This is a genomic window from Brevibacterium aurantiacum (assembly GCF_007558825.1).
Lineage (GTDB): Bacteria > Actinomycetota > Actinomycetes > Actinomycetales > Brevibacteriaceae > Brevibacterium > Brevibacterium aurantiacum_A.
This window is the reverse complement of sequence record NZ_VLTK01000003.1, coordinates 171,560-286,902: the sequence shown is the minus strand read 5'-3', so window position 1 is coordinate 286,902 and position 115,343 is coordinate 171,560. Positions and strand designations below refer to the sequence as shown.

Sequence of the window (115,343 nt, the reverse complement as noted above, 5' to 3'; positions counted from 1 at the left end):
GCGCCAGCGACTCGGACTAGCTGTCGCACTGCTCGGTGACGCCGAGATTGTGATTTTGGATGAACCCACCAACGGACTCGACCCAGCGGGAATCCGCTGGTTGCGGGAGCTGCTGCACCAGCTCGCCGAACATGGCAGGACCGTGCTGTTGTCCAGTCATCTTCTTTCGGAGGTTCAGCAGTTGGCTGACCATATCGTCGTGATCAGCAGAGGAACGATCGTCGCCGACGGCACCCTCACTGATTTGGCCGGTGAAGATGATCTTGAATCAGTCTTCTTCGATCTGACAGGGGATGAACGATGATCGGCGGGCTGAGTCGTCTCACACACGCCGAGCTCATCAAGGTGAGGTTGAGCCCAAGCCTGTGGATTCTGCTTCTCGTGACCATGCTCATATCGGTGGGTCTCACAGGGCTGATCGCCGGGTTCGGCGGAGCGGAGTCCTTGGGAGAAGTGCAGTCGGGAGAGACAGGCAGTCGTTACGAGATCCTCTTCTTCGGCGCCACACTCGGAGTTTGGGCATTTGCCTTCTTCGGCGCTTCGTTCAGTGCCGGCGAATTCGTCAGTGGTGCAATCGGGTACACGTTCACGGCGACTCCACGACGGACGAGAGTCCTGGTCGCGAAACTGGTCATCGTTCTTGGGATAGGCTCGATCGCAGGTCTTCTGGTCTCGCTGATTAACTTTGCCATCACCCAGGGCGTTCTCTCGCTGAACGAGTACCCCACGCTATCGCTGAACGAACCTGAATTGCTGCGAGCGGTCCTCGTGTTCATTCCCGCTCAGATGGCAGTGTGGGGTGCTCTGTCACTGTTGCTGGGATTCCTGATCCGGCGCACCGCACCGACTGTGATCGTGCTCCTCCTGGGTTCATTCCTGCCGGTGGTCACGGCTCAGTTCCTGCCGACGGCCTGGGGCGAAACCGTACCAAGATGGATGCCGGGGGCGGCAATCGAATCCTTGGCCGGCCTCTCGAGTCCGGGAAGCCCAGGGTTCCTGCCCGCCAGTGCCGCGATGGTCGCCGTGATCGGATGGCTGCTTCTGTTCGGGATCATCAGCGGGTTGTCAGTTAAGTATCGAGATGTCTGACTCTTCACCACCAAACAGTGGAAATCGCGCGGAGATCGCACGATTCGTCCTGAATCTCAGCGAACCGGCAGGTCTGAACGACCGACGCGCATCGTCTTCTTTCCGCGAGTGCCGTCACCATCTTCGGGAATTGAACAGCCGCTCTTCAAAGCACAGGCAACGGTTCAGTCGTCCTTTCGAATGTAGTAGATCACCAATCCGACGATTGCGACGAGGACGACGACCGCGAAGGGTCCGACATCGAATGACCAGGGGCCGATTCCGATACTGTTGTTTGCCAGGTTCATGCGAGTTCCCTTCTGGATGAGATGTCGACGTTTTCGGCGACGGTTGTGGCTTTGAAGATGGAGGCGTACACAGGGCCTGTGATGAGCCAGGCAACGGTGATCAAGGTCAGTCGAGCCACCCATGACCACAGCTCGTCGGTGAAGAGGTGCTCGAGAGAGTTGGGCAGCGACCATCCCGAGAAGAGCTTCATGAGCAGCAAGGCAGGGACTGCGACTGACCAGGCCGTGAGCACTCGAAGCCAGTCACGCCATTCATGATTCACCTTCTCTGGTCCGGCTCTGGGGACCCCCGGCGGGGGCGCTGCGTCGGCGAAGCGGAAGGCGAACCAAGCATCAGCACGAGTGATGATGTAACGACCGAAACCGACGCTGAAGCCGAGATAGACAGCCGCCAATCCGTGAATCGAGGACGGGGAAGCTCCACGGGCAAGGTCACAGGCGACCAGAATGATGAGAATCATGTCGACGATCGGCACACTGACGAGCACGACCATGCTGGTGCGACGTAATTTGAGAAGATACCGCGCACAGAGTCCGAACGCCAGAAGCACCCAGAACGCCATTTCGGCGGCGATGATAGCGAACACGAGCCAGGTGTCTGTGGATTCCATGACTCAAGGTTCTCAAGCACAGCCGGGAACGTCATCGGCCAGATGCGTGAGCTTCCCAGCCGCGGCATACGCCGTTCGAACTACGCCATCGTGAGGTTGCCGCAAGCGCGGGCAGGGACTGAAATTGAAGAAGGATTGTGGTGGCGACTCCAGTGAACAGGGCGGTGGTGGATGTGCGAGAAGGGTCATGGCCTCTCATGCGGGAGGCGTGGATCAGCGCGGGCTATGTGATGGTTGCAGTCGCCTTCGCGTTCGTCCCCGATATAGGCATCGAGTGGCGATCGGCGCCGGAGTCGCCAATGGTCTCTGGGAGCATCGTCGCGGCTGTTCTGCTTGGTCTCGCTCATCTGTTCCGGAAACGGATACCTGTCGCGGTCATTGTCATCGGGGCAGCGATTCTGTTGGCCGAAGCGGTATGGACGGGAACCACTTCAATCGGGGTGATCCTGATCGAATGCGATGCGATCTACAACCTGGTGACCGTCCGGTCGACGCCGCGCACCTGGCGCCTTTTGCCGGTGATCGCAGCCGCGTGCCTGTCACTAGCCGTCGTCGGTCTGCTGTTGGCGAATGTGCTGGCTGCTTCCGTGCTGCAGGCAACGATTCTGCTGCTTGCCGTTGGGGTGACATTGTGGTGGGGCATGACCGTGCGCATTCCGATGAATGAGGCGATTCACGAACGCGAACGGGCATTCCTTCTCGCCGAAGCTGCGGAAGCAAGTCAACGCGAAGTCCTCACCGCAGCGCGTTTCCAGATCAGCCGCGAGCTGCATGATGCGATTTCAGGGCATCTGTCGGCGATTGCCATGCAGTCGGCCGCCGTGACTGCGGCACCCGAGCCGCCGGACGCGACAGAACTCACTGCCCACATTAGACAGATGCGCATTTTGAGCCTGGAGGCCATGGCCGACATGCGCGCGCTGATTGACGTACTCCGAACGGAAGAATCCGGTCCGATCGCATCACCACGAACGTGGTCGTCGGTCGGCGAACTCCTCGACCACGTGATTTCTGCCGGCACGCCTGTCACGGTAACGGGCGACGCACCCCAGTCAGCCGTTTTTGATCCCCCTGTCGCCGTTGCGGCATACAACGTCGTCCATGAAGGACTCGTGAACGCCGCAAAACATGCTCCCGGAGCAGACGTGGTCATCGATATGACAAACAGTGGAGATGAATTTGAGATCATGGTGACGAACCGATGCGTGACTCGGGGCCCAGGCGATTCTCCGAATTCCGGTTACGGGCTGATCGGACTCGCAGAGCGAGTTCGGCTGTGCGGCGGCAGAATCGACAGCGAGCAATCACACAGGTCATGGACGTTGCGGGCCCTGCTTCCGCAATCGGCCGGACGGGAAGTGAACCATGCCTAGAGTCCTTGTTGTCGACGACCATTCGTCCGTGCGGGCGGGAACGAGAGCAATACTCGCAACCGATTCGCGCATCGTGGTCGTGGGTGAAGCCGCCACAGCTCGTGAAGCCGTGGAAGCTGTCAAACAGCACGCGCCCGACATTGTCATGCTCGATCTGCAACTGCCCGACCGTGATGGTATCGACGTCTGTCTCGAGGTCACAGAACATACTCATGCGCGTGTGCTGATCCTGACCGCATTCGAGATTGCAGACAATGTCACAGCCGCGCTTGAAGCAGGTGCCGCTGGATTCCTTGCGAAGACCGCAGAACCACGGCACATGATTGATGCAGTCCACGCCGTCGCTGCCGGCGATTCCTACCTCACACCTTCGGTGACTCGGCATGTGATTGCGCACGCAACCGGACGCACAGCCGGAGCCGAGAAGCCTGGCCCAGTTGGGACCTCTGCATCATCTGAATTGACCAGTCGCGAGCGAGAAATCTGGATTCTCATCGGTGAGGGCTTGACCAATAGGCAGATTGCTCAGAGGCTCACCATTTCTTCCGCAACTGCGAAAACTCACGTCTCACGCATCTTGCAGAAGCTCGGCGTATCCACCCGCACACAAGCTGCGATACTTGCACTCTCCGACGCGCCAGCACCTTGAACTTTGCCTGCCTCATCTCATGATGCGATGCAACAGGACGGCGGTGCGTGCTGGCGACGTGGGAACGGGGACGGAGAGCCCGCGCAGGTCAGATAACTCGCGCGGAACATTCCTGGAGCGGCGACTCGCCGTGTCAGAGATTCAAATGCCGACCACGACGGCCTACCGACGAGACCGCGGCGATCTCGACGGCTGTGAGGAACTTTATCAGCGCCTGGCTGACAATCGACAGCGCCTGAATGCAGGAGGGCCGTGCGGCTGAATCGACGCACGGCCCTTCACTGACTTTCGAGATCTCTACCTTCCGGCCTTGGCCTTGCGGCCGTCCTTCTCAGCTGCCTTCCGCGCAGCCTTCTCCGCCTTGCGCAGCTGCTTCTCCGGCACAGCATAGTCCTCCTGCGCACGGGAGTGACGGTAGTAGTCGGCGGCCTCGTCCTGTCGCTCAGCCTCGACTCCGGTCGAGATCGTGGCACGGCGGTGATCGTCGCCGTAACCGAATGCGTCCACCAGGTCCAAGGCATTGGCAGACAGCTTCTCGCACAGGCGGTTCAGCGTCTCGTTGAGCTGACGAGCACGCAGCATCGGCAGACGACCGTACATGAGGTGCCAGCCAACATGCTTCTCGATGAGACTGAGACCGTAGGTGTCGCGCAGACGTCGGAACAGCTTGTTCTGGTCAGGATCCTGCTGCTCCCTCATCGCCTCATCGAGGGCCTTCCACTTCTCCAACTCGACGTAGGCACGAGCCATCTCTATGAACTCATGCTGATTGGAGTTGAACAGGTCCGCGGCGTCGGCGGCTGACATCTTCATCGCTGGACGCAGCGCCTGGGCCAGTCCGGAGACCATGACTTCGAGCCTGGTCTCGAGAAGCGAGCGCTGCAGACGTCCGGAGCGGATCCGCTTATCGCCGAGGTTGGGGGTGAATACGTCGGAGATGGCGAGTCCCGCATTGGCCAGTCCGGTGCGGTAGAGCGTGTGCTCGGCCGCCTGGGTGCCGATGTAGCGGGCGGCCCCGCCGACGTCGATGTTCGCGAATTCCTTTGCATAGTCGCCGAGGAGGCGCTTGGCTGCCAGCTGCAGGAGCACCGTGTTGTCGCCCTCGAACGTGGCGTAGATGTCGAGGTCGGCGCGCAGTCCCACGAGGCGGTTCTCGGCCATGTAGCCGGCGCCGCCGCAGGCTTCCCTGGCCTCTTGGATGACATCGAGGGCCATCCATGTCGTGTCGGCTTTGAACGCTGCGGCTCGGGTTTCGAGCAGAGCCCGATTCTCCTCACTCTCGTCGGCCCCGGAGAAGACTTCCTCGAACGAGGTGAGCAGCTTCTCGTGGGCGAAGGTCGAGGCGTAGACCGAGGCGATGGCCGGCATGAGGCGGCGCTGGTGCTGCTGATAGTCCAGCAGGGTGGTCTCGTTGATGTCGTCGACGGAGGTGAACTGCTTGCGTTCGAGTCCGTACCGCACGGCGATGTCGAGCGCCAGCTTCGAGGCCACGATGGCCGCACCGTCGAGGGAGACACGGCCCTGGACGAGGGTTCCGAGCATCGTGAAGAAGCGACGTCCGGGGGAGTCGATGGGGGAGGTGTAGTCGCCTGCGGGATTCACAGCGCCGTAGCGATCGAGAAGATTGAATCGAGGAATGCGAACCTGCTCGAAGACGATCCGGCCGTTGTCGACGCCCTTGAGCCCGCCCTTGTAGCCGTCATCTTCGATGCTGATGCCCGACAGGATGGTGCCGCTCTCATCTCGGATCGGCACGAAGAACGCATGGACACCATGGTTGACCCCATTGGTGATGAGCTGGGCGAAGACGACCGCGGCACGTGCATCACGGGCGGCATTTCCGATGTATTCCTTGGTCGCGGCACGGAAGGGCGTGTTGATGACGAACTCTTCCTTCTCGGCCTCATAGGTCGCCGTGGTGCCGACCGCGGCCACATCGGAGCCGTGTCCGATCTCCGTCATTGCGAAGGATCCCAGAAGTTCGCCCTTCTGTGCTGCGACCAACCACGCATCGTGCTGCTCGGGGTTGCCCAGGTGCAGGATCGCTCCGCCGAAGAGTCCGAACTGGACTCCTGCCTTGACCTGGAGACTGGGGGAGGCGGTGACGGTCTCCTCGAAGCTGGCGATATTGGTCGCATGCTTATTGCGTCCGCCGAGTGACGGTGGCAGGGCCACCATCGGCAGTCCGGTGTCAGCCATGAGCCTCACCCCGGCGAGCGTCTTCGCTCGTGTGGTCTCAAGGTCATCGGCCGGGTCTTCATGGGTGATCTCTTCGAGTGCCAGGGTGCGCCCCTGACGTCGAGCCTCGGCCCACTGTCCGTCGAGTGCGGTGTTGATCGCCTGTGGATCAAGGGAAAGCTTCATTCGTCTACTCCTAGTTTTGCGGGCAGCGAGGCCCAGAGCCATTGACTGATTGCGGTGGCGAATTCATCGGGGCGGCTGGGGTCGGTCAGCCAGTTTTCGGTTGCAGCGCGCACGAAGCCAATTGCACCCGCTGCCCACAGCTGCCCCTGTGATCCTCCGAGACCGAGCCGCTCGGCCAGAAGGCCGGCGATGGAATTGAAGAAGCCACCAGTCTCTGTGGGGGCGAAGCGATTGACCGCGGTATCGCAGAATCGGTAGATGTTCGGTGACTCTGCAGCGAGCGCGACGAAGGCGTGAATCATCTCCGTCAGTGCATCCTGCGCCGAGGCTGCTGTTGCGTCATCGAGTGATTTGGAGATGACATCCATCGCCCATTCGCCCATTGCCGCCTGCAGTCCGGCACGATCCGTGAAATACCGGTAGAGCACCGACTTCGTCGTTCCCGAGTATTCCGAAATCTGCTCCATCGACAGTTCGTCTCCGTGCTCGTCGACGACATGCCGGACCGCGCGCAGCAGTTCACGGCGTCTGAGGTCGCGATGCTGCTGCCACCGGGTGGAACGACCATCTGTGAGCGATTTCATATGACAGACAGTATCAGGTACTGTCGGTAGCAGTTAAATCCATATACCGGAGGTGCAAATGTCCACTCCCACCCAGCGCGCCGTCATCCTTGGCGGCAACCGCATTCCGTTCGCTCGCTCGAACAAGCAGTATTCGAAGGCCAGCAATCTCGATATGCTCACCAGCACCATCGATGGTCTCGTCGCTCGCTTCGGGCTCGCCGGAGAACGCATCGGCGAAGTCGCCGGAGGCGCAGTCCTCAAACACTCGAAGGACTTCAACCTGACTCGCGAGGCCGTTCTCGGTTCTGCCCTATCGCCGACTACCCCGGCCTTCGATGTCGGGCAGGCCTGCGCGACCGGTCTTGAGACCGTCGTCAGCCTCAACAACAAGATCAACGCGGGTCAGCTCGAGTCGGGTATCGCCTCGGGCGTCGACTCGACCTCGGATGCCCCCATCGTCGTCAATGATTCGATGCGTGAGATTCTGCTCGAACTTTCGCGGGCGAAGACGCTGGCCCAGAGGGCCAAGATCGCCGCTCAGATTCGTCCGGCATACCTTGCCCCGCAAGCTCCCTCAACGGGTGAACCTCGCACAGGTATGAGTATGGGCGAGCATCAGGCAATCACCACAGCCGAGTGGCAGATCACTCGCGAGGCTCAGGACGAACTCGCGGCGGCCTCGCACCGCAACCTGGCCCAGGCCTGGGACGAGGGCTTCTTCGATGATCTCTCGACTCCCTACCTCGGCGTGAGTCGCGATACGAACCTGCGCCCGGACTCGAGCGTCGAATCGCTGGCGAAGCTGGCGCCGGTCTTCGGTCGCAACCTGAAGACCCCGGCAACGATGACTGCGGGCAACTCGACTCCACTCACTGACGGCGCCTCCTCGGTGCTGTTGGGCAGTGAAGATTGGGCGAACGAACACGGATACACCCCGCTGGCTCGACTCGTCGATGCCGAAGTGGCCGCCGTCGACTTCGTTGACGGTTCCGAAGGGCTGCTCATGGCTCCCGCTTACGCGGTTCCTCGTCTGCTGGCCCGTAACGGTCTGACATTCGAAGACTTCGACGTCTTCGAAATCCACGAAGCCTTCGCCTCGACAGTGCTTGCTCATCTGGCAGCGTGGGAGTCTGAGGAGTTCTGCCGAAACAAGGCCGGTCTCGACGGGGCCCTGGGCAGCATCGACCGGGCCAAGCTCAATCCGCTCGGCTCAAGCCTCGCCGCCGGACACCCGTTCGCGGCGACCGGTGGGCGCATCATCGCCTCCACCGCGAAGTACCTCAAGCTCACCGGCAAGAAGAGGTCGCTGGTTTCGATCTGCGCTGCAGGCGGCCAGGGACTCACTGCGATTGTGGAGGCAGCATGAAAGACACCTACCTGGACTTGGTCAACGGCCCACTGAAACAGGTCGCGAAGACACTGGGCCTGCCGCAGCCGGTCGAACTGCACCGCTTCGACTCAACTCCGGCGGACTACCGTCGGAAGCCGGTGCTCGTACTCGGCGCCGGACCCGAGGCGCAGAAGCTGGCTGACCTGCTGTTGGACAACGGCCTCGAGGTTCGACGCCACGCAAACTCGGGGGAGTCCCTGCGAGCCATCATCGCAGTCTTCGACGAAGCCACCGCGCCCGCCGACCTGTCGGCGACCGTGCTCGAGGTCGGAACTGCGCTGCGTTCACTGGCCCGCTGCGGACGCGTCATCACGATCTCTGCTGCCCCGAACCCGCAGCAGCAGAGCCCGGAACTCGCAGCCGCGACTCAGGGGATCACCGGCCTGACACGGTCCCTAGCTCACGAGATGCGCAGAGGAGCCACCGCCAACGGGATCCTCCTCGACGGCGTCGACGTGCAGGCACCCTCGGTGTCCACCGCACTCTGGTTCCTCCTCTCTGGCAAATCAGCCTATGTCTCGGGCCAGTTCATCACCGTCTCGACGCAGGCCGGCACCCCGATGGGGATGAAGGAATTCCTCTCCACCGGTGAAGCGGGCCCGCTGGCAGGACGCACCGCAGTCGTGACCGGTGCCGCTCGTGGTATCGGTGCTGCGATTGCGCGCAACCTTGCCCGTGACGGTGCACAGCTCATCGGCGTCGACATGCCGCAGGCCGGGCAGGCTCTGGCTGAGGTGATGAACGAAGTCGGCGGCAGATCGCTCCAGCTCGACATCACCGCGGAGACCGCGGCGGAGAAGATCGCCGAGGCAGTCGGTGGCCCCGTCGACATCCTCGTCCACAATGCCGGAATCACCCGGGACAAGATGCTGGCGAATATGGATGCCTCCCGCTGGGATTCCGTCATCGCCGTCAACATCGCCTCCCAGGCCCGCATCAACGCCCACCTGCAGGCTGAGGGCCTCTTCGCCGAGGGCGCCCAGGTCGTGTCGCTGGCCTCGACCTCGGGGATCGCAGGCAACCGCGGGCAGACGAACTACGCAACTTCGAAAGCCGGAGTCATCGGACTCACCGCCGCCTCGGCGCCGGACTTCGCGCAGCGCGGAGGAACGATCAATGCTGTGGCTCCCGGCTTCATCGAAACCGATATGACGGCCAAGATGCCAGCCCTGACCAGGCAGGTTGCCCGCAGGCTCTCCAGTCTTCAGCAGGGCGGACAGCCCGTCGACGTGGCCGAGACCATCGGATTCCTCGCCTCGGCGGGGGCTCGTGGGATCAATGGTCTGACGCTGCGGGTGTGCGGCCAGAACATGGTGGGTGCATGATGGCGAAGGATTCGATGCTTCCGCTCTATGCCAAGGCCGTGCTCAAGGCTCTGCCGCTGGGCACACGCACGAGCCCGGACCTGCCCAGCCGCGCCCTGGATCGCAGCATGCCGATCGAGGCCGATGCCTACGCCGGTTTCACCACCGTCATCGGTGCCGGGCTGGGCAACACCGTCCACCCGGGCTACCTTCACGTCCTCGCGTTCCCGCTGAGCATGCAACTGCTCGGCGACCCCGAGGTGCCGCTGCCGATGATGGGCATGGTCCACATCCACAACAGGATCGACAGCCTCGGCGCCGTGCATATCGGTGACAGCGTCGACTTCCATGTGGAGTTGGCCGGTCCCTACCAGCATGCGGCCGGAACCACGATCGAGGTCATCGTCGAGGCGAAGGTTGAGGGTGCGCTGCGCATGCGGGAGACCACGACCTATCTGGCTAAGGGCAAGAAGCTGCCCAATGCAGAAGCGAAGCCACAGCCGCCGCGGGAGGAGTTCGCTGCTCCCACCCCGAGCGCACTGTGGCGACTCGACCCGATCATCGGCCAGCGCTATGCTCACGCCTCGGGTGACTACAACCCGATCCACCTCAACGGATTGGCGGCGAAGGGCTTCGGCTTCCCGCGCCTCATCGCCCACGGAATGTACGGTGCCTCGCGCGCCCTGTCCGCAGTCGATACGAGGCTCGGGTCCTACCGATGGGATGTGTCGTTCGCCAAGCCCGTGCTGCTGCCGTCGACCGTTGGCTTCGCCATCACCGAGGGCCAGAGGCACGAGGCCGCGAAGTTCGCCGTCTTCGATCTCAAATCCGGCAAACCGCACATCCTCTCAGAGGTCTCAGAACTCGGTGAATGAGCCTGTGCAAGCGCCGGTGAGGACCTCAGCAGAATCAGTTGAGTGCCGTGCGTCACAATCGGCCGATCTGATTTTGCGCGGCCGAAAGTCGCGTGTAAAGTAATCTCTGTTGCCAGCGCGAGTGGCGGAATTGGTAGACGCGCTAGCTTGAGGTGCTAGTGCCCAACTTATCGGGCGTGGGGGTTCAAGTCCCCCTTCGCGCACAACAGAGGAAATGGCTTCCGGATCTGATCCGGAGGCCATTTCTCATTCACTCCTGCTGCTGGCCCGGAAATCACGATCCGCGGACACCATGGGTCGGACTGCGACAGGTGCTATAACGTGGATCACGTCAGCATCTTTGCACCAATCCGACGGGAGACACCGTGTACGATTTCAGCGCCGCCGAGGCCGAGGTCACCTCTCTGTGCCAGCAGCTCATTCGCATCGACACACAGAATTGGGGAGGCAACAAGGTCAACCCCGAACGGCCGGCCGCGGATCTCATCGCAGGCTGGTTCGACGAGGTGGGACTGACGTCGACGATCATCGAATCCGAACCGGGCAGGGCCTCCTTGGTCGCCCGGATCAAGGGAACCGATCCCCAGGCGGACGCGCTCGTCGTCCACGGCCACACCGATGTGGTTCCGGCGGCGGCAGAGGACTGGAGCGTCGACCCCTTCGCCGGTGTCATCAAGGACGAGCTGCTCTGGGGTCGCGGAGCTGTCGACATGAAGGACATGGACGCGATGATCATCGCCGCCGTCCGCGATATGCTCCGCCAGGGTCTGCGTCCGCGCCGAGACCTCATCATCGCCTTCTTCGCCGACGAGGAGGCCGGTGGGAACTACGGCGCCCGCTATATGGTCCGCAACCACCCGGAGCTCTTCGCCGGAGCCACCGAGGCCATCTCCGAGGTCGGCGGCTATTCCGTCGATGTCCGCGGCCAGCGCGTGTACCTCGTCCAGACCGCAGAGAAGGGCCTCGCCTGGCTCAACCTCATCGCCCACGGCACGGCGGGTCACGGCTCCCAGCGCAACGATGACAACCCGGTCACCCGGCTTGCCGCAGCCATCGCCCGCATCGGCGAATATCCATGGCCGCAGGAGATCCCGGTCGCAACAAGGCAACTCCTCGAAGGAGTCGCGGAGATCACCGGCATCGAATTCCGGGCCGATACGATCGGTGAGCTCCTGGCCGAACTCGGCTCTGTCGAGAAGTTCGTCGCCCCGACCCTGCAGAACACCTCGAATCCGTCATTCCTCAATGCCGGGTACAAGCACAACGTCATCCCCGGCACGGCCACGGCCTACGTCGACTGCCGGACCCTGCCAGGTCAGCACGAGGATGTGATGCTCAAGATCAAGGAGCTCGCGGGGGAGGGCATCGACATCGAGGCCAATGACGAGGGAGATGCTTTGGAAGCGCCCTTCGACACGCCGCTGGTCGCACAGATGCGCAAGAGCCTGCTCGATGACGACCCCTCAGCGAAGGTTCTGCCGTATACGCTGTCGGGCGGAACGGACAATAAGTCCATGGCAGAACTGGGCATCACCGGCTACGGGTTTGCGCCGCTGCAGCTGACCGGTGACCTCGACTTCCCGGCGATGTTCCACGGCGTCGATGAGCGAGTGCCGATCTCCGCACTCAAGTTCGGGGCGAGGGTTCTGGGCGATTTCCTGATGAAGGCATAATCGTAATCGCGATCCCGAGGAGCACCAGGGCGGCACTGATGACCGTTGTGGTGCTCACCAGGGATCCGGGCAAGGGCAGCAGGAGATCGAGCAGGAGCGCGCCGAGGAGATTTCCGAACAGCGAGAACAGGCTGAGCAGCAGCACGCCGAGCTTCGCCACGGTCAGCGCTGTCAACCCGATGAAGATGACGCCGAAGGCCCCACCGAGCAGCATCCACCACTGAGTGGGCTCCGTCGGAAAACCTGCCCAGGTCACCCCGGAGAGCATGATGACCCCAGCCGCCGCGAGCAGAGCGAGGAAGCCGACGGCGAAGTTCACAGTGGTGGCGACGATGACCGAGCCTGTGGCGGCTTTGATCCGCCCGTTGAACGCCTGCTGGACGGAGGTCAGGGCACCAGAGACGAAGGGCAGCAGCAGGGCCCAGAGAGGCACTCCCAGGTTGAGTCGCTCCGACGCGCCGTAGACCAGGGCGGCGATGACGACGAGGACCCCGAAGACCCGGAGAAACGTCAGGCGCTGCCTCCCGCCCGGTGGCAGGCGTGTGGAATCGACGGCGAGACCACCGGTCACCTGGCCGGAGACGAAGGCCATGGTGAACATCGCGACACCCATGATCGGCACGGTGGATGCCTGAGCGATGACGACGAGGCCGCCGCTGAGACCGCCGAGCAGCATCCACCAGGGCATCGCGTGAGTGCGGAGAAGTCGGATCAGAATTCTGGCGCTGGCCCGAGACCGGGAGGAGCACAGCAGAGTCGTGCCCACGAGGATGAGCCCGATGATGAACGAGACGAGTGCGGCGAAGACAGAGTGACCCAGGATCGGACCGAGCAGGCCGTTGGCACGACCTTGGAGGGACATGGCACCGCCGGCCACGATGGTGACGAGGCCGGCGAAGAGGACAGGGAGGAGCGCAGCGGGTGACTTCACAGTGCCGGTGTCAGCTGCTCAACGTCAGAGGCATGATCTTACGACGCAGCCAGACGGTCTTGGTGCCTCCCACGGAGATCCGGGTCCGTGCGAGCTCCCATTTGCCGTACTCCGCCTCGTCATTGAGTTCCTGGAGACTGACAGATCGCGGTGTTTCTCTGGAGAACGAGACCTTGCGAAACTCATAGGCCATGCTGGGACGCTGACGCTTCATAGGCCCACTGTAAACGATCTGGGCTAGTGTTGGTCACATGCCCGTCATCGTTCTCCTCCGGCACGGCGTCTCCAGTGCGAATACGGCAGGGATCCTCGCCGGACGCGCTCCCGGCGTGTCGCTGACCGATCAGGGTGTCAGCGCCCTTCGCGACACCCTGCGGATGCTTCCCCAGCGACACTTCTCCCGCCTGCTGCATTCGCCCCTCATGCGATGTGAGCAGACGGCTCAGATCGCGGCGTCTGCGGTCACCGCCGATTCTGTTGCCGCCGTCGATGACCTCATCGAACTCGACTACGGCGAATGGACCGGTCGGAGCCTGAAGGAACTCGGCAGCGAAGAGCTGTGGAAGACCGTCGTCGAACGGGCATCGCAGGCGCGTTTCCCCGGTGGGGAATCCATCGCCGAGGCGGCCGACCGTGCCGTGTCACAAGTGAGAACCGTCGTCGACGAGCTCCGCACAGAAGAACGCAGCGACGAGGAAGAGCGCAGCCGCAGCACAGAGGATCGTGGGGGCAGAGCCGATCGTTGGGCGATGCTCGTCTCCCACGGCGACATCATCAAGGCGATCATTGCCGATGCGTTGGCGATGCCCCTCGATGATTTCCAGCGCATCAGCGTTGCCCCGGGCTCCTTCACCGTCATCGACTTCTCGGGGCCACGGCCGGTGCTGACGGCGATGTCGGTCACCGCCGCTGGGCTCTCCGAGGGGAGCGCACCCGGCGGCGGCGGACTGCGCTGACGCTCAACCGAGCCAGCCAGCGCCGATCACGTGGCGGTGAGGACTCCCGTGCCCAGCAGGATGTAGAGCACGATGCCCAGTGCCACGCGGTACCAGACGAAGATCGCGAAGGACTTGGTCTTCACGTAGCCGAGGAACCAGTGGATGACGAGGAGTCCCAGTCCGAAGGCGATGATGGTGGCCAGGATCGTCGGTCCCCAGCCGATGACCGTGTCTGTGCTGCCGAGCGTCTGGAAGACACTGTAGAAGCCGGACCCCAAGACCGCTGGAATGGCGAGCAGGAACGAGTAGCGGGCAGCGGCAGGACGGTCGAAGCCCATGAAGCGCCCGGCCATGATCGTACCGCCGGAGCGTGAGACACCCGGGATGAGCGCCAGCGCCTGGGCGAATCCGTAGGCGATGCCCTGGCCCCAGCTCATGTCCTCAAGGGTGCGTTCCCTCTTGCCCACCCAGTCGGCGAGGCCGATGACGAGTCCGAAGACGATGAGCATGGTTGCGGTGATCCACAAGCTGCGCAGTGCACCCTCGATGGCGTCCTGGAACAGCAGACCGAGGATGACGATCGGAATCGAACCGACGATGATCAGCCAGCCGAGCCGGACTTCAGGGTCCTTGCGGTCGTGCTTGCCGACCAGCGCCTTGCACCATTTGGAGATGATGGAGACGATGTCGCGCCAGAAGTACACGACGACAGCTGCCTCGGTGCCGATCTGGATGATCGCGGTGAAGAACGCGCCCGGATCCTGGCCCGGCAACATGAACTCACCGACGATGCGCACATGCGCTGAGGACGAGATCGGCAGAAATTCTGTCAGTGCCTGAACGATTCCAAGCACAGCTGCGACCAGCCAGTCGTACATGCGTCTCCTTGAGAAAGTGGGATGGGAACGAAACCACGGTAGTCGCCGAATCAGGTAACCTCAACAATCATGAAGCATCAACGCCTCGGCAGAACCGGTCTTGAAGTCAGCGATGTGGGTCTCGGCACATTCGAGTGGGGACACCGAGTCGACGCCGCAGTCGCACAGCGACTCGTCGATGAGTACGTCGGCGCTGGTGGGAACCTCATCGAGCTTCCCAGTTCGGGAGTCCACGCGGCTCAGGTGGTGTCTCAGCTGAGTCTTCCTGAGCAGATCGTGTTGCTTGCCCGAGTGGGCGTGTCCATGAGTGAGTCATCCCACATCGAGGTGGGTCTGGGCAGGGCTCGGATCCTCAATCAGGTCGATGCCCTGCTCAGTGCCACCGGACGTTCCCACATTGACATGCTCATCCTCGATGTCTTCGATGCTGAGGTGGACAGGGCAGAGACCGCCTCGGCGATCGATACCCTGCTGACGTTGGGCAAGATCCGCTACGTCGGCGTGTCCCACCATGCCGGCTGGGAGTTGGCGGAGATGCGCGGAGCAGGTCTGCCGATCTCCTGCGCGATCGCGGAATACTCCCTGCTCAACCGGGAGGCAGAGCACGATCTTCTGCCGGCTGCGAACTACGCAGGCGTGGGACTCATCGCCGGTGCCGGCCTGGGCAGGGGAGTGCTGAGCGACAAGTATCGGCGCGGCACCCCACAGGACTCACGCTTCGCGGTGGGTGAACTCACCGACTATGTCGGGGCCTATCTCGATGAACGAGCGACGCGGGTGCTGGCAGGAGTCCGCAAGGCGGCTGCGGCATTGGGAGTGACGACGACAGACATCGCGCTGGCGTTCAACAGGTACCAGGGAGTCGCCTCATCATTGGTCTCGGCCCGCACCCCTGAGCAGATGGCTCAGCTGCTCAGCAGTGAAATCGAACTCGAACCCGAGATCGCAGAGGTCCTCGACCAGATCTCCTGAGGTCGCGGCCGGTTCGTACCTGATTCAGTCGTCTTCGTCGTCCTCGTCGATGGCGAAGTCACCGTCGAGTTCGTTGTCCTCGTCATCCTCCTTGGCGTCTTCGACATCGTCGAAGAGCTCAAACGGAGTGACCTCGTCGTACGCGGTGTAGATCGCGTCCTCATAGATTTCGAAGGCGTCGGCCAAGGCCATGTAGGCGGCTTCGACACGGGGGTCTTGGTCTCCATTGCGGTGTGCGGATGCAGCGAAGTGTTCACCCACTGCTTCGAGGAATGCGTCCAGGGCCTCACGAGGATCAGTGCTCATGACTCAAATGTATCCCAGGGAAGTCGGACATGTAAGTCTTTGAACTAGGCTGAAGGCATGGCAGCTTTGTACGACCACCCCACCCCAGATCGATTCGTCGTCGGCACGATCGGTCTGCCCGGCGAGCGAACGTTCCTCTTACAGGCGAAATCCGGAACTTCGCTGACCACAGTGGTGGTCGAGAAGGAGCAGGTCGAAATCCTCGCCGATCGCGTCACCGAACTTCTCGATATGGTCATGGTCAAGGATCCCGCGGCGCGAGTGCCGCAGTCTGCGATCGACGAACGCATCGACAACGCCGGACTCAACGTCCCGATCGAACCTGAATTCCGGGTCGGCACCATGAGCCTGGGTTGGGACACGGTCGCCCATGAGCTTGTGGTCGAATGCTTCGAACTCACCGAGGAGGATGCTCAGACGGGCACCTCAGCAGAACCGGATGACGATGAGGTCGAGCGAGAGGTGCTGCGCATCGTTCTCGACGCCGCCGGCTCCCGCGAGTTCGCCCGCCGGGCCGACCAGGTCGTCTCCGCTGGTCGCGGCGACTGCCCCTTCTGCTCGCTGCCGCTGGAGCCCGAAGGGCACCTGTGCCCCCGTGCCAACGGCATCGCCCGCGTTTAAGAGACTCATGCACGAAGCCTTCGCCCGGCAGGCCCTGGAACAGGGCACCTGCACCGTTATGGGAGCGATCCCGCGGGCCAGCAACGACACCCGCCTCGTGGTCGTCGACCACGCAGGCACCCACTTCAAAGCCGTCTACAAGCCGGCATCGGGAGAGCGACCGCTGGCGGACTTCCCACCGCACACCCTCTCGCTGCGCGAAGTGGCGTCCTACCGGCTGAGCGCTCACCTCGACTTGAACGTGGTTCCGCCGACCGTCCTGCGGGGAGACCTGGGAGCGGGGCCAGGGTCGCTCCAGGCCTATGTCGAGGACTCCGGGGACGATGACGCCGTCGCCCTCACCGAAGTCGACGGCATCCCTGCCGAGCACACTCCGATGTTCGCCCTGCGAACCGAGGACGGCACCGATCTGGTGCTGTCCCATGACGCACGGGAGGGGCTGCGGGCGATCGCCTTCTTCGACCTCCTCGCGAACAACGCCGACCGGAAGGCCGGCCACATCATCACCGGCAGCTACCTGCCGGGCAGCGGTGCGGCCAGCATCGGCACCTATGGCATCGACAACGGTCTGACGTTCCACGCCGAGGAGAAGGTGCGCACCGTGCTGTGGGGTTTCTCTCATCAGTCATTCCGGGTCGAAGAGATCGACGCCCTCGACGAGGTGGTCCGAATGCCCACGGAGCTGCGGACCGTGTTGGATGAATCCTTGGAAGAGACAGAGATCGAGAGCCTGCGCGCCCGGGCGGAGCGTCTGGGAGAGGCCGGAACGTTCCCCGATCCGCCGCAGGATCGGACAGTCATTCCCTGGCCGCCGATCTAGAGACGGCACGGCCTGAGACCGGAGGTGCCGTTCTGCTATGACTCGGTTAGGCTGGTCTCCGTGAAGTCATGGTCCGAACCTCAGCTACCCCGCCTCACCAGCTCCGGAAAGGTGCCGACAGTCTTCGACACCGGCACTCGGAGCCCACGCAGACTCAAAGGGCGTGACCAGGCGGCCGGTCTCTATGTATGTGGAATCACCCCGTACGACGCCACCCATCTTGGTCACGCGGCGACCTATGTCGCCTTCGACCTCTTGAACAGGGTGTGGCGCGATGCGGGGCTCGACGTCGTCTATGTGCAGAACACCACCGATGTCGATGACCCTCTGCTCGAACGGGCCAACGCCACCGGAGTCGATTGGCGTGAACTCGCAGAGTCACAGATCGAGCTGTTCCGCGAAGACATGACGGCGTTGCGCGTGCTTCCGCCGCAGAATTACATCGGCGTCGTGGAGTCGGTTGACCAGATCGTCGCAGCGGTCGAGGACCTCGTCGAGTCGCGGGCTGCATACACCCTCGACAACGGCGACGTGTACTACCGCGTCTCAACTCCGATCAATCCGCCCTTCGGCAGCGTCAGCCACGATGACCGGGCCACGATGGCCAAGCTCTCTGCCGAGCGCGGCGGCGACCCGGACACACCGGGCAAAGACAATCAGATCGATCCTCTGCTGTGGAAGGCCGCACGCGAGGGCGAACCGTCCTGGGACGGCGGGAAACTCGGGCCGGGACGACCGGGCTGGCACATCGAATGCACCGTCATCGCCAACAACTACGCGGGACTGCCCGTCGACGTTCAGGGCGGCGGCAGCGACCTGGTGTTTCCACACCACGAGATGAGCGCGGCTCACGCAGCGGCGTGGAAGCAGACACCGCTGGCTCGGACCTATATGCACACAGGCATGGTCGGCTACCAGGGCGAGAAGATGAGCAAGTCCAAGGGCAACCTGGTCCTCGTCTCGAAGCTGCGCGAACAGGGCGTCGACCCGATGGTCATTCGCACAGTGCTGCTGTCCAACCACTACCGCAGCGACTGGATCTTCACCGACGAGCTGCTCGAGTCCGCCTCGGCGCGACTGCGGGCGTGGAAGCATGCGGCAATGTGCGAAGCCGAATGCCGGGAGGGACTGCGCGGACACATCATCGGTCTGCTGCGTGAGTCTCTGGCCGATGATCTCGACAGCCCCCGTGCGTTGGGAATCCTCGACGAGTGGGCCGAGCACTATGCGGACTCACCCGCTGCCGAGACCGCACCGGTGTGCGGTGACCGGGTCGCGGACGCCGTCGATGCCCTGCTCGGCCTCGATCTGCACAGCTGAGCCGAAGCCCTCTACTTCTCGCGACCCCGTTTGCGCAGGTAGCGTTCGAACTCGGCGGCGATCGCATCGCCGCTGGCTTCGGGCAGCTCCGTGGAATCGTTGAGCTGTTCGAGTCCCTTGAGCAGCTCGACGAGGTGCGGGTTGTTGGCGACCAACTCATCGGCGCCGAGCTCCCATGCGCGGCTCTCCTCCTCGAGGATGGGAATATCGATCTCGAGTCCCGTGTACTTCTCCACCGCTGACGCCAGGGCCAATTCAGCCTTGGGCGAAGGGGAGTCGGTGAGATAGTCGGGCACACCGACCCATAGGTTGATCGCGTGGCGTCCACGCCTGTCGCATTCGACGCCGAGGAGGCCGAGGATGCCGATCGGTCCCGCATAGCCGTTGACGTCGATGTTCAGATCTGCGGCGAGCACTGCATCCTCTGTGTTCGCGACGACAGGCAGAGGACGCGTATGGGGGACCTCCGCGTGCAGACCTCCGAGCAGGACCACGCAATCCTCGGCGGTGACCTCGGACAGGATGAGCGAGAGGAATTCGCGCCACTTCAGTCCCGGCTCATGTCCCTGGATGACGGTGACCGGCGTGCCCAGATGCTGCCCCCGGTGGACTTCTATTCCCGGCCACGCGATCGTGGCGCGGCCCGTTTCGTCCCGAACGATCTCAGGCTCTGAGAATCTGAACTCGTAGAATCCGTCGGTGTCCAAGATCTCACTCTCGTCCAGTCGCCATGACTCGATGAGATCCTTGACCAGTGAACTGGCGGCCTCGGAGGCATCCGCGTCCTGTCCTTCGAAGGCGATGAACACGAGTGCCCCGGACCCTGATGGAAGAAAACTCATGCTTCAAGATTACGCTGGAATCATGACGAATCCTGCCGCAGTCCTCTGGGACATGGACGGAACTCTGGTTGATACGGAACCGTATTGGATCAGAGCCGAGACCGAACTGATGAACGCGCACGGCATCAGCTGGAGCGAAGAGCAGGGTCTGGAGTTCGTGGGCAACGACCTTCTCACCTCCGCCGCCATGATGCAGGATGCTGGACTCGACCTTCCGGCCGCCGTCATCGTCGACACCCTTCTCGACCAGGTCGTAGCGAAGATCGAGGAAGCAGTGCCGTTTCGTCCTGGAGCTCTCGAATTCCTCGCTGCGATCGTCACCGCTGGCATTCCCTGTGTGATGGTCACGATGTCCTACCGGCGACTCGCCGAGGCGGTCATCTCGGCATGCCCGGACGGCAGCTTCGTCGGCCTCATCTCCGGGGACGAGGTCACCGCCGGAAAACCCGATCCAGAGCCCTATCTCAAGGGAGCGGCGCTGCTTGAGCTCGACCCGGGAGCCTGTGTGGCGCTCGAGGATTCGAAACCCGGACTCGCCAGCGCAGAAGCAGCAGGCACAATCGCCATCGGCATTCCCCATCTGGTGGCGCTCGAGGAGCGTCCTGGCCGGATCCTGTGGTCGAGCCTCGAAGGGCGCGGAATTGCTGACCTGAGAGAACTCACGTCCCGACAATCCGTGTGATCTCCGGGGTCGGCGGGGGAGTGTTGCCCCACGCGGGGCACAGCGGTTTGAACGTGCACCAGTTACACAGTGGTGACTTCTTCGGGCGCCAGCGGTCGGCCTCGGCGGAGGCGATGATGTCCTTCCAGATCGACTCGATCTCGAACTGGGTGCGTTCGATGTCACTCATCGTGGGGTGAGACTTGAGGATGCTCTGCGACCCCAGGTACATGAGCTGGAGCGTGTGCACGAGCTCACCCGTGAGGCGATACTCGACGAGGGCGTAGAAGCCCATCTGGAAATGGGCCTCCCTGCCGTACTGGGGCTTGGGCTGCTTTCCGGTCTTGTAGTCGACCAGACGCTTCTCACCTCCCGGTGCGACATCGACGCGGTCGATGAAGCCCCGCAGCTCGAGGCCGTTGTCGAGCCGCGTGCGCACGTACTTCTCCGTCTCATCGGGCTCGAGGTGCTCCGGGAACTCGAGCCTGAAGTAAGACTGCAGCAGCTTGCCCGCAGTTGTGAAGAATGTCTCCTTCTCGCCTTCATCGCCGAAGATCTCGAGCACAGTTGGGTCCTTCTCGACGAGCTCGTCCCAGCTGGGACGAAGCAGGGCCTCGGCGACATCCTGCGTCCGCTGTGCCGCGGGAAGTTCGAAGAGCTTCTCAAGGACGGAATGGACGACGGTCCCTCTGAAAGCGGCCTGCGAAGGCGGTTCCGGAAGCTTGTCGATGCTGCGGAAACGAAATTTCAAGGGACATTGTACGAAGTCGTTGGCCCGTGAGGGCGAAAGACTGATCAGCTCGGCCATGTCACCACTGTAACGACTTGGTCTGACACGACGCGTGAGACCGCGGTGGCGAGCCTGTCGCTGATAGGCTGAGTGAACCCGACCCCAAGCTAGAGGAACTCCATCGATGGCCGCGAAAAAACACCAGACTGGTGCCTCTTCGGGCTTGCGCCTGGGCACTGTTCTCGGCGCCCCGGTGATCCTGGCCTGGTCATGGTTCCTCGCCGCTTTCGTGATCACGATTCTGTTCGCCCCGTGGGTGAATACCGTCCGGCCCGACCTCGGTGTCTGGGCCTGGTTCGTCGCGTTCGCGTATGCGGTTCTGCTGTTCGGTTCGGTCTTCCTCCACGAACTGGCGCACGGTGTCGCCGGACAGTTCTATGGACTCAAGGTCGCCGCGATCGAGCTCAATATCTGGGGCGGGTTCACCAGGTTCGAACCTCAGGCGGAGAATCCGCGTGACAAGGCCGCGCTGACCAGCTTCGTCATATCCATCGTCGGTCCGATCGTCAACATAGTCTTGGCCCTGTTGGGCTGGTGGTGTCTGAGCGCGGTCTCGCCGACTTCGGTTCCATGGCTCCTGCTCATCGCAGTGACATTCGCGAACGTCGCACTCGGTGCCATCAACCTCCTGCCCGGAATTCCGCTGGACGGCGGGTGGGCGCTGCAAGCCCTGATGTGGCGCCTGACAGGCTCGCAGTACCTGGGAACGATCGTCGCCAGCTGGGTCGGTCGAGTCATCGCAGTCGGCTTCATCGGCTGGTCCGTCATCACACCGCTGCTGGCAGGTGAGCGCCCCGACCCGCTGACCGTGGCGTGGATGTCGCTCATCGCCATCATGCTGTGGTTCTCCGCAGGGGACGCCGCGACTCATGCGAAGCGAGCACGGAAGATGGAGACCTACGACCTCTCGCAGGTCATCCAGCCTGCCATCGCAGCAACCTGGGACGCGGATCTGGCCGACACACTCGACTATGCGAACACGCTGGGCAATGCAAAGGAACGCACCCTCATCGTCGTCCTCGACCAGAAGGGCCTGCCCTACGGGCTCGTCGACAGGCATGCGGCAGCCGGTCGTCTGGCCGAGTCGCTGGACCAGGTCCCAGCAGGCGAAGTGGCCAGGCCGCTGGCCGGGTGGATCGGAGTCCCTAAGGACATCACGGCACCGCACCTGCTTGAGTCCCTGACTCATCGCCCGAAGGCGCAGTTCAGCCTGGTCATGGATGAGAACACTCTCGTCGGCGTCATCGATCTGCAGGAATTCTTCGACGAGCTGCTCGCAGCCTGAACCGGGTGTGCTGAGATACTTGTCATCAGCGTAGAGTGGACGCATCATGACTGAGGCAAGCCATACCGAACCCGACCGGGCCCTGAAGACCGGTGAGAAGATTCAGCTCACCGACCCCAAGGGCCGAATGCACACGATCGTGCTGGCTCCCGGAGAGCTGTTCCACACCCACAAGGGACTCATCGAACACGATGCCATCATCGGTCGCACCGAGGGAATCATCGTGGCGAACACCGGGGGCATCGACTTCCAGGTCTTCCGTCCGCGCTACGAGGACTTCGTCCTGTCCATGCCCCGCGGGGCAGCGGTGGTCTATCCCAAGGACTCGGGACTCATCGTCACCCTCGGCGATATCTTCCCCGGTGCAGTGGTCGTAGAAGCCGGCGTCGGTTCCGGGGCACTGTCGATGGCTCTGCTGCGGGCAGTCGGCCCCACAGGCAGGCTCCACTCGTTCGAACTCCGCGAGGAATTCGCCACCATCGCAGCCGGAAACATCGCAGACTTCTTCGATGGTCGACCCGAGAACTGGTCGGTCACGGTGGGAGATCTCTCCGATGAGCTGCCGCACTCCTACGAGGCGGGCACCGTCGACCGGGTCGTCCTCGACATGCTCACGCCATGGAACACACTGGATGCAGTCGCCACCGCGCTGGCACCCGGGGGAGTCGTCATCGCCTACGTTGCGACCGTCCCTCAGCTCTCCCGTTTCGTCGAAGCCCTGCGTGCCACAGACTGCTTCAGCGAACCGCAGTCCATGGAGGCCATGGTCCGAGGGTGGCATGTGGATGGGCTTGCAGTACGGCCCGACCACCGGATGATCGCGCATACCGGTTTCCTGGTCATCGCCCGCCGCATGGCACCCGGAGTGGCCCCGCTGGAGAAGAAGAAGCGACCACAGGGCACCCCGGCATCGACCGAAGACGTCGATGCCTGGACGAAGCCGGAAGTCACCGATGAAGCAGTCGGAGCCAGAGTCGCGCAGGGAAAGAAGCTGCGCCGCGTCATGCGTGAGGCGGGAAAACGGTTGAACCAAGAACCGACGACCCCCGAAGTCAACGACCGAGAGCCAGCCAGCCAAGCCTCGAACACCCCCGGGTCGAAGGAGGACCAATGACCGAAACCACGACCGAAGTCAAACGACTGCGCGAGGACACTGCGTCATTGCGCCAACAGCTCTTCAGCGCCGGGAAACGCAATGAAGCCCTGTCGAAGACCCTGCGTACAGCACGCGATGAGCTGAACCGGATCAAGGAGGAGGCCCGTCGACTGACGGAGCCGCCCAACAACTGGGGCACACTCATCGCTCTCGGTGAATCGGGGCTGAGCGCCGACGTCATCGTCGGCGGCCGCAGAATGCGCGTCGCCGTCGGACCCGAGGTGGAGCCGGCACACCTGCGCGCCGGTGCCGATGTTCTGCTCTCGGAAGGTCTTGTCATCATCGGGACCGGGTCCTTCGCCTCGGTCGGCTCCGTCGTCAATGTACGCGAATTCGTCGACGACACCCGGATCCTCGTCGGTGCTCCCGGCGACGACGAACAGGTCTTCATCCTCGGTGAGGACCTCGTCGATGCCGGCCTGCGCGTCGGCGATGCCGTGGTCGTCGATTCCCGCACACACTATGCCCTTGAGGTCGTTGAGAAGCCGGAGGTCTCTTCGCTTCTGCTCGAAGAGGTCCCGGACATCACCTACTCCGACATCGGTGGATTGGCCGATCAGATCGGCCAGATCAAGGACGCGGTGGAACTGCCCTTCGAGCACCCGCAGCTCTACACCGAGCATGGTCTCAAACCGCCGAAGGGCATCCTGCTCTACGGCCCTCCCGGCTGTGGCAAGACCCTGATCGCGAAGGCCGTGGCCAATTCTCTGGCCGACCGGACCGGTGCAGGTCAGTCCCGCAAGACCTACTTCCTCAATATCAAGGGCCCGGAGCTGCTCGACAAGTACGTCGGCGAGACCGAACGTCAGCTTCGTCTCATCTTCGCCCGGGCCAGGGAGAAAGCGTCGGCAGGATTCCCCGTGGTCGTCTTCTTCGACGAAATGGAGTCGCTGTTCCGCACCCGCGGTACCGGCAAGTCCTCGGACGTCGAGACGACAATCGTGCCGCAGCTGCTGACCGAAATCGACGGTGTCGAACAGCTCGACAACGTCATCGTGATCGGCGCATCGAACCGCGAAGACCTCATCGACCCCGCAATCCTGCGTCCGGGACGCCTGGATGTGAAGATCCGCATCGAACGTCCCGATGCCGATGCGGCTCGCGACATCTTCGAGAAGTACCTCACCGCAGAACTGCCCCTGCATGCAAGCGTGCAGACCGGTCATGAGACCCCCGCCGAGGGGGTGTCGGCCCTGATCTCGTTCTGCGTCGACCGCATGTATGCACTGTCACCGGAGAACGAATTCGTCGAGGTCACCTATGCCGACGCTACGAAAGAAGTTCTCCACTTCGCGGACTTCGCCTCTGGAGCCATGATCCACAACATCGTGGATCGGGCCAAGAAGAGTGCGATCAAATCGCTTCTGGAGACCGGTGAGCGCGGTCTTCAGCCGAAGCACTTCGAAGAGGCCATCGCTGAGGAATTCAGCGAGCACGAGGATCTGCCCAATACGACGAACCCCGACGAGTGGGCGCGGATCTCCGGTCGCAAGGGCGAGCGGGTGACACATCTGCGGATGATGCATCTGGATACGACGCGTGGAGCGCCTGTGGTTCCGCTGGAGAGGGATATCGCCGAGGTGTACCCGAACTCAGACCTGGTCTGAGCTGGTTCTCCGGTCCTTTCCGGTACTGATCAGCGGCGGTTTGCGGATCAGCGGCGGCGTCGGCGTGGGCTGGTGCTGCCGCCGGTCACGGCCGTGGCGATGAGCCGCCATCCGACCAGGGTGATGAGGTTGAGGGTGGCAGCGACGACGATGAATGCTCCTTGTGTTCCCGCGCCCGTGAGTGCACGGAGGACCATGCCTGCCAGCACAGTGATCGCCCACACTGCAGTTCCAGTCGCCAGTGGCGCAATCGGACGGTCCCAGACAGCCGACAGCAGCCAGGCGATGCCCAGTCCGGCCAGGAACGGCCACGCTGTGGTCAGGAGCCCCTGGGGATCGAAATTATGAGAATGTGTGTAATGACCGATGATGGTGAATAGGACAACCAGGATGAGGTCGACGATCAACGCGATCGGGAGATGAGATTTCTTCGCAGCCACGTCCCCGAGTCTAAACGTTAGAGGGAGTTCAGATGCTCAGTGTCCACCGTGTGATGGGTTCCGAAACCGAGTTCGGACTGAGCCAACCGGGCAATCCGGGAGCGAATCCGATGCGTGACTCGGCGCGTGTCGTCGACGCCTATGCGGGGCCGCGCGGACTGAAGTCCTCACAGAACTTCTGGGACTTCGCCACCGAATCGCCACTCGCGGACGCACGCGGCTTCTTCATGAACGTCGCCGACGCCGACATCTCCCAGCTCACCCACATGCCTCAGGAATCCGTGGAAGCACAATACCTCGCCAATGTCGTGACCGAGAACGGCGCCCGCTACTACGTGGACCATGCCCACCCCGAATACTCTTCACCGGAGGTGCTGACTCCGCGTGATCTCGTCACCTTCGATCGTGCGGGAGACATGGTGGCGTTGGCCTCGGTGCGCAGCCTGGAGGCCACGGACGAACCCGTCAACCTCTACAAGAACAACACCGATTCGAAGGGGTCCTCCTACGGCACCCACGAGAACTACCTCGTTGATCGGGCAGTGGATTTCGACGACCTCGTCTCCGGATTGATCCCGTTCTTCGTCAGCAGGCAGATTCTCTGCGGGTCCGGACGCGTGGGCATCGGACGCGAAGGTGAGACTGCGGGCTTCCAGATCTCCTCGCGCGCTGACTTCTTCGAAGCGCAGGTGGGACTCGAGACCACCCTGCGCAGGCCCATCGTCAACACCCGCGACGAACCCCACGCCGATCCGGCCAAATATCGTCGGCTGCACGTCATCATCGGCGATGCCACAATGGCCGAGCCGGCCACGCTGGTCAGGTTCGGGTCGACCTCCCTCGTGCTCGGCCTCATCGAGGCAGGACTCGTCCCCAAGCTCGAACTCGCCGATCCGATGCAGGCCCTGTGGGACGTCAGCCATGATCTGAGTCTGAGCACGAAGCTGCCCATGTCCGACGGCACCTCGATGACGGCTCTCGAGATCCAGGACACCTACTACTCGGCCTGCTTCGAACACGCCGGCGATGACGCGGACACCACTGAGGTTCTCAGCGAATGGAAGCGATTCCTCGACGGTTTGGCCACCGACCCACGCAGCCTGTCCGACTCCATCGACTGGATTGCCAAATGGGTGCTGCTCGAAGGCTACCGGAAGAAGGAGAACCTTGACTGGGACCATCCGAAGCTCGCGCTCATCGACGTCCAGTACCACGACGTTCGGCCCGAGAAGGGTCTGTTCTACAAGCTTGAGAAAGCCGGACGGATCCGCCGGCTGACGACCGATGGTGAAGTCGAGAAGGCCGTGGTCTCCGCGCCCGACGGAACCCGGGCCTACCTGAGATCACTGGCCGTGACCCGATTCTCGGACTCACTGGTGGCAGCGAGCTGGGACTCGCTCGTCCTCGACGCCGGAGAGTACGGAATCGTGCGTCTGCCGATGAGCGAACCGCTCAAAGGAAACCGTGAACTCCTCGAGGTCAGACTGGCTGAAGTGCACGACTCACAGGCACTGCTGCAGGCACTGGGAGTGGATAGACTGAAAACGACGAACGATGAAAGAGGTGCGAAATGAGTTCGCAGGAACAGGTTCAGAGAGACCATTCGGCCGGCGGGGGAGAACCACCCGCCGAACCGCCGGAGGCCGTGCAGGGTCAGATCAACACACAGAACGTGGATTCGATCCTCGATGAGATCGACGGAGTCCTCGAATCGAACGCAGAGGAGTTCGTGCGCAACTTCGTCCAGAAGGGCGGCCAATGAGATGTCAGGATTCTCTCCTGCATTTCTGAGTTCGACGAGCAATTCGTTCATCGAACTCGCCCGAGCCGTGGCGCCCGAAGCGCTGCCGACCACGGCCGGGCATGATCTGGGGCATCTGGCTCCGGAGGGCACGACGATCATCTGCTTCCGCACCGCCACGGGCATCCTCATGGCAGGAGATCGGCGCGCGACGATCGGGAACATGATCGCCTCCCACTCCATGGAGAAGGTGCGACCAGCCGACGATTTCTCGGTCATCGGCATCGCCGGAACCGCGGGACTCGCGCTCGATCTCATCCGTCTCTACCAGCTCGAACTCGAACACTACGAGAAGATCGAAGGTGCACGCCTGTCGTTGGGAGGCAAGGCCAACCGTCTGGCGTCGATGCTGCGCGGAAACCTGAGCTTGGCCATGCAGGGGTTGTCTGTTGTTCCGCTCTTCGCTGGCGTCGACGAAGCGACTCCCGCTGGGCAGATCTTCAGCTTCGACGTCACCGGCGGCAAATACGAAGAGCATCGATTCCATTCGATCGGCTCCGGATCCGGCTACGCACGTGGGGCGCTGAAGAAGCTGTGGCGGCCCGACCTTCATACCGATGCTGCGATCTCGGTGGCTGTTGAAGCCCTCTTCGATGCCTCTGATGATGACTCGGCCACCGGTGGCCCTGATTTCGTCAGGCAGATCGCTCCGACGATCTTCACCGTCGACCTTGAGCACGGGGTCGTCGAGATCCCTTCGGCCGACGTGATGTCGATTGCCATTGAGGTCAGCGATCGTCGGACCAGAAAGGCACAGTCATGAATGAGGCACGCCCATGAGCCAGGCACCGTTCTACGTCTCACCCGAACAGCTGATGAAGGACCGGGCCGACTTCGCCCGCAAGGGCATTGCCCGGGGTCGGTCGGTCGTGGTGCTGCGCTACGACGAAGGCATCCTCCTTTTGGCAGAGAATCCTTCTCCGACGCTGCACAAGATCGCCGAGATCTACGACCGCATCGGCTTCGCCGCAGTCGGCAAATACAACGAGTTCGAGACGATGCGCCAAGCCGGTGTGAGGTACGCGGACCTGCGAGGATATTCCTACCACCGCAGCGATGTCACCGCGCGGGGGCTGACGAACGCATACGCGCAGACGCTGGCCGGGGTCTTCACGACGGAGTCGAAGCCCTTCGAAGTCGAACTCGTCGTCGCTGAACTCGGACTCACCGCCGAGACCGATCAGCTCTACCGGCTCAGCTACGACGGCTCCGTGATCGATGAGACCGAACATGTGGCGATCGGGGGACAGGCCGATGACATCACAGCAACGCTGAAGGACCTGTCCACCTCGGTGCTGCCGCTGCGAGAGGTCTTCGACCATGGTGTGCGCGCTCTTGCCACCGCAGCATCCGGCACAGTGCCGACCCAGGACCTAGAGGCAGCCGTGCTCGACCGGAATGCGAGTGGACACCGTACATTCAAGCGACTCAGTGACGCCATGATGGCGCAGCTGCGGGAGGACTGATGGCCAGAATCTACGGACTCGAGACCGAATACGGGCTTGCCCATTCGGCAGGAGAGGGTGACCGACGCATCGGTCCGGAGGAGATCGCACGCTATCTGTTTCGACCCATCGTCGAATGGGGACGTTCCTCGAACGTGTTCCTGCCCAACGGTTCCCGGCTCTACCTCGACGTCGGCTCCCACCCCGAATATGCCACCGCCGAATGCGATAATCTCAGCGATCTGCTCACACAGGACCGCGCGGGTGAGTCCTTGATGATCGACCTGCTGAATCATGCACAGACGAGCATCGAGGCCGATGGACTCGGCGGCCGCATCCACATGGTCAAGAACAACACAGATGCGGCGGGGAACTCCTACGGCTCCCATGAGAACTTCCTCATCCGCCGCAATCTCGATTTCAACCGTCTGACCACGGTGCTGCTTCCCTTCCTCGTCTCCAGACAGCTGCTGGTGGGCGCCGGTGCCATCATCCCCGCGCAGTCGTCCTTCCAGCCCGACGTCGAGGCGAACCGAGCAGACATGATGTTCGGACTCTCGGCACGTTCTGATGTGATGTGGGAGGGACTGTCCTCAGCCACGACCCGTTCACGCCCGATCATCAACGCTCGAGACGAACCGCACGCAGATGCGGAGAAATATCGTCGTCTCCATGTCATCGTCGGTGATTCCTCGATGTCGACAGCCACCTCGGCGCTCAAGATCGGCTCGGCCGTGCTCATGCTCGACCTCATCGAACAGGGTGCACGCATCCCGGAACACGGTCTGCGCCACGCCGTGCGCGACATCCGCCTCGTTGCCAGGGACCTCACCGGGTCGGTGCAGCTCGAGCGCACGGACGGGACGACGATCACACCGCTGAACCTGCTCACCGACTACCGCGACCGTGCTCAGGTCCTCGTGCAGAAGGGAGACCACAGCCTCGGCGACGATGGGATGGCCGAATACGTCATCGACCTGTGGACCCGGATGCTCGAGGCGATTGCAGCCCAGGACTTCTCCGCAGTCGACCACGAGATCGATTGGGTGATGAAGAAGACGCTCATCGACCGGGCGATGGCCCGCGGCATCGACGATCTCACGGATCCGCGGATCTCTCGCCTCGACATCGCCTATCACGACATCACACCCGACACCGGTCTGTTTCCCAAGCTGGAACGCACAGGTTTGGCGAAGAACCTGGTCACGCCCGAAGCACGCGAAAAGGCGAAAGACGTCCCTCCGGCGTCCACCCGGGCAGCCATCCGCGGAGAATTCGTCCGTGCCGCCCATGCCGCACGCCGTGACTACACCGTCGACTGGGTGCATCTGCGACTCAACGACGAATCCGGCCGTGCCGTGGCGCTGAAGAACCCCTTCGAGTCCACGCACCCACAGGCTGAAGCTCTCATCGCGGGCCTGTAAGATCTCAGTGATCTGGTCTTGAACGAAAGGAACCACGTGCGCACCAAAGTGCTCGCCGTCATCGCGGCCGCCACACTTCTGCTGTCCGCCTGCGGACAGGGCGAGGAGGCGGAGGACACGACAAGCGCCCCGCCCTCAGTCTCGGCCGAGGACGCGAAGTCGACCAGCCTCGACGACATCACGGTCGAAGGCAAAGTAGGTGAGAAGCCGAAGGTCAGCTTCGACGCACCCCTGGTCGTCGACAAGACCGGAGACACCGTCATCAGCGAGGGCAAGGGCGACAAGGTCGCAGACGGTGAGCAGGTCACCGCACAGATGACCCTGGTCTCGGGCACGACCGGCAAGCAGATCGAGTCGAGCTACGATTCGAAGTCACCGGCCGGGTTCCCGATGGACAAGAGCCAGATCTCGGAGCAGCTCTACAGTGCACTCTTGGACACGAAGGTCGGATCGCGCGTGCTCATGTCGCTCAACGGCAGTGCGCAGGAGGGCCAGCCGGCGCAGACCCTTGTCTACGTCATCGACATCGAGAAGACGACGAAGCCCCTGACCCGCGCCGAAGGCAAGAAGGTCGATCAGTCGAAGAACCCCGTGACGGTGAAATGGGCCGACAACGGTGAACCCTCGATCTCGAAGCCGAAGGGCAAGGCTCCGAAGGAACTCGAATCGTATACCACGATCGAAGGTGAAGGACCGAAGGTCAAGGAGGGCCAGAGCGTGGCCGTGCACTACTCCGGTTGGCTCTGGGACGACAATTCGAAGTACTTCGACTCAAGCTGGCAGGATGGACGCGGACCCTTCGCCGTCGACCCCGTCGGCCAGGCTCAGGTCATCGATGGTTGGAACGAAGGCCTTGTCGGTGCAAAGGTCGGCAGCCAGATCGTCCTCGTCATCCCACCCGACAAGGGATACGGAGAACAGGGCAGCCCGCCGAACATTCCGGGCAATGCCTCCCTCGTATTCGTCATCGACGTCCTCTCGGCCCAAGGCTGAGGACCTCTCGGCCCACGGCTGAGAACACAGACACCACAGAACTACGACTTAAGGAGACACCATGAGCAAGCAGAAACCAGTCGTCGATTTCCCCGGGACTGAGGCTCCGACCGAGCTGTTCATCGTCGATGACATCATCGGTGACGGCGCCGAGGCTGGTCCCGGCAACACCGTGAGCGTGAACTACGTCGGCATCGCCCATTCGACCGGTGAAGAGTTCGACGCCTCCTACAACCGCGGCACCCCGCTCGAGTTCCGCCTCGGCTCCGGCATGGTCATCTCCGGTTGGGACCAGGGCATCCAGGGCATGAAGGTCGGAGGCAGGCGCACCCTGCAGATTCCTCCGCACCTGGCCTACGGCGACCAGGGCGCCGGCGGCGTCATCAAGCCCGGCGAATCCCTGATCTTCGTCTGCGATCTGGAGAACGTGCGCTGAGACGCCAGCAGTGAATCGGCTGCCGAGGCTCAGCTCTCGGCAGCCAATCTGCCCGCCGCGGCAGCAGCGAGAAATGCTGCTGCATCGGCGGGCAGTTTTCGTCCCATCGTCGACAGGCCCACCGGCGAGGACTTGAGGCCTGCCCACAGGCCCTCCAGGCTGACACTGACCTGATCATGCATGTGCAGCATCGGCAACTGTGCGGCTGCGACCTCGGCCACGACGGAAGGGTCGGTGTCCATCTCACGACGGTCAGCCTCGGCGAGGGTGGAGAAGTCCGGGACCGGAATCGTCATCCCGGGGCGGGCGATCTCGGCCAGCGAGGTCAGAGAATGATGGGAGACTCCGAAATGCCTGCCGCGGGCATCGGCATTGGACATGCGCAGGACACCGACAGGGGTCCCATTCAGCAGAGCGGCCGCATTGAGGTGCTCACCGGTGACGAGGCCGGAATATCCGTATTTGGTTCCGGTTCCCAGATTTCCCGGTCCCTGCGCGACGATGGCGATATCTGCACCGAGGACATGCCTGGCGGCGAGCAGACCCGTGTGAATCGTCACAGCCTCAAGATCGGCGCCCCAGGATTGGCCGGTGCTGATGGTTCCGTGCAGCCAGCCTGCGTCCTTCAGCCCGGCCGCGGCCTGGGAGAAGCTGGCGGGCAGAGCCGCACCGTCGCTGAGGACATAGGCGATGCGAAGTTCGGGATTGACCGTGCGGATGCCGGCGATGATGGCGGGAAGTGCCGAATGCAGATCCGCGACGAGCACAGGCATCCCACCCAGAGACTCTTCCCTGGCCAGGGTCTCATGGTGTTCAGATTCCTGATCGTCGACGCCGAGGACCATCGTCTGCAGGGGGGAGTAGCGGTCCTTGACCAGATGCCCTGGCCTCTCGGGCGGGTCGGTCGGCAGTGCATCGGGCAGAGCCACAACGAGACCGAAACCTCCGGTGCCCAAGCGTTTGGCCAGAGCCGAGACATTGAGCAGGACTGTGTCCCCGACCTGCGGATGTCCGACGGCCTCGGTATAGGCGACCGCCTTGATGCTGGTGATCGTCGTGCCCGGCAGCACCTGGTCAATATCGGCTTCGACCTCTGTGTATCCTGGCCGGGTGGAGCGAATCGTGGTCACGGTTCCTCTGCGCCAATGAATCATGGTCTTAAGACTATCGCCCGCATTAGGTTACGGTGGAATTGTGAATACACCCCGCCCCAGCAGACAGAGGCAGCAGACGGAACGTCTGATGAACCTGCTGATCGCTCTGAGAGCCGCCCGCGGATGGGTCTCGCGGAAGACCCTGATGAGTGCCATCGACGGCTACGCGGGACTTGATGACATCGCCTTCGACCGCAAGTTCTCCCGCGACAAGGAGCTTCTGCGGCATATGGGGATCACGATCGCCACTCGCGCCGAACATGACGCCTATTCAGATGTGGGAGAGACGGGCTACCGGATCTCCGCCGATGACTACGCGATGGATGACGTAGAGCTCACTCCCTCCGAAGCGGCTGCTGTGGCGGTTGCCGCACAGTTCTGGTCCGACACCGAACTCGGTGAGTCCAGTGCGCAGGCGCTGACGAAGCTGCGCGCCCTGGGCATCGACCTCACCGAGGCAGGACCTGGGCATGTCGAAGCCAATCAGGGGCCTGCGGCACGAAAGCTGGGCAGTGCGAACTTCGCCACAGCCCTCCACCACATCAACGCCCGTGAGGCGATCAGCTTCAAGTACCACAAGCCCGGGCAGAGCCCTCGTAAGGTCAAGCTCGAACCCTACGCGCTGCTCAGCCGCGGTGACCGGGTCTACCTGCTGGGCCACGACATCGACCGGCAGGCCCAGCGCACGTTCCGACTCTCCCGGGTCGAGGGCAAACTGGCGAAGCTCGGCGGACGGGACCCTGGCGACTATGACATCCCCGCTGACTTCGCCCCACATGTGGCACTGAGCTCGAGCACGGAGATGGCGGTCGTCGCCGAGGCGAAGCTGCGCATCCGCGCCCACCGTGCGGACCCGCTGCGCCGACGACAGGTGCGCACGGAGGATGATGCCGTGATCATCGAGTTCACCGATGCCGCATCCCTGGCCGCAGAGATCGTGAGTTTCGGCACCGCCGTCGAGGTGCTCTCCCCGGTCGAACTGGCCCAGGCTGTCGAGGACCGACGGCACGCAGTCAGAGAGTCCCTCGAACGACTCGGAGGTCGTAATGTCCTCAGCGCGTGAACGACTCACCCGGCTGCTCAGCCTGGTCCCGTATCTCGATGCCCATCCGGGGGCCGACCTTGAGGAGACGGCGGACTATTTCAACATCGATTCGGACACTCTCATCGATGACCTGCAGCTCCTGTTCGTGACAGGTCGCCCCGGCCACATGCCCGATGACCTCATCGACGCCAGCTGGGAGGGCGGGAAGATCTACATCTCCAATGCTGAAGAGGTCTCCGTCCCTGTCCGACTCAGCGCCGAAGAGGCGGGAGTCCTCGTCCTGGCCCTCGAACTCATCGACACCCTGCCCGGGCTCGACACCGAGGCGGTGCGCACGGCAGCGTCGAAGCTGCGCCTGGCTGCGGGGGAGAACCTCCACACACCTGTCGAGGTCAGCCCGATCCCCGCGGACGAAGAGCTCATGGCGTTCCTCAAACAGGCGATCGCTACGGAAGCGGCGGTCGAGATCGACTACTACGTCGGTTCCCGAGATGAACTGACCCGGCGGATCATCGCCCCCAGCAGGCTGGTGCCCGGGGCGGACTGGTACCTGGATGCCTGGTGCTATGCCGCTCAGGCTCCTCGCCGTTTTGCCCTGAGCAGCATTCGCTCCTGGATTCCGGCTGCACATCCGCCGCTGACCGTCAGCACCGCGCAGTCGAGTCCACGGGAAGTCACCATGACGCTGTCGGCAGCGGGCGCATGGCTCGCGGATGAACTCGAGTTGAGCGAGCGTGAATACTTCGCCAATGGTGAGCCTAGTGTGCGAATCAGATTCCTGGTCCACTCCGTGGACTGGTTGAGTCGATTCCTGCTGTGCCATGCCGACGTCATCACCGATATCGACGACAGTGAAGCAGTGGACGCCGCACTGACGCGGCTGGGCTGAGGCCGGTCGCGACACATCGCCCCAGCCGTGCGGCGAGGATGAAAGGCACAGCCACACGGCGTAGAATCTTTCAGAGCAGACAATAGTCAAGGAGTCCCCATGAAACCGAGTTTCGTGCAGATCGCGATCGTGATCCTCATCATCGTGATCATTTTCGGCGCACCCAAGCTGCCGGCGCTGGCCAGAAGCCTGGGTCAGTCGATGAAGATCTTCAAGTCAGAGGTCAAGGACCTCCGTGATGATGACGAGCCCAAGAAGACCGAACCTGGCGAGCTCAACCGCGAGGCAGGGGAGAACGACACCTCGTCGACCGCGGAGGCTGCCCGAAAGCCTGAGCACCCTGCACAGGAAAAGCAGGATCCGCAGTCTCGCGAGACGTGAAAGAGCAGCACGACCGGCGATCGTCTTCGGCACGTAAGAAGAACCCTGAGCGGAAGATGCCCGTTGTCGGGCACCTCATCGAGCTCCGGAATCGTCTCCTTGTCGCGGCGATCGCGATCGCCCTCGGTGCCGTCGCCGGATGGTTCCTCTACGATCCGGTCCTCGACATTCTGCAGGAGCCGATTCGTGGCATCCGTGCCTCGGGCGACCGGACGGCTGAGATCAACTTCGCAGGAGTCGCCTCCCCGTTCGATCTGAAGATCAAACTGTCGTTCTTCATCGGCATCTTCCTGTCCTGCCCGATCTGGCTCTACGAAGTCTGGGCATTCATCGTTCCGGGGCTGACGAAGAAGGAGAAGCTCTACTCGCTCGGCTTCCTCGGTGCTGCGATTCCACTGTTCCTCGCGGGATCGACCATGGCCTTCTTCGCCCTTCCCAATGCAGTCAAGGCGCTGACATCGTTCACCCCGGCTGGTGGTACGAACATCATCCCGGCGCAGGACTACCTGAGCTTCGTGATGGTCATCATCGTGGTCTTCGGTCTGGCGTTCGTTCTTCCGGTGCTCATGGTCGGACTCAACATGATGGGCATCCTCTCGGCCGGACGGATCCAGAAATCCTGGCGGGTGATCGTGATGATCGTGTTCCTGTTCGCGGCCATCGCCACCCCCACTCCCGACGCAATGTCGATGTTCTTCCTCGTGATTCCGATGATGACGCTGTTCTGTGCGGCATGGGTGATCTGCGTGTTCAGCGACCGGAGACGTAAGAAGAGGCTCATCGCGCAGGGCCTGTGGGTCGACCCCGACGAACCGATTGACTGAGAGAAGCATGACTGAATCCGTGAGCCCGCTCGACCCCTCGGCAGATACTGAGCCATTGAGTCCTGCGGCGGCCTATGCCGACTATCGAGATAGGACGAAGAAGGCGCAGACCCCCTTGGGGCGGTTCGCGGCCAGGACCGACTTCGAACTCGACGACTTCCAGCTCGAGGCGTGCACGCAACTGCAGGAAGGCAAGGACGTCCTCGTCACTGCGCCCACCGGTGCCGGCAAGACTCTGATTGCGGAATTCGCTGTCGAGCTGGCTAGGGACGAAGGCAAACGGGTCTTCTACACCACCCCGATCAAGGCGCTGAGCAACCAGAAGTTCAACGACCTCATGGAAGTCCATGGTGTCGACAACGTCGGGCTGCTCACTGGTGACACCTCGATCCGGCGTGATGCGCCGATCATCGTCATGACCACAGAAGTCCTGCGCAATATGCTCTACAACGACCTGTCGGGACTCTCCGACCTCGGATTCGTCGTCCTCGACGAGGTTCACTACCTCGCCGATCGTTTCCGCGGACCCGTGTGGGAAGAGGTGATCATCCACCTGCCGGACCGGGTGCAGATGGTATCGCTGTCGGCGACCGTGTCCAACGTCGAGGAGTTCGGTGCATGGCTGCGTGAGGTGCGTGGGCCCACAACCGTCATCTCCACCTCTCACCGTCCGGTGCCGCTGGTCAATCATGTCCTCGTCGGCCACCGTATGTATGATCTGTTCACTCACCACGACTCCGACCGGATCGATCCCGCCCTCAACCATGCCACCCGGACCCATGGTGGGCCCCGCTCGAGGCGCGAACGAGCCACCCGTGCCCGGTTCCGCAGGCCCAGCCGAACCCAGGTCGTGTCCTCTCTGGCAGAGACCGGGATGCTGCCGGCGATCATGTTCATCTTCTCCCGAAATGCCTGCGACGAGGCGGTGGAGCAGTACCTGGCCTCGGGATTCGACCTGAACTCCCGTGAAGAGAAGGTCATCGTCAATGCCGCACTGGAAAAGCTGCGCGATGAGCTGGCCAGCGAGGACCTTGGCATCCTCGGATTCCACTCATTCAGGGAAGGTCTTCTGCTGGGAGTCGCCGCCCACCACGCGGGGATGATCCCACAGTTCAAACAGCTCGTCGAGGAACTCTTCTCCCAGGGCATCATCAAGGTCGTCTTCGCCACCGAAACCCTGGCACTGGGCATCAACATGCCTGCACGCACGGTCGTCCTCGAGAAGCTCGTGAAATTCAACGGTGAGGCCCACGTCTCGATCACACCGGGGGAGTACACCCAGCTGACCGGACGTGCCGGGCGCCGCGGCATCGACAAGATCGGCCACTCCGTCGTCATCTGGCACCCCAGCTTCGAAGTCAATGAGATCGCAGGACTCGCCTCCAACCGCTCCTACGCGCTCAATTCTGCGTTCGGACCCACCTACAACATGACGGCGAACCTGCTGTCGCGGATGAGCTCGGCGGAGGCAGCGAAGGTCCTTGAGACCTCGTTCGCACAGTTCCAGGCCGACAAGGCCGTCGTGGGCCTGGCGAAGAAGGTGCGGAAGAACGAAGCGACGATCGGAGCCTATGAGAAGTCGATGCAGTGCGAGCTCGGGGACTTCGCCGAGTATGCGCGTCTGCGGCAGGCCATCAGCGATACCGAGAAGCAGGAGACTCGCACCAAGTCGAAGAACCGGCAACGTGAGATCGTCGAGTCGCTGAGTACACTCAAGGTCGGCGACGTCGTCACCCTGCCCGCGAAGCGAGTTGAGGGCACTGCCGTCATCATCGCGCCCATGAGCTCCCGCGACGGAGGTTCGCGGCTGCCGACGGTCCTGACCGAACAGGGCAAAGTCTGGCACCTGCGCCCCCACGAGGTGACCGAACCGCTGGCGGCGCAGGGCCGGGTCCGTGTGCCGAAGAAGTTCAATCACCGGCAGGCGGGGGATCGGAGGCAGCTGTTGGGCATCCTCAACGATGCCAAACACGATGGCAAGGTCGATCCAGGGGCCCGATGGGAATCCTCACCCGGTGCTTCTGGTGTCAGCTCGAGTGTGTCGGAGATGACCGCGCAGCTGCGAGCCCATCCCTGCCACGAGTGCCCGGACCGCGAGATGCACGCCCGGTGGGCCAACCGAGCAGCCAAACTGGTCAAGGAGAACGATTCGCTCATCGCCCGGATCGAAGGCCGAACGACGTCGATCGCTCTCGTGTTCGAACGAGTTCAGGATGTCCTGCGCACGCTGGGCTTTGATCCCGAACAGTCCGATATGCTGCGTCGGATCTACGGGGAGCGCGACCTGCTGGTGGCGCTGACCATTCGCTCGGGACTGTGGGACAACCTCGTCGAACCTGAACTTGCAGCATTCGCCTCGTGCTTCGTCTTCCAATCCCGGCGCGGTGACACCCTCCATCCGGAGCGTGCCCCGAGCCGCGACCTCAAGGTCAACGGAGATGAAGCAGTGACGATCTGGCGCAAGCTGTTCCAACTTGAGGAGCAGCACGCCCTGTCCACGACGCAGGAACCCGACAGAGGACTATTCAAGCCGATGTACCGCTGGACTGAAGGCAAGAACCTTGCCGACTCCCTGCGCGGCACGGACATCGCAGCCGGAGACTTCGTCCGATGGGCCAAGCAGAGCCTTGACCTGCTCGGTCAGGTCGCGGAGGTGGCCGAACCGGAGACTGCGGTGCGCATTCGTCGGACAATCGAAGCGATCCGCCGTGGAGTCGTCGCCGACTCCTGATCGGCAGATCGGTCCGGACTCAGCAGCGAGATCTGGTTGAGCAACAGAATCTGGTTCAGCGCTTGACCTTCTTGACGATGTTCTCGATGTCGGAGCCGAACGCGCTCTCCGTGGTCAGGTAGGTCCACGTCGACGACGGACGCTTGAGCCCGTGCGATTCCAGATCGATTCCGGTCTCCGTGAACTCTGCCTCTTCGACCGTCGACGCTGAATCCTCGATGACGTCGGACCAGAACGAGGAGAAGACGCGGATGGACTCCGTGTTGAACGCCTCATGCGGCTTTTCACGTGCAAAGGTGCGCAGATGGATGCCCTCACGCAGATCGTTGAGGAAGGCGAGGTGGTCGACCCAGCGTGCGTCGAGATGGAACAGCATCACTTCGCGCAGCGTCGCGTCGACGAGCTCCTGCGAATGCTCGACCGCCAGATCCTCCGCCACATCGCCGAGGCGCCCCTTGAGTTCGTTGATGGCCTCATCATCGACGCGCAGCTCTTGGCGTCGAGCGAGGACGAGGTCACGCTGCTTGGCCATGAGCTCATTGAACTTCCAGGTGTCGCGATGCAGTGCCGTGTTCTGACCTTCAGCGACGCGCTGGGCGTGTTCGACGAGACTCAGCGCCCGCTTCGACTCGATCCACCCGGTCTCATCTCCTTCGGAGACGAAACGTTGGATCTCCGGGACACGGGTCAGCAGCTCATCTTCAAGGCTGGTGAAGAACACGGATGTTCCCGGATCGCCTTGACGTCCGGCGCGACCGCGCAGCTGATCATCAAGACGTGAGGACAGGTATCGTCCGGCACCGATGACCAAGAGCCCGCCGGCATCGGCAACGCTGTCATCGGCCAGGCGGATATCGGTGCCGCGTCCGGCCATCTGGGTCGACACCGTCACCGCACCGGGGGCACCGGCAGCCGCGATGACCTCAGCCTCGAGCGAATCGTCCTTGGCATTGAGAACCGCAACATCGATCCCGCGTTCGGTCAGCCGAGCCGCCAGCGATTCGCTTTCCGCCACCGAGGAGGTGCCGATGAGCACGGGACGATCCTTGGCATGGTTGTCGGCGACCTCGTCGACGATCGCGCGTTCCTTCGACTCCTGATACGTGTAGAGCCTGTCAGGTTCGTCGTTGCGGATGACGGGCAGGTGCGTGTCGACGGGGACGATCTCAAGGTTGTAGAACTCGCGCAGGTCATCGCCGACAGCCAACGCGGTTCCCGTCATACCGCAGACGGTCTCGTAGCCGTGGATGAGCTCTTCGACGGTCATCTGATCGAGGATCTCACCGCTTTCAGTGGTGCCGACGCCTTCCTTGGCCTCGACCGCTGCCTGCAGTCCGTCTGGCCAACGCTGCAGTTCGGCCACACGCCCACGGGAAGCCGAGATAAGTTTGACCCGTCCGTCGACGACGAGATAGTCGACATCACGCTTGACCAGGGACTTCGCATACAACGCCAGGTTGACCGCGGCGAGATCGGACGCGTCTTCACCGAAGAGCTCGACATCGAGTTCAGCTTCGACGCGATTGATTCCCTCGTCTGTGAGCGAGACCGCCTGATGATCCGGGCTGATCTCGTAATCGACGCCGGGCTCGAGGGTCTCGACGAGTGCCGCGATCGCAGCGTTGGCGTCTTCGACACTGGCCGATCCGGCGAGGACGAGGGGGACACGTGCTTCGTCGATGAGCACAGAGTCAGCTTCGTCGACGATGACGACATCACGATCCGGGACGCGAATCTGGTCGTCATCGGTGACGAAACGATCGCGCAGCACGTCGAAGCCGACCTCCGTCACGGAAGCATAGAGAACCTCAGCACCATAGCTCTCGCGTCGCTCGGACTCACTCTGAGTACCGGAGATCGATGCTGACTGAACACCGAGGAGGTCGAAGAGGGGCTTCATCCAGGTCCGGTCGCGAACAGCGAGGTAGTCGTTGACGCTGACTACGTGTACTCGACGACCCTGCAGAGCATAACCGGCCGCAGCGAGAGCGCCGACGAGGGTCTTGCCCTCACCGGTGGCCATCTGCACGATATTCGCCTGCAGCAGTCCCACCAGGCCCTTGATCTGCGTGTCATAGGCGCGCTCGTCGAGAGACCGTTCGGCAGCCTCACGAGCCAACGCACAATAGCGAATGAGGTTGTCCTGCGTGGAGCCTGAGGTGAAGATGTCGGCAGCGGCCTCTGTCAGCTCGCTATCATCCATCTTCGCGTACTCACGACTCGCGGCCGCCATATCGTCAGCGGCCTTATCGAACCATCCCGTGGCTTTGTCGGCCTGTGCGCCGGGTCGGTTGAGCAGTCGTGAAAAGAAACCCATTATCGTCCTTCGTCGAGTGATGGTCGCAATTGATTCTATCGTTCAGGCCATGGGCCAGGAGCCATCGACGACGGCCTCGGCGTTGCCCTTTCTGCGCAACCAAGACTGCAGGTCAGCGGCCTGAGCGCGTTTCCAGTCGCCCTGGGCGGCCATGATATCGGCCCGAGTGAGATTCGCGATTTCCTCCGAGCTCTCGGCCAATGCTCGGGAAATGTCCAGGGCGGCAAGGGCATCCGCTGCGGCATCGTGGGCGTCGAGCAGGGTTACCTTCCAACGTTTGGCCGTCTCCGTGAGAGTCCGTTTGCCACGACGGAACTGCTCGATGCGCTTGTCCAGGACAAATGTATCGACGATCGTCGGCAGCAGTGCCGCGAAGTCGATATGGGGCTGATGGCGTTTGACTTCGGCCGCCATGACGCTGAGGTCATAGACGATATTGTGGCCGACGACGACGGCGCCTTCAGATCTGAGATCCGACAAGACCGTGCAGAGCTCGGCGATCACCTCTGACACCGGAGCGCCGTTGGCTTGGGCGAATTCGGTGGTGATTCCATGAACAGCTCGCGCCGGTTCGGGAATTTCGACGCCGGGGTCGGCGAGCCAGGTGCGTGAATTGTCGACGGATTCGACGAATGCAGCAGTCACGATCCTGGCAGTCGACGGGTCGACACCGGTCGTCTCGAGATCGAAACCGACCAGCCGCGACTGCGACCAGGAATCAGCGGCGGATAAGCTCGGAACCGGCGCGGCCGCAGGCTGAGCAGCAGGCGCCTGGATCGGAGTGATCGTGCTTGTGCCGGTGGCCATGGGGAAGGATTGTCCCGATGCCTTCGGGCCGGATTCTGTGTCGGCGCTGCCGAGGGCGGCGATGAGATTGTCGACCGAACGGCGGATATTCTGACCACGGGCTGCTGTCTCCACCGCAGGGCGATCGAGCTCGCCGGGTATGGAGTCGAGATCGAGCCCATGCGCGACGTCGGTCAGGCACCGCATGACCTCAACGGTCTTGTAGAGCGTGTCCTCCTCTTCGATCAGCGTGGCCGCTCGTTTGGGGCTGAGACCACCGGTCTTCACACCGGCCTTTGCGGCCTTGATGACCGATGCGAGGGAACCGAAGTTCGCGAGCAGCGTCGCGGCGGTCTTCTCTCCGATCCCCGGTGCGCCAGGCAGACCGTCCGAGGGATCGCCGCGCAACGCGGCGAGCTCACGGTATCGGGTTCCATCGGGCACACCATAGGCCTCGGGCAGATCTGCCTGGGTGATGGCCTCCCACTCTCCGCCCTTACGCGGTCGAAGCACACTGACGTCTGCGGCCTCATCGATGAGTGCGAGCAGATCACGATCGGGGGAGACGATGACCACAGGGGTGCGCGACTGGGCGGCCATAGTCGCGATCACGTCATCGGCTTCGGTCCCGTCCACCTCGGCGATGGGGATTCCTGCGGACTGAAGAACGCGAGTCATGATCGGCAGCTGCACGGCCAGCTCGGGTGGGATCTCAGTGCCTGCTTCGGCATCTTTGACCCGGGCCGCTTTGTATTCGGGCATGATCGCGGTTCGGAAGGCGGGTCGCCAATCCGCGTCCATGGTCGCCACAACTCGCGGGGAGTCGAATCGGCGAATCATCTGGGCTATCGCGTCGAGGACGCCGCGCACGGCGTTGACCGGCTGGCCGTCGTCATTGACGATCGAATCAGGGACCGAGTAGAAGGCACGGTAGTACAGGGCGGGCGTATCGATCAGGACCAAGGGCTTCACACTCGCTGACGATACCCGACACTCCTGACTCGAGTGCAAAGACGCGGACACAGAGGTGTAGCCTATCGGCTGTGACTATGTACTTTGGTGGAGATGTATACAGCAGTGTCGACCCGTTTGCGACCGCCTTGGGCACGAAGGACGGGAAGGTCTCGTTCATCGGCTCCGATGAGGCAGCGCTTGCATCGGAGCCCGACGCAATCAATCTCGACGGGGACTTCCTCACCCCCGGTTTCGTTCACGCGGGGCTGACTCTGCGCGAGGGCGCTCCCGACGGTGACCGGCTCGTCGAGTCCGGTTTCACCCATGTGCACGTCCTCGGGACCGCTGAGGCCGTGCGGGACTTCAGTGAACGCGCGCCCAGGACTCTGAGGATCGTCGCGTATCCCGAGATCAGCGCCGAGACCGCTCCAGCGGCGGACCCGACCGCGGACAGAGCGAGCATCGCTGCGCTCGACTTCCTCCGCCTTGATACGTTGCCGGAGACGGCACTGTACATCCAGGTCGAATCGAACCAGCGCCTCGGCGAGGTCCTTGACCGTGTGCGCGACCATGCCGCACTGGCACAGCGCAACGGATACCGTCTGCTGCTGAACTTCAGCGTCACTGAGGACTTCATCACGCCGCTGGGCTACTCAGGCATCGCGATCACTCTCGATCCCGCGCAGCCGCAGCCTTTGGCGCAGCTGCTGTCGGCAGGTGCCCAGGTGTCGTGGACGGACTCACAGGGCTCACCGTGGGCTGCTGTGCGCTCGGCCGTTGTCGGCGAGAACGGAATCGGAGCACGCGCAGCGTTCAACGCAGCCACCCGGTTCGCTCACCGTGCCGCTGGCAACCCAGACGGTGGAGTCCTCGCCCCCGGAGCCGACGCTGACTTCGTGCGCTGGCAGGTCGAACGACTCGTCGTTCAGGTCGCAGATGCACGCGTTGCCGCGTGGAGCACCGATCCGCGTTCGGGCACACCCGGACTGCCGGAACTCTCACCCGACGTCGTGCTGCCGACTCGCATCGCACTCCGCGAGGATGCATAGAACCCGTCGACGCGGTGACGGTCGACCCTGATCGCCAGATTCAAGACGACACGCCGAGAAGCCAAGTATTTTTATCATTCTGCCTTGCGTCTGACCTGGAGATTTGAACGTAACCCCAGGTCAGAGAGATTTTGCAAAGATCACGACAGCCACTAGATTCGTTGTTGACATTCCACAGCAGCTGGGATGGAGTCGGCACTCTCGTCATTAGATAACTCGTTTCCCAACGTGGTCCGAAGGCGAGAGTGTCGACTCATATATTCCGCCACGCTCGGCGTATCGTTGTGGCCGTGGTTTCTAAGACTCTGGTCGTCATTCCGACCTACAACGAACGACTCGCTCTTCCCGTGACACTGGCCGGTCTGTTCGAGAATCAGCCCGACGTCGACGTTCTCGTCGTCGATGACGGCTCACCCGACGGCACCGGTGACTGGGTCGATGACCAGGCACGCGCCGATCCACGGCTGCACGTCCTGCATCGCAGTGAGAAGTCCGGTCTGGGGATGGCCTACATCGCCGGATTCGAATGGGCGCTGGAGCGCGATTACGACATCATCTGCGAGTTCGACGCCGACGGATCTCACCGCCCTCTGGACCTCGGGCAACTTCTGGCTGTGGCCCAGGCGGGACATGCCGACCTCGTCATCGGCTCGAGGTGGGTTCGGGGTGGGGCGATCGTCGACTGGCCTCGCTCCCGCTTCTTCCTCTCCCGCGGAGCCAACATCTACGTCAATGCGGTCATGGGTCTCGGGGTCAAGGACGCGACAGCAGGGTTCCGTGCATATTCGCGAGAGGTGCTGCAGAGTCTTGATCTCTCCGGAGTGCAGTCCCAGGGGTACTGCTTCCAGATCGACATGACCTACCGCACGATCGAGGCCGGATTCCGCGTGGCCGAGGTTCCCATCGTCTTCGTCGAACGCGAACTGGGCGAATCGAAGATGAGCGGATCGATCATCTCCGAGGCATTCACCAAGGTAGCCGGTTGGGGGCTGACGCGCCGCAGACGTCAGGCTCGAGACTTCATCGAGCGAATCGCTGCTCGCAGGACGACTTCCTGGGGGCGCTGAGGCGGCTCCTGGCAGTCAAGAAGGGGCGGGGTGCAGGTCCGATGACCTGCACCCCGCCCCTTCTTGCTCAGGTGTGCTCGTGCGATTCAGTGCAGAGGCCCTCAGGCCTGCGCAGGCACCTCACCGCGGCGCACAGCAAGTCGCTCATCGAGCAGAACCTGAAGTTCGTCGAAGGAGCGGCGCTCGAGCAGCATGTCCCAGTGGGAGCGCACGTGCTTGCCCGGCTCGCCATCGGGCTCGTTCACGCCGACACGGGTGCCGACGCCGTGGATGCCCGAATCCCAGGTGGAGGGAACTTCGGCTTCGATCGAGAAGGGAACCTTGAACCTGGTTCCATCTTCGCACTCGAATTCGACCATCTGGCGAGGCGCTGGTTCGACGCCCTCTTCCGTTTCCAGGCTGCGTGAGCCCAACTGTGTACCGCGGAGACTGCGTTCGCTCATATCTCTCTCACCTTCCGACTCGACTGCAGACGTCTCATACGAAAGAACAGTCTACCGTCTGCGCCTATTCCCAGCACTCAGGTCCGAGCCGCGAGCTCGCGCAGCCCGGCCTCAACGTCGTCGGTGACGATTCCATCGACATCGAGGTCGAGGAGGACACGCATCGAAGCAGGGTCATTGATGGTCCATACATGGACCTGCAGACCCGAGTGGTGAGCCCGAGACACGAAATCCTCGGTGATGACGGGCACGCCCTTGAATGACATCGGCACCTGCAGCGAGTCGAGGCCGGCCGGCAGGGGACAGGGGCCGGACTCGGCCACTCCGGGCAGTCCTCCCGCTGCGAACATCGCGGACTCCACGACTCCTGCTGAGGATCGGACCCCAGGCAGGGCCTCTCGCAGAACGCGCAGGGTCGACGACGAGAACGAAGCAAGCCGGATCCTCCCTTCGGCGTTGAGTCTGCGGACGAATCGAACCATCGGGGCGATGCTGACGGCAGCCTTGACATCGATGTTCCACGCCGCCTCCGGAATCGACTCGAGGAGAGAAGACAGCCGGGGAAGACGACCTCCGGCCAGGAGTTCGACGGAGTCGAGTTCGGTGGCGGTGAGGTCGCGGATGCGGTGCGGGCGATCGGCAATGCGGTCCAGGTCGGCATCATGGGCTGCGAACAGGACGCCGTCGGCCGAGGCGTGGACGTCGGTCTCCATCCACCGCACACCTGCCCGATGGGCGGCGGTGAATGCCTCAAGAGTGTTCTCACTCATGCCGGGCCACTGCCCGCCTCTGTGGGCGATGATCTCTGCCTGAGAATTCATGGTCCAATCCTATGTTGCTGTTGACCTTGGAGTCGGGGTCGACAACTATGGAGACATGAGCCGAACACAAGATCCGATCGAACCTGATTACGTCATCGATTCCACCAAGCGGACACCGACCGAGAAGGCGCGTTCGGCCGCCACCAGAGCCTACGGTGCGGCCACCAGCAGCGTGAGGAATGCTCGCGAGGCGACGTCGGGTTCCCGCCTCATCGAAACGACCGAGGCGAACGTGAAGAAGGCGCTGGGCAATGTCTCCCAGGCGATCGACGACGCCGTGCGCAGCGGGAAGGTCGAACGCGCATTCGACAAAGCACAGGAAACAGTGACTACCGGCGCCGATGGCATGCGCAGACTGGTGACGCGCAAGTCGAAGTGACCTGATACCTATCAATGCGGCACGCTCGTGGAGCGTGCCGCATTGCTTTTGTAACAGTTTCTTAATTACACTGTCTTCAGGTAACGATCCGATAACTTGGAGCCAGTGTTGAGGTGCACTCGATCATTGAGTCTCCCGGTTGCCGAAACACCGGCCAATGACTACGAGGACTCACTGTGGGAAAACACTCTTCGCCCCGTTCGACAACGACGGGCTCGCTCTTCTCTGCGCTGAAAGCACCTAAGAGGAAGTCCGGAAGGCATTCGCCGCAACAAGCCGATAGCGCTGGAAACACCGCAGGGGGAGTACTGGCATCAGTGCGTTCTCGCCCGGTCCTCTCCGCATTCATCGTTCCCACCGTGGCGACCGCAGCAGTCATCGCCTCCAGCTTGGCGATGGTCCCCGACAGCACGAGCGGCGGCCAGCAGGTCGTTGCTGAGGCCCCAGTCGTCGCAGCGGCCGAAGCGACACAAACCCCCGACGAGTCCCTGGCCAAAGCGAAGAAGCAGGCCGAAGAGAAGCCGGGCAAGATCTCTCTCGAGTCCAAGATCGAGACACCGAGCCCGACCCCGACCGAGTCCGCAACCAAGGACTCGACAAGCAAGGATTCGACGAGCGAGGATGCCGCCACGGGCGGCTCAGACTCGAAGGAGCCGACGCCCGATGCCAACGACGATCCGTCCAAGTCCGGCGACTCCGCAGGTCAGTCCGGTACCTGTCCAATGTCGTACTACGGTGGAGGCGACGGATTCGATGGTCGGCCGACAGCCAGCGGCGAGCCCTTCGATACCAACAAGCTGACCGCAGCGCATAAGTCACTGCCGTTCGGCTCGCAGGTGAAGATCACCAACACAGCCAACGGAAAGTCCGTGACGGTGCGCATCAACGACCGTGGCCCCTATCACGGCAGTCGCTGCATCGACCTGTCCAAAGCGGCCATGGAAGCAGTCGGCGGAGTCGGAGCCGGGCAGATCAACGGCAAGTACGAGGTTCAGTAAACGTCGTTCTGATTCCTCAGAGGCCGTTGCATTCAGCTGTGTGACGTGCCTGCTCGCGCAGCGCCGTACGGAGTTCCAGAGGTGATATCACCTCGACCCCGCGAATGGTGATCAGCTGCGAAACAGCGACATCCAATGGCTCCATCGGCAGGTCGACGACAATTGGTTCCTCTGCTGGCGACGCTCCATCTGCCGTCGAGGCGGACTCGATCGCCTCATCCGTGATTCGACCGGGAACCGCACGTCGCAGATCGCCGAGGCTGTCGCTGGGTACCCGCAGCTTCACCGTCGCAGATCGGATCGCACGGTCGAATTCGATCTGAGACCTCGCCCAGTAGTCGCCGAGGTGGAAGCCCGGCGGGCGTGAGGCGGAGACGAAGTGCAGTCTGATCTCAGTGATGCGCGAGACTCGGTAGGTCCGTGGCCTGCCACCAGGTGGCTGCGCGGCCAGATACCATCGCCCTGCCTTGACGACGAGTCCCAATGGTATGACGGTGCGAATCAGGCAATCACTGCCGCTTGCGTAGTCGAATCGCAGACCCCGGTGCGAACGCAGCGCCGCCGCAATGACCGAAAGCTCATCCGGGCGCTCGTGTGTCCTGAACCAATCTGGCCCGTCGATGAGCACATCCGATGAGAAGACTGAATCCGTCTCGGCGAGGATCTTCTCCCGTGCGGTCGCCAGCTCCCCGGAGTACCCGAGATCAGCCGCAGCGAAACCACCGATGAGCACGGAATCCAGCTCATCACGAGTCATCCCCGACAGGGGAGAGGTCCAGGACCCGAGCAGACTGATACCACCGCCCGGCCCGGACTCCGTCACGACGGGGACCCCCATACGAGACAGGTCACCGAGATCACGATAGACAGTGCGCTGTGTGACCTCGAGGCGAGCCGCCAGACCCGCAGCAGTGATGGGCACCGTCCGCGCGCTGAGGATGACGATCTCCGACACCAGCCGTGCTGCCTTCATACCCACCAAGAATAATCATGGTCACTGACATAGCGTGTCAGCGATTGCACGAGAATGTGTCACCATGACTTCTCACCACGAATCGACAGCATCCCAGTTCGCTCCTCCCAACCAGCGGTCACTCACCGACCGAGTCGCTCTGGTCGCCGGCGCCACACGCGGTGCCGGACGCGCAATTGCCCGGGAACTCGCCCGAGCCGGTGCCTTCGTGTACTGCACTGGTCGGTCAACCTCGATGCGGCCCTCCGACTACGGCCGGAGCGAGACCATCGAGGGCACTGCCGAACTGATACGTGCAGAGGGCGGCCGCGCCGAGGCGATCGTCTGCGATCATCTGCAACCGCCACTGATCGACGAGGTGATCCGGAGGATCGATGGGCAGCACGGACGACTCGACATTCTGCTCAACGACATCGGGGGAGAGGCCTATGTCTCCTGGGGCGAAAAATTCTGGAACACCGACTTCGAATCCGGGATGAGGCTGGTGAATGCAGGACTGATCACGCATCTGAACACAGCGCACGCCGCCCTGCCACTGCTCACTCGCAGACCCGGAGGTCTGCACATCGAGATCACCGATGGAACGTATGAGTTCAATGCTTCGCACTACCGGGAGAGCATCTATCTCGATCTGACGAAGACCGGAGTCAGCCGACTGGCATTCGGGCTCGGTCACGAACTGGAGGAATCTGGGTGCACGGCCGCAGCGATCACCCCCGGCTGGTTGAGATCGGAGATGATGCTCGATCTCTTCGACACGACCGAGCAGAGCTGGCTCGAGGATTCCCTCGACCCGACTCGTGAGCTGCCGCCTGCAGATTTCGCGATCTCGGAGACTCCGCAATTTCTGGGACGAACGCTCGTGGCACTCGCATCCGATCCCGACCGACACCGCTTCAATACGAGAACCCTCAACAGCTGCGAATTGGGCGATCTCTATGACATCGACGATATCGATGGTTCCCGGCCGGATTCTTGGGCGTTCATGGCAGCTAAGGAGGCCGACTCGGGCGCGGACGCACGTGACTACCGCTGAAACCGATTTCGCACCGCAGCAGTCGATCCTGAACCCGCCTTGGCAGGGTGATGTTCCCTGGTTACTGTGAGCACATAAGCGGAACTGTCGAAGGAGTGCGGATTGTCGGATCGAACATGCGATGTGGTCATCGTCGGAGCCGGTCCGACCGGCCTGAACGCGGCCAGGACGCTGCAGGCTGCAGGCAAAGACGTTGTCGTCCTCGAAGCAAGAGACAGGGTGGGCGGTCGAACTTGGACCGATCACATCGACGGGCAGATGTACGAAATCGGTGGTCAGTGGATCTCACCGGACCAGACGGCGCTGCTTCAACTCGTCGCTGAGCTGGGCAAGGATACCTACCAGCGCTACCGGGAGGGCGACAGCGTCTACATCGCACCCGATGGCACACGTACCGTCTACAGCGGTGATATGTTCCCGGTGGGGGAGTCCACCCAAGCGGAGATGGAACGTCTGATCGCGAAGTTGGACGAGCTCGCCGCCCGCATCGGGCCCGCCGCCCCGTGGGAAGCCGAAGACGCGGCCGAACTCGATTCGGTGTCCTTCCACCATTGGCTCCGGAACCAATCCGACGATGAGACCGCGTGCGCGAACATCGGCATGTTCATCGCCGGGGGAATGCTGACCAAGCCCGCCACAGCATTCTCCGCACTGCAGGCGATCCTCATGGCCGCCTCGGCGGGGTCGTTCACTCATCTCGTTGATGACCACTTCATTCTCGACCGCCGTGTCGTGGGAGGAATGCAGTCGGTCTCCGAGCAGATGGCGGCCGAACTCGGCGAGGGTGTCGTCCACCTGGACAGCCCCGTTCGGACGGTCGAATGGACCGACGAGTCCGTGAGAGTCGGCACCGATGCGATGAACGTCTCGGCCGCTCGTGCCATTGTGGCCGTCCCGCCGAACCTGTACTCGCGCATCAGCTACACCCCGCATCTGCCCCGGCTCCAGCAGGTCTTTCACCAGCACCAGTCGATGGGGCTGGTGATCAAGGTCCACGCCACTTATCAGACACCGTTCTGGCGTGAAGACGGCCTGTGCGGAACCGGATTCGGTGCCGGGCAGCTGGTGCAGGAGGTCTATGACAACACCAATCACGGTGAAGAGCAGGGAACGCTCGTCGGATTCATCTCCGACATCAATGCCGATGCGATGTTCGCCCTCGACGAGGACACCCGCAAGCAGCGCATCCTCGAATCACTGGCTGCCTTCCTGGGCCCGCAGGCTCTGGAGCCCGAGGTGTTCTACCTGTCTGACTTCGGAGCCGAGGAGTGGACTCGAGGCGCCTATGCCACGAGCTACGATCTCGGGGGACTGCACCGGTGGGGACGGTTCCAGAACGATCCAGTCGGCCCTATCCATTTCGCGAGTTCGGACATCGCCGCACACGGATACCAGCACGTCGACGGTGCGGTCAGAATCGGGCAGGCCACTGCCGAAAAGATCCTGAGCACCTGACATCATCCCTGAAAGGTTGAGCTGATGACCTCGGCACCTCCAAATCCCAGCCCGCCCGGTAGCCCGCCCGTCGGCTCCGACTCGGGCCTGAGCTCCAAGGGGCTGTCCGCAGGCAAGGTCGGCGCCATCGGCGGTGCCATCATCGGCATCTCCTGCATTGCCCCTGCCTACACACTGACCTCGGGTCTTGGGCCAACGATTTCTCAGGTCGGAGTCCACACTCCGGCGATTCTGCTGATCGGCTTCGTTCCGATGCTGCTCGTCGTCTTCGGCTACCGCGAGCTCAACACCGCCATGCCCGATTCCGGCACCACCTTCACCTGGGCGACACGTGCCTTCGGACCTTGGCTGGGCTGGATGGGAGGGTGGGGGCTGATCTCGGCCACAGTCCTCGTGCTCTCGAACTTGGCTGCAGTAGCCGTGGATTTCCTATTCCTGCTGCTGGCTCAGATCTTCTCCGACCCCGGGATCGCCGATCTCACCCGGGTGCTGTGGATCAACATTCCCGTCACCATCCTCCTGACTGCGGGTGCCGCATGGATCTCCTACCGGGGCGTCGAAGCAACCCAGAAGATCCAGGTCTGGCTGGTGGCTTTTCAGGTCCTTGCCCTCGGCTGGTTCGTCATTGCGGCGTTCGTCCACGTGTCCAACGGCACCGCCTTCGACGCGACACCGGTCGAACTCGGCTGGTTCAACCCCGCCGAGGCCGGCGACTTCTCGACCGTCGCGGCGGCAGTGTCCCTGTCGATCTTCCTCTTCTGGGGCTGGGACACCGTCATCACCATGAACGAAGAGGCGAAGGACCCACAGAAGACTCCCGGCCGCGCAGCAATGCTCACGATTGTGGCCATCGTCATCATCTACCTCGCCTGCACCGTCGCCGTCATCTCCTTCGCCGGAGTCGGCACAGACGGATTGGGCGCAGGGAATCCGGAGAATCAGGAATCCATCTTCGCGGCCGTCGCCGGACCAGTGATGGGACCCTTCGCGGTCCTCATCTCGATCGCCGTCCTCTCCAGCTCCTTGGCCTCGCTGCAGTCGACGATGGTCTCACCCTCACGCACGATCCTGGCCATGGGCCATTACGGTGCTCTGCCGCAGAAGTACGGCAACATCTCACCCAGGTACAAGTCACCATCGGTGGCCACTGTCACCTCGGCGGGCGCCGCGATCATCTTCTACGTCGTCATGCGGCTGCTGTCGGAAAACGCTTTGTGGGACACGATCACTGCACTGGGCCTCATGGTCTGCTTCTACTACGGTGTGACCGGTCTGGCCTGCATCTGGTACTTCCGCCGGTCGTTGTTTGCCGGGGCCAAGAACTTCTTCTTCAGGTTCCTCTTCCCACTGGTCGGGGGAGTGACTCTGCTGGTGATCTTCGTGACCACCGCGATCGACTCCCTCGACCCCGGCTACGGCTCAGGGTCATCGGTCTTCGGCATCGGACTGGTCTTCGTGCTGGGCATCGGAGTCCTGCTCTTGGGCGTAGTCATCATGATCATCCAATCCCGCAGGCATCCCGGCTATTTCCGTGGTGAGACCCTGAGCCAGGGAGTCCACGAGTAGTGAACGCGTTCAGCAATGACCGCGTGCCTGTGCATCAGCTGGTCCTGCTGCGACGCGTGCGTGACCGGATCGACAGAGAGTTCGACCGTCCCCTCAATGTTGAGGAGCTCGCATCCGGGGTGCACATGTCAGCCGGTCACCTCAGCCGCCAGTTCAGAGCCGCGTATGGTGAATCGCCCTATTCGTATCTCATGACGCGTCGGATCGAACGGTCCATGGCGCTGATCCGGCGCGGTGACCTGTCTATCACGGATATCTGCTTTGCCGTCGGATTCTCGTCGTTGGGCACCTTCAGCACTCGGTTCAGCGAACTCGTAGGGCTCTCACCGTCTCGATATCGTGCCGGCCTCGCCCAAGGTGATCACGACTTGCCCACGTTCATCGTCAAGAATGTTCTTCGACCCGTCAGGAATCGAGAAGTGCCGCCCGGCGACCCGAGCTAGGATGTCGATCATGAATATCTCGATCAACGCCAGTTTCCTGCCCCACACCGATGCCGAGGCATCATTGATCTTCTACCGCGACGTTTTGGGTTTCGAGGTCCGCCTCGATGTCGGATCCGGACAGATGCGGTGGCTGACAGTGGGCCCCGAAGGCCAGCCTGACACCTCGATCGTGCTCACCCCCGCGATCACAGACCCGACCATCAGCGATGCCGAGCGCGAGGTCATTGAGTCCCTCATGGCCAAGGGCAGCTATGCGGCCATCGTGTTGGCCAGCACGAACGTCGATGAAGCCTTCGCCGAGGTGGAGGCCAGGGGAGCAGACATCGTGCAGGAGCCGATGGACCAGCCATACGGTCTGCGGGATTTCGCACTGCGTGACCCGGCCGGCAACATGATCCGCGTCCAGCAGCGCGGCTGACCGGCATGCAGCATCAAGCCGACAACCATGAGCTGATTCGAGTCCAGGGTGCCCGTGAGAACAATCTCAAGGACATCTCCGTCGACATTCCCAAACGACGACTCACCGTATTCACCGGTGTCTCCGGGTCGGGCAAGTCGTCTCTGGTCTTCTCGACGATCGCCGCCGAATCCCAACGCCTGATCAATGAGACCTACAGTGCCTTCGTCCAGGGGTTCATGCCCGCGATGGCTCGACCCGAAGTGGATGTGCTGGACGGCCTGACCACCGCCATCATCGTCGATCAGGAACGCATCGGAGCCAATCCGCGCTCGACCGTGGGCACGGTCAGCGACATCAATGCGAAGCTGAGAACACTGTTCTCCAGGTTGGCTCAACCGAATCTCGGGTCGACTAATGCCTACTCGTTCAACGTGGCCTCGATCAGCGGCAAGGGCGCCGTGACCATCGACAAAGGCACCGACAAACAGGTCGAGCGACGGACATTCACCGTCAACGGCGGCATGTGCCCGCACTGCGAGGGAATGGGCACAGCCACAGACATCGACATCGCCGAGGTGGTCGACGAGTCGAAATCTCTCAACGAGGGGGCGATCACGATACCGGGATACAAACCCGGTGGGTGGTCTGTGCGGTTCTACTCCGAGTCGGGCTATTTCGACCCAGACAAGGCGATCGCCGACTTTTCAGAGGACGAACGGCACTATCTTCTCTATGCCGAGGGCGAGAAGATCGTCGTCAACGGCACCAACATGACCTTCGACGGTCTCATTCCGCGGATCAGGCGTTCGTTTCTGTCCAAGGACCGCGACGCTATGCAGAAGCATGTGCGGGAGTTCGTCGACCGGGCAGTCGTGTACACGCAGTGTCCCGAGTGCGCCGGCACAAGGCTGAACGCTGCGGCTCGGGGATCTTCGCTGGCAGGACTCTCCATCGCCGAAGTGTGTGCTCTGCAGATCTCTGACCTCCTCGACTGGCTGGCTCGGATCGATGATGGGGGAGTGGGTCCTCTTGTGAGGTCGCTGACGGCAGATGTGCAGGCCTTCGTCGACATCGGACTCGGGTACCTCTCCCTTGATCGTTCGGCTGGTTCACTGTCCGGGGGAGAGGCTCAGCGGATCAAGCTTGTGCGTCACCTCGGATCCTCGCTGACGGATGTCACCTATATCTTCGACGAACCAACGATCGGGCTGCACCCTCACGACATCGCCGCGATGAACGGGCTGCTCATCGCATTGCGCGACAAGGGCAACACCGTCCTCGTCGTCGAACACAAGCCCGAGACCATCAGAATCGCCGATCACATCGTCGATCTCGGGCCAGGGGCAGGAACGGCCGGAGGAGAGATCTGCTTCATCGGAAGCCTCGATCAGCTCACAGCCAGCGACACGCTCACCGGCAGGCACCTGAACGACCGCTCCCAGGTGAAGAAGACAACTCGCGAACCCACCGGGCATCTCGAGATCAGGGGAGCGACGACCCATAACCTGCGCGACGTCGATGTCGATGTGCCGATGGGCGTGATCACCGCCATCACGGGGGTGGCCGGTTCCGGCAAGAGCACCCTCATTGCAGGATCCCTGCGTCGCCGGGACGGCGTGATCATGATCGATCAGGCGGCGATCAAGGGCTCGCGTCGCAGCAACCCGGCCACCTACACTGGCATGCTCGAGCCGATCCGCAAGGCCTTCGCCAAGGTCAACGGCGTCAAGCCTGCACTGTTCAGTGCCAACTCGGAAGGGGCCTGTCCGGTCTGCAACGGTGCCGGAATCATCTACTCAGACCTCGGAATGATGGCGGGAATGTCGGCTCCCTGTGATGTGTGTGAGGGCAAGGGATTCCAGGCAGAAGTCCTCGACTACACCCTGGCCGGCAAGAACATTCGTGAGGTGCTCGATCTGCCGGTGACTGCGGCGATCGATTACTTTGTCGCAGGGGAGGCACGAATACCTGCTGTCAGCAAGATCATCGGGCACCTCGACGAGGTGGGCCTCGGGTATGTCAGTCTGGGACAGCCGCTGACGACCCTTTCAGGTGGCGAGCGGCAGCGCCTCAAACTGGCTGCGCATCTAGCGGCCAAAGCTGCGGACTCTGCACCTGTCATCATCCTCGACGAACCGACGACGGGCCTGCACCTTGCCGATGTGGAGAACCTGCTGGACATGCTGGATCGTCTCGCGGATGCAGGGAAGACGGTCATCGTCATCGAACACCATCAGGCCGTCATGGCCCACTCCGATTGGGTCATCGATCTGGGTCCCGGTGCTGGTCACGATGGTGGTCGGGTTGTATTCGAAGGCACTCCGGAACAGCTCGTCGCCTCTGTTTCACGGCCGAACGCAACATTGACCGCGCAGCACCTTGCGGCCTATGTCTCAGGTGTATGAGTGTCTCAGGTGTATGAGCCTGACAACAGGTGAGTCGAACGCAGTCAGGGGAGTCCGAACCCAGTCAGGGGAGTCGACCATAGGCGCTGCGCGTTCAGTTCGCGTTGTGGCTTCTGTGCGTCGATTCTGAGGGCGGAGGAGTGGATTCCAGTTCAATCCTTGCGTCATATCCGTTACGGTGTATAACGACTCGGTAACGACCGGGTTACAAAACCGAAATGCAGTCGTATTACGGAGATGACACAGTGAACCTCTACAGCACAAGCCTCCGCAAGGTCGCCCTCGTTGCAGGAGCCGGCGCGGTTGCCGCCGCCGGACTGACGGGAATGAGCGGTCCAGCCCAGGCCTCCACGGGGGCTCAGTCTTCGGGCGGCGTCTGGGACAAGGTCGCCGAGTGCGAGTCCGGCGGCGACTGGCACATCAACAGCGGTAATGGCTATTACGGTGGTCTGCAGTTCTCGGAGCAGACCTGGAACGCGTTCGGCGGTGAGGGCATGCCTCATAAGGCCAGCAAGGCTGAGCAGATCGACGTTGCTCAGAAGACTCTCAAGGAGCAGGGTCCGGGTGCATGGCCGGTCTGCGGTGAAGAGGCCGGCTTGACGAAGGCCAACGGCGCTGCAGATGACGGCGGCGGATCTGAGGACGATGGTGGGTCCAAGGATGACGGAAAGGTCGGACTCGGCGGCAGCTGAGTCACCCGCTGATACAGGCGCAGTTCGCTGACGCACGATCAGCACTGACGCACAATCAGCACAACGACGGCCACGGATGGCATTTAAGCCATCCGTGGCCGTCGCTGTTGGTGCTCCATGAGTGATTGTCGGATATGGGCTCAGGTATTCGTGTGCGCACGCCGTGTGACGACTCGGCTTGGACGTGTGGGTAACGCCGATAATATACATTATGTTAAGTAAACGTACTCGGGACCACTCCTCTTGGGTTCTGTCATGTGCATTGGGTTCTGCCGTGTGTGCTTTTCGTCAACCACTGGTGACCGCGCCTTCCACTGGTGACCCCTTCTTCGGAGACGGAGCGGTGAGCCTCCGAATCTTCCGATGCGAGGCAAGCGACAGACGCGAAGACGTGAAGTCGCGCCGGTCGACTGAGAATTGTCGTGGTAGGCAAATTCGAGGAGGTGTCGCTGCGGGTAAATAGGATGCGACCATGACATCGACGTGCGTATTGTGTGACGTGGCCGATGGCACAGAGCCCGCTGAGATCCTCTGCGATGACGGCGAACGCGTCGCCATTACTCCCCTGCGCGTACTCTCCAGCGCGCAACGGCACCAATTCACACCCTGTTTTTCCCCCGAGTCCACTACGGCGGTCGTCCTGGTTGTCTCGACTCTGAGCGAACTGGGCTGGTCATCCTGACCGGCTCGTCATTCAGACACTCAAAGACGAACCTGGCATCAGCGCCGGTCGGAGTCGTCGATGAGCGGAGACTCCCCCAATCCGTTACTGTGGAGTAACCGAGCTCATGGCTAGGGAGCGATCCGAGGTGGCCCCGATGTCACAGAATCCGCCAGGGCGCACGACCGAAAGGACGATTCCATGACCGTCGACACCGCATCTCCCGGAAAGATCTTCACGATCTGGAAGACGTTGGAGAAGCTGCCATTCGGCAACTGGCTCTTCACTCGAGCAGTGTGCTTCAAGGTCCCCTATTTCCGCACCGTTCATCCACTCATCCGCGAGCTGGCGCCCGGACTATGCCGTGTGAGCGCCCCCAATCGTCGCGGAGTGCGCAATCACCTCGGCACATACCACGCGATCGCATCATGCAACATGGCGGAGATCGCCGGTGGCATCATGACCGACGCGACGGTACCGTCCACGCATCGCTGGATTCCCGCCGGAATGGCCGTCGAATACAAGGACAGAGCCACCACGGGCGTCACTTCGATCGCACGGCTCGACCCGATCCCAGAGTTCGGCGAGGAGCCGATGGATCTGGTCGTGCCGGTCGACGTCCTGGACGCTGACGGGAATGTGTTCTTCTCTGCAGAGATCACCATGTACGTCTCCAGGAAGAAGGCGCGGTAGTCACGAGTCGAAGGGTGCGCCGGTCAGCGACCTGAGATGTTCAGAACTCGCTGCGCGTGTGAGGCTCCGGCGTCCGGCTCCGGCCTGGGCGCAGCGTATCCCCCTGCAGAACCCAAATCAGCAATGAGTTCGCCGAGATGTGTGGAGATGTACTCGGCAAGATCGTCATCGATCGGCCACACATCACCGGTTCCGATTGACAGATCGGCTGCATGGAGCGCCAGCTCGAGTATGCGCATATTCACGAGCTGGTGGCCGGAGATCAGTCCGATGCGATGGTGCACCTCTCTATCGAGGTCGCTCTCCCCCGCGATCCTTCGGAACGCCCGTTCATGCGTCCAGAACGACGCAACCAGATTCTCGCCGAGGTGGTCCTGTCCCCGAGTGGCCTCCACCTCCGCAGGCGGGGCCTGAGCGAGCAGCTTCTGATAGCGCAGCCCACCCCCGATGAGATGGTTGATCAACTGTTCATTGGTCCACTCACGACACCCGCTCGGCGAGTGAAGGTTCGCCTTCGAGACTCTCCTCAGCGCTGTGACCCAGCAAACCTCCGCCTGGTCGAGGTAGTTGTCGATGAGAGGATCGTCCATTGTTCGAGTCTTCCTGATCGCGGATTGGTATGGTCCTGACGGTACACATTGAATTCATTGATGGTCGGCATTGAGAAGTCAGTTCTCGCCAATCGGGAAGTCTCATCAAAGATGATCTATCCGGGTCCGTCTCGGTATACATTACTGACACTAGTGATGCGGACCACAACGACGTGGTTCGGTCACTGTGAGCAACTCCGACAAGGAAGTGAGGAGCCCCGCTATGGTTATGGCAAGTGGATCGGCCGACTATCTCGGTCTCGCGAACGCCCCTGTTCTCTGGATTCTGGCAATGGCAGTCATGGGTGTCGTCGTCGTCCAGTCACTCATCTATATGAATGCGGTGAAGAAGAACGCAGAATCGGCGGGAATGAGCCAACAGGAGGTCAAGTCGGCTTTCCGTGCCGGTGGTGTTGCGGCGATCGGGCCCTCGTTGTCTGTGGTCCTCGTCGCCATTGCACTCCTCCCCCTCTTCGGTACTCCCCCGGTCATCGTCCGCGTTGGTCTCATCGGCTCCGCAGCCACGGAGGTCGCGTCCGCATCGATTGCGGCAGGCACGATGGGTTCAAGCCTCGGTGATGAGACATTCACTCGCGGCGTCTTCATCGTCGCACTCATGGCCATGAGCCTCTCGGGCGCCGGCTGGATGATCTCCACCCTGCTCCTGACTCCGGTGTTCAAACGCAGCTCCCACAAGCTCGAGAAGGTCAACCCCGCGCTGATGTCCATCATTCCCGGTGCGGCGCTGCTCGCGGCCTTTGCGGCCCTGACGTTTCGGGAGCTCCCGAAGTCCCCGACGCACGTCGTCGCGATCCTCGTCTCAGCCGTGGTGATGTCGATCTGCCTCTTCCTCGCCAAGACCTTGAAACAGCCGTGGCTCAAGGAATGGGGACTTGGAATCTCCCTGCTTGTGGGCCTGATTGCGTCCTATTTCGCCCACTATGCCGGTCTCGGCGCACCCGAAGCCTGAGGAGAACATCATGTCGAACATCATCACGTCACCCTCACACGCGGCCTTCGAGCGGACGACGACGAAGTGGGGCTCTCTCACGCTGTTCATCGGCTTCCTCATCGCCACCTCGGTGCCGTTCTACCTCCTGTTCGTTGCGGATGCGAACGTCAACCTCGGTGAGATCCTCAAGGGGTTTCTGGCCGTATTCGCCGTCTACGGTGTCTTCTACATCGTCGAACCGCTGACCTACTTCCCGATCCTGGGACCGGCCGGCATGTACCAGGCATTTCTGATCGGCAACATCTCAAACAAGCTGCTGCCGTCGGCGATCGTCGCCCAGGACACCATCGGAGTGAAACCGGGCACACGCAAGGGCGAATATGCCGCGACCATGGCCATCTGCGGCGCAGCGTTGATCCACGTGGCGTCCATGGTGCTCTTCGTCGGAATCCTCGGCACGTGGCTGGTCTCGATCATCCCCGAGCCGGCGACACTCGTGGCCAAGCTCTACATCCTCCCTGCGATCCTCGGCGGAGTCACGGTCCAGCTCATCGCCTCTCTCAGACAGGTCAAATCCACACTCATCGCATTGGGCGCGGCTGCTCTCGTCATCCTCGTCCTCATTCCGCTCGTCCCGGTACTGGCCTCAGGCGATGTTGCCATCGTCGTCATCGTGACGATCGCCATCACCTGGTTCACACGCAACAAGGCCATGACCGACAAGACGGGGCCGAGCGACGGCGACAACGTCGGGATCAACTGACGATCACCTCGGCGCTCAGCCCCGAATACCTGAGATCATCGAAGACACCCACAGTGAAAGGACATCATGTCGCTCAATACCTCCCTCAGGGACGCCATTTCGGCCAACCTCGCTCAGACAGTCGCTGACTACAAGGACTTCCATCGGACGCCTGAGCTGTCCATGCAGGAGACTCAGACAGCCGCCACCATTCGTTCCACGCTCGAAGCACTGGGACTTGAGACGCACACCTTCGGCGGCACCGGCATCGTCAGCGTCATCGAGAACGGCGAAGGACCTGTCGTGGCCTATCGGGCCGACACCGACGGACTGCCGATCGCCGAAGACACCGGATACGACTACGCATCGACCGCGGAGGGAACACTTCCCGACGGGTCGACAACAAAGGTCATGCACGGCTGCGGCCACGACACGCATATCACCGTTGGACTGTATGTGGCCCGCTACCTCGTCGAGCACAAGGACCTGTGGTCAGGAAGTGTGGTCATGATCTTCCAGCCGGGCGAGGAGACCGGCGAGGGTGCGCGGGCAATGCTCGACGATGGTCTCTGGAACTCGATCGTCAGACCGGAGGTCATCTACGGACAGCACGTGTGGCCCGGCAAGGCCGGACACATCTACGTGGCGAAGGAGACCGCCATGGCGATGTCCGACTGTCTCAAAGTCACAGTCAGGGGCAAGCAGGCTCATGGCTCACAGCCCGAGAGCTCAATCGACCCGATCGTCCTCGGCGCCTACATGATCACTCGGCTGCAGTCCATCGTGTCGCGAGAGATCTCAGGTCGGGACATGGCTGTAGTCACAGTGGGCACCTTCCACGGCGGTCTGAAGGAGAACATCATTCCCGACTCCGCCGAATTCAAACTCAACATCCGCACCTTCAACGAGGAGGTGCGTGAGGTCGTCCTCAACCGCGTCGAACGGGTCATCCGCGCAGAAGCTCAGGCCTCCGGAGCTCCCGAGCCGATCATCGAAGAGATGTACCGCTTCCCGCGCTGCTACAACGACCCCGCGGCCACGGACCAGTTCCTCGACGTCGTCGGAGCCGAACTCGGCGAGGAACAGGTGCACCTGGACCGGGCCGTGACAGGCAGCGAGGACTTCGGAGCCTTCGGTGACGACATCGACGTGCCATACGTGTACTGGTTCTTCGGAGGGTACTCCCCCGCCAAGTTCGATGGTGACGAACCACCAGCAGGAAATCACTCCCCGTTCTTCGCCCCCGATGATGTCGAAACCACTCTGAAGACCGGTATTCGTGCGGGTCTGAGTGCCGTTCTCAGCACAGTTGGGAAGTGAGCCGGTGAGCGAGGAACTGCGCTGGTTGTCCACCCGTGAGCTGGCAGCCAAGATCGCGACGAAGGAGATCTCCGCCCGGGAGGCTCTCGACGATCATCTGGCCCGTATCGATGCGCTCAACCCGGCCATCAATGCGGTTGTCACCCGTGATGACGAAGCTGCGCTGGCACGTGCCGGCGCGGCTGACGAGGCGGTGGCAAAAGGCGAGCCGATCGGACCGCTGCACGGAGTGCCGATGACGCACAAGGACACACACGATACCGCGGGGCTGCGCACCACCTGGGGCTCGCCCATCATGGCTGATCGCATTCCGGACTCGGACTCGCTGATCATCTCTCGTCTCAAGGCTGCCGGTGTCAACACGACGGGCAAGACCAATGTTCCGGAATTCGCAGCGGGTTCCCACACCTTCAACCCGGTCTTCGGCACCACGGTCAACCCCTATGACACGTCCAAATCCGCGTCGGGTTCATCCGGAGGAGTCGGCGCAGTCTTAGCCGCGGGCATCCAGGCCTCTGGAGATGGCTCGGACATGGGAGGTTCGCTGCGCTCCCCTGCCTCGTTCAACAATGTCGTGGGCTTCCGCCCCTCGAATGGGCGAATCCCGCACACACTTCCCGGCAACCCGTTCGCATGGCTGGCACAGAGCGGTTTCATGGCGCGCACGGTCTCCGATGTGGCGCTTGCGATGAGTGCGGCGTCCGGACCAGAGCCTGGCGGACCTCGTTCGGTCGGCGAGCCGGGCAGCGTCTTCGATCTGCCCGAATTCGGCCTCGGAGCCGACATCGAACCCGACCTCAGCGGTGTGAAGATCGGATTCAGCCCGGACCTGAATGGGCTGCTTCCCGTTGAGAGCGAGGTGCACGAGATCGTGGCAGGCACGGCTGACGTGCTCTCCTCACTCGGGGCAGTCGTCGTCGACACGATCCCCAACCTCGGCGATGCCGATGAGGTCTTCAACGTTCGTCGTGCGCTGGACTTCGTCCATTCCTGGGGTCCTCTGCTCGAGAAGCATCCGGATCAGATCAAGGACTCCGTGGTCTGGAACATTGAGATGGGACTCAAGCTCACCGGTGCCGACGTGGTCTCCGCCGACCGTGCTCGTGCGCGTCTGCATGGAGAGATCGAGCGGTTCTTCGGAGAGCACGATCTCCTGGTGCTCACCACCTGCCAAGTACTTCCGTTCGACGCGACGATCGAATATCCCACGGAGATCAACGGGGTCGGGCTCGAGAACTATCTCGATTGGATGCGGGCCCTGTGTCTCATCTCGGCCACCGGGTGCCCGGCGATCTCCGTGCCTGCCGGCTTTTCGGCCTCAGGGCTGCCGGTAGGCGTCCAGCTCGTCGCGAAGCCGGGTGCTGACGTGGATCTGCTGCGCATGGCGCATGCCTTCGAAGCAGCGACGCAGATCTATCGCCGCCATCCTCAGCTCTCGGCGCCGATGCCCTGAGCCTGTGCGATCTGGGAGATCTCAGCAGCCAGATCGATGTCCTTGTCGGTGATCGACCCGGCATCATGGGTGGTCAGGGAGATGTCCACGTGCGGGAACCGCAGGTCCACATCCGGGTGGTGGCCTGCGGCTTCCGCCACGTCGGCGATCGCGTTGATGAACGTGACTCCGCTGATGAAGGATCCTGTCAGGAATCGTGCATGGAGTGCGTCGTCGGCTGATTGCCATTGCGTGAGTTCGTCAATTCGGTTCTGCATGGAACCAGCTTGGCACCGGCCAGAGTTGCAAGTCCATAGTCACGGCATCGACAAACTCGCCGAATCTGCTGGGTCAGGTATGCCATGCCTCATCATTGTTTGCCGAGCCTTCCCACACTGGAACCATTCTAGAAAAGGTGTCAGGCTATGGAACATGAGGACGGAACGAATCCGTCTCGTATCGCGAAGGAGAAACATATGCAGTTGAGCCCCGCTATGCAGAAGGTCCTCGGCGAGCAGGTCACTCTCGAGCTCGAAGCGTCGATGGTCTACCTGCAGCTGTCCATCCAACTCGACGATCTCGATCTTCCCGGCATGACACGCTGGATGCGTGCGCAGGCCGAAGAGGAGCAGGTTCACGCCGCGAAGTTCATCCAGCACTGCCAAGATCGCGACTTCGCTCCCCAGATCGGTGACATCGCTGCACCGAAGGTCTCGGGCTCACAGCCCATCGACTACTTCAAGGCAGCCTTGGCACATGAGGAGAAGGTCTCCGAGTCGATCCGCAATCTGTACCGTACCGCGCAGTCGGAGGGCGACCTCGACGTCCTGCCTCTTCTGCACTGGTTCATCGACGAGCAGGTCGAAGAGGAATCGACCATCTCGGAGATCATCGGTCGCCTGGATCGCGTGGCCGACAGCGGTTCCGGACTGCTCCGGATCGATTCCGAGCTCGGATCACGTCACCCTGAAATCAAGGCTGACAACGAGTGATCGACCGATGCTGATCATGGACGAGTGACCGCTGGTCACAGTCGGACCGACTGAGAGCGGCCGGACCTCATTGTGAGGTTCGGCCGCACTCAGTTCTCGTCGCTCTCAGCTCTGCAGGTACGAAGTCGGTGTCCTCAGGTTTCGAGCACAGCTTGGGAGACGAGCAGGACACAGGGAAGAGTCAGAAGCATGAGAACGGTCTGCATCGCGATGAGGGCGGCCATCAGCTCCGAATTTCCACCCAACTGACGGGCCATGACATAACCGGAACTTGCCGTCGCGATCGACTGGAAGATCATGGCGACCAGGGCAGGCGTGGTGGGAACGTCGAGCAGAACCAAGACGAGCAAGGTCAGCGCAGGTAAGATGATGAGCTTGGTCACGGTGGAATTAGCCATGGCGGCCACCTGCGCCCGCAACGGGAACCGCTGCAGACCCGCGCCGACGCACAGGAGTCCGATCGGCAGAGCCGAAGCCGCCAGCGGGGACAGGGCCGAGTCGACGACATCCGGAACTTGTACGCCGGTGAGATTGAACAGTCCGCCGGCCACACACCCGATGACCAGCGGATTCGTCACGACGACGCGGAGGATTCCGACAATGGAGCTGGGGCCGGTACGCAGAAACTCGAATCCGAGACTGGATACGATATTCACCGTGGGCACGAGAATGGCCGCGACGATGGCAGCCAGGGCGCTGCCTTCGGCCCCGAACAGACTTGCCGATATCGACAGTCCTATATACGTGTTGAATCGAATCCCACCCTGCAGCACCGAGGTGAAGGACGGCAGGTCACGAGCCACGAACCGGCGCAGCACAATGATGAGGATTGACACGAGCACTGTCGGGGCGATGAGGCCTGCTGCCAGCCGCCCGAGCGGAACATGTGCGACGCTGACCTCGGCGACAGAGGAGAACAGCAGCACGGGCAGCAGAACATAGTAGGAGAGTTTCTCCGCTCCCGACCAGAATTCGGAATTCGTGAAACCTGGGAGTCGTTTGAGTCCGCTGCCGCCGATGATCAAGACTGCGACGGGAACAAGGGCGAGAAGAACCGGAACGAGACTCACATGACTGAGAGTTTCATGAGATGGGAATCATTTCAAAGTTGAGTGTGTTTGACTCAATGTAACGACCTAACGAAACGAAAGGAAGCTCATGGCTACACGTTTTGACCCCATCCGTGACCTCGATCGATTCTTCTCGGAAGTGACTCGCACCCCGAACTCCACTTCGCTTCCCATGGATCTCTACCGTGACGGAGAGGTCTTCGTCGCACGTATCGACATGCCGGGCGTGGACCCGTCGAGCATCGATGTCGACGTCGAGGATCGTACGCTGACGGTTCGCGCTCAGCGACAGTCCGAGGTCGCGGACAAGGATGTGAAATGGCTGACCCGGGAACGTACGACCGGCACCTATGCCCGTCAGCTCACCCTCGGCAACAGGGTCGCACTCGACCGAATCCAGGCTGACTACCAGGACGGCGTGCTCTCGCTGACGATCCCCGTGGCAGAGGAAGCCCGACCACGTAAGATCAACGTCTCACACTCCAACCCCACCAGAGTCACCGAGGTCGTCGAAACCTCCCCAGCACAGGATGAGAATCCGGCCGGCGCCTGATCGACAGACACAACCGTTGAAAGCGGGTCGCACCAATCGGTGCGGCCCGCTTTCAACGGTTGTGTCTGTGCCTTGAAGGGGTCCCCTTGGCCTCCAGCGCACAATCAAGGATTAAGTCTGGTCCGGCTGACCGCGGAGCCAGTACGTTTCTCGGGTCTGTGACATCGAGGTGAAGGTGGCAGGTCGGTGGCGACGAATTCTCGCAAGAGGAGCCGGACCAGCTTCGAGAGTTCCCGGAGGTCGGGCTGGCGGAGTTGCTCCCGTATTTCACGTGCGAGGAGTGGTCGCATACCTGCGGTGGCGGACCTTCAACACGGCCGAGTGGGAGAGTCTGTACGGATTCCAGTTCGCTCGTGCGATGGAGCACGAGGCCCCGAAGCTGGTGTTCCGGGCAGCCTGTGAATACCTGTCGACGTCGCGGCTTGTGCGCCCCGGCGTAGTCAACGTCCTCGAACACGTGGCGACGGCTCGTGTCCGAGCTCGCGAGGAGACCTCGCTGAACCTGGCGCTGTTGCTCACCGGCCGGGTTCGTGCCGACGAAATAGGCTGGCTATCTGACCAGCGTTGAGCAGGCCGGCGATGTCACCGCGTACCGGCATTACTGGGCGCAAGTGACGGAGGGGTAGCCCACGTCGGTGTGAGCTGGGTTACACTAGCGCTTTAGGTTCCAGGGTCATGCGGGACAAGATAGGGACACGTCAAGGAGAGACGATGAGCGAGTTGACCACCACGCAGCCGGCTGGCACGCCGACGTGGATCGACCTGGGCATCCCGGATCTCGACCGCGCGATGACCTTCTACGGCGCGTTGTTCGGTTGGGAGTTCGATGTGGGACCGGCGGAGTTCGGCCACTACACCCAGTGCTTGCTACGGGGCAGGCCCGTCGCGGCCATCAGGCCGAACCCCGATCCCGACGCCACGGAATTCTGGTGGAACGTCTTCTTCGCGACGGATGACTGTGACGCCGCGGCCGCCCGAGCACGGGACGCGGGCGGCTCGATTATCACCGGTCCGATGGACGTGCTGGACCAGGGCCGGACAGCGATCATCAAGGACACCACCGGTGCGCAGTGCGGACTGTGGCAGGCTGGTGCCCACATCGGCTGCGAGATCGTCAACGAGCCGAACACCCTGCTCCGCAACGACCTCGTCACCGCAGAATCCGGACCCGCGCGCGACTTCTACGCCGCGGTCTTCGGCTACACGTTGGATGCCAACCCGGACATGCCCGAGCTCGACTTCACGTTCCTCCGCAGACCGGATGGCCACGAGATCGGCGGCATCGCCGGTGACCCAAAGGCCACGAAGTCCCGTTGGGGGACCTTGTTCCAGGTGGACGACGCCGATGCGGCGGCGCGGCGAGCGGTCGACGCGGGTGGGACCTCGGCCGAGCCCTACGACATGATCTACGGGCGGGTCGCGAACATCACGGACCCGTTCGGCACAGAATTCGATGTCGGTGCGCCGATGACGAGCTGAACCGCCGGTCAGCTGGCGAAGTGGTCCAGCTCGGCAAGACGCGCGTGGATGTCGTCGGTGTGGACCTCCTCGACAAAGTGAGACCGAGGTCGGCTAAGTACCATAATCAAGGTGGACGTGCCTGCGCCGCCGATCGGCATCGCCTGCTTCAATCAAACGGGTGATCACCGCCGTGGTCCCGGATCGTCGCCGTACCCGACACGACGCTGTGATCATCGTCACCACGAGAATCATGTTGCTGTCCCTTGCGACGGTCTTGTTGCGGCCAGGTAATGCCCGATGGTCTCGATGTGGATGACGGCGCCGACGTAGGGGCGTTTGATCATCTGTGTGCTGGAGTGGTCGGCACAGGACCAGGTCGCGTCGTGGACGCTGTTGGCAACAAGACCGGTGCGACGCGGCCTGGCTTCGCGGTCTTGTTGAAGTTCTTCGAGATCGCGGCGCAGTTCCCGAGCGTGACGAGTGAGGCCGCCGGCCGCGGTGGGGTACTTGGCCAAACAGCTGCACGTCATCGCGGACGCATTTCGCGTCGACCGCTTCTTCGGCGTCCTCTCGGACGGCGCCCCGCGGCCGTCGCCACGCGGCCGTCGCCACGCGGCCGTCGCCGCGCTCACCGAGCAAGAACAGGCGTGCTTCCCGTCGAATTGGCGGGAGATTCGGCACCATGTGGGACTAAACCGCAGCTCGATCAACTACCTGGTGATCCGTAGTCAGTTTCTCGGTGGCCTTCCCGACACACAGGTTCCTCGACCTGCGTCTCGCGGAGACTCATGCAGACCACCTGACCGAGACATCCGGCTGCCAGTGAGGTTCGGAGAACGAACCTGGTAACAACAACATCAACTGCGTCCGCTGAGGAACCCCCTACGTACATCAGACGCCTACACCGCAGACCGCGGGCGCCGCGACCTGCGTTGTTGCAGTAGCCCCGGACGATGAAAATCTCGATTGTCGGGGGCTGAACTTAGACTCCTGGCCATGCCGGAGACCTTGATCGACTGTGCCCACTGCTCCACCGACGACCAAGACCTCACAGCCCATGGTGACCGGCATCGCGAGCTCGGCGTCGCGGAGCAACCTATCTGCCAAGACCACGGCCTCACCGGCACCAACCGCAGCCGCCCCGGCCTCGACCAGGCCCCGCCGCCGACTCACCGGCTCCTAAGCGTTGGTTATGCGCTGGATACTACCGTGGGCCCTGAAATTCGCTGTGGCTCAGTCGTGAGACCTGAGAACGTAGGCCAGGCACATGTAGGGCAGGTCAAGCTCACCGTCGAATGGATGTTCGAGGGAGAAGTACTCACGGAGATTCGACTCGACCCGTGACCTCGTCGTCTGGTTCGAACGCAGCCAATAGGAACGGGTCCTCGCCAGATCGACGATGCCCTCGAACGGGAGCGGCGTGGTGAACTCGACCAACTCATGGTCGATGAGGTCGAAGCCTGCAGGGCTCGGACGGTAGGCGGGACGGTACACGTCGCCGGCGTGCATGATCCGACTCAGACGCAGCACCCAATCGATACGCACATCGAGCTGATTGATGAGGATGATCAGCTGCCCATGGGGCCGTAGGATTCGATTGATCTCGGTCGTAGCCGCGGCTTCGTCGAACCAGTGCCATGCCTGTGCCACGGTGACGATATCGACGCAGGCGTCCGGCAGACCCGTATCCTCTGCACTGCCCACGAGACTTCGTGCGGGATTGTTGGCCAACGCCACCTCGTCGGGATCGATGGCGATCACATTCGCACCACGGTCGAGCAGCGCACTGCTGAGAATGCCTGTCCCGGCGCCCAGGTCACAGATCTCAAGAGTGCTCCAGTCACTGCTCACCAGGTTGATGGCGGCATCGGGATACCGGGGACGCACTTCGTCGTAGACGCCCGCCAGCTGGCCGAAGCTGCGTCCATGAGCTGCTTGCGCGCGTGGTCTCACAGTTCGCCCACCCTGACTCGTGAAGTTGATCGATCGTGGTCAACTCTAACTCGTCGTCAAAACCCGTTCCGCCCGCGGTGCTGGCCCGCACCCGGACCGGGAAGTGACTAGGATGGTTGTACCGGTCAAACAAACAGTGACAAGGAGCATCGATGTCCCCCACGTCCGAGCTGCAGGCAGAGCTGGAGAGCGCTTCTGGCGCCTATGAGGAATTCGCTTCCCGCGGGTTGAAACTTGATATCACCCGAGGCAAGCCGGCAAGCGCGCAACTCGACCTGGCGGCAGAGCTTCTGACAGCGGTGACACCCGATGACGTCTTGACGCCCAGCGGAGTCGATACCCGCAACTATGGCGGTCTGGACGGAATCGTCGAGCTGCGTGAACTCTTCTCCCCATTGCTCAAGATCCCTGCGAGCCAATTGCTGGCTGGCGGCAACGCCTCACTGACTCTCATGGCCCAGACACTGACCTTTGCTCTCCTGCACGGCACCGTCGGTGATTCACGACCCTGGGGCCAGGGACCTCACAAACTCATCTGCCCGGTCCCCGGCTACGACAGACACTTCACGCTGGCCGAGTCACTGGGCTTCGAACTCCTCAGCATTCCCATGGACTCCGAAGGTCCAGTCGTCGCAGAGGCTCAACGTCTGGCAGAGGACGAGACGGTCAAAGGCATGTGGTTGGTGCCCATGTACTCGAACCCGACAGGCATCACCATCACTGAAGAACGAGCGAAAGAGCTCGCGGCGATGCCGGCAGCGGCACCCGACTTCACGCTGCTGTGGGACAACGCATACGGACTCCACCACCTCCGGGACGAGCATCCCGAGGTTCTCGACATCCTCGACATCTGTGCCAAGGCTGGACACCCGGAACGCCCGTGGATCTTCGCTTCGACGTCGAAGATCACCCACGCGGGAGCCGGTGTCTCCTTCTTCGGTGCGGGTCCGGAGACGATTGACTGGATCCGGGCGAATCTGTCGAAGATCTCGATCGGTCCCGATAAGGTCAACCAGCTGCGTCATCTGCGCTTCTTCTCCGATCCTGCGGGCGTGGAGGAGCACATGCGCCGGCACGCGAAGATCATCGCACCGAAATTCGACGCTGTACTGGACACCTTGGAACGGGAACTGGGCGGCAAGGACCTGGCGCAGTGGACTGAGCCGGACGGTGGTTACTTCATCACCCTGACGACGCTGGAAGGCACCGCGGACCGGATCGTCAAATTGGCCGCCGAGGCTGGGGTCAAGCTGACCCCGGCCGGTGCTACCCATCCCTATGGTCTGGATCCACACAACAACGTCATCCGCATCGCTCCGACCATGCCGACCGTCGAAGACGTGGAACTGGCGGCGCAGGGGCTCGTGGCCTGTGTGAAGCTTGCCAGCTATGAGAAGCTCCTCGCCGGCTGAAGCCTCCGGCTCGCGGTCAGCAGCCTGAATACACGAACTCCTGGTCGGTGCAATCACCGACCAGGAGTTCTTTGTCTGTGCTGGTGCCTCTGGCCTCAGTACTCGTAGAAGCCGCGTCCGGATTTGACTCCGAGCAGGCCGGCATCGACCATGCGTGAGAGCAGCACCGGAGGTTTGGCTGCAGGATCGCCGGTCTCCGAATAGATGCTCTCGGCCGCGTACAGGCATGTGTCAAGACCCACCATGTCGGCAAGTTTGATCGGGCCCATCGGGTGCGCGCAGCCGCCCACCATTCCGGCATCGATGTCTTCCTTGGTGGCGAACCCGGACTCGAGCATGCGAATTGCGCTGCAGAGGTAAGGGATGAGCAGCGCGTTGACGATGAACCCGGGACGGTCCTGGGCCTGGACCGGATTCTTGCCGAGCACCTCGGCGACGAACTCCGTGACCGAGTCACGCACCGAATCGGCGGTGAGCACGGAGGAGACGATCTCGACGAGTGGCTGGACCGGGGCCGGATTGAAGAAATGAACCCCGAGAACACGCTCCGGACGTGAGGTCGACTGCGCGAACCGGACGATCGGCATCGACGACGTATTCGAAGCGAGGATCGCCTCAGGATCAGTCACGACCTTGTCGAGTTCGGCGAAGATCGATTTCTTGATGTCCTCGTTCTCACTCGCGGCCTCAATAACCAGCTGACGATCGGCGAGTTCGCCGATGTCGGTGGTGAATCTCAGCCTGCCGAGGGCCGCGTCACGAGCCTCGGAATCGAGTTTCCCCTTTTCGACTGCACGGGCCAGTGACTTCTCGATGCGAGCACGGCCGGCTGCGGAGGCTTCATCGTTGATCTCGCGGACGATGACGTCGAGACCCGACTTCGCGAGCACCTCGGCGATGCCGGCTCCCATGAGTCCGCTTCCGATGACTGCGGTGCGTTGAATGCTCATCTGCTGCTCCTTGTGTTGAAGTGTCTGTTCGTCATGTGTGTCACGGCTGCCTGGCGAGGAACCAATCGGAACCGCGAATGGCCTTCATCGCCTCTCGCCGACGTTCCTTAGGCAGGGTCTGAACATAGACCTGACCGTCGAGGTGCGCGACCTCGTGTTGGAGCATCTGCGCGAACACCTCCGTGCCGGAGAGCTCCACCGGTGAGTTCTCCGCGTCCACACCGCGCACACGAGCGAACTCGTAGCGCGGTGTGGGGAAGAACAGACCCGGAACCGAGAGACAGCCTTCCTCGATGTCGCGCAGCTCTCCTGCGACCTCGACGACCTCGGGGTTGATGACATACCCCGTGCGACCGTCGAGGTCATACCCGAATGCCCGCACGCCCACACCGATCTGCGGCGCCGCCACGGCGGCCCGCCCCTCCGGCAGAGACGTGTCCACGAGGTCTTGGGCCAAAGCCTTGAGCCCCTCGTCGAAGACGGTGACCGGTGCGCACGGACTGCGCAGCACCGGATCACCCCACAGGCGGATATCGCGCTCAGCCATCGATGACCACGACGAGGTCGCCGCCTTCAAGCTGCTGGACGTTGCCGATGGCGATGCGGGAGACAGTCCCGGCCGTCTGTGTGGTGATGGAGGCCTCCATCTTCATGGCCTCGATCGTCGCGACTGTTGCGCCGGCTTCGACCTGGTCCCCCTGTGCGACCTGGAGTGTGACTACGCCGGCGAACGGGCTGGCCACGTGGCCGGAGTTTGACGGATCGGCCTTCTCCGCGGTCTTGACGTCGCTTTCGACCGCCCGGTCGCGAACCTGCAGCGGGCGCAGCTGACCGTTGAGGGTGAACATCACCGATCGCATGCCGCGCTCGTCTGTTCCGCTGATTGCCTGCACCCCGATGAGGAGGTCCTTGCCTTTCGACAGCTCAACCGCGTGCTCCTCGCCTGCAGTCAGACCGTAGAGGTATTCCGAGGTCTCAACGACGGACAGGTCGCCGTAGTTGGCTCGCATCTGCTCGAACTCCCTGGTCGGTCCGGGGAACAGGAGCGAATTGAGCTTGGCCTGACGTGCAGCGCCCGGCGTCTCCAGAGCAGCAGCATCCTCTGCCGCGAGATCCTCGGACACAGCCTTGTGTTTGCGCCCTGCCAGGGCCTTCGTGCGGAACGGCTCGGGCCATCCGCCTGGAGGATCACCGAGGTCGCCGCTGAGGAAACCGATCACCGAGTCCGGAATGTCGAACTTGTCCGGATTCTCTGCGAACTCCTTAGGATCGACGCCGGCGCCCACGAGGTGAAGCGCGAGGTCGCCGACGACCTTGGACGAGGGCGTGACCTTGACGAGGTGGCCGAGGATCGCGTCCGCTGCCGCATACATGCGTTCGATGTCCTCGAACCGCTCCCCCAGACCCAGCGCTACGGCCTGCTGGCGCAGGTTGGACAGCTGTCCGCCCGGGATCTCGTGGCGGTAGACACGGCCGGTCGGTCCGGCCAGTCCGGATTCGAACGGGGCATAGACCTTGCGGACGGACTCCCAGTATGGTTCGAGGTCGCTGACCGCGTTCAGGCTGATCTTGGTGTCGCGTTCGGTGTTCTCAAATGCTGCCACCAGAGCCGACAGGCTCGGCTGACTGGTGGTTCCGGCCATCGAGGCAGATGCCGCATCGACCGCGTCGGCTCCGGCTGCGGCCGCAGCGCAGAGCGTGGCCAACTGGCCACCGGCGGTGTCGTGGGTGTGGACGTGGACAGGCAGGTCGAAGTTCTCCCGCAGCGCCGTGACGAGCTTCGTCGCAGCGGCAGGGCGAAGGAGTCCGGCCATGTCCTTGATAGCGAGCACATGGGCACCGGCCGCGACGATCTCTTCTGCGAGCTTCAGGTAGTAGTCGAGCGTGTAGAGCTCTTCTCGCGGATCGAGGATGTCGGAGGTATAGCACAGGGCAACCTCGGCGACGGTGGTGTTCGTGGCCCGAACTGCCTCGATGGCAGGACGCATCTGTTCGACGTCGTTGAGGGCGTCGAAGATGCGGAAGATGTCGATGCCGGTGCGCGCGGCCTCATCGACGAAGGCATCGGTGACCTGGGTCGGGTACGGAGTGTAGCCGACGGTGTTGCGACCGCGCAGCAGCATCTGGAGATTGATGTTGGGAACAGCCGAGCGCAGTGCGGCCAAGCGCTCCCAGGGATCCTCGCCGAGGAAGCGCAGCGCCACATCATAGGTCGCACCTCCCCAGGCTTCGATGCTGAGCAGCTCCGGCGTCATCCGGGACACATGCCCGGCGACGGCCAACAGATCGCGGGTGCGCACTCGGGTCGCCAGCAGCGACTGGTGAGCGTCGCGGAATGTGGTGTCCGTGACCGCCAATGGAGTCTGGCTTCGCAGTGCCTGAGCGAAACCGGTCGGGCCGACCTCGAGGAGTCGATCGCGGCTTCCAGGTGTCGGATCCGTGTCGAGATCGATATCGGGAAGCTTCTCCCCCGGGCGGATGCGCACGCGGGGCTCACCGTTGGGACGGTTGACGGTGACATCGGCCAGGTAGTCGAGGATCTTCGAACCGCGATCCGCACTGACACGAGCGTCGAGCAGATGTGGGCGCTCTTCGATGAATGAGGTTGCGAGATCTCCGGCGATGAATGACTCATCTTCCAGCACGGCCCGCAGAAATCCGATGTTCGACGATACACCGCGGATTCGGAACTCGGCCAGGGCACGTCGTGCACGAGAGATTGCCTGCTCGAAATCGCGACCACGGCAAGTGAGTTTGACCAGCATCGAGTCGAAGTGCGCGCTGACTACTGCTCCTGCGTGGACTGTTCCACCGTCGAGCCGGACACCGGCGCCGCCGGCAGATCGGTAGGCAGTGATGGTTCCAGTGTCGGGACGGAAGGCGTTTGCCGGGTCCTCGGTGGTGATGCGGCACTGGAGGGCGGAGCCCTTGATTCGCATGTCGTCCTGAGCCAGGCCGATCTCTGCCAGGGTCTCCCCCGATGCGACGCGCATCTGTGACGCGACCAGATCGACGTCAGTGATCTCTTCGGTCACCGTGTGTTCGACCTGAATGCGCGGGTTCATCTCGATGAAGACGTGCTTACCCTTGCGCGGGCCGTCGGTTTCGAGGAGGAACTCGACGGTTCCGGCGTTCTGGTAGCCCAGCGCCGCAGCGAATTTCAGAGCATCTGCGTGCAGTGCGTCGGCGATGGCCGGATCCAGGTTCGGCGCCGGTGCGATCTCGACGACCTTCTGATGACGACGTTGGACAGAGCAGTCGCGTTCGAAGAGGTGAATAGCATTCGAGTCGTTGTCGGCAAGGACCTGGACCTCGATGTGACGCGGTCGCTGCACGGCCTGTTCGATGAAGACCGTGGGATCTCCGAAAGCGCCTTCGGCTTCGCGCATCGCCGCCTTGAGCGCGTCCTCCAGCTGTGAGGACTCGGCAACTCGGCGCATTCCGCGTCCGCCGCCACCTGCCACAGCCTTGACGAAGAGCGGGTATTCCATGGAGTCCGCATCGGCCAGCAGCTGAGCTATATCGGCGGAGGGACGAGTCGAATCGAGTACTGGAATACCGGCATTGCGTGCCGCCGTCAGAGCCTGCACCTTGTTGCCGGCAAGTTCGAGAACGTCGGCTTTGGGGCCGATGAACGTGATTCCTGCCTCCTGACAGGCTCGCGCCAAGTCGGGGTTCTCCGACAGGAAACCGTAGCCGGGGTATATCGCGTCGGCCCCCGATTCCTTGGCGACGCGCAGCATCTCTTCGACGCTGAGATACGCGCGAACGGGGTGACCTTCTTGGCCGATCATGTAGGCCTCATCGGCCTTCATTCGGTGTTCGGAGTTCCGATCCTCATAGGGAAAAACAGCGACAGTGGAGGCGCCGAGTTCGTACGCTGCACGGAATGCGCGAACGGCGATCTCTCCACGATTTGCCACAAGAACTTTAGAGAACATCTGTGTCTCTCACTTCTGTATCGATCGCCTAGAGGCGATAGTCGACGGGCTGTCAAGGAACAACTCTACTAAGTGACCCAGAGCACTCGAATACAGGGGGTCTGATTTCGACTCTGCTGCCACGCCCGGCGTGGTCGTGACTGCTCGGCCCGGTTGGATACGTTAACGTAGGAGGGTGCTTGTCCTAAGTATCAGCAGCCTCAAAGGCGGAGTCGGTAAGACGTCCGTGACACTCGGTCTTGCCTCGGCCGCTTACAACCGAGGAATTCCGACCTTGGTCGTCGACATGGATCCGCAAGCGGACTCATCGACCGGCCTTGATGTCCCGACGTCGACACGTGTCGATATCGCCGATGTGCTCGCTGCTCCCAAGTCCCAGAAAATCCTGTCCGAGGCGATCATCCCCTCCGGGTGGGTGGGTGACAAGCTCGGCCAGCTTGACGTGATCTCCGGCTCCCCCAGAGCTGCGGAGTTCGATCGACCCTCATTGTCGGAGAAGTACCTCCGGCGCCTTGAAGACGCACTGAGTCGCGTCGCCAAAGGGTACCGACTGGTTCTCATCGACTGTCCGCCGAGTCTCAACGGGCTCACACGCACCGCGTGGACGGCCAGCAACCGGGTTGCAGTGGTGACCGAGCCCAGCCTGTTCTCAGTAGCAGCCGCGGATCGCGCGCTGCGGGCGGCAGACGAACTGCGCCAACGTGGAACCTCGGACATTCAGCCGCTGGGTCTCGTAGTGAACCGGGTTCGCGCCGGTTCGAACGAACATGACTATCGCATCACTGAGATGCGGGAGATGTTCGGACCGTTGGTGCTCAATCCGCCATTGGCCGAACGTGCCGTGATGCAGCAGGCACAGGGTTCTGCCCGCCCAATTCACACGTGGCCCGGGAAGCCAGCCGAGGAAGTTGCGACTTCATTCGACACCTTGCTGGAACGCGCTCTGCGCTCGGAGAACATCCGTTCGCGCAACACCCCGAAGCAGTAGGACCGAAGCAGCAGTAGGCATCGAACGCCACGTCCTGTGGCAGCTGGCTTGTCCGTGAGGCTTCCTGCTCGTTCCCTTCAGGCTCGAACTCTTGAGCCAGTGGACTCTGGGGTTGTTCAGATTGCGGGCATTGCTGAAGTGAGGGTGCCGTACCTGTTGTCATGCCGAGATGCCTCGCCGCGAGGCTTGATTCTTCTTGATGAAGATGAGTGTGGCCCGTCCTCACGGACGGGCCACACTCATCAATCCCCCATAGTGTCCCGGTCAGGGACTGCCCGGTATCCGGGCGACAAGCTGCTCAGCCGAGCTTCTGTGCTCTTCGCTGTGCGAGCTCATCCATTTCGACGACTGCGGAATCATCTTCGGGAAGACGCTCGCTCGGCAGTTCGGAGAGGCTGCCTTCAACTTCATTCCAGACACGCCCGACGGCAATGCCGAAGACGCCCTGTCCGCCCTGCAGAAGATCAACGACCTCGTCGGGTGAGGTGCATTCGAAGACGCTGGCACCATCGGACATCAGAGTGATCTGGGAGAGGTCCCGAACACCGCGCGAACGCAGGTGGTCGACCGCAGTACGGATCGACTGCAGTCCGACGCCGGTGTCGAGAAGCCGCTTGACGATCTTGAGGACGAGGATGTCACGGAAGCTGTAGAGCCGCTGGCTGCCCGATCCCGTGGCGTTGCGGATCGACGGGGTCACCAGGTCGGTGCGCGCCCAATAGTCGAGCCGGCGGTAGCTGATGCCGACGACTTTGCACACAGTCGGACCGCGGTAGCCGGCCTCTTCATCGAGGACTGGCAGATCGTCGTCGAACAACAGTCCTTGGGCGGCTGGTGGTATTGGCGTCGGCTCGACGCTTTCATGACTTGAGCGGTTCACACCGACTCCTCCTTATAGTCCCTGGGGGAAGCGAGGTCGCTTTGAAGAGCAGAGAACATAACTATTCTAGCTCTCTTCTCAGCGAACCTACAGTGGGATTCAACATCTCCAAGCTATTCTCCCGGGCCTTCCAGGACAAACACCTCAAGGTAACAATTTCTGCGTGTCGCCGTTATCGCAGTATTCGAACACGTGATTCACACACAGATGGACTGTTCTGTGCCGCTCTGGGAGCCCGCTCACTCGGTCTCGGGCTGCGCTTGGTCGTCCTTGGCGCCAGTGGATCCCTGCGGCCTGTCACCCTCGGACTTTTGATCCTCGGCCTTCTTGGGTTTGGCGCTGGTCAGGAGCTTCGTTTTGACGGTCGACGCGTACTTGTCAACGTACTCCTGGCCGGAGAGCCGCATGATCTCGTACATGATCTCGTCGGTGACGGATCGCAACAGGAACCTGTCGTGGGGAAGGCCCTCATACTTCGAGAAATCCATGGAGGAACCGAAGACTATTCCGACGCGTCGGAACTTCGGGATCAGGCGTCCAGGAGGCTGAATCTTGTCGGTGCCGATGATAGCGACGGGAATCACCGGGGCGCCTGATTCGAGGACCAGGCGGGCGACGCCCGTGCGGCCGCGGTAGAGCTTGCCGTCCGGTGAACGGGTGCCCTCCGGATAGATGCCCAGAGAGTTCCCCTCTCTCAGAACCTTGAGCCCGGATTCCAGTGAGGCCTGAGAACCAGAGCCCCCGGCTCGATCCATCGGCAGCTGGTTGTTGAGTTTGAAGAACCACCGGGTGACCGCGCCCTTGAGGCCGCGACCGGTGAAATAGTCCTTCTTCGCCAGATAGACGACAGGCCGGGGTGCTAGGAGAGGGACGAAGATCGAATCCATGAAGTGATTGTGGTTTCCTGCGATGATCGCAGGTCCATCAGACGGGAGATTGTCCAACCCGCGCACCCAGGGACGGAAGAGGATCCGCAGAATGGGTCCGGCCACGACTCGCTTGAGAAACCAGTAGAACACGAGCACCCTTCCCTGTCACGACTCTTTGTCGTCCTCGGACATCATATATCGACACCATCAACGCACATTCATGCCATGCTGAACCTATGGAGATCGACTACACACCTCAATCGGTGCCGACTGCACCTTACCGGCAGATTGTCCCGGACTCTGAGTCTGCGGTGCTGTTTCTCCATGGGATCACCGGTTCTCCGGCCGCGTGGTTCCCCATCGCCCGGAGCTTGGGCCATCATGGAATCAGCGTCAGCGTGCCGTTGCTTCCGGGCCACGGCACTCGGTGGCAGGACCTCAATTCCACGCCCTGGTCCGAATGGCTCGACGCAGCGAAGGCGGAGCTTCAGGCACTGTCTCGAACTCACTCCCGGGTGGTGGTGGCCGGTCTGTCAATGGGCGGTGCCCTGGCATTGGCACTGGGCGCCGGGGATTCCCCTCCTGACGAGCTCGTTCTGATCAATCCTGCCCTTCACATCGATTCCCCGCTGACGCCGTTTCTGCCCGTCCTCAAGCACGTGGTCACCTCTGTGCCGGCGATCGCCGGCGACATCGCACATCCGGATCGCTGCGAATATGCTTACGATCGCACCCCCGTCGCGGCTATCGCCTCGTTCGCTTCGGCACAGAGAGCTCTTCGCGAGGACCTCTGGCGGATCGAATGCCCAGTCACCCTCTTCGTCTCCGGCCGCGACGGAGTGGTCGGGCCGCGGACCCTGCGAACCTTGCGATCGCGTCTGCCCCAGCGACCGACGATCCTATCTCTGCGTCGATCCCAGCACGTAGCCACCTTGGACAATGATGCGGACATCATCGCCGAGGCGATTCTGGACAAGGCGACATCCGCCGATCGTTTCCCGGCAGGGAACCCCGTAACCGGGGAATAGAGACACCAAGAAGATTGCTGATAGAGGACATGGACGACGAGAAGAACGAGAACTGGCGTGATGAGGTTCCCGAGTCGGAGCGGCTCGGTGATTCTTCGCGCATCAGTGACAGTCACTGGGAGGATCTCGTCAACCAGATTGCAGAGCCCAGCGCCCTGATGGGTGATATGCCTGTTGAAGAGGTCAGGGAGAGACTCGAAGAGGAAGAGGGCTGGGAGCCCGGGCCAGCGGAACCCATCGGCTGGCGCACCGCCTCGCCGACTCTGATGCTCTCCGTGGTCGCGACGTTCGGCGCTGTCCTGCTGTTGGTCCTCGGTGCGATCTTCTTCCGCCCACTGCCCGGCTGGTTTCTGTTGATCGGCATTGCAGTCGGCCTCGGTGGAGCAGTCGGCCTGTTCTTTCATCTCCCGACTAACCGTTCGCCCGACGAGGACAACGGCGCCTCAGTCTGATGCCGCGGTCGAACGTCGGGCCTTCTCCTGTGTCAGGGGCGAGTGAAAGACTGGGGCGCATGTCCACCCCATTCGACCGAGCGCCGTCAGCAACCGCCTCCTCTCAGTTGTCGTTCGACAGTCTTGGCACTCCGCTCCACGAGGTCACTTTCGTGATAGTCGACCTTGAGACAACCGGCACAACTGCCGGAAAATCGGAGATCACGGAGATCGGTGCGGTCAAGATGCGCGGCGGCGAGGTGCTCGGAGAGTTTCAATCTCTGGTCAAGCCCGAGGAATCGGTGATCAGCCCGTTCGTGGCGCGACTGACCGGCATCACACACGCCATGGTCGATGATGCTCCCTCGATTCGCTCTGTGCTGCCGAGCTTTCTGGAGTTCTCCGTCGGTGCCGTCCTGGTTGCGCACAATGCTCCCTTCGACATCGGCTTCCTCCGCTCCGCGTGTGAAAAGCTCGACTATCACTGGCCTCAGCCGACTGTCCTCGACACCGTCACCCTGTCTCGGCGAGTAGTGAGTCGCGATGAGGTCCGCAATCACAAACTGTCGACTCTCGCCGCTCATTTCGGAACCGAGGTATCCCCTGACCACCGAGCACTCTCCGATGCAAAGGCCACGGGAGAGCTGCTGCACCGGGTGCTGGAGCGATTCGGCGGCTATGGCATCACAACTCTCGAAGAGCTGGCCACGGTGCGCCAGGCCGGTTGGGCGAAGCGCCAAGCCAAATCTCATCTGGCCAAAGGGGTTCCGGCCGAGCCTGGCGTCTACATGTTCCTGGATGGAACTCGACGAGTCCTCTACATCGGCAAATCCGGCAATATGGCGCGCCGAGTCCGGGGCTATTTCAACGCTTCGGAGAACCGCGGTCGGATGGCTGAGATGATCACAGCAGCTCAGGAGGTCAGCTGCCTGCCGTGCGCGCACGCGCTCGAGGCCGAGGTCAGGGAGATTCGCCTGATCGGAGAACTCGCCCCGCCGTATAACCGTCGGTCGAAGAACCCCGAACGCAATTCCTGGATCGTTCTCAGCGATGAGGCTTATCCGAGGTTGTCAGTCGTCCGTTCGAACACCGCATTGGAGAAGTCGCCCGCAACGCCCATGGGCCCGTTCCGGTCGCGCAAGACGGCCCAGGCGGTGAAGGAGCTTCTCGACACCCTCTATCCCGTCAAACGATGCACGGCGAGGATCACCTCCGCCAATCTCGGATCGCACCGCCCGTGTGTGAGTTCTCAGGTCGGTCAGTGCGGAGGTCCCTGCGCCGGCGTGATCGACAGGCAGGAGTACCTGGCCGACATCAGCGATCTGGTCGCGGTTATGGACGGTGACTACTCAACGCTGCGTGATCTGTGCACGCAGAGAATGTCGAGATTGGCCACCGAAGCCAGGTATGAGACAGCCGCCGAGGTGCGCGATTCCATGCGCTCGGGACTGGCAAACGCCGCACGTGCCGAGTCCGTTCGTGCCCTGCGAGATATCCCTGAGATCCTTGCGTACTCACCTGGGCCCGAAGGAGGATTCGATCTCGCAGTCATCCGGCATGGGAAGCTGGCCGCCGCTGCACATTCCCGTGGGTCGCGGGGAATCGACGAGGCCTTCGTTGCCATTCGCGCGAGCGCGGAATGGGTTCCTGCGCCAGGGAAGCTTCCAACAGCATCCGACTCGCTGGCGGAAGAGACAAGGCTCTTGTCCCAATGGCTGCAGTCAGCGACGCTGACCTCGATGCGGGGAGCTTGGTCGCTCCCCCGCACCGGGGCCAACTTCCACGCGCAGGAATCAGGAACGGTTCGCCTCGGCGACCCTGTGTGAGACTGCGATGAGCTGGTCGAGCTTCTGCGCACCGAGGCCGGCGTCTACCGTTTCCTGTGCAATAGTCACCTTCGCCGCCAACCGCTCGGTCAGGGTGCCCACAGCAGACTCATCGGCTGCAACGAGTGCCGCTGCTGTATTGATGAGCACGATGTCGCGTACTGCTGACTTCTCTCCGTTGAGCACCGATCGGGTGATCTCAGCGTTCTGTTCGGGCCCGCCGCCACGCAGATCGTTCTTTGTGACACGTTCAAACCCCAGGTCAAGGGCATCGAAGGTCATGTGTTCGACCTCGCCGTGCCGAATCTCCCACACATCGTTGACGTCGGTGTTGCTCAGTTCGTCCAACCCGTCTCTCGAACGGAACACGACTGCCTGGTGACCGCGCTTGGCCAAGGTGCCGACGACCAAAGGCGCCATCTGAGCATCAGCAACACCGATCGCGGCGTGCCGGGCACGGGCCGGGTTCGTCAGCGGTCCGAGGATGTTGAACGCGGTCGGGACGCTGATCTGACGACGCACTGCCGCCACGAACTGCATCGACGGGTGGAAGACATTGGCGAAGCAGAATGCCAGGCCGACTTCCTTCGCGATGATGCCTGTCTGTTCTGGGGTGATGTCGAAGCGGACACCGAGAGCTTCGAGCACATCGGCAGAGCCGGAGGCTGATGACGTCGCGCGGTTGCCATGCTTGACGACGCGCTGTCCGCACGCGGAGATGATCATCGCCGCCGTTGAGGAGATGTTGGCAGTCTTCGCCCGATCGCCGCCGGTACCGACGATATCGACAGAATCCTCGAGACCCGGCAGCGGCACGGCGTGGTCCATCATCGCCGCGACCAGACCGGCTATCTCGGCAACAGTCTCGCCCTTTGTATGGTGTGCCACGAGAAATGCGGCCATTGTCACATCGGGCGTCTGTCCCGACATGATCTGGTCCATTGCCCACGCGGCGGCGGCCTCGTCGAGATCCTGCTGGTGCATAAGCGTCATGAGGAGATCGGGCCAGCTGTAGGTGGCGCCCTGAGGTGTGGTTCGGAGCCCGGAATCCTGTGTTTCCGGGCTTGTCGTACGCGGTGTCTCCGTCATCCGAATGAACTCTCCTTTAGGGTCTTACACCACCTCTGACTACGAGATGGAACTTACCTGCGGAATCCTATCCTGTCTTCGACACGCGGGGGCCGGACGCTCCGAATACGAGATTCCGGCACCAAATCAAGGTTTTCGCTACACCGTGTAGAAAAATATTCACCGAAAGCTGGGTAAAAGATGAAAACTCACCCCGAGACGAGTAATAATGGGGTTGTGTCAACTGCCACTGCATCTCAAACAGCGCCAGCACATCCGGTTGTCAATCGTCCGAATGTGACCACGGTGGGCTTCATCGTGTTCCTCGCGAGCGACCTGATGTTCTTTGCCGCGCTCTTCGCCATGTACTTCACCATTCGATCCGTCGTGCCGGAATTATGGGAGACCCAGACCGAGGTCCTCGACATTCCATATGCGCTCGGCAACACGCTCATTTTGGTGTCGTCTTCATTCACCTGCCAGCTGGGCGTCTTCGCAGCGGAGAAGTTCCGTCCCCGCCGGACGGGTTCTCTGTTCAACATCGCCAAATGGGGAATGGTCGAGTGGTTCTACCTCACCTTCCTCCTTGGCGCGGTCTTCGTCGCCGGCCAGGTGATGGAATACGCCACGCTGGTCAGCGAGGGCATCGCCATCAACAGTGATGGCTATGGTTCCGTCTTCTACCTGACCACCGGGTTCCACGGTATTCACGTGACCATCGGACTCATCTGCTTCCTGCTTGTGATCGGACGAGCATATGGAGCCAAGAAGTTCGGTCATCACGAGGCCACATTCGCGATCTGCGTGTCCTACTACTGGCACTTCGTCGACGTCGTATGGGTGGGTCTCTTCGGAGTCATCTACCTGCTCCAGTAGTCGGCTCGAGATGCTCGGCCATTCGGACTTACAACATTCAAAGCAAAGGACGATCACGTGAAGCTTTTAGCAGATCGCCGCAGGCATCCAATGGCACTGGTTGTGCTGCTCTTGGTGGGCCTGTTGATGACTGGCGGAGCCTACGCCCTCTTCACTCAGACTTCGAGCGCCAAGGCAGATACTGCCAGCGCATCAGATGTCGACGAAGGCAAGAAGCTCTTCGCTGCGAACTGTGCAACATGCCACGGACTCAACGGCGAGGGCTCGAAGGCCGGGCCGGGTCTCATCGGAGTCGGTGCAGCAGCAGTTGACTTCCAGGTCGGAACCGGGCGCATGCCGTTGCAGTCCAATGGGCCGCAGGCACGTGCCAAGGAACCTCAGTTCGACGAAGAGCAGACAGCTCAGCTGGCCGCCTATGTCGCTTCGCTGGGCCCTGGCCCAGCCGTCCCCGAAGACGAGAACCTCGATGCGTCCAAGGGTGATCCTGCTGCAGGCGGTAGTCTCTTCCGCACCAACTGCGCCATGTGCCACAACGTGGTCGGCGCCGGCGGTGCTCTGACCCGAGGCAAATACGCACCGAACCTGGCGGATGTCTCCGAGAAGCACCTGTACGAAGCGATGCAGACCGGTCCGCAGAATATGCCAATCTTCAACGACGCGAACCTGACTCCCGATGACAAGCGCGACGTGATCGCCTATGTCAAAGAGGTTTCGGATACTCCCTCGCCCGGTGGTTTCAAGCTGGGATCCTTGGGACCAGTGGCTGAAGGCCTCTTCATCTGGTTCTTCGGCCTCAGCGCAGTCATCGGACTGACAGTATGGCTGTCATCCAGGGCAAAGTGAGTCAGTCAATGTCGTTCAGTAATCACCACGAGAAAAGACGGGGAATTCAATGACCTCGAAAGACCACTTCGGCGGCGGCAGCCAGCTCGAGGAGTTGAATGGGTTCACGAACCCGGGGCTGCCGGAACACAAGCCTCGGCTTGCTGACGGAGATCCGAAGGCCGCGAAGGTCGCCGAACGCCAGGTGGCGTTGTGGTTCGTGCTGTCGATGGTCGGAACCATCTGGTTCATAGTCGCCTACTTCCTGTTCTCTCCCGGCGAGACTATGCAGAGCATTCGACTCCACAACACCTCCATCGGCCTTGGTGCCGCTGTAGCGATGTTCTCCATCGGTGTCGGCGCCGTTCTGTGGGCGAAGAACCTCATGAGCGATCACGAGGGAATCGATGAGCGTCACGACATCGGTGGCAGTGAAGAGGACCAGGCAGTCGCCCTTGAGATCCTGCACCAGGCGAAGGAAGAGTCGGGAATCGCCCGACGTCCTCTTCTGCGCAACACGCTGATTGCGGCACTGGCCATCGCTCCCCTGCCCGCAGTCCTCGTATTCCGTGACCTGGGCCCTCTGCCCGGGGACAAGCTGTTCCACACTCTCTGGGGCAAGGGCATTCGCCTGATCCAGGACCCGGGCGGCATTCCATCAGTGGAATCCGAACGCCCGATCAAGGCAGATGACGTCACCATCGGTTCGGCCTACCACGTGTTGCCATCAGGCATCGGCGATGAAGAGAACGCCGAACACCCGTTGGAGGAGAAGGCAAAAGCCGCCGTTCTGCTGATGCGCATCGATCCCAAGGAACTCAAAGAGGATCCGGATCGCAAGGACTGGTCACACGACGGCATTGTCGCCTATTCCAAGATCTGCACCCATGTCGGTTGCCCCGTCGCACTGTATGAGCACCAGACACACCACCTGCTCTGCCCGTGCCACCAGTCGACCTTCGATGTGACCGAACACTGCAAGGTCATCTTCGGCCCGGCCAAACGTCCACTGCCGCAGCTGCCCATCTCGGTCGACAGCGAAGGCTATCTGGTCGCACAGTCGGACTTCCCTGAGCCCGTCGGACCTACGTTCTGGGAGATCAATCACCCATGAGTACTACACAACCCACAACCACCATCGGGAAGGCCGCGAACTTCGCCGAGACTCGAGTCGGGGCTTCAGTCCTCGTCCGCGAGTTCGGACGCAAGATCTTTCCTTCCCACTGGTCGTTCATGCTCGGTGAGGTCGCTCTCTACAGCTTCGTCATCGTTATCCTCTCCGGCACGTTCCTGACCTTCTTCTTCACCCCTGCAATGGGTGAGATGCACTATGAAGGTCCATGGGCGCCGCTGCGCGGCGTCGAGATCTCAGAGGCGTACAACTCGACTCTGGCGATCTCATTCGAGATCCGCGGTGGCCTGTTCATCCGTCAGATGCACCACTGGGGTGCGCTGCTGTTCGTCGCAGCACTGAGCATCCATATGCTGCGTGTCTTCTTCACCGGCGCTTTCCGTCGCCCCCGCGAGCTCAACTGGATCGTCGGTGTTCTTCTGGTCATCATGGGTATGGCGGCAGGTTTCACCGGCTACTCACTGCCCGATGATCTGCTCTCGGGCAACGGTCTGCGAATCATTGACGGGATCGTCAAATCACTGCCCCTGGTCGGAACGTATCTCTCCTTCTTCATCTTCGGCGGAGAGTTCCCGGGCACCGACATCGTCGCCAGGCTCTATTCCCTCCACATCATGATCGTTCCCGCGTTGCTGATAGCACTGATCGGCATCCACCTGGTGTTCGTCGTCGTACACAAGCACACGCAGTACCCGGGTGCCGGCAACACCGAGAAGAACGTGGTGGGCGAGCCTGTTCTGCCGACATTCGCAGCCAAGGGCGGAGGCTTCTTCTTCCTCATCTTCGGCTTGGTGGCACTGATCTCAGCACTCTTCACGATCAACCCGATCTGGAACTACGGGCCCTATGACCCCTCACCGGTGTCTGCAGGTACACAACCCGACTGGTACATCGGTTGGGCAGACGGATTCCTGCGCATCGTTCCAGGCTGGCTCGAGTTCTACATCGCCGGTTGGCCGATCTCGCTGAATATCAACAGCGCGGTGATTGTCATGGGCGGCGTGTTCGGAGCGATGTTCATCTATCCGTTCTTCGAATCCTGGCTGCTCAAGGACAAGCGCGAACACCACATCCTCGATCGTCCGCGCAACAACCCCACGCGTACCGCCATCGGTGTTGCAGGCATCATCTTCTACTGCAACATGTGGGCTGCAGCCTCGGGTGACATCATCGCCGTGTTCTTCCAGATGTCACTCAACGACATGATCTACATATTCCGCATCGTGTTCTTCCTCGGACCGATCATCGGCTACATGATCACGAAGCGGATGTGCATCGGTCTGCAGCGCAAGGATCGTGAGATCGCACTGCATGGACGTGAGACGGCCAATATCATCCGTCTCCCCCACGGTGAGTTCCTTGAGCGTCACGAAGCTCTGCCTCCGCATAAGCTGTGGAAGCTGACAGCGTTCGAGTCGCCCACGCATACGCCCGCGGAGCCGAATGCGGACGGTAAGATCACCGGACTCGAGAAGTTCCGTGCGAAGCTCTCCAAGTTCTTCTTCGAGGACCGTGTTGCGCCAGTGACGAAGCAGGAGCTCGAAGCATCGCACCACGACCACGATTCGGTTGAATCGAACACTCACAACCAGATCGGTCACTGATCGAGTCAGAGTTCAGATGACGTGATTCTGACGAGTCGACGGTATGACGGAGGGGCCCAACATCAACTGTTGGGCCCCTCCGTCATACCGTCATCGTGCGCCGATGAGCACCCGAACTGAGTGTTTGTGCTGTCGTCATTCCGTGCGCGACGGTCGACCGTGCGTGCTGACACCTTCACCATCACCGAGGTGGAGATCGAGTGTCCCATCCGAACTGCGCTCGACGACGGAAGTTCCGACATTCGGCACCGTAGGTTCAATCAGCTTCAGCAACGGGGACCTCGTAGCGTCCGCTTGCACCTACTCCCCTGCCTCTCCGATCGGACTACATGGTGAAGTTCATCTCGGATTCGGCGATCAGCAATGCGGAACACTATGTGGAATACTACGGTGCACCCGGGATCAGCACAGTTTGGGGCTGTGACGGTCGTTGGAGCAAGGTGGGGGTCTGCAACGCGCCGCCGGCGGCGGAGGTCGCGTAGACCGATTAACCGAAGGCGAGGGCTGAAGATATCAAGCAGAGTTCGTCGACCGGGACGCACTGTCAGACACCGAAGGCGACTAGGTCGGACTCTTCAGACTCTTGCACGACATTCTTGTCGCCGAGTCGGGCGCCTGTTGGCCTATGAAGTCGAGCAGCGCGGATTTCGCGGAATCTCCCGGGTGATGGATGGTCCACCAACTCGTCATCTTCCGGGTCATCACGCAGCAGCAGCGAAGGCTGGTCGAGGCGAGTCGGTGACTACTGCGTTCCTCGTCCGGTCGGTCATCGCGGGGCTCTGCAGGTCTTCCTGGTTGCCGCGGTGACAACGGTCTGGCCAGATCGCCTGGCAGTCCATTGCCACGGAGAAACTCGCCCGGCGTGGTGTCCGATCCACTGGCGCTGTTCAATGAGACTGTAGGTGAATACGGCGATGGCCCGGACTCGAATGAGTCCGGGCCATCAGCGCTGTCTGTTATCGGTGTTCGTGATTGAACGGATCAGTGGGCGTGGTCCCCACGATCGTGTTCGTACGACAGTCCGACCAGAGCTACCAGGCCGAGTACGGCACCGAACGGGAAGATCCACCAGCCCATGGCGATTCCGTAGAACGCCACAGCGGCCGCACCGGCACACGCGATCGGCCACCAGCTCCAAGGGCTGAAGAAGCCATAGTCCGCATCTGCATCGGAGATCTCTGCATGCTCATTATCCTGCGGCTGGCGACCGACCCGACGGTCTGTCAGCCACAGGTAGACGCCGATCATCAAGGACATCGCACCGACGAGGAGCAATGCTGGGAATCCGACCATCTCAGCGAAGTCCGTGTAGAACCCATAGAAGACTCCAACGGCTGCGAAGAAGATGCCACAGATCATGAAGACATAGATCGAGGATTTCACTTGACGTTACCTCCTGTGAGTTGCGGCTCTGCGGTCCCGTGCCCGGCGTACTCGAGCAGCTCCGGGTGGTTCACATCGAATGCCGGGCGTTCGGAACGGATGCGCGGCAGCGAGGTGAAGTTGTGGCGAGGAGGTGGGCAGGAAGTCGCCCACTCCAGTGATCCGCCGTAACCCCATGGGTCATCGACTGTCACCTTCGGTGCATTGCGAGCGGTGATCCACACGTTCCAGAAGAAGGGAACCATGGACAGGCCGAGGAGCATTGCGCCGACAGTCGACACCTGGTTCATCCATGTGAAGCCGTCTTGTGGGAGGTAGTCAGCATAGCGACGGGGCATTCCGTCGACTCCCAGCCAGTGCTGGACGAGGAAGGTGCCGTGGAAGCCGACGAACAGCATCCAGAAGTGAATGTGCCCCAGCTTCTCATTGAGCATCCTGCCGGTCCACTTCGGCCACCAGAAGTAGAAACCGGCGAACATCGCGAACACGACTGTGCCGAAGACCACGTAGTGGAAGTGAGCGACGACGAAGTAGGAGTCCGAGACCTGCATATCGAGAGCAGGGCTGGCCAGGATGACACCGGTGAGACCACCGAAGAGGAATGTGACGAGGAACCCGATCGACCAGACCATGGGAGTCTCGAAGGTGATCGATCCCCGCCACATCGTGCCGACCCAGTTGAAGAACTTCACCCCTGTAGGAATCGCGATGAGCATTGTCATGAAGGCGAAGAACGGCAGTGCGACAACACCGGTGACATACATGTGGTGGGCCCACACGGTCACGGACAGTGCCGCGATCGAGATCGTCGCGAAGACCAGTTCCTTGTAGCCGAAGACAGGCTTGCGGCTGAATACCGGGAAGATCTCCGTCACGATGCCGAAGAAGGGCAGGGCAATGACATAGACCTCTGGGTGACCGAAGAACCAGAACAGGTGCTGCCACAGTATCGGTCCGCCGTTGCCGGGGCTGAAGACGTGTGATCCCAGTATTCGGTCGGCGCCCAACACGAGCAGAGCGGCTGCGAGGGGCTGGAAGGCCATCAGGACGAGGATGCCGGTGATCAGAGTGTTCCAGGTGAAGATCGGCATACGGAACATGGTCATACCTGGAGCACGCATCGTGATGATGGTGGTGATGAAGTTGACCGAGCCGAGGATCGTTCCGATCCCCTGCAGCGCCAAGCCGAGTACCCAGAGGTTGCCTCCGGCACCCGGAGTGAACGTTGTATTGCTCAGTGGCGCGTATGCGGTCCATCCGAACGAGGCCGCACCCTGAGGGGTGAGGAATCCGGACAGGGCAACGAGCGAACCGAAGAGGAACATCCAGAAGGCGAAGGCGTTGAGACGAGGGAAAGCCACGTCTGGGGCACCGATCTGCAGCGGCATGATCACGTTGGCAAAGCCGGCGAACAACGGAGTCGCGAACATCAGCAGCATGAGAGTGCCGTGCATTGTGAACAGCTGGTTGTACTGTTCCTTCGTCTCAATGATCTGCATGCCCGGATCGAAGAGCTCGAGCCGGATGATGAGCGCCATGACGCCACCGACGCAGAAGAAGATGAACGATGCGATCAGATACATGTAGCCGATCGTCTTATGGTCTGTCGACGTGATCCAGTCGACGATGACCTTTCCTTTGCTCCGAGGAACAACAGGGGCATCAAGAGCCGGCTGATTCATCGTTGCGGTCATTTTTCAGCACCTTCTTTCGGGTACCAGTTGCGATCGTACTCAGGACCGAGCTGACCCTTGTTGCCTTCGTCGCCGAGGGACTTGGTGTAGTCCTCGAATTCGGCCTTGGATACGACCTTCACGTTGAAGAGCATCTCCGAGTGGTACTCACCGCACAGCTCGGCGCACTTGCCTACGTACTCGCCTTCTTTCTCGGCGCGCAGATGCAGACTCTGGTCGTGACCAGGAATCATGTCGCGCTTCTCGAGGAATGCGGGGACCCAGAACGAGTGGATGACATCTCGTGAGCGAAGTTTGATCTCGAGGTCGGTGTCGACCGGAAGGTACAGAGTCGGTGCCTTCTCCCCCGGCTTCTCAGAGCCATCGAGGTGAACCTGCGTACCTGCGTAGTACACGTCTTGATTGACGTAGTTGAAGTCCCACGCCCATTGTTTTGCGGCAACTTCGATGACCTGTTCACCGGGAGTGGTGTCGTCGGTGGTCTTCTCCATGACCTGGACGCTCTGGAAGAAGAATCCGAGAACCAGGATGACTGGGGTGACCGTGAACAGGATTTCGATCGGCATACTGTAGCGCAGCTGCACAGGCAGTCCGCGATCGTTCTTGCGGCGGCGGTAAGCGACCATCGCCCACAGGATGAGCCCCCAGACGATCAGCCCCACAATCAGCAGGGCGATCCATGCGCCGTTCCACAGTGAGGTGTAGGCCTCGGTGTGGTTGGTGGCGCCCTTCGATTCGGCGGGGAAGAATCCTGTGGAGACTTGCTCTTTCGTGCAGCCGGACAGCAACGCCAGTACAGCGACGGCGCCCAGAGTGCCGAGCCGCTTCGCCCAGGACCTTCCCGGTCCTGCCTGATTCGGAGAATCCACGTGCAGCCTTTCACAACCGTATTCGTCCTCCGGATGCCCGAAGGACGAATTCTTACTATGTCAGTTCCCAGAGTACCGCTACAAGCGGTAGAAATTCACATGCAAATGATCATTTGTTGAGAAAAACCTGACAACGATTCCCGCGGAGAGCGGAATCTAGCCGAGCGGAGTAGTCGAGACCGCTGATCTCCGACACGCCGAGGCTCGCCAGGTGTGACGTCTGCCACTGCGTATCGATGAGCCATCCATTCGCGTCGTCATCAGTGTCGACCGAGGTGGGAAGTGTTGGAGCCGTGGTTCCATCGAGGAGGGAGACGAGGTGGACAAGTGCGGCCTTCGAGGCGTCTCGCTGGGTGTGAAACATCGATTCTCCGGCGAAGAACGAGCCGATGGCCACACCGTAGAGACCTCCCACGAGGACGCCTTCTGATCTGACTTCGACAGAATGAGCCCATCCCCCTGAGTGGAGGCCCAAGTAGAGGCCGATGATGTCTTCGGTGATCCAGCTGCCGGGCCTGCTGGGGTCCGCGCAGGCGCGAATGACCCGTTCGAAATCCATGTTTACGCTGCATTCAAAGCGGCGCATGGACTTGCGCAGACTCTTGCTGACTTTGAGGTCCCCTGGGAACAGCACACCTCGACGTCGCGGTGCCCACCATCCCATTCGTCCGGTGCCGCCGTTGCCGATGCCCATGGGGAACAGTCCGGCCCGATACGAAGAGAGGACCTGGGGCTGCGTTGCCGTGTATGACACGGCGCGCAGATCCTCCAGGTCCATCTCGGTGACTTTCAGGTCTGTCTCAGCGGGCGGACATCAGTGGAACGAGTCGCCGCATGCGCAGGAGCCGCCAGCGTTCGGGTTGTCGATCGTGAAGCCCTGCTTCTCGATGGTGTCAGCGAAATCGATGGTCGAGCCACCGAGGTAGGGCACGCTCATCCGATCCACGATGACCTCGACTCCGTCGAAGTCACGCACAGCGTCACCGTCGAGCTGACGCTCGTCGAAGTACAGCTGATAGATCAGACCAGAGCAGCCGCCGGGCTGAACGGCCACACGCAGTCGCAGGTCGTCGCGACCTTCCTGCTGCAACAGGCTGCGCACCTTGTCGGCCGCCGTGCTCGACAGTTCAACCTCGTGCGTGGCCATCGCTTCGTTCGTCACAGTCATGGTTACTCCTTATTTCGATCCTGCCTGTCTCCAGGCTACACCGCGCACAACGCTATCGACGATGAACCTATTCCCGAGTCGCCCTCAACTCGCTGCCAGTTTCTGCAGAAGAAGCGCTTCGGCCACGATTGCCGCCTTGAAATCGGGCAGGTACAGCGACTCATTCGCGCTGTGTGCCCTGGCGTCCGGGTCTTCGACTCCGGTGACGAGGATTGAGGCCTGGGGGAACACCTCGAGGAGATCGGCGATGAAAGGGATCGAGCCGCCGATGCCCATGGTCACGGACTCCTGCCCCCATGCTTCGGTGAGGGCGCGTTGGGCGGTCTGCACCACGGGATCGTTCGCGTCTGCCTGCCATGGGCTGCCACCCTCCGTGTCTCCGATGGTGAGGGTGGCGCCGAAGGGAAGATTGTCACGCAGGTGCGCTTCGACTGCCTGGGCCGCGTCCTCGGGTGTGTCTCCTGGGGCCAACCGGATCGACAGCTTTGCCCGCAAGCTGGACTGGAGAGTGTTCGAGGAGACATCGACGTCGGGGATGTCGAGTCCGATGACGGTGATCGCAGGCTGGGTCCACAGTCGGGAAGCCAGGGATCCGGAACCGATGAGTGAAGTCGATTCCAGAACACCGGAGTCGGAGCGGATCGTCGACTCTTCGTAGTCGATGTCGCTGTCGATCTGTGACTTGAGTCCTTGGACGGCAACGGAGCCGTTCTCATAGTGGAGGCTGCTCAGCACCCGCGTCATGGCCAGCATCGCGTCGGGGACGATTCCGCCGTACATTCCCGAATGCACCGCGTGATCGAGTGTGGAGATCTCGAACTCGATGGCGCACATGCCCCGCAGGCTGGTTGTCAGAGCTGGAGTGCCCGCCGCCCAATTCCCGGAATCGGCAACGACGATGACGTCGGCAGCAAGTTTGTCCTGGTAGGTCTCCAGGAAGTTGCGGAAGCTCGGGCTGCCAGCCTCTTCCTCGCCTTCGATGAAGAGTCTCACCCCTACGCCGAGGCGGTCTGCCAGGAGCCGCAGCGATGTGAGGTGGACCATGACGCCGGCTTTGTCGTCGGCGGCCCCACGACCATAGAGACGATCCCCGACCCGGGTGGCGATGAAGGGTTCGGTCTCCCAAGCTTCGGGCTTGCCGGGAGGCTGGACGTCGTGGTGAGCGTAGAGCAGTACGGTCGGTGCACCTGCTGGAGCCGGCACCGAGGCGACAACTGCCGGGTACCCGTCCGTTCCGTCCTCCTGTGCCGCGCTCAGGATGTCGACGTGAAGGCCCAGATTGCGGGCGAGGCCGGCGACTGCTTCGGCGCTGGCTTGAACGTTGGCGGGATCGAAGCTCGGCCAGGCGACCGAGGGGATCGCCACGAGATCGGTCAACTGGTCGATGACCTCGTCGAAAATAGTGTCGAGTTCGGCATGTAATTGTGCACTGTCCAGTGCAGAAGTCGATTCGCTCATTCTCCAAAGGTAGTATTCATTAGGTGTTCGGAAGCAAAAAATCTCATGAGGATGCGCAATCCTCCGACAATCGACCGGTGAACGATGACGGTTCACACCCTGGTGCTGCCACGCAGCGTGAGGCTGAGCAGAAGAAAGGACGACCGACGCCCAAGCGCAGTCAACAGGAATCGGTGCGTAAGCAGCCGCTGGTTTCGAAGGATCGCAAGGTGGCGAACCAGAGGGCCAAGGAACAGACGCGCAAGGACCGCGATCGTGCCCGCATCGGCATGATGAACGGCGAAGAGCAGTACCTCACACGCCGCGACAAAGGTCCCCAGCGTCGCTATGTTCGCGACTACATCGATGCTCGCTTCTCAATCGGTGAGCTGTTCATCCCCGCCGCGATTCTGATCTTGGTTGTGGCATTCACACAGCCGGTCGCCATTCAGCAGTACTTCACCTACGCGGTCTGGGGCCTGCTGGCGTTGGTCATCCTCGACGGCGTCATCGTCAACTACATCCTCAAGGGACGGTTGAAAGCCAAGTTCGGAACCGTCGAACGAGGCCTGGCCTTCTACGCGATCATGCGCAGCGTCCAGATCCGTCCGCTGCGCATGCCGAAGCCTCAGGTCAAGCGCCGCCAGTACCCCGAGTGAGCAGAGTCTGGGCCCGCCTGGCGCGGATGATCCGTCCGGGCCAGAACGGTCCGGAGTAGATCATCTCCGAATAGGACTGAACAAGATCAGCGCCCGCCGCAAGTCGGGCGCTGATGTCATTGGAATCAGCGATTCCGCCGACCGAGATGATGCTCAAGTTCTCGCCTACGGTGGCCTTGACCAACCGCAGGACTTCCATCGACCGGCGAGCCAACGGTCGGCCCGAGATTCCACCAGCCTGGCCGCGAGCGAAGTCAGCTTCCCGACCAGTCAGCACGTCCCGATCGATCGTGGTGTTGGTGGCGATGAGGCCATCGACACCCGAACGCACCGCGAGATCACAGATCTCTACGACATCGTCGTCATTGAGATCGGGTGCGATCTTGACCAGCAGCGGCACATGACCGAGCGTGGAACGAGGAGTTGTCACCACCTCGGCGGCGGCAGAGCGCACGGCGTCGATGATGGGCTCCAGACTCGACACAGACTGCAGGTCACGCAGACCCGGAGTGTTCGGCGAACTCACATTGATGACGAGGTAGTCAGCCAGAGGCGCACAGAACCGCGCTGAACTCGCATAGTCCTCGACCGCATCGGCAGCGTCGACGACCTTGGTCTTGCCGATGTTGATCCCGATGATCGGGCGCTGGGCATCAGGCAGGGAGACAATCGACCTCCGCTGCTTTTCGATGTTGAAAGCAGCCTGCCGGGCACCCTGGTTGTTGAAGCCCATCCGATTGAGCAGCGCAAGATTGTCCCGCAGACGAAACAGTCGAGGCTTGTCATTGCCGGGCTGAGCATGAGCGGTGATCGTGCCGACCTCGATATGGCCGAAGCCCAGCGCAGACAGCGCGCGAATCCCTTCACCGTTCTTGTCGAAACCAGCTGCGAGTCCGAGGCGATTGGGGAAGCGCAGGCCCAGCACATCCACCTCATCGCGGGTGCCGCGGGCCAGAACCAAACGCAGCAGACGTCCCAGACCAGGGACGGAGTCGAGGATTCTCAGCGCTGTGAACGACACATGATGTGCGCGTTCGGCATCCATGGGGGCGAAGAAGAGTTTGAAGATAAGTGAGTACACACCTCCAGAATATGTCAGGTGAAAGATCGGCCGAAGGGCGGCACGGTTCACAGACAGAGGGAATTCACACAGTTCCCTGTTCAGAACGGTCACCGTTATCCATCCCCCGTGAAATGGCATTAGGATCGATTCAACGTTCAAAGACGATGAAAGGGAATATATGCCCAGTGCATCCACGCCCACCAGCTACTCTTCGACCACACTCGTGAAAGCCACCGCTTCCGTTCTGGTGTTGGGAGTCGCTGACGACAAGGTCCTCGGCCTCGACACTGCGAAAACCGCACGCACCGCTCTGGAGGACGTGGTCCGCGCCATCGAATTCAGCGGCAAGGCCGGATCCACCGCACGAGTAGCCGCGCCCAAGGGCTTCTCCTCGACGAGCATCCTGCTGGTCGGTCTCGGCGCCTTCGACTCCACAGCATCCGGCAATGACGCCGCAGCGAAGTCGCACGAAGTCCTCCGCCGCGCCGCAGGCAGCGCCCTGCGTGCCCTCGACGGTGTGGATTCGATTGCTGTGGGCCTGCCGGCCATCACCGCTCAGGCAGTCGAAGCCGTCACCATCGGTGCGGGCCTCGGCGCCTACCGCTTCATCGACTACCGCAGCCAGGACGCAGACAAGGTGCCCGGAGCGGTCACCATCCTCGGGCCCAAGAGCAAAGAGCACTCGGCAGCACACTCCAACGGCGCGATCATCGCCGCAGCGACGAATCGTGCTCGCGACCTCGTCAATACCCCTCCCCTCGATCTCTACCCCGAATCCTTCGCCCAGCGCGTCAAGGATCAGGGCAAGGAACGCAAGCTCAAAGTGAGCGTCCTCGGCGAGAAGGAACTCCAAGCCGGTGGATACGGTGGACTCATCGGTGTCGGCCAGGGATCAACCCGCGGCCCGCGTCTGGTCAAAGTCGAATACTCCCCCAAGGGTGCCGAGCGTCACGTGAGCTTCGTCGGCAAGGGCATCACCTTCGACTCCGGCGGCATCTCCCTCAAACCCGCAGCGAGCATGGAGGACATGAAGTCCGACATGGCCGGTGCGGCAGCCGTCGTCCAGGCCCTGTTCGCCATTGCAGACCTGGGACTGCCAGTCCGCGCGACTGCCTGGCTGCCCCTGGCTGAGAACATGCCGGGATCATCGGCTACTCGTCCCAGCGACGTGCTGCATATGCGCAGCGGCAAGACGGTCGAAGTCACCAATACCGATGCCGAGGGCCGCTTGGTCCTCGCCGATGCGTTGGCAGACGCCAGCGCAGAGAATCCTGATCTGCTCATCGACGTGGCCACACTGACAGGTGCGCAGGTAGTGGCTTTGGGAAATCGGACGTCAGGCGTCATGGGCGCTGAGGCTGCACGCAATCTCGTGACCGCTTCAGCCGCGGTTGCCGGTGAAGAGATGTGGGCAATGCCCATCCCCGAGGAGATGCTCTCCGGTTTCGACTCCAATGCCGCGGACCTGAAGAACTCCGGTCCCCGCCACGGCGGTATGCTCGCCGCCGCCGCATTCCTCCAGGAATTCGTCGGCGAGGACGCGAACTGGGCACACATTGACATCGCCGGACCGAGCTTCAACACCGGGTCCGCATTCGGCTACACCCCGATCGCCGCCACCGGCGCGGCAGTTCGGACCCTCATCCAAGCAGCGAAGCAGGTGAACTGACACACCAGATTTCTACATGCTGTCGATCTTGACGTGATCATCGCCACCTGTGTCCAAACAGACAGCGTGTGCTTTCGCCCTTGGCGAGAAAAGTGGAAAGATAGAAGGAAAGCTGCGTAAGGCAGGCTTATTCACAGCTACGAGGAGTAATCCGTGAGTGACTCATTGACCTACGACCTTGTCGTTCTGGGCGGCGGAACCGGCGGCTACGCCGCCGCGCTGCGCGCTGCAGAGCTCGACATGAAGGTTGCTTTGATCGAACGCGACAAGGTTGGCGGCACATGCTTGCACCGCGGTTGTGTTCCGACGAAGGCGCTTCTGCATGCTGCAGAAGTCGCTGACACAGCGAAGGAATCGTCCAACTTCGGCATTGAGGTCGAATTCAAGGGCATCGACATCGAGAAAGTTCTCGACTACAAGAACAATGTCATTTCTCGCAACTATAAGGGCCTGCAGGGTCTGGTCAAAGCACGTGGAATCGACACGTACTTCGGCACCGGCAAACTCGTCGGCAAGGACACGGTCGAGGTCGAAGGTGAAGACGGCAAGCACACCGTCACCGGCACGAATGTTCTCCTGTCGACGGGTTCGACGTCGAAGACCATCGGCCTCGACATCACCGAGCGTGTGATCACGAGCACCGAAGCTCTCGAGCTCGACAAGGTCCCCGGCTCAGCGATCGTCCTCGGCGGCGGCGTCATCGGCGTCGAGTTCGCCAGCGTGTGGTCGTCGTTCGGTGCCAAGGTCACCATCGTTGAGGGACTCAAGCACCTCGTGGCCAACGAGGACGAGACGATCTCGAAGAACCTCGAACGTGCCTTCAAGAAACGCAAGATCGGCTTCAAGCTCGGCACCATGTTCAAGGGCGTCGAAGAGACCGCCGACGGAGTCAAGGTGACTCTCGAAGACGGTTCGGTCCTCGAAGCCGAGTACCTCCTCGTTGCTGTCGGCCGTGGCCCGGTCACCGACGGGTTCGGCTTCGAAGAGCAGGGCATCCCTATGGACCGCGGATTCGTCCTGGCCAATGAGCGGCTCCACACCGGCGTCGGCAACATCTACGCCTGCGGCGACATCGTTCCCGGCCTGCAGCTGGCCCACCGTGCCTTCGGTCAGGGAATCTTCATCGCCGAGGAGATCGCTGGACTCAACCCGGTTCCTGTGTTGGAATCCGGTATTCCTCGCGTGACCTACTGCGAACCTGAGATCTTCTCTGTCGGACTCTCGTCCAAGCAGGCCGAAGAGCGGTATGGAGCCGACAGCGTCGAATCCATCGAATACAACCTGGGTGGCAACGGCAAGTCCGTGATCCTGAATACCACGGGTCTGATCAAGGTCATCCGTGAGAAGGACGGACCCGTCGTCGGCGTCCACGGCATTGGCGCTCGACTGAGCGAACAGGCCGGCGAAGCCCAACTGATCGTCAACTGGGAGGCATTCCCAGAGGAAGTTGCGCAACTCATTCACGCTCACCCGACGCAGAATGAAGCACTCGGCGAGGCCCACCTGGCCCTTGCCGGCAAACCCCTGCACTTCCACTCTTAAGATCCGAGGAGACGAAAGACATGTCGAATTCCGTGCAGATGCCGGCTCTCGGTGAGTCGGTGACCGAAGGAACAGTCACCCGCTGGCTGAAGTCCGTCGGTGAAGAAATCGAAGTAGACGAGCCGTTGCTCGAGGTGTCGACCGACAAGGTCGACACGGAGATCCCCAGCCCGTACGCAGGTGTTCTCGAGAAGATCTTGGCCGACGAAGACGATGTCGTCGAAGTCGGTGGAGACCTTGCCTACATCGGCGACGGCAGCGGATCCGATTCCGCAGACTCGACCGAGGCGCAAGACTCCTCCGATGAGGACTCGTCCGAAGCAGCCGAGGGATCGGAGCCCGCAGCGGAAGAGGAAGCCGTGGAGACAGCCTCTGACTCCACAGACGAATCAGCTGCTGAAGCACCGGCCTCGTCGGGTTCCGAAGGCGAAGGCACCGAGATCACCATGCCAGCGCTTGGTGAGTCCGTGACCGAAGGCACCGTTACTCGGTGGCTCAAAGAGGTCGGCGAAGAGGTAGAAGTCGACGAACCTCTGCTCGAGGTGTCCACCGACAAGGTCGACACAGAGGTCCCCTCCCCAGTGGCAGGAACAGTTCAGGCACACCTGGCCGAAGAGGACGAGACCGTCGAGGTCGGAGCACCGTTGGCTCGCGTCGGCTCGGGCGCTCCCGCCTCCTCCGACTCGGGATCCTCCGATTCGGAGTCGGCTGAGGCAGAGTCTTCCGCCGCTGATGAAGAACCTCAGGAGGAAAAGGCTCAGGAAGCCCCTGCTGAGGAACCAGAGGAAGAAGCACCTGCCGAGGACGAGAAGTCCGCACCCGCAGATGAAGCGCCGAAGCAGGAGACCTCTGCCCCTGCGGCGTCGAAGCCTGCCGCGGCGAAGTCCGAGAGTCCAGCATCTGCTCCCGCCGCTGCTGACACCGTTGGTGAGAATGCCGCATATGTGACCCCTCTCGTGCGGCGTCTGGCACGCGATGAGGGAGTCGATCTGAGTTCGGTCACCGGCACCGGTGTGGGCGGACGCATCCGCAAGCAGGACGTCGTCGCCGCGGCCGCGAATCGTGGTTCGGCAACGTCGGGTTCGGCAGCTCCGGCAGCCGGCGGCGCCAAGGCACCGTTCAAGCTCGAGATTCCTGAGGAGGCTGCGAAGCTTCGTGGCACCACGGAGAAGGCTTCGCGCATTCGCCAGACGATTGCCAAGCGGATGAGCGAGTCCCTCGATGTATCGGCTCAGCTGACCCAGGTGGTCGAGGTCGATATGACTCAGGTCGTGAAGCTGCGCAAGGCCAACAAAGAAGCCTTCCAGTCAAAGCACGGCTCGAAGCTGACCTACCTGCCGTTCTTCGGGAAGGCCGTCGTCGAGGCGCTCAAGCAGCACCCGAAGGTCAACGCGCAGTACGATCTGGAATCTCAGCAGATCACGTACTTCGATCATGAGCACCTGGCGATCGCTGTGGACACCCCTCGGGGACTCCTCGTGCCTGTGATCAAAGACGCTGGCGACCTGAGCATCGCCGGGATCTCGAAGTCCATCGACGATGTCGCGGACCGAACTCGCAACAACAAGATCATGCCTGATGAGCTCTCGGGTGGAACGTTCACCATCACCAATATCGGTTCGGTGGGAGCTCTGTTCGATACTCCGATCATCAATCAGCCGCAGATGGGCATTCTGGGCACCGGTACGATTGTGCGACGTCCGATCGTCGTCAAGACTGCAGACGGGGAAGAGTCCATCGCCATCCGCGACATGGTCTACCTGCCGTTGACCTACAACCACCAGTTGGTTGACGGTGCGGATGCAGGACGATTCCTGCAGACGATCAAGGCGCGTCTGGAAGAAGGCAACTTCGAGGCGGACCTCGATCTCTGATATGTATCAGGAGCAGTTCCTGAGGTGAGTCGCCAGACTCTCCAGGGAGATGGGAAGGCCGGTCACTGATGTGGCCGGCCTTTCTCATCCCTTCAGGCCTCTCCCAATCAACCGACGATCTCCGTGACTGCGAGAATCTTCCAGGCACTGCCATGGGGCACCAACTCGAACTCGACGTGGGTGGGCTCGAACCCTGCCTCCTTCCCTTCGGACGTGACGCTCGTCGACATGCGGGTCCGGACCAGGATGTGGTTGTCCGTCTGCTCTCTGACGACTGGATCGTCCAAGTCGATCGCATAGTCGTTGCCGACGAAGGCGTGGAGGTCGAGCAGCTCATCGGCCGCTGCTGCTGAGGAGTCGGGGACAGTCAGATTCGCTAAAGCCTGCTCATCACCGGCGCTCAACGCATCCGAGCGCTTTCGGCAGAGGTCATCCAGCAGCGCAAGGATCTGGCTGTCCGACATTCTCCCGGCATCCCTGTCCGACATTCTCCCCGCATCGCTGTCCGGCTCACGCGTTCCCGGCACGGAGCCCTCTGCCGAAGACGGCACCGAGTCCTCTGGCGAACTCACCGAGGCGGCGGTTCCCTCCGTGCTCCACGTCCTGACCATGACGGCCCCGCCGAGGATCGTTACGAGAACTGCGATGAGAGCCCAGGCTCGCAGCCCGGTCGTCGGCTTCTGTGGTCGTCGTTCCACACTCGGCAGCCGATCCAGCAGACTGCGACAGCCCTCACCGAACGTTGATGACAGACGAGTCAGCCGGTTTGGACTCATTCGGCCTCGGTGACGTCCCCGGCTCCGCCTGGGAACACCTTCTCGGCTGGCTGCCCGCAGCCGGCTTGCGGTGCCTGTGGCCTCGTTCCGACCTGGGGTCATCGCGGTATCGGGCCGACGCACGGGCGTGGGTGACTTTGCTGCTCGCAATCGGGCCGTCAGGGCCTTTCCTGGGTCGAGGTCGGGTTCAGCAGGAAGCAGCGGGAGCGCACTGGCGGCGCCGGTTCGACGCAGTGCCGCGCTCACCTCGTCGAGGGTGTCATTGAGACCGGAGACAGCACACGAGTCGCCCAGCAGCTGTGCGACCAATGTCTGCAGCGGCTGGGAACAGCCGTCCAAGGCGACGGAGACCGGAAGGGGACTCTGCTCCCACGGACGACCGTGCGCTGCGTGAAAGAGCATCTCTCCGACCGCGAATCGGGTCGAAGCGGGTGAGGTCCGGCTGATTCCGGGAATGATCCGGGGGTGGCCATCGGCATCGAGGCCGATGCTATCGAGGCAGAGACGAGATTGCGCATGGCTGCTCCCCTGCAGCTCGTCGACGATGCCGAGGAAGAGCGTGGCCAACTCCCCTTCCACCAGCCCCTGGTAGGAACGGACAGCGTCGAGGACGAGTCCGCCGGCAAGCGGTTTCACGAGGAGAAGGGAGGTAGAGCCGGTAGGCAGATCGACTTCGGCGATGCCGAGAGCATCCGGATGATCTGCGTCGAAGCCGCCATGGGCGACTCCCCAGAGCGTCTGCCCCTGAGCATTCACCAGTCGATGAATGTCGTCAGAGATCGGGGCTTGGAGTTCCCACGTCATTGTTCGTCATCTCCGTCGATGGATTGCGCGGCATTTATAGCGCGATATGATTCGATTTGACTGTATTTAATAGTGTTTGATGTCTCGATCTATGTCAATAGGGTCAGAGCGCCCAAAGGTGTTGAGGCTCATCTTCAGTGAAATTGAACCCCCGGGTGAAGGGACATAGTCTGGAGGCATGCCTCTGGTCACCGAAACACTGGGCTTCGCACCCGTTTACTCGGACTACCTGCGAACCTGGGACTTGCAGAAGAAGTATCACGAAGAAGTGCTCGCTGGGGATCGCAGATCAACGATTCTCCTGCTCGAACACCCGCCGGTCTACACTGCGGGAAAACGTACGGAAGACCATGAGCGGCCGACCGACGGCACAGAGGTAGTCGATGTCGACCGTGGAGGGAAGATCACCTGGCATGGGCCGGGTCAGCTCGTCGCCTACCTCGTGTACAAGCTCAATGACATCAAAGAGGTCAGACTGTTCGTCTCTCAGCTCGAGGATTCGATGATCGAACTTCTCGCTGAGTACGACATCGAAGCCACGACCATCGAGGGGCGCGCGGGTGTTTGGATCCTCGGAGACGGAACCCGCCGTGACCGGAAGATCGGCGCAATCGGCATCCGCATCCACGAGGGCGTGACCATGCACGGTCTGGCACTGAACTGCAGCAATGACCTCGACGCATACGAATCGATCATCGCCTGCGGGATCACGGACGCCGACACCACGACCATGAGTGCAGAACTCGGACGAAGCGTGACACCTGAGGATGTCGCGAACCGCCTTGACGAGATCCTGCACCACCACATCACAGCCTAGGAGAATTGACGTGACCATAGCGCCAGAAGGCCGTCGCATGCTCCGTGTCGAAGCACGGAACTCAGAGACGCCGATCGAAGACAAGCCCGCCTGGATCAAGGCAAAGGCCCATATCGGCCCCGAATACACGTCTCTGAAATCACTGGTTCGCAAGCAGGAGCTGCACACTGTCTGCGAAGAAGCCGGCTGCCCCAATATCTTCGAATGCTGGGAAGACCGCGAAGCGACGTTCCTCATCGGCGGCGAACAGTGCACACGACGCTGTGATTTCTGTCAGATCGATACAGGCAAGCCTGCCGATTTCGATGCCGATGAACCTCGCCGTGTGGCAGCCTCCGTCGGAGAGATGGGCCTGCGCTATTCGACGATCACCGGAGTTGCCCGCGACGACCTCGACGACGGCGGCGCATGGCTGTATGCCGAGACCGTACGTCAGATCCACAATCTCGACAGCACCGATGGAAGCGGTACGGGCGTCGAACTCCTCATCCCTGACTTCAATGCTGAACCCGATCAGCTGGCCGAGGTCTTCTCCTCACGTCCGGAGGTGCTGGCTCACAATGTTGAGACTGTCCCCCGCATCTTCAAGCGGATCCGTCCGGCCTTCCGCTACGAGCGGTCACTGTCCGTGATCACCCGGGCACGCGAGGCCGGCCTCATCACGAAGTCCAACCTCATGCTGGGCATGGGTGAGACGAACGACGAGATCATCGAGACTCTGCGTGACCTGCACGCGGCTGGGTGCGATCTCATCACGATCAACCAGTACCTGAGGCCCTCCCCGCGCCACCATCCCGTCACTCGATGGGTCAAGCCGGCCGACTTCGTGATGCTGCGCGATGCCGCACAGGACATCGGATTCTCAGGCGTCATGTCCGGCCCCCTGGTGCGTTCCTCATACCGTGCCGGCCGCCTGTGGGCGACCGCTATGCGCCACCGTGGGGAGCAGATCCCCGCCCACCTGTCCCACCTTGACAAGCACACTCCTGCCAAGCAGGAGGCTCAGGCCGTTGTGGATACATTCGGTCCGGGCGAAGAGGTAGACTTGACTGCTGAGCAATGAGAGCGCTCGGGGCCCGGCCCCGACGCCGATACGCCATTCAAGAGCAAGTGAGAGCATGAGCGAAGAACCGCGCAAGGGACTTTTCCGCCGGAAGCCCAAGGACCCGAACAAGAAGCCAGGGCGTCTGGCACAGATGAAGCAGGTCTACGAACTGTCGGCCAAGCACAACAAGGCCACCCCGTGGCTGTTGGCCGCGGCGATCCTCGGCTGCACGCTCCTCGGCCTGCTGGCCGGACTTCTGTTCGGCGGAGCGGTCTTCACAACGATCCTCGGCTTCATGGTGGGTCTGCTGCTCGGCATGTTCATGCTCGGCCGGTTTGCCGAAACCGCAGCTTTCGCACAGATGGACGGACAGCCCGGAGCCTTCGGCGCCGTCCTCAACACCGCCCGCCGCGGTTACCTGATGGACGACAAGCCCATCGCCATCGACCCCAAGAGTCGCGACCTTGTGTTCCGCTCGACCGGTCGTGCGGGAGTCGTTCTGCTCAGCGAAGGACCGAAGGGTCGCAGCGCGAAGCTGCTGGCCAAGGAGCGGAAGCGCCACGAGCGCATTCTGCCCAACGTCCCGGTTCACACGTTCCAGGGAGGCAACGAGGATGGCCAGCTGAAGATGAAGCAGGTCGTGCCGGCTGTGCAGAAGCTTCCGCGCAAGCTCAATAAGAACGAAGTGCTTGCCGTGCGCAATCGCCTCGCCGCTCTCGGCACTCAGGGGACTCGTCCTCCGATCCCGAAGGGCATTGACCCGAACAAGGCTCGCCCGAACCATAAGGCGATGCGCGGACGCTGATCTCTGCGTTCACACGTCGACACACTGCAGCGGTCCACACCGACGCACTGCAGCAGTCGCAGTAAGACCAGTGGGGCACCGACTCGATCGAGTCGGTGCCCCACTGGTCTTGCAATTTCGCTTCGGCACGAACAGCTCTCAGTCAGGACGACCGGTCCTCAGCCGGAGGCCTCAGCGATTGAGAACCTCAGCGTTTGAGAATGAGTGTGCCGGCGGCCAGATCATGGAGACCGCGATTGTCGCGGTTGAAGATCAGCGCGGGAATGACGAGGACGACCAGAGCAGTGCGGACGAGTGCTTTGGCGAAACCAGGCACATGACCGTCCAGGCGACGGACCTCGATGCCGAAGATCCTGTGCCCGACCGTGTATCCGAGAGTGGACACGAGCAGGAAGTGCTCCAGTGCGAAGATGCCCGGAGCCAGGAACGGATTGGACGAGCCGATGAGGTTGGCGATGGCCAGGCACAAGAACCAATCCACCAGGAGCCCCAGCAGTCTGCGCCAGGCGGGAGCGAGTGAATGTGAGCCGGTCTCCGGCAAACCCAAGCGCCTGCCCGGCCAATCGCCGTCTTCTCGCTCAATCTTGGGTCCCTCAAGCCAGGAACCGAGGTCATCACGATTAATCACGGACCCAGCTTACCCAAATCGAACCTGGACGCCCCTCAGGAAACATGCCCGAAACATGGACGTCATCACCACTTCACCTGCTTGCAACTAAGATTGGCAATGGTCAAGACAAACGACCACCATAATCTAACTAGGAGACTAAGTGTTCTCGTCTGCTGAAGAACTCGTCAACTACATCTCGGAGAACGACGTCAAATTCGTTGACGTTCGTTTCTGCGACCTCCCCGGTGTCGTCCAGCATTTCAACCTTCCTGCAGCCTCATACGGCACGGAAGAGATCACCGAAGGTCTGCTCTTCGACGGTTCCTCAATCACGGGCTTCCAGGGCATCCACGAATCGGACATGAAGCTGCTCGCCGATGTCACATCGGCCTACATCGACCCTTTCCGTGAGGCCAAGACCTTGGTCCTTACGCACTCGATCGTCGATCCCTTCACCGATGAGCCCTACTCTCGAGACCCTCGCCAGGTTGCGGCCAAGGCCGAGGCCTACCTCGAGAGCACCGGCATCGCCGACACCGTCTTCTTCGGCGCCGAGGCGGAGTTCTACCTCTTCGACTCCATCCGCTACCAGAACACCCCGGGCAGCAGCTTCTACAAGATCGACTCCGAGGAAGCCGCCTGGAACACGGGCGAAGACGAGCCCGGCGGCAACCTCGGCTACAAGACCCCGTTCAAGGGCGGATACTTCCCTGTCTCCCCCCAGGATAAGTTCGCCGACATCCGCGATCAGATGTCGCTGACGCTGGAGCAGATCGGCTTCGAGATGGAGCGGGCCCACCATGAGGTCGGCACCGCAGGACAGCAGGAGATCAACTACAAGTTCAAGACCCTGCAGCATGCCGGCGATCAGCTCCTCGACTTCAAGTACGTGATCAAGAACACGGCCTACGAACTCGGCAAGTCAGCTACTTTCATGCCCAAGCCGCTCTTCGATGACAACGGGTCGGGCATGCACTGCCACCAGTCGCTGTGGAAGAACGGCGAGCCGCTGTTCTACGACGAGAACGGCTATGGTGGGCTCTCCGATCTGGCTCGCTGGTACATCGGCGGCCTCATCGAACACGCCGGCGCAGTGCTGGCCTTCACCAACCCGACGATCAACTCGTACCGTCGCCTCGTGCCCGGATACGAAGCTCCCGTCAACCTCGTCTACTCGGCTCGCAACCGCTCCGCGGCGATCCGCATCCCGGTCACCGGCAGCTCGCCGAAGGCAAAGCGTCTCGAGTTCCGCGTGCCGGACCCGTCGACCAACCCCTACCTGGCCTTCTCCGCCCAGCTGATGGCCGGCCTCGACGGGATCCGCAATCGCATCGAGCCCCCGGAGCCCATCGACAAGGACCTCTACGAGCTCCCACCAGAGGAAGCCAAGGACATCAAGCTGGTTCCCGGATCCCTTGATGAGGCGCTCATCGAGCTCGAGAAGGACCACGACTTCCTCACCGCGGGCGACGTCTTCACCTCCGACCTGATCGAGACGTGGATTCGGATCAAGCGTGAGAACGAGATCGACGTTGCACGTCTGCGTCCGACTCCGACAGAATTCGAGCTCTACTACGCACTCTGAACCACGGCACTAGGGCTCGCCGACTGCCGAAAGGCATACGTGACCGCAGCCGCAGGGAATACAGTGGGGGCGTCACGGGTTGTCACCCGTGGCGCCCTTCAGTGCTTCCAAGCAGGGCGGACTTCTATGGTGACCACAACTGATACAGGGATGGACAATGACGCATTTCGATCTCCTTCTGATCGGCACAGGCTCAGGGAACATGTTCCTCGACGACCGATTCTCCGGCCTCAACGTGGCGATTGCAGAGGAGTGGCACTTCGGCGGAACCTGCCTCAACGTCGGGTGCATTCCCACGAAGATGTTCGTCTATCCCGCCACGATCGCCGAGCAGGCCGCCGACGCAACGGACTACAACCTCTCTACGGAGTTCAACAGCGTCGATTGGTCGGCGCTGCAGAAGCGCATCTTCGACCGTGTCGACGCCATCGAAGCCGGAGGCCGGGACTACCGCAGCGGCGATCGCCAACCCAATGTCACTGTCGTGGCCGAACACGTTCACTTCACAGGGGCCAAGACGGTGCGAACCGCCTCGGGTCAGGACATCACTGCTGATCGCATCGTCATCGCGGCCGGCGCCTCCCCTGTCATCCCCGCCGCCGAAGGCCTGGAACCGCAGCTGGTCGACACCGAAGGCTATCCCGTGTTCACGTCGAACTCGATCATGCGCATCCCTGCGAAGCCCGAACGGCTGGTCATTATCGGATCCGGCATCATCGCAATGGAGTTCGCCCACGTCTTCGCCGGGTTCGGCACCGAGGTGACCGTGATCGCACGTGGCCCCCGCCTGCTGGGCAACATCGACGAGGAGGTCTCACAGGAGTTCACGGACCTCTTCGAACGCACCCATACGGTCCACCGCGGAGCCGAGGTGGCCTCATACAGTTTCGATGACGACCAAGTGTCGGTGACACTGAAGGCAAGCGGCCGCCTCGGCGATGTCGATCTTCCCTCGCAGATAGACGCGGATGCGGTTCTCATCGCCACCGGACGGACACCGAACACCAAAGGTCTGAATGTGGTCGACGCCGGCTTCGATGTTCTCGATGATGCGCGTCTCAGCGTCGATTCACGCCAGCGTGTCCTCGCCCACGGACAGCCGGTCCCCGGCGTGTTCGCCCTCGGCGACATCAGCTCCCCGCACCAGCTCAAACACGTGGCCAATCACGAGGCCGATGTCGTCGGTGACAATCTCACCGTCGATGTGGCGGCCGGAGAGCCTGGCGCCGCCGCCGAGGCGGATCTGCGGGAGGTCAATCATCACGCGGTTCCCGGCGCCGTGTTCACCTCACCTCAGGTCGCCTACGTCGGCATCACAGAGGAGGAGGCTCGGCAGGCCGGTCACGCGACGAGTGTGAAGGTGCAGAAGTACTCCGACGTGGCGTACGGTTGGGCGATGGCCGATGACCCCGGCATCGTGAAGCTCATCGCGGACAAGTCGACGCATCAGATCCTGGGCGCCCACATCGTCGGTCACGAAGCGTCGATGATCGTCCAGCCCCTGATCCAGGCGATGGCATTCGGACAGCGCGCTGACGAGGTGGCAAAGCGGCAGTACTGGATTCATCCGGCTCTGCCCGAGGTCGTTGAGAACGCACTCTTGGGCCTTGAGCTCGATGGGGACTGATCACGTTTCTCAGAAGCCGTAGAAGTGCTCTTCCATGATGTTCCTGGCATGGCGGGTGGTGCGCAGGTAGTCGTCTTCGAGTTCGTGACCGCCGCCCGCCGGATATCCGAGCAGTCGGGCCGTGGCCTCTAGCTCGAAATGCTCCTCCGGCAGCGATTGGGCTGTGCGTCCCCGATACAGCATGACGGCTGATCGAACATCGGTTGCCAACTGCCATGCGGCCGCGAGCTCCTCGGCATCATCCGCGGGGATGAGCCCTTCTTCGGCTGCGACACTGAGCGCTGCCAGTGTCGAGGTCGTCCTCAGGCCGGGAATCTGGTGGGCGTGCTGCAGCTGCAGGAGCTGGACCGTCCACTCGACGTCGGAGAGGCTGCCCCGACCCAGTTTGAGGTGTCGGCGTTTGTCCGCATTGCGAGGCAGGCGCTCGTCCTCCATCCGCGCCTTGAGCGTGCGGACTTGGGTCAGCGCCTTCGTCGGCATCTCCACCGGGTACCGCAGCGGATCGATGAGTTCGGTGAAGTCCTCAATGAGGCCGGAGTCTCCAGCGACCGGGCGAGCCCTCAGCAACGCCTGTGCCTCCCAGGGCTGAGACCACTTGGCATAGTAGGCCCGGTAGGAGGACAGCGCTCGGACCAGCGGCCCGTTCTTACCCTCGGGCCGCAGATCCGCATCGAGATCGATGCCCTGCGCAGCGTCGCTGGCCTTGAGCCGGCTGCCGAGACCGAGTGCGAGCTTGGTGACGTGTTTGCTCAGCTTCGCTTTGTCCTCGGCCCTGAGCTCCTCACCGACAGAGCGGTAGACGAACGTCACGTCGGCATCGGAGAAGTAGCCGATCTCGTTTCCGCCCCACCGGCCCATTGCGATGATCGCGAACTCGTACAGCGGCGTCTCGGGCTGGTCGAGGTCCATACGGACGGCCTGCAGCGCGCCGCTGACTGCCAGATCCATCAGTGCCGAGAGATCGCCGGGGACCTTCGCCCGGTCCCCGACATCGAGGACGTCACGCAGAGCAATGCGCAGGAGCTCACGGCTGTAAGTCTCCCGGATCGGCGTGATCGCCGATGCCGCATGTCGTTTGAGGAGACCTCCGACTTCGGCCTCGAGTGCTTTCGGATCACGGGAGGTGAGGTTGTCGTAGTTGTCGAGCCAGGCTACTGCGGCCGGCTGGCGCAGCAGCAGTTCACTGGCATAGCCGGACAGCGAGAGGACGTCGGCCACCGATTTCGCGGCCAGACCGGAATCGCGGAGCATCTTGAGGAACCAGCCGGAGGACGACAGCGAGTCCGTGAGCCGGCGGAACGCCAGGAGCGCGGCATCGGGACTGACTCCGTTTGAGAACCAGTCCAGCAATGCCGGAAGAACTTGTTTGATGACGAGTGCTGTGCGTGACATGCCCGAGGTCAGCGCCTTGATGTGGGACAGAGCACCCTGTGGATCGCGGTAGCCGAAGGCCTGAAGGCGGTCGGCGGCGGCCTGCATGCTGCTGCCGCGGTTGTGGGCATCGACGACGGCACCGTGGACTCCGACTGCTGCGTCGAGGATGGGACGGTAGAAGATCTGATCGTGGAGGCGGGTGACCTGCTTCGCATAGTCCTTGCGGGTCTCTTCCAGCCGGGGTCCACTTCGTGAGCCGGAGGTGAAGACCGATCGGGAGAGGATGCGCAGCTTCTCATCGTCGTCGGGAATGAGCGCATTGCGCAGCATCCGCGGAATCTGGACTCGATGTTCGACCACGCGCATGAAACGGTAAGCGGCGGAGAAGACGAAGGCATCCTCTTTCCCGATGTACCCGTGTTCGCTCAGCTCCTCCAGGGCCACGAGCGTGTTCGGTGTGCGGATCTCCTCGTCAGTGCGACCGTGGACCAGCTGGAGCAGCTGTGCGGAGAACTCCACATCGCGCAGTCCTCCCCGTCCCAGCTTGATCTGTCGGGGCGCCTCGGCGGCCGGAATGAGGTCCACGACGCGACGGCGCATCGAACGGATGCCGTCGATGAACCCCTGCCGGCTGGCGGCCTCCCACACGAGCGGCAGGAGTGTCTCGACGAACTCCTCACCCACACCCACATCACCGGCCACCGGACGAGCCTTGAGGAGAGCCTGGAACTCCCAGTTCTTCGCGATGTCCGCATAGTAGCGAGTGAATTCCGACATCGTCCGCACCAGTGCCCCGGCCTTGCCCTCAGGACGCAGCGCCGTGTCGACTTCCCACAGAGCAGGCTCCGCGCCGGCATCGGAGAGGATGCCTCGCATTCGTTGGGCGACCTCCGTGGCCAGATCGCGCTGCTCATCACTCGTCGACGAATCGAGGACGAAGACCACATCGACGTCGGATACATAGTTGAGCTCGCGGGCCCCGGTCTTGCCCAGGGCGATCACAGCGATGCGAACCGTGCCCTCAGGATCGAGCTCTGCCCTGGCGATGGCCAGAGCAGCATCCATGGCAGCCGCTGCCAGGTCCGAGAGCACGGCCATCACATGATCGACGATCTCCTCGGGCGCTTCGGCGACGAGATCATCGGCGACCAGCCGCAGCTGTGCGTCGCGATAGGTGCGACGAAGATCTTTGATCGCCTCCTCGCCGAGGTGGTCCGCCGTGGGCGCAGGATCATCAGGATCGGCTCCCACGCTGGCCAGCAGATCGTTGCGTAGCGATGCCGCCGAGGCCGCGGGAGTGGAGATCATGAGGAACGGTGACCGCTCCACCAGCTGCGGCAGAGACTCCGGATGCCGCACGAGGTGGTCGACCATCGCCTCCGACGTGCCCATGACTGCGAGCACCCGCCTCAGCAGAGCACGGTCGATCTCATCCTCGGCGAGATCTTCCGCGGTCCCCGAACGGATGGCATCGAGGAACTGCGGCGCGGACTCGCCTGCGGCCTCCAGGACCCGCAGCAGACCGAGGGCGGCCGCGTGCGGATCCGGTGTCGCCTCGAGGAGATCGATGAAGCGTGAGTCGGTGGCCAGGGGCTGGCCGAGGAGTTCATCGATCTCGTCGAGGAATCGAGCGGCAGACTCGGTGACAACCGACGTGCGCGAAGTGATCCGGGCCATGAGACTACATCGAGGTGAAGTGTTTGCTGAGCTCGAACGGAGTGACCTGAGCGCGGTAGTCGTTCCATTCCCGCCGTTTGTTGCGCAAGAAGAAGTCGAAGACCTCTTCGCCCAGCGTCTCCGCGACCAGATCGGACTGCTCCATGATCTCAAGGGCGTGGGACAGACTGGAGGGCAGCGCTTGGATTCCCATCGCACGGCGTTCGGTGTCCGAGAGCTGCCACACGTTGTCCTCGGCCTCCTCGGGCAGCTCGTAGTCTTCTTCGATGCCCTTCAGCCCGGCCGCGAGCATGAGGGCATAGGACAGGTACGGGTTGGCAGAGGAATCAAGAGCCCGGTATTCGATGCGCGCGGAGGAGGACTTCCCCGAGTTGTACTGCGGCACGCGGACCAGGGCCGAACGATTCCGGTGTCCCCAGGAGATGTAGGACGGGGCTTCGTGACCTGTCCACAGGCGCTTGTACGAATTCACGTGCTGATTCGTCACCGCGGTGATCTCTGCTGCGTGGGTGAGGAGGCCTGCGATGAACTGCTTGCCGGTCTTCGACAGCTGATACATGGCTCCGGGCTCGAAGAAGGCGTTGTTCTCCCCCTCGAAGAGTGAGACATGTGTATGCATTCCGCTGCCCGGATGATCGTTGAGCGGCTTGGGCATGAAGGATGCGTAGACGCCCTGAGAGATCGCGACTTCTTTGATCACCGATCGGAAGGTCATGATGTTGTCGGCCATGGTCAGCGCGTCCGCGTAGCGCAGGTCGATCTCGTTCTGCCCAGGACCGGCTTCATGATGAGAGAACTCGACGGACAATCCCATGGCTTCAAGCATGGTGACTGCGGAGCGGCGGAAGTCGTTGGCGGTACCGCCGTTGACATGGTCGAAGTAGCCGGCAGTGTCAACGGGGATGGGTCTTGTTCCCTCGAGGATGCCGGTGCCCGGATCGAGGTTGTCCGTCTTGAACAGGTAGAACTCGATCTCCGGGTGAACATAGAAGGAGAAACCCTTCTCCGCGGCCTTTGCCAGCGTCCGCTTGAGAACGTTGCGGGGATCAGCCTGCGCCGGCTCTCCCCCAGGCACGTGGATATCGCAGAACATCCTCCCGGTAGGTTCCTTCTCGCCACGCCATGGCAGCAGCGAGAACGTTGAGGGATCGGGCTTGAGGACCATATCTGCCTCATAGACTCGTGAGAGTCCCTCAACGGCGGATCCGTCGAAGCCGATTCCTTCGGAGAATGCCCCTTCGAGCTCTGCCGGAACCACTGCAACCGACTTCAGCCCGCCGAGGACGTCGGTGAACCACAGGCGGATGAAGCGTACTTCACGGTCTTCAACGGTGCGAAGAACGAATTCTTCCTGACGCGACATTCCTCAGCCGTTCCACTTCTTGTCGTCTTCTTCCCACTCTTCATTGCGGGCCTGGGCCCGCTCGAGGGCGGCTCGAGCCACTTCCTCTGTCTCGTAGGGGCCCATGCGGTGGTCCGCATCGCTGACCAGGCCACGCTCAACCGAGTTGGTCTTGAGATTGAAGTAGTACTTCGAATCGGCATCGTCGATATCTTTGAACAGTCCCATGTCGAACCCTTCATCGTGGGTGTGGTGAATCCCTGACAGATTTCAGCTTACCGGTTCTGTCTGTCGCCGCCAGGACCGCACCGCACGACTTCGCCCGCACACGCCTGTGACCTCCAAAAACTGGACCGCTTCTGTGTCTGAATGCAACAAAATATGGTTTTTTCGCACCTGTGTGGTTGATATTCCACCGAATCCGTAGGCACGTGCACGAATACTAGCGATAAAGGTTTGCCCTGCAGACCTTCAAAGGAATACAGTGGAATGTATCCTCAGCCACAGTTCGATCTGGCTGGAACTGCCCATGGGGCAACATGAGAGAAGGAAAGCTATGCGCATTTCAGTGCCCACAGAGGTCAAGAACAACGAGTTCCGCGTCGCCATCACCGCCGCCGGTGTCCACGAGCTCGTTTCACATGGACATGAAGTCACGGTTCAGGCCGGTGCCGGACTCGGGTCATTCATCACCGACGATGAGTACACCGATGCTGGTGCCGCGATCGCTGCGGATGCGGCGTCCACCTGGGCCGCCGGGGACATGGTCCTCAAGGTCAAAGAACCCATCGCCGAAGAATACGGTTTCCTGCGCAAGGACCTGATCCTCTTCACATACCTGCACCTGGCAGCAGACGAAGCGCTGACTCAGGCACTGATGAGTGCAGGGACCACCGCGATCGCCTACGAGACGGTTGCGCCCGACGGTGGAGGCCTGCCGCTTCTGGCTCCGATGAGTGAGATCGCTGGGCGGCTGTCAACGCAGGTCGGCGCCCACAGTCTGCTCAAGGCTTCGGGCGGTCGCGGCATCCTGCTCTCAGGCGTCCCCGGTGTCGAACGGGCCAATGTCGTCGTCATCGGTGCAGGAGTAGCCGGCACCAACGCCGCTCGTATGGCCCTGGGCCTGGGTGCTGCCGTCGAGGTCATCGACATCAACATTCCCCGCCTGCGTCAGATCGACGAGACCTTTGCCGGGGCGATCGCTACGAAGGTCTCGAACAAATACGAGATCACGAAGTCCCTGGCCTCTGCCGACCTGGTCATCGGTTCGGTGCTCATCCCCGGCAAGAAGGCACCGAAACTCGTCACCGACGAGATGGTCGCGGGCATGAAACCGGGCTCGGTGCTCGTCGACATCGCCATCGACCAGGGCGGGTGCTTCGAGAACTCGAGGCCCACCACCCACGACGATCCCACCTTCGAGGTGCACAACTCGATCTACTACTGTGTGGCGAACATGCCCGGTGCGGTGCCCAACACTGCCACGGCCGCACTGACGAACGCGACTCTGCCGTTCGCGGTCAAGATCGCCAACCAGGGATGGCACGCAGCTCTGTCGAAGGATTCGGGTCTGGCTCGTGGACTCAATATCCACAATGGGCACGTCACCAACGACAACGTTGCCGAGGCCTTCGGTCTCGAGGCCGTCTCCGTCGCACACGCCCTGGCGAACTGAACGCACGAGCCCGGGTGAACCTCGCCTGAAGCACGCATGCGGAAGGCCGGCAGCATTGACCTGATGTCGGCCTTGCGCATTGTTCCAGGGCTGTCCTGATTGTTCCAGGGCAGCCCTGGACGCGTAGAAGACGGGCGCTGGAAGCCGGGGCGGAGCCGGTATGGTCTCAGCTGGCCGGCGGCATCGTCGTCGACCGGAAGTGCTCCTCGCACAGCTGGCCGGCGGCATTCGCATCTTGGTCGGCGATCGCCTCGACGATGGCTGCGTGATCGGCCACCGCATGGTCGAAGAGCTTGTGGGAGAAGGGGTCGTGGCGGAAGCCCGCGTTGATCCTGGTGTCGATATCGATGGCCATGCGTGCGAGCTCGGGATTGTGCCCGGCTCGAGCGATGGCGAAGTGGAACTGCGCGTCAGCCGTTCTGGCCACACCTGCCTCGGCGCGTTCAGAATACCTCTGTGCCAACTCCCGGAGCTCCGTGAGCTCTTCCTCGGTTCGCCGCAGAGCCGCAGTCGCGGCCAGACTGTTCTGAAAGATCGCACGGGCATCGAGAAGATTTCTGCGTTCGGCATGGAACTCACCGATGCGATCGGCCATCGGGGCAAGAGCCGTCGGTTCCGCGCTGGACACGAAAGTTCCGCCGCCGCGCCCACGCCGCCGTTCGACGACCCCGAGCCGCTCCAGCCGCAGCAGTGCCGCGCGCACACTCGAGCGTGAGACCTGAAGATCGGCGGCAAGGGCTCGTTCACCGGGCAGCAGGGTGCCTTCGGGAAGCGCGCCCACGGCGATGCCGGAGAGGATGTGGTCCGCGATCTGCTGGGGTGCGCTCGTCAGACTCACCACATCGCTGAGACCGGAGAACTCGGGACCGACCGAGGCAGTCTGCTCGTTCATCATTTCCCCTTCCGTTTCGTCTCGTCCATTGTTGCAACCTGTCGTCGCACAC

Annotated in this window: 109 protein-coding genes and 1 tRNA gene (1 of these 110 cut by a window edge); 69 read left to right on the top strand and 41 right to left on the bottom strand. The window is 61.9% G+C overall.

All coding sequences use genetic code 11. The features are described from left to right. A protein-coding gene (locus tag FO013_RS06245) for an ABC transporter ATP-binding protein (RefSeq protein ID WP_143921705.1) crosses the window boundary here: on the top strand, nt 1–304 show its end. It extends 395 nt beyond the left edge of the window; the window shows 304 of its 699 coding nt (coding positions 396–699); the start codon falls outside the window, past its left edge; it ends in the stop codon at nt 302–304. Further along, the gene (locus tag FO013_RS06240; protein ID WP_143921704.1) at nt 301–1,089 is read left to right on the top strand and encodes a hypothetical protein; all 789 of its coding nucleotides are present in this window, start codon (nt 301–303) and stop codon (nt 1,087–1,089) included. The genes FO013_RS06245 and FO013_RS06240 overlap by 4 nt, the downstream gene beginning before the upstream one ends. Before the next feature lie 164 nt (nt 1,090–1,253). Here the strand turns inward: FO013_RS06240 and FO013_RS22795 are convergent, their stop codons facing one another. Both FO013_RS22795 and FO013_RS06235 read right to left on the bottom strand, forming a co-directional pair. Then, on the bottom strand, nt 1,254–1,376 hold the full coding sequence (locus FO013_RS22795; protein ID WP_260848022.1) for a hypothetical protein: 123 nt from the start codon (nt 1,374–1,376) through the stop codon (nt 1,254–1,256). Further along, entirely contained in the window at nt 1,373–1,987 is a 615-nt protein-coding gene (locus FO013_RS06235; RefSeq protein ID WP_143921703.1) for a hypothetical protein, read from the bottom strand. Before FO013_RS06235 ends, FO013_RS22795 begins: the two co-directional genes overlap by 4 nt. 140 nt (nt 1,988–2,127) lie before the next feature. Here FO013_RS06235 and FO013_RS06230 point away from each other — a divergent pair, with 140 nt between their 5' ends. Next, complete coding sequence (locus tag FO013_RS06230) at nt 2,128–3,360, top strand: sensor histidine kinase (protein ID WP_143921702.1); 1,233 nt, start codon at nt 2,128–2,130, stop codon at nt 3,358–3,360. Further along, a complete protein-coding gene (locus FO013_RS06225) occupies nt 3,353–4,009 on the top strand; it encodes a response regulator (protein ID WP_143921701.1) in 657 nt (218 codons plus the stop codon). Before FO013_RS06230 ends, FO013_RS06225 begins: the two co-directional genes overlap by 8 nt. 297 nt (nt 4,010–4,306) lie before the next feature. Here the strand turns inward: FO013_RS06225 and FO013_RS06220 are convergent, their stop codons facing one another. Together FO013_RS06220 and FO013_RS06215 are read right to left on the bottom strand one after the other, a co-directional pair. Continuing rightward, entirely contained in the window at nt 4,307–6,373 is a 2,067-nt protein-coding gene (locus FO013_RS06220; protein WP_143921700.1) for an acyl-CoA dehydrogenase family protein, read from the bottom strand. Next, nucleotides 6,370–6,957: a TetR/AcrR family transcriptional regulator gene (locus FO013_RS06215; RefSeq protein WP_143921699.1), complete on the bottom strand. Its 588-nt coding sequence runs from the start codon at nt 6,955–6,957 to the stop codon at nt 6,370–6,372. Before FO013_RS06215 ends, FO013_RS06220 begins: the two co-directional genes overlap by 4 nt. 58 nt (nt 6,958–7,015) lie before the next feature. Between FO013_RS06215 and FO013_RS06210 the strand changes: the two genes are divergently transcribed. The 5 genes from FO013_RS06210 to FO013_RS06190 all read left to right on the top strand — a co-directional run bounded on the left by FO013_RS06210 (nt 7,016) and on the right by FO013_RS06190 (nt 12,181). After that, nucleotides 7,016–8,305 carry an acetyl-CoA C-acetyltransferase gene (locus FO013_RS06210; RefSeq protein WP_143921698.1) on the top strand — a complete coding sequence of 430 codons (1,290 nt, stop codon included), beginning with the start codon at nt 7,016–7,018 and terminating at the stop codon, nt 8,303–8,305. Continuing rightward, nucleotides 8,302–9,654 (top strand): 3-oxoacyl-ACP reductase, encoded by a 1,353-nt coding sequence (locus FO013_RS06205; RefSeq protein WP_143921697.1) that lies wholly within the window; start codon nt 8,302–8,304, stop codon nt 9,652–9,654. Before FO013_RS06210 ends, FO013_RS06205 begins: the two co-directional genes overlap by 4 nt. Beyond that, nucleotides 9,651–10,508 (top strand): MaoC family dehydratase, encoded by an 858-nt coding sequence (locus tag FO013_RS06200; RefSeq protein ID WP_260848021.1) that lies wholly within the window; start codon nt 9,651–9,653, stop codon nt 10,506–10,508. The genes FO013_RS06205 and FO013_RS06200 overlap by 4 nt, the downstream gene beginning before the upstream one ends. A gap of 115 nt (nt 10,509–10,623) precedes the next feature. Beyond that, a tRNA-Leu gene (locus FO013_RS06195) sits at nt 10,624–10,711 on the top strand. A gap of 162 nt (nt 10,712–10,873) precedes the next feature. Further along, nucleotides 10,874–12,181 carry a M20/M25/M40 family metallo-hydrolase gene (locus FO013_RS06190; protein ID WP_143921696.1) on the top strand — a complete coding sequence of 436 codons (1,308 nt, stop codon included), beginning with the start codon at nt 10,874–10,876 and terminating at the stop codon, nt 12,179–12,181. Here FO013_RS06190 and FO013_RS06185 read toward each other — a convergent pair. Together FO013_RS06185 and FO013_RS06180 are read right to left on the bottom strand one after the other, a co-directional pair. Continuing rightward, on the bottom strand, nt 12,135–13,112 hold the full coding sequence (locus FO013_RS06185) for a DMT family transporter (protein WP_143921695.1): 978 nt from the start codon (nt 13,110–13,112) through the stop codon (nt 12,135–12,137). The two genes, FO013_RS06190 and FO013_RS06185, sit on opposite strands and share 47 nt — an antisense overlap. Nucleotides 13,113–13,122: 10 nt before the next feature. Continuing rightward, the gene (locus tag FO013_RS06180; RefSeq protein ID WP_232488267.1) at nt 13,123–13,326 is read right to left on the bottom strand and encodes a DUF5703 family protein; all 204 of its coding nucleotides are present in this window, start codon (nt 13,324–13,326) and stop codon (nt 13,123–13,125) included. Between the two features lie 37 nt (nt 13,327–13,363). Here FO013_RS06180 and FO013_RS06175 point away from each other — a divergent pair, with 37 nt between their 5' ends. Next, nucleotides 13,364–14,068 carry a histidine phosphatase family protein gene (locus tag FO013_RS06175; RefSeq protein WP_143921694.1) on the top strand — a complete coding sequence of 235 codons (705 nt, stop codon included), beginning with the start codon at nt 13,364–13,366 and terminating at the stop codon, nt 14,066–14,068. Nucleotides 14,069–14,094: 26 nt separating this feature from the next. On the opposite strand, the gene FO013_RS06170 is transcribed toward FO013_RS06175, so the two are convergent. After that, nucleotides 14,095–14,928: an undecaprenyl-diphosphate phosphatase gene (locus FO013_RS06170; RefSeq protein WP_143921693.1), complete on the bottom strand. Its 834-nt coding sequence runs from the start codon at nt 14,926–14,928 to the stop codon at nt 14,095–14,097. Nucleotides 14,929–14,997: 69 nt separating this feature from the next. On the opposite strand from FO013_RS06170, the gene FO013_RS06165 reads away from it, so the two are divergent. Continuing rightward, the gene (locus FO013_RS06165; protein ID WP_143921692.1) at nt 14,998–15,900 is read left to right on the top strand and encodes an aldo/keto reductase; all 903 of its coding nucleotides are present in this window, start codon (nt 14,998–15,000) and stop codon (nt 15,898–15,900) included. Nucleotides 15,901–15,924: 24 nt separating this feature from the next. Here FO013_RS06165 and FO013_RS06160 read toward each other — a convergent pair whose 3' ends face one another. Then, nucleotides 15,925–16,206 carry a hypothetical protein gene (locus tag FO013_RS06160; RefSeq protein ID WP_143921691.1) on the bottom strand — a complete coding sequence of 94 codons (282 nt, stop codon included), beginning with the start codon at nt 16,204–16,206 and terminating at the stop codon, nt 15,925–15,927. A 57-nt stretch (nt 16,207–16,263) separates the two neighbouring features. Between FO013_RS06160 and FO013_RS06155 the strand changes: the two genes are divergently transcribed. The 3 genes from FO013_RS06155 to mshC are packed head-to-tail and all read left to right on the top strand — an operon-like array spanning nt 16,264 to nt 18,967. Then, nucleotides 16,264–16,827 (top strand): DUF3090 domain-containing protein, encoded by a 564-nt coding sequence (locus tag FO013_RS06155; RefSeq protein ID WP_143921690.1) that lies wholly within the window; start codon nt 16,264–16,266, stop codon nt 16,825–16,827. A 7-nt stretch (nt 16,828–16,834) separates the two neighbouring features. Next, on the top strand, nt 16,835–17,647 hold the full coding sequence (locus tag FO013_RS06150; protein WP_143921689.1) for an SCO1664 family protein: 813 nt from the start codon (nt 16,835–16,837) through the stop codon (nt 17,645–17,647). Nucleotides 17,648–17,707: 60 nt separating this feature from the next. Next, nucleotides 17,708–18,967 (top strand): cysteine--1-D-myo-inosityl 2-amino-2-deoxy-alpha-D-glucopyranoside ligase, encoded by a 1,260-nt coding sequence (gene mshC / locus FO013_RS06145; RefSeq protein WP_143921688.1) that lies wholly within the window; start codon nt 17,708–17,710, stop codon nt 18,965–18,967. Between the two features lie 11 nt (nt 18,968–18,978). On the opposite strand, the gene FO013_RS06140 is transcribed toward mshC, so the two are convergent. Next, entirely contained in the window at nt 18,979–19,809 is an 831-nt protein-coding gene (locus tag FO013_RS06140; RefSeq protein WP_143921687.1) for a proteasome assembly chaperone family protein, read from the bottom strand. 22 nt (nt 19,810–19,831) lie between these two features. Here FO013_RS06140 and FO013_RS06135 point away from each other — a divergent pair, with 22 nt between their 5' ends. Then, nucleotides 19,832–20,491 (top strand): HAD family hydrolase, encoded by a 660-nt coding sequence (locus tag FO013_RS06135; RefSeq protein WP_260848020.1) that lies wholly within the window; start codon nt 19,832–19,834, stop codon nt 20,489–20,491. On the opposite strand, the gene FO013_RS06130 is transcribed toward FO013_RS06135, so the two are convergent. Further along, the gene (locus FO013_RS06130; RefSeq protein ID WP_143921685.1) at nt 20,469–21,278 is read right to left on the bottom strand and encodes a RecB family exonuclease; all 810 of its coding nucleotides are present in this window, start codon (nt 21,276–21,278) and stop codon (nt 20,469–20,471) included. The genes FO013_RS06135 and FO013_RS06130 overlap by 23 nt on opposite strands. A 106-nt stretch (nt 21,279–21,384) precedes the next feature. Here FO013_RS06130 and FO013_RS06125 point away from each other — a divergent pair, with 106 nt between their 5' ends. The 3 genes from FO013_RS06125 to arc are packed head-to-tail and all read left to right on the top strand — an operon-like array spanning nt 21,385 to nt 25,308. Beyond that, nucleotides 21,385–22,545, top strand: coding sequence for a site-2 protease family protein (locus FO013_RS06125; RefSeq protein WP_143921684.1), 1,161 nt, complete (start codon nt 21,385–21,387; stop codon nt 22,543–22,545). A gap of 46 nt (nt 22,546–22,591) precedes the next feature. Further along, nucleotides 22,592–23,659 carry a tRNA (adenine-N1)-methyltransferase gene (locus FO013_RS06120; protein ID WP_143921683.1) on the top strand — a complete coding sequence of 356 codons (1,068 nt, stop codon included), beginning with the start codon at nt 22,592–22,594 and terminating at the stop codon, nt 23,657–23,659. Beyond that, nucleotides 23,656–25,308 (top strand): proteasome ATPase, encoded by a 1,653-nt coding sequence (gene arc / locus FO013_RS06115; protein WP_143921682.1) that lies wholly within the window; start codon nt 23,656–23,658, stop codon nt 25,306–25,308. Before FO013_RS06120 ends, arc begins: the two co-directional genes overlap by 4 nt. A gap of 47 nt (nt 25,309–25,355) precedes the next feature. On the opposite strand, the gene FO013_RS06110 is transcribed toward arc, so the two are convergent. Continuing rightward, nucleotides 25,356–25,748: a DUF3054 domain-containing protein gene (locus FO013_RS06110; RefSeq protein WP_143921681.1), complete on the bottom strand. Its 393-nt coding sequence runs from the start codon at nt 25,746–25,748 to the stop codon at nt 25,356–25,358. 32 nt (nt 25,749–25,780) lie between these two features. On the opposite strand from FO013_RS06110, the gene dop reads away from it, so the two are divergent. The 7 genes from dop (at nt 25,781) to FO013_RS06075 (ending at nt 31,847) form a co-directional block, all read left to right on the top strand. Continuing rightward, entirely contained in the window at nt 25,781–27,322 is a 1,542-nt protein-coding gene (dop, locus tag FO013_RS06105) for a depupylase/deamidase Dop (protein ID WP_143921680.1), read from the top strand. Beyond that, nucleotides 27,319–27,510, top strand: a complete 192-nt coding sequence (locus FO013_RS06100; RefSeq protein WP_143921679.1) for a ubiquitin-like protein Pup — start codon at nt 27,319–27,321, stop codon at nt 27,508–27,510. Before dop ends, FO013_RS06100 begins: the two co-directional genes overlap by 4 nt. 1 nt (nt 27,511) lies before the next feature. Next, a complete protein-coding gene (gene prcB / locus FO013_RS06095) occupies nt 27,512–28,312 on the top strand; it encodes a proteasome subunit beta (protein WP_143921678.1) in 801 nt (266 codons plus the stop codon). A 13-nt stretch (nt 28,313–28,325) separates the two neighbouring features. Next, complete coding sequence (gene prcA, locus FO013_RS06090) at nt 28,326–29,015, top strand: proteasome subunit alpha (RefSeq protein ID WP_143921677.1); 690 nt, start codon at nt 28,326–28,328, stop codon at nt 29,013–29,015. Continuing rightward, nucleotides 29,015–30,418: a Pup--protein ligase gene (gene pafA / locus FO013_RS06085; RefSeq protein ID WP_222103584.1), complete on the top strand. Its 1,404-nt coding sequence runs from the start codon at nt 29,015–29,017 to the stop codon at nt 30,416–30,418. The genes prcA and pafA overlap by 1 nt, the downstream gene beginning before the upstream one ends. A gap of 36 nt (nt 30,419–30,454) precedes the next feature. Continuing rightward, nucleotides 30,455–31,411: an FKBP-type peptidyl-prolyl cis-trans isomerase gene (locus FO013_RS06080; RefSeq protein WP_260848019.1), complete on the top strand. Its 957-nt coding sequence runs from the start codon at nt 30,455–30,457 to the stop codon at nt 31,409–31,411. Nucleotides 31,412–31,472: 61 nt separating this feature from the next. Next, nucleotides 31,473–31,847 (top strand): FKBP-type peptidyl-prolyl cis-trans isomerase, encoded by a 375-nt coding sequence (locus FO013_RS06075; protein ID WP_143921675.1) that lies wholly within the window; start codon nt 31,473–31,475, stop codon nt 31,845–31,847. 29 nt (nt 31,848–31,876) lie between these two features. Here the strand turns inward: FO013_RS06075 and FO013_RS06070 are convergent, their stop codons facing one another. Then, a complete protein-coding gene (locus tag FO013_RS06070) occupies nt 31,877–33,001 on the bottom strand; it encodes a DUF3866 family protein (RefSeq protein WP_143921674.1) in 1,125 nt (374 codons plus the stop codon). Nucleotides 33,002–33,041: 40 nt separating this feature from the next. On the opposite strand from FO013_RS06070, the gene FO013_RS06065 reads away from it, so the two are divergent. The 5 genes from FO013_RS06065 to FO013_RS06045 all read left to right on the top strand — a co-directional run bounded on the left by FO013_RS06065 (nt 33,042) and on the right by FO013_RS06045 (nt 38,871). Then, complete coding sequence (locus tag FO013_RS06065) at nt 33,042–34,064, top strand: helix-turn-helix transcriptional regulator (protein WP_260848018.1); 1,023 nt, start codon at nt 33,042–33,044, stop codon at nt 34,062–34,064. Continuing rightward, nucleotides 34,048–34,935: a WYL domain-containing transcriptional regulator gene (locus FO013_RS06060; protein WP_143921673.1), complete on the top strand. Its 888-nt coding sequence runs from the start codon at nt 34,048–34,050 to the stop codon at nt 34,933–34,935. Before FO013_RS06065 ends, FO013_RS06060 begins: the two co-directional genes overlap by 17 nt. 99 nt (nt 34,936–35,034) lie before the next feature. After that, entirely contained in the window at nt 35,035–35,316 is a 282-nt protein-coding gene (tatA, locus tag FO013_RS06055; RefSeq protein ID WP_143921672.1) for a Sec-independent protein translocase subunit TatA, read from the top strand. Nucleotides 35,317–35,372: 56 nt separating this feature from the next. After that, nucleotides 35,373–36,140, top strand: coding sequence for a twin-arginine translocase subunit TatC (tatC, locus tag FO013_RS06050; protein ID WP_143921899.1), 768 nt, complete (start codon nt 35,373–35,375; stop codon nt 36,138–36,140). 7 nt (nt 36,141–36,147) lie between these two features. Beyond that, nucleotides 36,148–38,871, top strand: coding sequence for a DEAD/DEAH box helicase (locus tag FO013_RS06045; protein WP_143921671.1), 2,724 nt, complete (start codon nt 36,148–36,150; stop codon nt 38,869–38,871). Nucleotides 38,872–38,926: 55 nt separating this feature from the next. On the opposite strand, the gene secA2 is transcribed toward FO013_RS06045, so the two are convergent. Further along, a complete protein-coding gene (gene secA2, locus FO013_RS06040) occupies nt 38,927–41,188 on the bottom strand; it encodes an accessory Sec system translocase SecA2 (RefSeq protein WP_143921670.1) in 2,262 nt (753 codons plus the stop codon). 42 nt (nt 41,189–41,230) lie between these two features. Continuing rightward, nucleotides 41,231–42,946: a 5'-3' exonuclease H3TH domain-containing protein gene (locus FO013_RS06035; RefSeq protein ID WP_260848017.1), complete on the bottom strand. Its 1,716-nt coding sequence runs from the start codon at nt 42,944–42,946 to the stop codon at nt 41,231–41,233. A gap of 77 nt (nt 42,947–43,023) precedes the next feature. On the opposite strand from FO013_RS06035, the gene FO013_RS06030 reads away from it, so the two are divergent. Both FO013_RS06030 and FO013_RS06025 read left to right on the top strand, forming a co-directional pair. Then, nucleotides 43,024–43,977: an amidohydrolase family protein gene (locus tag FO013_RS06030; protein WP_143921897.1), complete on the top strand. Its 954-nt coding sequence runs from the start codon at nt 43,024–43,026 to the stop codon at nt 43,975–43,977. A gap of 284 nt (nt 43,978–44,261) precedes the next feature. Beyond that, entirely contained in the window at nt 44,262–45,044 is a 783-nt protein-coding gene (locus FO013_RS06025) for a polyprenol monophosphomannose synthase (RefSeq protein WP_143921896.1), read from the top strand. Between the two features lie 101 nt (nt 45,045–45,145). Here the strand turns inward: FO013_RS06025 and FO013_RS06020 are convergent, their stop codons facing one another. Both FO013_RS06020 and FO013_RS06015 read right to left on the bottom strand, forming a co-directional pair. Further along, entirely contained in the window at nt 45,146–45,487 is a 342-nt protein-coding gene (locus FO013_RS06020) for an RNA polymerase-binding protein RbpA (protein WP_143921669.1), read from the bottom strand. Nucleotides 45,488–45,564: 77 nt separating this feature from the next. Continuing rightward, nucleotides 45,565–46,308, bottom strand: coding sequence for a glycerophosphodiester phosphodiesterase family protein (locus FO013_RS06015; protein ID WP_143921668.1), 744 nt, complete (start codon nt 46,306–46,308; stop codon nt 45,565–45,567). Nucleotides 46,309–46,363: 55 nt separating this feature from the next. Between FO013_RS06015 and FO013_RS06010 the strand changes: the two genes are divergently transcribed. Continuing rightward, nucleotides 46,364–46,687 carry a hypothetical protein gene (locus tag FO013_RS06010; protein WP_260848016.1) on the top strand — a complete coding sequence of 108 codons (324 nt, stop codon included), beginning with the start codon at nt 46,364–46,366 and terminating at the stop codon, nt 46,685–46,687. Nucleotides 46,688–47,004: 317 nt separating this feature from the next. After that, complete coding sequence (locus FO013_RS06005) at nt 47,005–47,685, top strand: septal ring lytic transglycosylase RlpA family protein (protein ID WP_260848015.1); 681 nt, start codon at nt 47,005–47,007, stop codon at nt 47,683–47,685. 16 nt (nt 47,686–47,701) lie between these two features. Here FO013_RS06005 and FO013_RS06000 read toward each other — a convergent pair whose 3' ends face one another. After that, on the bottom strand, nt 47,702–48,658 hold the full coding sequence (locus tag FO013_RS06000) for a helix-turn-helix transcriptional regulator (RefSeq protein WP_260848014.1): 957 nt from the start codon (nt 48,656–48,658) through the stop codon (nt 47,702–47,704). 64 nt (nt 48,659–48,722) lie between these two features. On the opposite strand from FO013_RS06000, the gene FO013_RS05995 reads away from it, so the two are divergent. The 8 genes from FO013_RS05995 to FO013_RS05960 all read left to right on the top strand — a co-directional run bounded on the left by FO013_RS05995 (nt 48,723) and on the right by FO013_RS05960 (nt 58,012). Continuing rightward, the gene (locus tag FO013_RS05995; RefSeq protein WP_143921664.1) at nt 48,723–49,694 is read left to right on the top strand and encodes an SDR family oxidoreductase; all 972 of its coding nucleotides are present in this window, start codon (nt 48,723–48,725) and stop codon (nt 49,692–49,694) included. Nucleotides 49,695–49,796: 102 nt separating this feature from the next. Continuing rightward, entirely contained in the window at nt 49,797–51,149 is a 1,353-nt protein-coding gene (locus tag FO013_RS05990) for a flavin monoamine oxidase family protein (protein ID WP_143921663.1), read from the top strand. Nucleotides 51,150–51,173: 24 nt separating this feature from the next. Beyond that, nucleotides 51,174–52,715, top strand: a complete 1,542-nt coding sequence (locus tag FO013_RS05985) for an APC family permease (protein WP_143921662.1) — start codon at nt 51,174–51,176, stop codon at nt 52,713–52,715. Further along, entirely contained in the window at nt 52,715–53,158 is a 444-nt protein-coding gene (locus FO013_RS05980) for a helix-turn-helix transcriptional regulator (RefSeq protein WP_143921661.1), read from the top strand. The genes FO013_RS05985 and FO013_RS05980 overlap by 1 nt, the downstream gene beginning before the upstream one ends. Nucleotide 53,159: 1 nt before the next feature. Further along, complete coding sequence (locus FO013_RS05975) at nt 53,160–53,579, top strand: VOC family protein (RefSeq protein WP_143921660.1); 420 nt, start codon at nt 53,160–53,162, stop codon at nt 53,577–53,579. 5 nt (nt 53,580–53,584) lie between these two features. Beyond that, a complete protein-coding gene (locus FO013_RS05970) occupies nt 53,585–55,966 on the top strand; it encodes an ATP-binding cassette domain-containing protein (protein ID WP_143921659.1) in 2,382 nt (793 codons plus the stop codon). A gap of 245 nt (nt 55,967–56,211) precedes the next feature. Beyond that, on the top strand, nt 56,212–56,658 hold the full coding sequence (locus FO013_RS05965) for a transglycosylase family protein (RefSeq protein ID WP_313900569.1): 447 nt from the start codon (nt 56,212–56,214) through the stop codon (nt 56,656–56,658). Between the two features lie 862 nt (nt 56,659–57,520). Then, nucleotides 57,521–58,012, top strand: coding sequence for a hotdog fold domain-containing protein (locus FO013_RS05960; protein WP_143921657.1), 492 nt, complete (start codon nt 57,521–57,523; stop codon nt 58,010–58,012). Between the two features lie 23 nt (nt 58,013–58,035). Here the strand turns inward: FO013_RS05960 and FO013_RS05955 are convergent, their stop codons facing one another. Then, nucleotides 58,036–58,602, bottom strand: coding sequence for a maleylpyruvate isomerase N-terminal domain-containing protein (locus tag FO013_RS05955; protein ID WP_143921656.1), 567 nt, complete (start codon nt 58,600–58,602; stop codon nt 58,036–58,038). Between the two features lie 223 nt (nt 58,603–58,825). On the opposite strand from FO013_RS05955, the gene FO013_RS05950 reads away from it, so the two are divergent. From FO013_RS05950 to FO013_RS05935, 4 genes are all read left to right on the top strand, one after another. Next, nucleotides 58,826–59,572, top strand: a complete 747-nt coding sequence (locus FO013_RS05950) for a DUF5058 family protein (protein WP_143921655.1) — start codon at nt 58,826–58,828, stop codon at nt 59,570–59,572. A 10-nt stretch (nt 59,573–59,582) separates the two neighbouring features. Further along, a complete protein-coding gene (locus FO013_RS05945; protein WP_143921654.1) occupies nt 59,583–60,317 on the top strand; it encodes a hypothetical protein in 735 nt (244 codons plus the stop codon). Nucleotides 60,318–60,383: 66 nt separating this feature from the next. After that, nucleotides 60,384–61,616: an amidohydrolase gene (locus FO013_RS05940; protein ID WP_143921653.1), complete on the top strand. Its 1,233-nt coding sequence runs from the start codon at nt 60,384–60,386 to the stop codon at nt 61,614–61,616. 4 nt (nt 61,617–61,620) lie between these two features. Then, on the top strand, nt 61,621–63,069 hold the full coding sequence (locus FO013_RS05935; protein ID WP_143921652.1) for an amidase: 1,449 nt from the start codon (nt 61,621–61,623) through the stop codon (nt 63,067–63,069). Here the strand turns inward: FO013_RS05935 and FO013_RS05930 are convergent. Continuing rightward, nucleotides 63,045–63,326, bottom strand: coding sequence for a 4a-hydroxytetrahydrobiopterin dehydratase (locus FO013_RS05930; RefSeq protein ID WP_143921651.1), 282 nt, complete (start codon nt 63,324–63,326; stop codon nt 63,045–63,047). The genes FO013_RS05935 and FO013_RS05930 overlap by 25 nt on opposite strands. A 198-nt stretch (nt 63,327–63,524) precedes the next feature. On the opposite strand from FO013_RS05930, the gene FO013_RS05925 reads away from it, so the two are divergent. Further along, nucleotides 63,525–64,040, top strand: a complete 516-nt coding sequence (locus tag FO013_RS05925; protein WP_143921895.1) for a ferritin — start codon at nt 63,525–63,527, stop codon at nt 64,038–64,040. A gap of 134 nt (nt 64,041–64,174) precedes the next feature. Here the strand turns inward: FO013_RS05925 and FO013_RS05920 are convergent, their stop codons facing one another. After that, on the bottom strand, nt 64,175–65,110 hold the full coding sequence (locus FO013_RS05920; protein WP_143921650.1) for an AEC family transporter: 936 nt from the start codon (nt 65,108–65,110) through the stop codon (nt 64,175–64,177). An 88-nt stretch (nt 65,111–65,198) separates the two neighbouring features. Here FO013_RS05920 and FO013_RS05915 point away from each other — a divergent pair, with 88 nt between their 5' ends. From FO013_RS05915 to FO013_RS05905, 3 genes are all read left to right on the top strand, one after another. Further along, nucleotides 65,199–65,663 carry an Hsp20/alpha crystallin family protein gene (locus FO013_RS05915; protein WP_143921649.1) on the top strand — a complete coding sequence of 155 codons (465 nt, stop codon included), beginning with the start codon at nt 65,199–65,201 and terminating at the stop codon, nt 65,661–65,663. Between the two features lie 280 nt (nt 65,664–65,943). After that, complete coding sequence (locus FO013_RS05910) at nt 65,944–66,231, top strand: DUF4158 domain-containing protein (RefSeq protein WP_186293003.1); 288 nt, start codon at nt 65,944–65,946, stop codon at nt 66,229–66,231. Between the two features lie 143 nt (nt 66,232–66,374). Further along, the gene (locus FO013_RS05905; protein ID WP_143921647.1) at nt 66,375–67,142 is read left to right on the top strand and encodes a VOC family protein; all 768 of its coding nucleotides are present in this window, start codon (nt 66,375–66,377) and stop codon (nt 67,140–67,142) included. Between the two features lie 230 nt (nt 67,143–67,372). Here FO013_RS05905 and FO013_RS05900 read toward each other — a convergent pair whose 3' ends face one another. Both FO013_RS05900 and FO013_RS05895 read right to left on the bottom strand, forming a co-directional pair. Then, on the bottom strand, nt 67,373–67,639 hold the full coding sequence (locus FO013_RS05900) for a hypothetical protein (RefSeq protein ID WP_186293002.1): 267 nt from the start codon (nt 67,637–67,639) through the stop codon (nt 67,373–67,375). Between the two features lie 718 nt (nt 67,640–68,357). After that, a complete protein-coding gene (locus tag FO013_RS05895) occupies nt 68,358–69,077 on the bottom strand; it encodes a class I SAM-dependent methyltransferase (RefSeq protein ID WP_143921645.1) in 720 nt (239 codons plus the stop codon). 152 nt (nt 69,078–69,229) lie between these two features. Here FO013_RS05895 and FO013_RS05890 point away from each other — a divergent pair, with 152 nt between their 5' ends. After that, the gene (locus FO013_RS05890) at nt 69,230–70,489 is read left to right on the top strand and encodes an aspartate aminotransferase type Ic (RefSeq protein WP_143921644.1); all 1,260 of its coding nucleotides are present in this window, start codon (nt 69,230–69,232) and stop codon (nt 70,487–70,489) included. 95 nt (nt 70,490–70,584) lie between these two features. On the opposite strand, the gene FO013_RS05885 is transcribed toward FO013_RS05890, so the two are convergent. Genes FO013_RS05885 through FO013_RS05875 form a run of 3 tightly spaced genes read right to left on the bottom strand, consistent with a single transcriptional unit; the run spans nt 70,585 to nt 75,380 of the window. After that, the gene (locus FO013_RS05885) at nt 70,585–71,439 is read right to left on the bottom strand and encodes a 3-hydroxybutyryl-CoA dehydrogenase (protein WP_143921643.1); all 855 of its coding nucleotides are present in this window, start codon (nt 71,437–71,439) and stop codon (nt 70,585–70,587) included. A gap of 40 nt (nt 71,440–71,479) precedes the next feature. Continuing rightward, a complete protein-coding gene (locus tag FO013_RS05880) occupies nt 71,480–71,986 on the bottom strand; it encodes a peptide deformylase (RefSeq protein ID WP_143921642.1) in 507 nt (168 codons plus the stop codon). After that, nucleotides 71,979–75,380: a pyruvate carboxylase gene (locus FO013_RS05875; protein ID WP_143921641.1), complete on the bottom strand. Its 3,402-nt coding sequence runs from the start codon at nt 75,378–75,380 to the stop codon at nt 71,979–71,981. The genes FO013_RS05880 and FO013_RS05875 overlap by 8 nt, the downstream gene beginning before the upstream one ends. Nucleotides 75,381–75,555: 175 nt before the next feature. On the opposite strand from FO013_RS05875, the gene FO013_RS05870 reads away from it, so the two are divergent. Next, nucleotides 75,556–76,368 carry a ParA family protein gene (locus tag FO013_RS05870; protein WP_143921640.1) on the top strand — a complete coding sequence of 271 codons (813 nt, stop codon included), beginning with the start codon at nt 75,556–75,558 and terminating at the stop codon, nt 76,366–76,368. A 298-nt stretch (nt 76,369–76,666) separates the two neighbouring features. Here FO013_RS05870 and FO013_RS05865 read toward each other — a convergent pair whose 3' ends face one another. Together FO013_RS05865 and FO013_RS05860 are read right to left on the bottom strand one after the other, a co-directional pair. Continuing rightward, nucleotides 76,667–77,248 (bottom strand): MerR family transcriptional regulator, encoded by a 582-nt coding sequence (locus FO013_RS05865; protein WP_143921639.1) that lies wholly within the window; start codon nt 77,246–77,248, stop codon nt 76,667–76,669. A 239-nt stretch (nt 77,249–77,487) separates the two neighbouring features. After that, a complete protein-coding gene (locus FO013_RS05860; protein ID WP_143921638.1) occupies nt 77,488–78,267 on the bottom strand; it encodes a lysophospholipid acyltransferase family protein in 780 nt (259 codons plus the stop codon). Between the two features lie 86 nt (nt 78,268–78,353). Here FO013_RS05860 and FO013_RS05855 point away from each other — a divergent pair, with 86 nt between their 5' ends. From FO013_RS05855 to FO013_RS05845, 3 genes are read left to right on the top strand one after another with little or no spacing between them, the layout of a single operon-like run. Further along, a complete protein-coding gene (locus FO013_RS05855; RefSeq protein WP_143921637.1) occupies nt 78,354–79,145 on the top strand; it encodes an alpha/beta hydrolase in 792 nt (263 codons plus the stop codon). Between the two features lie 29 nt (nt 79,146–79,174). Beyond that, nucleotides 79,175–79,597: a hypothetical protein gene (locus FO013_RS05850; RefSeq protein ID WP_143921636.1), complete on the top strand. Its 423-nt coding sequence runs from the start codon at nt 79,175–79,177 to the stop codon at nt 79,595–79,597. 59 nt (nt 79,598–79,656) lie between these two features. After that, nucleotides 79,657–81,402, top strand: a complete 1,746-nt coding sequence (locus FO013_RS05845; RefSeq protein ID WP_143921635.1) for a DEDD exonuclease domain-containing protein — start codon at nt 79,657–79,659, stop codon at nt 81,400–81,402. On the opposite strand, the gene trpD is transcribed toward FO013_RS05845, so the two are convergent. Beyond that, complete coding sequence (trpD, locus tag FO013_RS05840; RefSeq protein WP_143921634.1) at nt 81,370–82,491, bottom strand: anthranilate phosphoribosyltransferase; 1,122 nt, start codon at nt 82,489–82,491, stop codon at nt 81,370–81,372. The genes FO013_RS05845 and trpD overlap by 33 nt on opposite strands. A gap of 216 nt (nt 82,492–82,707) precedes the next feature. On the opposite strand from trpD, the gene ctaE reads away from it, so the two are divergent. The 4 genes from ctaE to qcrB are packed head-to-tail and all read left to right on the top strand — an operon-like array spanning nt 82,708 to nt 86,904. Then, entirely contained in the window at nt 82,708–83,346 is a 639-nt protein-coding gene (gene ctaE / locus FO013_RS05835; RefSeq protein ID WP_472924386.1) for an aa3-type cytochrome oxidase subunit III, read from the top strand. 57 nt (nt 83,347–83,403) lie between these two features. Continuing rightward, on the top strand, nt 83,404–84,189 hold the full coding sequence (gene qcrC, locus FO013_RS05830; RefSeq protein WP_143921633.1) for a cytochrome bc1 complex diheme cytochrome c subunit: 786 nt from the start codon (nt 83,404–83,406) through the stop codon (nt 84,187–84,189). A gap of 49 nt (nt 84,190–84,238) precedes the next feature. Then, complete coding sequence (gene qcrA / locus FO013_RS05825) at nt 84,239–85,282, top strand: cytochrome bc1 complex Rieske iron-sulfur subunit (protein ID WP_143921632.1); 1,044 nt, start codon at nt 84,239–84,241, stop codon at nt 85,280–85,282. Beyond that, the gene (qcrB, locus tag FO013_RS05820) at nt 85,279–86,904 is read left to right on the top strand and encodes a cytochrome bc1 complex cytochrome b subunit (protein ID WP_143921631.1); all 1,626 of its coding nucleotides are present in this window, start codon (nt 85,279–85,281) and stop codon (nt 86,902–86,904) included. Before qcrA ends, qcrB begins: the two co-directional genes overlap by 4 nt. A gap of 981 nt (nt 86,905–87,885) precedes the next feature. Here qcrB and FO013_RS05815 read toward each other — a convergent pair. From FO013_RS05815 to FO013_RS05790, 6 genes are all read right to left on the bottom strand, one after another. Next, nucleotides 87,886–88,287, bottom strand: coding sequence for a cytochrome c oxidase subunit 4 (locus FO013_RS05815; RefSeq protein ID WP_143921630.1), 402 nt, complete (start codon nt 88,285–88,287; stop codon nt 87,886–87,888). Next, entirely contained in the window at nt 88,284–89,981 is a 1,698-nt protein-coding gene (ctaD, locus tag FO013_RS05810; RefSeq protein WP_143921629.1) for an aa3-type cytochrome oxidase subunit I, read from the bottom strand. Before ctaD ends, FO013_RS05815 begins: the two co-directional genes overlap by 4 nt. Then, nucleotides 89,978–90,850, bottom strand: a complete 873-nt coding sequence (gene ctaC, locus FO013_RS05805; RefSeq protein ID WP_143921628.1) for an aa3-type cytochrome oxidase subunit II — start codon at nt 90,848–90,850, stop codon at nt 89,978–89,980. Before ctaC ends, ctaD begins: the two co-directional genes overlap by 4 nt. Before the next feature lie 109 nt (nt 90,851–90,959). Continuing rightward, nucleotides 90,960–91,628, bottom strand: a complete 669-nt coding sequence (aat, locus tag FO013_RS05800; protein ID WP_143921627.1) for a leucyl/phenylalanyl-tRNA--protein transferase — start codon at nt 91,626–91,628, stop codon at nt 90,960–90,962. A 36-nt stretch (nt 91,629–91,664) separates the two neighbouring features. Then, the gene (locus FO013_RS05795; protein WP_101618722.1) at nt 91,665–92,018 is read right to left on the bottom strand and encodes a HesB/IscA family protein; all 354 of its coding nucleotides are present in this window, start codon (nt 92,016–92,018) and stop codon (nt 91,665–91,667) included. Nucleotides 92,019–92,102: 84 nt separating this feature from the next. Beyond that, nucleotides 92,103–93,476: a dipeptidase gene (locus tag FO013_RS05790; protein WP_143921626.1), complete on the bottom strand. Its 1,374-nt coding sequence runs from the start codon at nt 93,474–93,476 to the stop codon at nt 92,103–92,105. A 77-nt stretch (nt 93,477–93,553) separates the two neighbouring features. On the opposite strand from FO013_RS05790, the gene FO013_RS05785 reads away from it, so the two are divergent. Continuing rightward, entirely contained in the window at nt 93,554–94,114 is a 561-nt protein-coding gene (locus FO013_RS05785; protein ID WP_235347010.1) for a DUF3043 domain-containing protein, read from the top strand. Here FO013_RS05785 and FO013_RS05780 read toward each other — a convergent pair. Next, nucleotides 94,089–95,195, bottom strand: coding sequence for a quinone-dependent dihydroorotate dehydrogenase (locus FO013_RS05780; protein ID WP_143921624.1), 1,107 nt, complete (start codon nt 95,193–95,195; stop codon nt 94,089–94,091). The two genes, FO013_RS05785 and FO013_RS05780, sit on opposite strands and share 26 nt — an antisense overlap. A 160-nt stretch (nt 95,196–95,355) precedes the next feature. Here FO013_RS05780 and FO013_RS05775 point away from each other — a divergent pair, with 160 nt between their 5' ends. The 3 genes from FO013_RS05775 to sucB all read left to right on the top strand — a co-directional run bounded on the left by FO013_RS05775 (nt 95,356) and on the right by sucB (nt 100,262). Further along, nucleotides 95,356–96,846, top strand: a complete 1,491-nt coding sequence (locus FO013_RS05775) for a leucyl aminopeptidase (protein WP_143921623.1) — start codon at nt 95,356–95,358, stop codon at nt 96,844–96,846. A 153-nt stretch (nt 96,847–96,999) separates the two neighbouring features. Further along, nucleotides 97,000–98,388 (top strand): dihydrolipoyl dehydrogenase, encoded by a 1,389-nt coding sequence (gene lpdA, locus FO013_RS05770; RefSeq protein ID WP_143921622.1) that lies wholly within the window; start codon nt 97,000–97,002, stop codon nt 98,386–98,388. Nucleotides 98,389–98,408: 20 nt separating this feature from the next. Continuing rightward, on the top strand, nt 98,409–100,262 hold the full coding sequence (sucB, locus tag FO013_RS05765) for a 2-oxoglutarate dehydrogenase, E2 component, dihydrolipoamide succinyltransferase (RefSeq protein ID WP_143921621.1): 1,854 nt from the start codon (nt 98,409–98,411) through the stop codon (nt 100,260–100,262). Nucleotides 100,263–100,369: 107 nt separating this feature from the next. Here sucB and FO013_RS05760 read toward each other — a convergent pair whose 3' ends face one another. Further along, on the bottom strand, nt 100,370–101,842 hold the full coding sequence (locus tag FO013_RS05760) for a serine/threonine-protein kinase (protein ID WP_143921620.1): 1,473 nt from the start codon (nt 101,840–101,842) through the stop codon (nt 100,370–100,372). A gap of 178 nt (nt 101,843–102,020) precedes the next feature. Here FO013_RS05760 and lipB point away from each other — a divergent pair, with 178 nt between their 5' ends. From lipB to FO013_RS05745, 3 genes are read left to right on the top strand one after another with little or no spacing between them, the layout of a single operon-like run. Further along, the gene (gene lipB / locus FO013_RS05755; protein WP_143921619.1) at nt 102,021–102,659 is read left to right on the top strand and encodes a lipoyl(octanoyl) transferase LipB; all 639 of its coding nucleotides are present in this window, start codon (nt 102,021–102,023) and stop codon (nt 102,657–102,659) included. Between the two features lie 10 nt (nt 102,660–102,669). After that, on the top strand, nt 102,670–103,722 hold the full coding sequence (gene lipA, locus FO013_RS05750; RefSeq protein ID WP_143921618.1) for a lipoyl synthase: 1,053 nt from the start codon (nt 102,670–102,672) through the stop codon (nt 103,720–103,722). A gap of 55 nt (nt 103,723–103,777) precedes the next feature. Continuing rightward, the gene (locus FO013_RS05745; protein ID WP_143921617.1) at nt 103,778–104,509 is read left to right on the top strand and encodes a DUF4191 domain-containing protein; all 732 of its coding nucleotides are present in this window, start codon (nt 103,778–103,780) and stop codon (nt 104,507–104,509) included. Nucleotides 104,510–104,696: 187 nt separating this feature from the next. Here FO013_RS05745 and FO013_RS05740 read toward each other — a convergent pair whose 3' ends face one another. Next, the gene (locus FO013_RS05740; RefSeq protein WP_143921616.1) at nt 104,697–105,137 is read right to left on the bottom strand and encodes an RDD family protein; all 441 of its coding nucleotides are present in this window, start codon (nt 105,135–105,137) and stop codon (nt 104,697–104,699) included. Between the two features lie 142 nt (nt 105,138–105,279). On the opposite strand from FO013_RS05740, the gene glnA (FO013_RS05735) reads away from it, so the two are divergent. Next, nucleotides 105,280–106,704, top strand: a complete 1,425-nt coding sequence (gene glnA / locus FO013_RS05735; protein WP_143921615.1) for a type I glutamate--ammonia ligase — start codon at nt 105,280–105,282, stop codon at nt 106,702–106,704. A 157-nt stretch (nt 106,705–106,861) separates the two neighbouring features. After that, nucleotides 106,862–108,331, top strand: a complete 1,470-nt coding sequence (locus FO013_RS05730) for a mycothione reductase (RefSeq protein WP_143921614.1) — start codon at nt 106,862–106,864, stop codon at nt 108,329–108,331. Between the two features lie 9 nt (nt 108,332–108,340). On the opposite strand, the gene FO013_RS05725 is transcribed toward FO013_RS05730, so the two are convergent. From FO013_RS05725 to FO013_RS05715, 3 genes are read right to left on the bottom strand one after another with little or no spacing between them, the layout of a single operon-like run. Beyond that, nucleotides 108,341–111,382: a bifunctional [glutamine synthetase] adenylyltransferase/[glutamine synthetase]-adenylyl-L-tyrosine phosphorylase gene (locus tag FO013_RS05725; RefSeq protein WP_143921613.1), complete on the bottom strand. Its 3,042-nt coding sequence runs from the start codon at nt 111,380–111,382 to the stop codon at nt 108,341–108,343. A gap of 4 nt (nt 111,383–111,386) precedes the next feature. After that, complete coding sequence (gene glnA / locus FO013_RS05720; RefSeq protein ID WP_143921612.1) at nt 111,387–112,745, bottom strand: type I glutamate--ammonia ligase; 1,359 nt, start codon at nt 112,743–112,745, stop codon at nt 111,387–111,389. A 3-nt stretch (nt 112,746–112,748) separates the two neighbouring features. Further along, nucleotides 112,749–112,952, bottom strand: a complete 204-nt coding sequence (locus FO013_RS05715) for a hypothetical protein (protein ID WP_143921611.1) — start codon at nt 112,950–112,952, stop codon at nt 112,749–112,751. A gap of 328 nt (nt 112,953–113,280) precedes the next feature. On the opposite strand from FO013_RS05715, the gene ald reads away from it, so the two are divergent. Then, complete coding sequence (ald, locus tag FO013_RS05710) at nt 113,281–114,399, top strand: alanine dehydrogenase (protein ID WP_143921610.1); 1,119 nt, start codon at nt 113,281–113,283, stop codon at nt 114,397–114,399. Nucleotides 114,400–114,565: 166 nt separating this feature from the next. Here the strand turns inward: ald and FO013_RS05705 are convergent, their stop codons facing one another. Continuing rightward, entirely contained in the window at nt 114,566–115,291 is a 726-nt protein-coding gene (locus tag FO013_RS05705; RefSeq protein WP_143921609.1) for a FadR/GntR family transcriptional regulator, read from the bottom strand. Nucleotides 115,292–115,343: the final 52 nt, after the last annotated feature.

Excerpts from the sequence above, each read along its gene's own strand:
- FO013_RS06010 (WP_260848016.1), top strand. The coding sequence starts at position 46,364 with ATGAGCCGAACACAAGATCCGATCGAACCTGATTACGTCATCGATTCC.
- FO013_RS22795 (WP_260848022.1), bottom strand. The coding sequence starts at position 1,376 with ATGAACCTGGCAAACAACAGTATCGGAATCGGCCCCTGGTCATTCGAT.
- FO013_RS05915 (WP_143921649.1), top strand. The coding sequence starts at position 65,199 with ATGGCTACACGTTTTGACCCCATCCGTGACCTCGATCGATTCTTCTCG.
- FO013_RS06170 (WP_143921693.1), bottom strand. The coding sequence starts at position 14,928 with ATGTACGACTGGCTGGTCGCAGCTGTGCTTGGAATCGTTCAGGCACTG.
- FO013_RS05930 (WP_143921651.1), bottom strand. The coding sequence starts at position 63,326 with ATGCAGAACCGAATTGACGAACTCACGCAATGGCAATCAGCCGACGAC.
- FO013_RS05715 (WP_143921611.1), bottom strand. The coding sequence starts at position 112,952 with ATGGGACTGTTCAAAGATATCGACGATGCCGATTCGAAGTACTACTTC.
- FO013_RS06210 (WP_143921698.1), top strand. The coding sequence starts at position 7,016 with ATGTCCACTCCCACCCAGCGCGCCGTCATCCTTGGCGGCAACCGCATT.
- FO013_RS05890 (WP_143921644.1), top strand. The coding sequence starts at position 69,230 with ATGTCCCCCACGTCCGAGCTGCAGGCAGAGCTGGAGAGCGCTTCTGGC.
- tatC (WP_143921899.1), top strand. The coding sequence starts at position 35,373 with ATGCCCGTTGTCGGGCACCTCATCGAGCTCCGGAATCGTCTCCTTGTC.
- FO013_RS05850 (WP_143921636.1), top strand. The coding sequence starts at position 79,175 with ATGGACGACGAGAAGAACGAGAACTGGCGTGATGAGGTTCCCGAGTCG.
- pafA (WP_222103584.1), top strand. The coding sequence starts at position 29,015 with ATGGCCAGAATCTACGGACTCGAGACCGAATACGGGCTTGCCCATTCG.
- FO013_RS06000 (WP_260848014.1), bottom strand. The coding sequence starts at position 48,658 with ATGAAGGCAGCACGGCTGGTGTCGGAGATCGTCATCCTCAGCGCGCGG.
- lipB (WP_143921619.1), top strand. The coding sequence starts at position 102,021 with ATGCCTCTGGTCACCGAAACACTGGGCTTCGCACCCGTTTACTCGGAC.
- FO013_RS06140 (WP_143921687.1), bottom strand. The coding sequence starts at position 19,809 with ATGAGTTTTCTTCCATCAGGGTCCGGGGCACTCGTGTTCATCGCCTTC.
- FO013_RS05855 (WP_143921637.1), top strand. The coding sequence starts at position 78,354 with ATGGAGATCGACTACACACCTCAATCGGTGCCGACTGCACCTTACCGG.
- FO013_RS06015 (WP_143921668.1), bottom strand. The coding sequence starts at position 46,308 with ATGAATTCTCAGGCAGAGATCATCGCCCACAGAGGCGGGCAGTGGCCC.
- FO013_RS06200 (WP_260848021.1), top strand. The coding sequence starts at position 9,651 with ATGATGGCGAAGGATTCGATGCTTCCGCTCTATGCCAAGGCCGTGCTC.
- FO013_RS05730 (WP_143921614.1), top strand. The coding sequence starts at position 106,862 with ATGACGCATTTCGATCTCCTTCTGATCGGCACAGGCTCAGGGAACATG.
- FO013_RS06020 (WP_143921669.1), bottom strand. The coding sequence starts at position 45,487 with ATGAGCGAACGCAGTCTCCGCGGTACACAGTTGGGCTCACGCAGCCTG.
- FO013_RS06235 (WP_143921703.1), bottom strand. The coding sequence starts at position 1,987 with ATGGAATCCACAGACACCTGGCTCGTGTTCGCTATCATCGCCGCCGAA.
- FO013_RS05725 (WP_143921613.1), bottom strand. The coding sequence starts at position 111,382 with ATGGCCCGGATCACTTCGCGCACGTCGGTTGTCACCGAGTCTGCCGCT.
- FO013_RS05745 (WP_143921617.1), top strand. The coding sequence starts at position 103,778 with ATGAGCGAAGAACCGCGCAAGGGACTTTTCCGCCGGAAGCCCAAGGAC.
- glnA (WP_143921612.1), bottom strand. The coding sequence starts at position 112,745 with ATGTCGCGTCAGGAAGAATTCGTTCTTCGCACCGTTGAAGACCGTGAA.
- FO013_RS06205 (WP_143921697.1), top strand. The coding sequence starts at position 8,302 with ATGAAAGACACCTACCTGGACTTGGTCAACGGCCCACTGAAACAGGTC.
- FO013_RS06240 (WP_143921704.1), top strand. The coding sequence starts at position 301 with ATGATCGGCGGGCTGAGTCGTCTCACACACGCCGAGCTCATCAAGGTG.
- FO013_RS06130 (WP_143921685.1), bottom strand. The coding sequence starts at position 21,278 with ATGGCCGAGCTGATCAGTCTTTCGCCCTCACGGGCCAACGACTTCGTA.
- FO013_RS06075 (WP_143921675.1), top strand. The coding sequence starts at position 31,473 with ATGAGCAAGCAGAAACCAGTCGTCGATTTCCCCGGGACTGAGGCTCCG.
- FO013_RS05705 (WP_143921609.1), bottom strand. The coding sequence starts at position 115,291 with ATGAACGAGCAGACTGCCTCGGTCGGTCCCGAGTTCTCCGGTCTCAGC.
- FO013_RS06160 (WP_143921691.1), bottom strand. The coding sequence starts at position 16,206 with ATGAGCACTGATCCTCGTGAGGCCCTGGACGCATTCCTCGAAGCAGTG.
- qcrA (WP_143921632.1), top strand. The coding sequence starts at position 84,239 with ATGACCTCGAAAGACCACTTCGGCGGCGGCAGCCAGCTCGAGGAGTTG.
- FO013_RS05775 (WP_143921623.1), top strand. The coding sequence starts at position 95,356 with ATGCCCAGTGCATCCACGCCCACCAGCTACTCTTCGACCACACTCGTG.
- trpD (WP_143921634.1), bottom strand. The coding sequence starts at position 82,491 with ATGACGGAGACACCGCGTACGACAAGCCCGGAAACACAGGATTCCGGG.
- secA2 (WP_143921670.1), bottom strand. The coding sequence starts at position 41,188 with ATGGGTTTCTTTTCACGACTGCTCAACCGACCCGGCGCACAGGCCGAC.
- FO013_RS05975 (WP_143921660.1), top strand. The coding sequence starts at position 53,160 with ATGTCGATCATGAATATCTCGATCAACGCCAGTTTCCTGCCCCACACC.
- FO013_RS05925 (WP_143921895.1), top strand. The coding sequence starts at position 63,525 with ATGCAGTTGAGCCCCGCTATGCAGAAGGTCCTCGGCGAGCAGGTCACT.
- FO013_RS06180 (WP_232488267.1), bottom strand. The coding sequence starts at position 13,326 with ATGAAGCGTCAGCGTCCCAGCATGGCCTATGAGTTTCGCAAGGTCTCG.
- FO013_RS06225 (WP_143921701.1), top strand. The coding sequence starts at position 3,353 with ATGCCTAGAGTCCTTGTTGTCGACGACCATTCGTCCGTGCGGGCGGGA.
- FO013_RS06070 (WP_143921674.1), bottom strand. The coding sequence starts at position 33,001 with ATGATTCATTGGCGCAGAGGAACCGTGACCACGATTCGCTCCACCCGG.
- sucB (WP_143921621.1), top strand. The coding sequence starts at position 98,409 with ATGTCGAATTCCGTGCAGATGCCGGCTCTCGGTGAGTCGGTGACCGAA.
- FO013_RS06215 (WP_143921699.1), bottom strand. The coding sequence starts at position 6,957 with ATGAAATCGCTCACAGATGGTCGTTCCACCCGGTGGCAGCAGCATCGC.
- ald (WP_143921610.1), top strand. The coding sequence starts at position 113,281 with ATGCGCATTTCAGTGCCCACAGAGGTCAAGAACAACGAGTTCCGCGTC.
- FO013_RS06135 (WP_260848020.1), top strand. The coding sequence starts at position 19,832 with ATGACGAATCCTGCCGCAGTCCTCTGGGACATGGACGGAACTCTGGTT.
- FO013_RS05760 (WP_143921620.1), bottom strand. The coding sequence starts at position 101,842 with ATGACGTGGGAACTCCAAGCCCCGATCTCTGACGACATTCATCGACTG.
- prcB (WP_143921678.1), top strand. The coding sequence starts at position 27,512 with ATGTCAGGATTCTCTCCTGCATTTCTGAGTTCGACGAGCAATTCGTTC.
- FO013_RS06060 (WP_143921673.1), top strand. The coding sequence starts at position 34,048 with ATGTCCTCAGCGCGTGAACGACTCACCCGGCTGCTCAGCCTGGTCCCG.
- FO013_RS06155 (WP_143921690.1), top strand. The coding sequence starts at position 16,264 with ATGGCAGCTTTGTACGACCACCCCACCCCAGATCGATTCGTCGTCGGC.
- FO013_RS05875 (WP_143921641.1), bottom strand. The coding sequence starts at position 75,380 with ATGTTCTCTAAAGTTCTTGTGGCAAATCGTGGAGAGATCGCCGTTCGC.
- qcrB (WP_143921631.1), top strand. The coding sequence starts at position 85,279 with ATGAGTACTACACAACCCACAACCACCATCGGGAAGGCCGCGAACTTC.
- FO013_RS05985 (WP_143921662.1), top strand. The coding sequence starts at position 51,174 with ATGACCTCGGCACCTCCAAATCCCAGCCCGCCCGGTAGCCCGCCCGTC.
- FO013_RS06120 (WP_143921683.1), top strand. The coding sequence starts at position 22,592 with ATGACTGAGGCAAGCCATACCGAACCCGACCGGGCCCTGAAGACCGGT.
- FO013_RS06030 (WP_143921897.1), top strand. The coding sequence starts at position 43,024 with ATGTACTTTGGTGGAGATGTATACAGCAGTGTCGACCCGTTTGCGACC.
- FO013_RS05905 (WP_143921647.1), top strand. The coding sequence starts at position 66,375 with ATGAGCGAGTTGACCACCACGCAGCCGGCTGGCACGCCGACGTGGATC.
- FO013_RS05885 (WP_143921643.1), bottom strand. The coding sequence starts at position 71,439 with ATGAGCATTCAACGCACCGCAGTCATCGGAAGCGGACTCATGGGAGCC.
- FO013_RS05970 (WP_143921659.1), top strand. The coding sequence starts at position 53,585 with ATGCAGCATCAAGCCGACAACCATGAGCTGATTCGAGTCCAGGGTGCC.
- FO013_RS05790 (WP_143921626.1), bottom strand. The coding sequence starts at position 93,476 with ATGAGCGAATCGACTTCTGCACTGGACAGTGCACAATTACATGCCGAA.
- FO013_RS06045 (WP_143921671.1), top strand. The coding sequence starts at position 36,148 with ATGACTGAATCCGTGAGCCCGCTCGACCCCTCGGCAGATACTGAGCCA.
- prcA (WP_143921677.1), top strand. The coding sequence starts at position 28,326 with ATGAGCCAGGCACCGTTCTACGTCTCACCCGAACAGCTGATGAAGGAC.
- FO013_RS05995 (WP_143921664.1), top strand. The coding sequence starts at position 48,723 with ATGACTTCTCACCACGAATCGACAGCATCCCAGTTCGCTCCTCCCAAC.
- FO013_RS05880 (WP_143921642.1), bottom strand. The coding sequence starts at position 71,986 with ATGGCTGAGCGCGATATCCGCCTGTGGGGTGATCCGGTGCTGCGCAGT.
- FO013_RS06150 (WP_143921689.1), top strand. The coding sequence starts at position 16,835 with ATGCACGAAGCCTTCGCCCGGCAGGCCCTGGAACAGGGCACCTGCACC.
- FO013_RS05940 (WP_143921653.1), top strand. The coding sequence starts at position 60,384 with ATGTCGCTCAATACCTCCCTCAGGGACGCCATTTCGGCCAACCTCGCT.
- FO013_RS05955 (WP_143921656.1), bottom strand. The coding sequence starts at position 58,602 with ATGGACGATCCTCTCATCGACAACTACCTCGACCAGGCGGAGGTTTGC.
- FO013_RS05960 (WP_143921657.1), top strand. The coding sequence starts at position 57,521 with ATGACCGTCGACACCGCATCTCCCGGAAAGATCTTCACGATCTGGAAG.
- FO013_RS06125 (WP_143921684.1), top strand. The coding sequence starts at position 21,385 with ATGGCCGCGAAAAAACACCAGACTGGTGCCTCTTCGGGCTTGCGCCTG.
- FO013_RS06175 (WP_143921694.1), top strand. The coding sequence starts at position 13,364 with ATGCCCGTCATCGTTCTCCTCCGGCACGGCGTCTCCAGTGCGAATACG.
- FO013_RS05845 (WP_143921635.1), top strand. The coding sequence starts at position 79,657 with ATGTCCACCCCATTCGACCGAGCGCCGTCAGCAACCGCCTCCTCTCAG.
- tatA (WP_143921672.1), top strand. The coding sequence starts at position 35,035 with ATGAAACCGAGTTTCGTGCAGATCGCGATCGTGATCCTCATCATCGTG.
- FO013_RS05950 (WP_143921655.1), top strand. The coding sequence starts at position 58,826 with ATGGTTATGGCAAGTGGATCGGCCGACTATCTCGGTCTCGCGAACGCC.
- FO013_RS06220 (WP_143921700.1), bottom strand. The coding sequence starts at position 6,373 with ATGAAGCTTTCCCTTGATCCACAGGCGATCAACACCGCACTCGACGGA.
- arc (WP_143921682.1), top strand. The coding sequence starts at position 23,656 with ATGACCGAAACCACGACCGAAGTCAAACGACTGCGCGAGGACACTGCG.
- FO013_RS06100 (WP_143921679.1), top strand. The coding sequence starts at position 27,319 with ATGAGTTCGCAGGAACAGGTTCAGAGAGACCATTCGGCCGGCGGGGGA.
- aat (WP_143921627.1), bottom strand. The coding sequence starts at position 91,628 with ATGGACCTGGAGGATCTGCGCGCCGTGTCATACACGGCAACGCAGCCC.
- FO013_RS05795 (WP_101618722.1), bottom strand. The coding sequence starts at position 92,018 with ATGACTGTGACGAACGAAGCGATGGCCACGCACGAGGTTGAACTGTCG.
- FO013_RS06165 (WP_143921692.1), top strand. The coding sequence starts at position 14,998 with ATGAAGCATCAACGCCTCGGCAGAACCGGTCTTGAAGTCAGCGATGTG.
- ctaD (WP_143921629.1), bottom strand. The coding sequence starts at position 89,981 with ATGACCGCAACGATGAATCAGCCGGCTCTTGATGCCCCTGTTGTTCCT.
- FO013_RS05945 (WP_143921654.1), top strand. The coding sequence starts at position 59,583 with ATGTCGAACATCATCACGTCACCCTCACACGCGGCCTTCGAGCGGACG.
- dop (WP_143921680.1), top strand. The coding sequence starts at position 25,781 with ATGCTCAGTGTCCACCGTGTGATGGGTTCCGAAACCGAGTTCGGACTG.